The sequence below is a fragment of the Salinivibrio sp. HTSP genome, assembly GCF_003390965.1.
Lineage (GTDB): Bacteria > Pseudomonadota > Gammaproteobacteria > Enterobacterales > Vibrionaceae > Salinivibrio > Salinivibrio kushneri.
Window position 1 is genome coordinate 1 of the sequence record NZ_PXUD01000033.1, and the last position, 111262, is coordinate 111262.

General features: G+C 51.5%; 92 protein-coding genes and 1 other RNA gene. 61 read left to right on the forward strand and 32 right to left on the reverse strand.

The window, feature by feature from the left end; translation table 11 throughout:
• The first annotated feature begins 156 nt into the window (after positions 1 to 156).
• The gene (locus C7A19_RS07085) at positions 157 to 396 is read left to right on the forward strand and encodes a hypothetical protein (RefSeq protein ID WP_116644550.1); all 240 of its coding nucleotides are present in this window, start codon (positions 157 to 159) and stop codon (positions 394 to 396) included.
• Between the two features lie 198 nt (positions 397 to 594).
• On the opposite strand, the gene C7A19_RS07090 is transcribed toward C7A19_RS07085, so the two are convergent.
• From C7A19_RS07090 to C7A19_RS07110, 5 genes are all read right to left on the reverse strand, one after another.
• Positions 595 to 2133, reverse strand: coding sequence for a replication endonuclease (locus C7A19_RS07090; protein WP_116644551.1), 1539 nt, complete (start codon positions 2131 to 2133; stop codon positions 595 to 597).
• Complete coding sequence (locus C7A19_RS07095; protein ID WP_116644552.1) at positions 2117 to 2380, reverse strand: hypothetical protein; 264 nt, start codon at positions 2378 to 2380, stop codon at positions 2117 to 2119. The genes C7A19_RS07090 and C7A19_RS07095 overlap by 17 nt, the downstream gene beginning before the upstream one ends.
• Entirely contained in the window at positions 2373 to 2615 is a 243-nt protein-coding gene (locus C7A19_RS07100) for a helix-turn-helix domain-containing protein (RefSeq protein WP_116644553.1), read from the reverse strand. The genes C7A19_RS07095 and C7A19_RS07100 overlap by 8 nt, the downstream gene beginning before the upstream one ends.
• 91 nt (positions 2616 to 2706) lie before the next feature.
• Positions 2707 to 3603, reverse strand: coding sequence for a hypothetical protein (locus tag C7A19_RS07105; RefSeq protein ID WP_116644554.1), 897 nt, complete (start codon positions 3601 to 3603; stop codon positions 2707 to 2709).
• 40 nt (positions 3604 to 3643) lie between these two features.
• Positions 3644 to 4882, reverse strand: a complete 1239-nt coding sequence (locus tag C7A19_RS07110; protein ID WP_116644555.1) for a site-specific integrase — start codon at positions 4880 to 4882, stop codon at positions 3644 to 3646.
• 564 nt (positions 4883 to 5446) lie between these two features.
• Here C7A19_RS07110 and C7A19_RS07115 point away from each other — a divergent pair.
• The 4 genes from C7A19_RS07115 (at position 5447) to C7A19_RS07135 (ending at position 11061) form a co-directional block, all read left to right on the forward strand.
• Complete coding sequence (locus C7A19_RS07115) at positions 5447 to 5782, forward strand: helix-turn-helix domain-containing protein (protein WP_077660136.1); 336 nt, start codon at positions 5447 to 5449, stop codon at positions 5780 to 5782.
• Complete coding sequence (locus C7A19_RS07120) at positions 5775 to 7181, forward strand: HipA domain-containing protein (RefSeq protein ID WP_162300255.1); 1407 nt, start codon at positions 5775 to 5777, stop codon at positions 7179 to 7181. Before C7A19_RS07115 ends, C7A19_RS07120 begins: the two co-directional genes overlap by 8 nt.
• Positions 7182 to 7535: 354 nt before the next feature.
• Positions 7536 to 9293 (forward strand): choice-of-anchor I family protein, encoded by a 1758-nt coding sequence (locus C7A19_RS07125; RefSeq protein ID WP_116644557.1) that lies wholly within the window; start codon positions 7536 to 7538, stop codon positions 9291 to 9293.
• Between the two features lie 448 nt (positions 9294 to 9741).
• Positions 9742 to 11061, forward strand: coding sequence for an AAA family ATPase (locus C7A19_RS07135; protein WP_116644559.1), 1320 nt, complete (start codon positions 9742 to 9744; stop codon positions 11059 to 11061).
• A gap of 81 nt (positions 11062 to 11142) precedes the next feature.
• Here the strand turns inward: C7A19_RS07135 and C7A19_RS07140 are convergent, their stop codons facing one another.
• Entirely contained in the window at positions 11143 to 12291 is a 1149-nt protein-coding gene (locus tag C7A19_RS07140; RefSeq protein ID WP_116644560.1) for a DUF3103 family protein, read from the reverse strand.
• A gap of 377 nt (positions 12292 to 12668) precedes the next feature.
• Positions 12669 to 13889, reverse strand: a complete 1221-nt coding sequence (arcA, locus tag C7A19_RS07145) for an arginine deiminase (RefSeq protein ID WP_069363333.1) — start codon at positions 13887 to 13889, stop codon at positions 12669 to 12671.
• Between the two features lie 327 nt (positions 13890 to 14216).
• Here arcA and rraB point away from each other — a divergent pair, with 327 nt between their 5' ends.
• Positions 14217 to 14597 (forward strand): ribonuclease E inhibitor RraB, encoded by a 381-nt coding sequence (rraB, locus tag C7A19_RS07150; RefSeq protein WP_116644561.1) that lies wholly within the window; start codon positions 14217 to 14219, stop codon positions 14595 to 14597.
• Between the two features lie 52 nt (positions 14598 to 14649).
• On the opposite strand, the gene C7A19_RS07155 is transcribed toward rraB, so the two are convergent.
• The 4 genes from C7A19_RS07155 to pepA all read right to left on the reverse strand — a co-directional run bounded on the left by C7A19_RS07155 (position 14650) and on the right by pepA (position 20318).
• Entirely contained in the window at positions 14650 to 15033 is a 384-nt protein-coding gene (locus C7A19_RS07155) for a DUF2061 domain-containing protein (protein WP_116644562.1), read from the reverse strand.
• 233 nt (positions 15034 to 15266) lie between these two features.
• The gene (locus C7A19_RS07160) at positions 15267 to 18125 is read right to left on the reverse strand and encodes a valine--tRNA ligase (protein WP_116644563.1); all 2859 of its coding nucleotides are present in this window, start codon (positions 18123 to 18125) and stop codon (positions 15267 to 15269) included.
• Between the two features lie 18 nt (positions 18126 to 18143).
• On the reverse strand, positions 18144 to 18659 hold the full coding sequence (locus C7A19_RS07165; protein WP_116644564.1) for a DNA polymerase III subunit chi: 516 nt from the start codon (positions 18657 to 18659) through the stop codon (positions 18144 to 18146).
• A gap of 147 nt (positions 18660 to 18806) precedes the next feature.
• Positions 18807 to 20318, reverse strand: coding sequence for a leucyl aminopeptidase (gene pepA, locus C7A19_RS07170; protein WP_077578689.1), 1512 nt, complete (start codon positions 20316 to 20318; stop codon positions 18807 to 18809).
• Positions 20319 to 20509: 191 nt separating this feature from the next.
• Here pepA and lptF point away from each other — a divergent pair, with 191 nt between their 5' ends.
• Both lptF and lptG read left to right on the forward strand, forming a co-directional pair.
• Positions 20510 to 21610 carry an LPS export ABC transporter permease LptF gene (gene lptF / locus C7A19_RS07175; RefSeq protein ID WP_069363338.1) on the forward strand — a complete coding sequence of 367 codons (1101 nt, stop codon included), beginning with the start codon at positions 20510 to 20512 and terminating at the stop codon, positions 21608 to 21610.
• Positions 21610 to 22683: an LPS export ABC transporter permease LptG gene (gene lptG, locus C7A19_RS07180; RefSeq protein WP_069363339.1), complete on the forward strand. Its 1074-nt coding sequence runs from the start codon at positions 21610 to 21612 to the stop codon at positions 22681 to 22683. Before lptF ends, lptG begins: the two co-directional genes overlap by 1 nt.
• Before the next feature lie 106 nt (positions 22684 to 22789).
• Here lptG and C7A19_RS07185 read toward each other — a convergent pair whose 3' ends face one another.
• The 5 genes from C7A19_RS07185 to C7A19_RS07205 all read right to left on the reverse strand — a co-directional run bounded on the left by C7A19_RS07185 (position 22790) and on the right by C7A19_RS07205 (position 28430).
• Positions 22790 to 24742, reverse strand: coding sequence for a TonB-dependent receptor (locus C7A19_RS07185; RefSeq protein ID WP_116644565.1), 1953 nt, complete (start codon positions 24740 to 24742; stop codon positions 22790 to 22792).
• Positions 24743 to 25071: 329 nt separating this feature from the next.
• Positions 25072 to 25620, reverse strand: coding sequence for a BON domain-containing protein (locus tag C7A19_RS07190; protein ID WP_077520903.1), 549 nt, complete (start codon positions 25618 to 25620; stop codon positions 25072 to 25074).
• Positions 25621 to 25623: 3 nt separating this feature from the next.
• Complete coding sequence (locus tag C7A19_RS07195; protein ID WP_046073955.1) at positions 25624 to 26214, reverse strand: phosphoheptose isomerase; 591 nt, start codon at positions 26212 to 26214, stop codon at positions 25624 to 25626.
• Between the two features lie 3 nt (positions 26215 to 26217).
• Positions 26218 to 26583 (reverse strand): YraN family protein, encoded by a 366-nt coding sequence (locus C7A19_RS07200; protein WP_077520900.1) that lies wholly within the window; start codon positions 26581 to 26583, stop codon positions 26218 to 26220.
• Complete coding sequence (locus tag C7A19_RS07205) at positions 26580 to 28430, reverse strand: penicillin-binding protein activator (RefSeq protein WP_162300256.1); 1851 nt, start codon at positions 28428 to 28430, stop codon at positions 26580 to 26582. Before C7A19_RS07205 ends, C7A19_RS07200 begins: the two co-directional genes overlap by 4 nt.
• 61 nt (positions 28431 to 28491) lie before the next feature.
• Here C7A19_RS07205 and rsmI point away from each other — a divergent pair, with 61 nt between their 5' ends.
• From rsmI to lpxC, 17 genes are all read left to right on the forward strand, one after another.
• Positions 28492 to 29349 carry a 16S rRNA (cytidine(1402)-2'-O)-methyltransferase gene (gene rsmI, locus C7A19_RS07210; RefSeq protein WP_116644567.1) on the forward strand — a complete coding sequence of 286 codons (858 nt, stop codon included), beginning with the start codon at positions 28492 to 28494 and terminating at the stop codon, positions 29347 to 29349.
• A 54-nt stretch (positions 29350 to 29403) separates the two neighbouring features.
• An RNA gene (rnpB, locus tag C7A19_RS07215) (RNase P RNA component class A) lies at positions 29404 to 29784 on the forward strand.
• Between the two features lie 251 nt (positions 29785 to 30035).
• Complete coding sequence (gene mraZ / locus C7A19_RS07220; RefSeq protein WP_069363346.1) at positions 30036 to 30494, forward strand: division/cell wall cluster transcriptional repressor MraZ; 459 nt, start codon at positions 30036 to 30038, stop codon at positions 30492 to 30494.
• A gap of 16 nt (positions 30495 to 30510) precedes the next feature.
• Entirely contained in the window at positions 30511 to 31461 is a 951-nt protein-coding gene (rsmH, locus tag C7A19_RS07225; protein WP_116644568.1) for a 16S rRNA (cytosine(1402)-N(4))-methyltransferase RsmH, read from the forward strand.
• Positions 31462 to 31464: 3 nt separating this feature from the next.
• Positions 31465 to 31794: a cell division protein FtsL gene (gene ftsL / locus C7A19_RS07230; RefSeq protein ID WP_069363348.1), complete on the forward strand. Its 330-nt coding sequence runs from the start codon at positions 31465 to 31467 to the stop codon at positions 31792 to 31794.
• On the forward strand, positions 31791 to 33557 hold the full coding sequence (locus C7A19_RS07235) for a penicillin-binding transpeptidase domain-containing protein (protein WP_077650458.1): 1767 nt from the start codon (positions 31791 to 31793) through the stop codon (positions 33555 to 33557). Before ftsL ends, C7A19_RS07235 begins: the two co-directional genes overlap by 4 nt.
• On the forward strand, positions 33550 to 35016 hold the full coding sequence (gene murE / locus C7A19_RS07240) for a UDP-N-acetylmuramoyl-L-alanyl-D-glutamate--2,6-diaminopimelate ligase (protein ID WP_116644569.1): 1467 nt from the start codon (positions 33550 to 33552) through the stop codon (positions 35014 to 35016). Before C7A19_RS07235 ends, murE begins: the two co-directional genes overlap by 8 nt.
• Positions 35013 to 36380: a UDP-N-acetylmuramoyl-tripeptide--D-alanyl-D-alanine ligase gene (murF, locus tag C7A19_RS07245; protein WP_116644570.1), complete on the forward strand. Its 1368-nt coding sequence runs from the start codon at positions 35013 to 35015 to the stop codon at positions 36378 to 36380. Before murE ends, murF begins: the two co-directional genes overlap by 4 nt.
• Positions 36380 to 37462: a phospho-N-acetylmuramoyl-pentapeptide-transferase gene (gene mraY, locus C7A19_RS07250; RefSeq protein ID WP_046073965.1), complete on the forward strand. Its 1083-nt coding sequence runs from the start codon at positions 36380 to 36382 to the stop codon at positions 37460 to 37462. The genes murF and mraY overlap by 1 nt, the downstream gene beginning before the upstream one ends.
• A 2-nt stretch (positions 37463 to 37464) precedes the next feature.
• Positions 37465 to 38835 carry a UDP-N-acetylmuramoyl-L-alanine--D-glutamate ligase gene (gene murD / locus C7A19_RS07255; protein ID WP_116644571.1) on the forward strand — a complete coding sequence of 457 codons (1371 nt, stop codon included), beginning with the start codon at positions 37465 to 37467 and terminating at the stop codon, positions 38833 to 38835.
• Positions 38832 to 40037 carry a cell division protein FtsW gene (gene ftsW, locus C7A19_RS07260; RefSeq protein ID WP_116644572.1) on the forward strand — a complete coding sequence of 402 codons (1206 nt, stop codon included), beginning with the start codon at positions 38832 to 38834 and terminating at the stop codon, positions 40035 to 40037. Before murD ends, ftsW begins: the two co-directional genes overlap by 4 nt.
• Positions 40030 to 41091 carry an undecaprenyldiphospho-muramoylpentapeptide beta-N-acetylglucosaminyltransferase gene (murG, locus tag C7A19_RS07265; RefSeq protein WP_116644573.1) on the forward strand — a complete coding sequence of 354 codons (1062 nt, stop codon included), beginning with the start codon at positions 40030 to 40032 and terminating at the stop codon, positions 41089 to 41091. The genes ftsW and murG overlap by 8 nt, the downstream gene beginning before the upstream one ends.
• Positions 41092 to 41101: 10 nt before the next feature.
• Positions 41102 to 42559, forward strand: a complete 1458-nt coding sequence (murC, locus tag C7A19_RS07270; protein ID WP_077520877.1) for a UDP-N-acetylmuramate--L-alanine ligase — start codon at positions 41102 to 41104, stop codon at positions 42557 to 42559.
• Between the two features lie 217 nt (positions 42560 to 42776).
• Positions 42777 to 43553, forward strand: coding sequence for a cell division protein FtsQ/DivIB (locus C7A19_RS07275; RefSeq protein ID WP_235614274.1), 777 nt, complete (start codon positions 42777 to 42779; stop codon positions 43551 to 43553).
• A gap of 11 nt (positions 43554 to 43564) precedes the next feature.
• A complete protein-coding gene (ftsA, locus tag C7A19_RS07280) occupies positions 43565 to 44821 on the forward strand; it encodes a cell division protein FtsA (protein ID WP_116644574.1) in 1257 nt (418 codons plus the stop codon).
• A 33-nt stretch (positions 44822 to 44854) separates the two neighbouring features.
• Complete coding sequence (gene ftsZ, locus C7A19_RS07285) at positions 44855 to 46030, forward strand: cell division protein FtsZ (RefSeq protein ID WP_046073972.1); 1176 nt, start codon at positions 44855 to 44857, stop codon at positions 46028 to 46030.
• 117 nt (positions 46031 to 46147) lie between these two features.
• A complete protein-coding gene (gene lpxC / locus C7A19_RS07290) occupies positions 46148 to 47065 on the forward strand; it encodes a UDP-3-O-acyl-N-acetylglucosamine deacetylase (RefSeq protein ID WP_069363357.1) in 918 nt (305 codons plus the stop codon).
• 105 nt (positions 47066 to 47170) lie between these two features.
• Here lpxC and C7A19_RS07295 read toward each other — a convergent pair whose 3' ends face one another.
• Positions 47171 to 47629 (reverse strand): DciA family protein, encoded by a 459-nt coding sequence (locus C7A19_RS07295; protein WP_069363358.1) that lies wholly within the window; start codon positions 47627 to 47629, stop codon positions 47171 to 47173.
• A gap of 484 nt (positions 47630 to 48113) precedes the next feature.
• On the opposite strand from C7A19_RS07295, the gene secA reads away from it, so the two are divergent.
• Positions 48114 to 50846 carry a preprotein translocase subunit SecA gene (secA, locus tag C7A19_RS07300; protein WP_116644575.1) on the forward strand — a complete coding sequence of 911 codons (2733 nt, stop codon included), beginning with the start codon at positions 48114 to 48116 and terminating at the stop codon, positions 50844 to 50846.
• A gap of 62 nt (positions 50847 to 50908) precedes the next feature.
• Entirely contained in the window at positions 50909 to 51304 is a 396-nt protein-coding gene (gene mutT, locus C7A19_RS07305; RefSeq protein WP_116644576.1) for an 8-oxo-dGTP diphosphatase MutT, read from the forward strand.
• A 42-nt stretch (positions 51305 to 51346) separates the two neighbouring features.
• Here the strand turns inward: mutT and yacG are convergent, their stop codons facing one another.
• From yacG to nadC, 8 genes are all read right to left on the reverse strand, one after another.
• Positions 51347 to 51547 (reverse strand): DNA gyrase inhibitor YacG, encoded by a 201-nt coding sequence (gene yacG / locus C7A19_RS07310; RefSeq protein WP_069363361.1) that lies wholly within the window; start codon positions 51545 to 51547, stop codon positions 51347 to 51349.
• 10 nt (positions 51548 to 51557) lie between these two features.
• On the reverse strand, positions 51558 to 52298 hold the full coding sequence (zapD, locus tag C7A19_RS07315) for a cell division protein ZapD (RefSeq protein WP_116644577.1): 741 nt from the start codon (positions 52296 to 52298) through the stop codon (positions 51558 to 51560).
• A gap of 23 nt (positions 52299 to 52321) precedes the next feature.
• On the reverse strand, positions 52322 to 52936 hold the full coding sequence (coaE, locus tag C7A19_RS07320; protein WP_116644578.1) for a dephospho-CoA kinase: 615 nt from the start codon (positions 52934 to 52936) through the stop codon (positions 52322 to 52324).
• Entirely contained in the window at positions 52936 to 53805 is an 870-nt protein-coding gene (locus C7A19_RS07325) for an A24 family peptidase (protein WP_077599651.1), read from the reverse strand. Before C7A19_RS07325 ends, coaE begins: the two co-directional genes overlap by 1 nt.
• A 64-nt stretch (positions 53806 to 53869) precedes the next feature.
• Positions 53870 to 55084, reverse strand: a complete 1215-nt coding sequence (locus C7A19_RS07330; protein ID WP_069363365.1) for a type II secretion system F family protein — start codon at positions 55082 to 55084, stop codon at positions 53870 to 53872.
• A gap of 9 nt (positions 55085 to 55093) precedes the next feature.
• Positions 55094 to 56776 carry a type IV-A pilus assembly ATPase PilB gene (gene pilB, locus C7A19_RS07335; RefSeq protein ID WP_116644579.1) on the reverse strand — a complete coding sequence of 561 codons (1683 nt, stop codon included), beginning with the start codon at positions 56774 to 56776 and terminating at the stop codon, positions 55094 to 55096.
• Between the two features lie 70 nt (positions 56777 to 56846).
• Positions 56847 to 57272 (reverse strand): pilin, encoded by a 426-nt coding sequence (locus C7A19_RS07340; RefSeq protein ID WP_116644580.1) that lies wholly within the window; start codon positions 57270 to 57272, stop codon positions 56847 to 56849.
• Between the two features lie 246 nt (positions 57273 to 57518).
• On the reverse strand, positions 57519 to 58424 hold the full coding sequence (gene nadC, locus C7A19_RS07345) for a carboxylating nicotinate-nucleotide diphosphorylase (protein ID WP_116644581.1): 906 nt from the start codon (positions 58422 to 58424) through the stop codon (positions 57519 to 57521).
• A gap of 160 nt (positions 58425 to 58584) precedes the next feature.
• Here nadC and C7A19_RS07350 point away from each other — a divergent pair, with 160 nt between their 5' ends.
• The 7 genes from C7A19_RS07350 to lpdA all read left to right on the forward strand — a co-directional run bounded on the left by C7A19_RS07350 (position 58585) and on the right by lpdA (position 68722).
• Positions 58585 to 59580, forward strand: a complete 996-nt coding sequence (locus tag C7A19_RS07350) for an ABC transporter substrate-binding protein (protein ID WP_077659064.1) — start codon at positions 58585 to 58587, stop codon at positions 59578 to 59580.
• Positions 59577 to 60881 (forward strand): diguanylate cyclase, encoded by a 1305-nt coding sequence (locus C7A19_RS07355; protein ID WP_116644582.1) that lies wholly within the window; start codon positions 59577 to 59579, stop codon positions 60879 to 60881. Before C7A19_RS07350 ends, C7A19_RS07355 begins: the two co-directional genes overlap by 4 nt.
• 24 nt (positions 60882 to 60905) lie before the next feature.
• Positions 60906 to 61454: a 1,6-anhydro-N-acetylmuramyl-L-alanine amidase AmpD gene (ampD, locus tag C7A19_RS07360; RefSeq protein WP_077599647.1), complete on the forward strand. Its 549-nt coding sequence runs from the start codon at positions 60906 to 60908 to the stop codon at positions 61452 to 61454.
• A gap of 235 nt (positions 61455 to 61689) precedes the next feature.
• Positions 61690 to 62463 (forward strand): pyruvate dehydrogenase complex transcriptional repressor PdhR, encoded by a 774-nt coding sequence (gene pdhR, locus C7A19_RS07365; RefSeq protein WP_046073985.1) that lies wholly within the window; start codon positions 61690 to 61692, stop codon positions 62461 to 62463.
• Between the two features lie 89 nt (positions 62464 to 62552).
• Entirely contained in the window at positions 62553 to 65219 is a 2667-nt protein-coding gene (aceE, locus tag C7A19_RS07370) for a pyruvate dehydrogenase (acetyl-transferring), homodimeric type (RefSeq protein WP_116644583.1), read from the forward strand.
• A gap of 12 nt (positions 65220 to 65231) precedes the next feature.
• The gene (aceF, locus tag C7A19_RS07375; RefSeq protein ID WP_116644584.1) at positions 65232 to 67112 is read left to right on the forward strand and encodes a pyruvate dehydrogenase complex dihydrolipoyllysine-residue acetyltransferase; all 1881 of its coding nucleotides are present in this window, start codon (positions 65232 to 65234) and stop codon (positions 67110 to 67112) included.
• Between the two features lie 185 nt (positions 67113 to 67297).
• Positions 67298 to 68722 carry a dihydrolipoyl dehydrogenase gene (gene lpdA, locus C7A19_RS07380; protein ID WP_116644585.1) on the forward strand — a complete coding sequence of 475 codons (1425 nt, stop codon included), beginning with the start codon at positions 67298 to 67300 and terminating at the stop codon, positions 68720 to 68722.
• Between the two features lie 133 nt (positions 68723 to 68855).
• On the opposite strand, the gene C7A19_RS07385 is transcribed toward lpdA, so the two are convergent.
• Positions 68856 to 70769, reverse strand: a complete 1914-nt coding sequence (locus C7A19_RS07385; protein WP_116644586.1) for a methyl-accepting chemotaxis protein — start codon at positions 70767 to 70769, stop codon at positions 68856 to 68858.
• A gap of 553 nt (positions 70770 to 71322) precedes the next feature.
• Between C7A19_RS07385 and acnB the strand changes: the two genes are divergently transcribed.
• The gene (gene acnB / locus C7A19_RS07390; protein WP_116644587.1) at positions 71323 to 73920 is read left to right on the forward strand and encodes a bifunctional aconitate hydratase 2/2-methylisocitrate dehydratase; all 2598 of its coding nucleotides are present in this window, start codon (positions 71323 to 71325) and stop codon (positions 73918 to 73920) included.
• Positions 73921 to 74000: 80 nt separating this feature from the next.
• On the opposite strand, the gene C7A19_RS07395 is transcribed toward acnB, so the two are convergent.
• Positions 74001 to 75140 (reverse strand): glycerate kinase, encoded by a 1140-nt coding sequence (locus C7A19_RS07395; RefSeq protein WP_116644588.1) that lies wholly within the window; start codon positions 75138 to 75140, stop codon positions 74001 to 74003.
• 126 nt (positions 75141 to 75266) lie between these two features.
• Here C7A19_RS07395 and C7A19_RS07400 point away from each other — a divergent pair, with 126 nt between their 5' ends.
• The 6 genes from C7A19_RS07400 (at position 75267) to C7A19_RS07425 (ending at position 81458) form a co-directional block, all read left to right on the forward strand.
• The gene (locus C7A19_RS07400) at positions 75267 to 75650 is read left to right on the forward strand and encodes a YacL family protein (protein ID WP_162300257.1); all 384 of its coding nucleotides are present in this window, start codon (positions 75267 to 75269) and stop codon (positions 75648 to 75650) included.
• Positions 75651 to 75953: 303 nt separating this feature from the next.
• Positions 75954 to 76292: a P-II family nitrogen regulator gene (locus C7A19_RS07405; RefSeq protein WP_069363377.1), complete on the forward strand. Its 339-nt coding sequence runs from the start codon at positions 75954 to 75956 to the stop codon at positions 76290 to 76292.
• Between the two features lie 18 nt (positions 76293 to 76310).
• Positions 76311 to 77540: an ammonium transporter gene (locus tag C7A19_RS07410; protein WP_077599642.1), complete on the forward strand. Its 1230-nt coding sequence runs from the start codon at positions 76311 to 76313 to the stop codon at positions 77538 to 77540.
• A 163-nt stretch (positions 77541 to 77703) separates the two neighbouring features.
• Complete coding sequence (locus C7A19_RS07415; RefSeq protein WP_069363379.1) at positions 77704 to 78720, forward strand: Fe(3+) ABC transporter substrate-binding protein; 1017 nt, start codon at positions 77704 to 77706, stop codon at positions 78718 to 78720.
• 63 nt (positions 78721 to 78783) lie between these two features.
• Positions 78784 to 80415, forward strand: coding sequence for an iron ABC transporter permease (locus tag C7A19_RS07420; RefSeq protein WP_116644590.1), 1632 nt, complete (start codon positions 78784 to 78786; stop codon positions 80413 to 80415).
• Positions 80412 to 81458, forward strand: a complete 1047-nt coding sequence (locus tag C7A19_RS07425; RefSeq protein ID WP_069363381.1) for an ABC transporter ATP-binding protein — start codon at positions 80412 to 80414, stop codon at positions 81456 to 81458. Before C7A19_RS07420 ends, C7A19_RS07425 begins: the two co-directional genes overlap by 4 nt.
• Positions 81459 to 81517: 59 nt before the next feature.
• Here C7A19_RS07425 and C7A19_RS07430 read toward each other — a convergent pair whose 3' ends face one another.
• Complete coding sequence (locus C7A19_RS07430; protein WP_077484278.1) at positions 81518 to 82123, reverse strand: TetR/AcrR family transcriptional regulator; 606 nt, start codon at positions 82121 to 82123, stop codon at positions 81518 to 81520.
• Between the two features lie 347 nt (positions 82124 to 82470).
• Between C7A19_RS07430 and hpt the strand changes: the two genes are divergently transcribed.
• Positions 82471 to 83001 (forward strand): hypoxanthine phosphoribosyltransferase, encoded by a 531-nt coding sequence (hpt, locus tag C7A19_RS07435; protein WP_046074001.1) that lies wholly within the window; start codon positions 82471 to 82473, stop codon positions 82999 to 83001.
• Positions 83002 to 83145: 144 nt separating this feature from the next.
• Here hpt and can read toward each other — a convergent pair whose 3' ends face one another.
• A complete protein-coding gene (gene can / locus C7A19_RS07440; RefSeq protein WP_116644591.1) occupies positions 83146 to 83805 on the reverse strand; it encodes a carbonate dehydratase in 660 nt (219 codons plus the stop codon).
• A 213-nt stretch (positions 83806 to 84018) separates the two neighbouring features.
• On the opposite strand from can, the gene C7A19_RS07445 reads away from it, so the two are divergent.
• From C7A19_RS07445 to C7A19_RS07460, 4 genes are all read left to right on the forward strand, one after another.
• On the forward strand, positions 84019 to 85674 hold the full coding sequence (locus C7A19_RS07445) for a SulP family inorganic anion transporter (protein ID WP_116644592.1): 1656 nt from the start codon (positions 84019 to 84021) through the stop codon (positions 85672 to 85674).
• 341 nt (positions 85675 to 86015) lie between these two features.
• Positions 86016 to 87668 carry a SulP family inorganic anion transporter gene (locus C7A19_RS07450; RefSeq protein ID WP_102505702.1) on the forward strand — a complete coding sequence of 551 codons (1653 nt, stop codon included), beginning with the start codon at positions 86016 to 86018 and terminating at the stop codon, positions 87666 to 87668.
• Between the two features lie 14 nt (positions 87669 to 87682).
• Positions 87683 to 88606, forward strand: a complete 924-nt coding sequence (locus C7A19_RS07455) for an ABC transporter ATP-binding protein (protein WP_069363390.1) — start codon at positions 87683 to 87685, stop codon at positions 88604 to 88606.
• Positions 88603 to 89373 carry an ABC transporter permease gene (locus C7A19_RS07460; RefSeq protein WP_116644593.1) on the forward strand — a complete coding sequence of 257 codons (771 nt, stop codon included), beginning with the start codon at positions 88603 to 88605 and terminating at the stop codon, positions 89371 to 89373. The genes C7A19_RS07455 and C7A19_RS07460 overlap by 4 nt, the downstream gene beginning before the upstream one ends.
• A gap of 113 nt (positions 89374 to 89486) precedes the next feature.
• On the opposite strand, the gene mrcB is transcribed toward C7A19_RS07460, so the two are convergent.
• On the reverse strand, positions 89487 to 91826 hold the full coding sequence (gene mrcB / locus C7A19_RS07465; protein ID WP_116644594.1) for a penicillin-binding protein 1B: 2340 nt from the start codon (positions 91824 to 91826) through the stop codon (positions 89487 to 89489).
• An 8-nt stretch (positions 91827 to 91834) separates the two neighbouring features.
• Positions 91835 to 94288 (reverse strand): ATP-dependent helicase HrpB, encoded by a 2454-nt coding sequence (gene hrpB / locus C7A19_RS07470; RefSeq protein WP_116644595.1) that lies wholly within the window; start codon positions 94286 to 94288, stop codon positions 91835 to 91837.
• 65 nt (positions 94289 to 94353) lie between these two features.
• Between hrpB and thpR the strand changes: the two genes are divergently transcribed.
• The 8 genes from thpR (at position 94354) to panC (ending at position 100982) form a co-directional block, all read left to right on the forward strand.
• Positions 94354 to 94905 (forward strand): RNA 2',3'-cyclic phosphodiesterase, encoded by a 552-nt coding sequence (gene thpR, locus C7A19_RS07475; protein ID WP_116644596.1) that lies wholly within the window; start codon positions 94354 to 94356, stop codon positions 94903 to 94905.
• Positions 94906 to 94924: 19 nt separating this feature from the next.
• Positions 94925 to 95647, forward strand: coding sequence for a DNA/RNA nuclease SfsA (gene sfsA / locus C7A19_RS07480; RefSeq protein ID WP_077520820.1), 723 nt, complete (start codon positions 94925 to 94927; stop codon positions 95645 to 95647).
• Positions 95648 to 95770: 123 nt separating this feature from the next.
• Entirely contained in the window at positions 95771 to 96220 is a 450-nt protein-coding gene (dksA, locus tag C7A19_RS07485) for an RNA polymerase-binding protein DksA (RefSeq protein ID WP_046074011.1), read from the forward strand.
• A 186-nt stretch (positions 96221 to 96406) separates the two neighbouring features.
• Entirely contained in the window at positions 96407 to 97291 is an 885-nt protein-coding gene (gene gluQRS, locus C7A19_RS07490; protein ID WP_069363396.1) for a tRNA glutamyl-Q(34) synthetase GluQRS, read from the forward strand.
• Between the two features lie 103 nt (positions 97292 to 97394).
• The gene (gene pcnB, locus C7A19_RS07495) at positions 97395 to 98759 is read left to right on the forward strand and encodes a polynucleotide adenylyltransferase PcnB (RefSeq protein ID WP_235614275.1); all 1365 of its coding nucleotides are present in this window, start codon (positions 97395 to 97397) and stop codon (positions 98757 to 98759) included.
• On the forward strand, positions 98756 to 99247 hold the full coding sequence (folK, locus tag C7A19_RS07500; protein WP_116644598.1) for a 2-amino-4-hydroxy-6-hydroxymethyldihydropteridine diphosphokinase: 492 nt from the start codon (positions 98756 to 98758) through the stop codon (positions 99245 to 99247). Before pcnB ends, folK begins: the two co-directional genes overlap by 4 nt.
• Before the next feature lie 35 nt (positions 99248 to 99282).
• Positions 99283 to 100077 carry a 3-methyl-2-oxobutanoate hydroxymethyltransferase gene (gene panB, locus C7A19_RS07505; protein ID WP_069363398.1) on the forward strand — a complete coding sequence of 265 codons (795 nt, stop codon included), beginning with the start codon at positions 99283 to 99285 and terminating at the stop codon, positions 100075 to 100077.
• An 11-nt stretch (positions 100078 to 100088) separates the two neighbouring features.
• On the forward strand, positions 100089 to 100982 hold the full coding sequence (gene panC, locus C7A19_RS07510; RefSeq protein WP_069363399.1) for a pantoate--beta-alanine ligase: 894 nt from the start codon (positions 100089 to 100091) through the stop codon (positions 100980 to 100982).
• A gap of 11 nt (positions 100983 to 100993) precedes the next feature.
• Here the strand turns inward: panC and C7A19_RS07515 are convergent, their stop codons facing one another.
• Entirely contained in the window at positions 100994 to 102256 is a 1263-nt protein-coding gene (locus C7A19_RS07515) for an HD domain-containing phosphohydrolase (protein WP_069363400.1), read from the reverse strand.
• Between the two features lie 757 nt (positions 102257 to 103013).
• On the opposite strand from C7A19_RS07515, the gene C7A19_RS07520 reads away from it, so the two are divergent.
• The 7 genes from C7A19_RS07520 to C7A19_RS07555 all read left to right on the forward strand — a co-directional run bounded on the left by C7A19_RS07520 (position 103014) and on the right by C7A19_RS07555 (position 110655).
• On the forward strand, positions 103014 to 103430 hold the full coding sequence (locus C7A19_RS07520; protein ID WP_116644599.1) for a hypothetical protein: 417 nt from the start codon (positions 103014 to 103016) through the stop codon (positions 103428 to 103430).
• Positions 103427 to 104911: a ThiF family adenylyltransferase gene (locus C7A19_RS07525; RefSeq protein ID WP_116644600.1), complete on the forward strand. Its 1485-nt coding sequence runs from the start codon at positions 103427 to 103429 to the stop codon at positions 104909 to 104911. The genes C7A19_RS07520 and C7A19_RS07525 overlap by 4 nt, the downstream gene beginning before the upstream one ends.
• A 74-nt stretch (positions 104912 to 104985) precedes the next feature.
• Positions 104986 to 105186, forward strand: coding sequence for a hypothetical protein (locus tag C7A19_RS07530; protein WP_116644601.1), 201 nt, complete (start codon positions 104986 to 104988; stop codon positions 105184 to 105186).
• 324 nt (positions 105187 to 105510) lie between these two features.
• Positions 105511 to 106482 carry a hypothetical protein gene (locus tag C7A19_RS07540; protein WP_116644603.1) on the forward strand — a complete coding sequence of 324 codons (972 nt, stop codon included), beginning with the start codon at positions 105511 to 105513 and terminating at the stop codon, positions 106480 to 106482.
• Positions 106479 to 107471, forward strand: a complete 993-nt coding sequence (locus C7A19_RS07545) for a hypothetical protein (RefSeq protein ID WP_116644604.1) — start codon at positions 106479 to 106481, stop codon at positions 107469 to 107471. Before C7A19_RS07540 ends, C7A19_RS07545 begins: the two co-directional genes overlap by 4 nt.
• A 31-nt stretch (positions 107472 to 107502) precedes the next feature.
• Complete coding sequence (locus C7A19_RS07550) at positions 107503 to 108081, forward strand: hypothetical protein (RefSeq protein ID WP_155522554.1); 579 nt, start codon at positions 107503 to 107505, stop codon at positions 108079 to 108081.
• A 21-nt stretch (positions 108082 to 108102) separates the two neighbouring features.
• Positions 108103 to 110655, forward strand: a complete 2553-nt coding sequence (locus C7A19_RS07555; protein ID WP_116644606.1) for an ATP-binding protein — start codon at positions 108103 to 108105, stop codon at positions 110653 to 110655.
• Positions 110656 to 111262: the final 607 nt, after the last annotated feature.

Genomic DNA, 111262 nt, shown 5'->3' on the forward strand with positions numbered 1-111262 from the left:
GTTTTACTGGACACGCATCGACGACCTGAGGAGGTCAGTATGCCAGTCTATAACACGGAAAAAAAACAGCGCAATATTCACTAGACTTCAAATTGAAAGCGGTTGAATGGAATTATGAGACGCATCGAACAGTGAAGTCAGTTACAGAGACGCTTGATGTCCATTCATGCTATCGAAGTGAAAAAGCTTTCAAGCAGAACAGTCGAGAAAGAAATGAACGAAGAAATATCGATAGAACACGAAGGCGTCGTCCATACAGCAGCATATTCAATAGTTGATGATGTATTGACGGTTTATCTGCCAGATGGGAGCACTAGTGACACTGAGCTAAGAGGCCTTAAGCCTGAATCAGCGGCAAGGGCTCATCTTCGTGCTTACATCAAGAAAAACACTTAAAAAGCTTCAGCAATCCCTCCTGCTAAGGTGGCTCAAGCTCTGCCTCTTTTCGGGCTCAGCTTTGCCAGCAGTTACCTAAAAGCTTCCCCATTTCATCTCCGCCCGTGCGAGGCGTTAGGGTTTGTTCGGCGTTGCCCATATTAAATATTCAATAAAATACAGTTATTCACAGAACTCCAAGTAAAAGCGCATCTGTCTTCAAGACAGATGCCATTCGTTGGTGCGGGTGATGATAGCCTTTCCGCCTGCTGAGATGCCTTTAAGCACCTTTAAAAGCTCGTCTTCGCTATACATGGACGTTTTCACCACGCCTGTATCACTATCAAAAGCCAGCTCATAATGAGGGGCTATAGCTTGCTCTGTGCGCTTGCAGAATACGCCACCCATCAGATCTGTAAAGCTTTTCCAGTTGCCTTTGTCGGCTGCGTCGTGGATATCCTGCACTAGCTGATTTTCTGCCATCATTGCCTTTAAGCGACGCAATTCACGCCAAACCGTCACCGAACACCCTCCCAGCTGTTGAAATTGGCGAATGCTCCAGCATGCCGCCCATGCATCGACGCGCGCCGCTGCACATTTCGGGTCTTCACCGTAGATACCAGCATCAAGATGATCACCGTCGATGTTCTTTGAAATGTATTTCGCGATATACCCCGTTGCTGAGCCCTTGTTCGGATCAATCTTCACTTCCGTAAAGCGGTGCTGCTCGGCGCCTGTTTCGTCGCCATCTTCCCGTAAAGCGTAATCTCTCATGGTAGTGATGAGGGTGTCATAGTGGGCAGGTTCGACGAACAACAATAAATGCCAATGGGGTGTACCGTCGTGCTGTGGCTCCACAACCCGAAAGCCATAGAATCGCACATCCTCGCGCTGTAGTTTGGCACGCATAAGCTTCCAAATATCATTGAGATAATCCTGAGCCTCAGCAGGCGTATAGCCTCCCCATTTTGGATTTTCATCGCCCGTTGTCGCATAGCTGCGGTGGTATTTAGACGGGCAAGTAATCGTGAGAAAGGTCGCCACATGGCCGAGCTCATTGGCTAGGTCTTCAAAACCTCGCGCCCTCACCATTAGCTCGGTTTTGCGAATTTTCGGATCAGCGACGCCCTTTTTCGATAATTCCAGCAGGCTAAAGCTTTGCCCTAGTTGATTGGTAACAGTCGTATTTGCAAGGTATTGCTCTTGGTGAAACTTCTGAGAAGCGCGGGCGCTTAGAGTCTCTTCGGAGCAGTAAATAGACTTGCGACGGTTTACTTCATTGAGGTGTCGCATCACGGTTTCAATGTTCTTGCGCTGGGCCTTTCGAAGTTTGCGCAGCCACCATGATTTATCGGACATACGACGTAGCCGACCCTCTAGGGTGTATTTTTCCTCATCGGGAGGCAGCACGCCAAAGCTGGCACAAAGGGCGTGTAGGGTCGCGATTGTTTGCTGTTCGTTACCCATTAATTCACGCCTAATCGCCAGTGCGGAATCAACAAGGTTTTCCGCTTCTTCTCGCAAGGCGTCTTCTGAGATATTGAGGTTTAGCTTTTCGGGCGACACGGTGAGCTTGCTCATCAGGCTGTCGGTGAGCTCGCGTAGGTAGGTGTTTCGCGCTTGCTTGTTGGAAATGGCGCGATAGTGCTTGAACAGGATTTTTTGCGCTTTATCCGGCAAGCGGCAAAGGCGCTCTTTCACGAACGCCTTATCATCCCAGTCAATTTGAGCAAAGTCAGTTTCAGGAATGGCTAACATCCAATGCCCTCCCTGCTGGTGTGAGCTCAAAAACATACCACTTGATACCGTAGTGGTAGGTGGTTCGGTACGTGATGAGCTTTTCTCGATAGAGCTTAAAGACTGTGCGTGGGTTTAATTTCATATCAAACCCTGTTGAGCCAATGTATCCGGCCTGATTGACGCGATAATCGGCACATAGCTCAAACCAATGTCCCGCTTGCATCGCACGGATAACCGATTGTTGATGTTTATTCAGCTTAGGCATGCTCACGCTCTCCATAGCTGAGGTGAGCCTGTTTGCGATGCTGATCTAACCAGTTATCCAAATCTTCTTTTAGGTAACGTACCGCTCGGCCAATTTTGATAAATGGTGGCGCTTCGGTGCGGTTGAGTCGGTGGCCCTCCATGCGTGATTGACGCAGGAAAGAACGGCTCATGCCGATATAAGCAGCGGTTTCTTGTTCTGTGTATGCGCGTTTATGAGTGTGTTCAGTGTGCATAACGATATCTCCGTGTGTTCGTTGGGAGATACCGTAACCGTCCCAACTAGCTTGGGACGCTGGTTGGGACGCTGGTTGGGAGAGTTTTTAGCTAAAGCGTTTTACGTACCGCTGAGACGTAGTTGCAGAAGGTTTTGTAACTCAACCTTCTCATCTTATCTCCTCGGCCAAACCATTTGATATCGTCACGGTTTATTTCCGAAATGATGCCGTCTTCGTCAATCTGGTGAGCGTTGTTTTCATGATCTCGCCTAACGGCATACCATACCTTGAGAGCGTCAGCGTCTCGATCCCCTACCAATACTTTTCGAATCATGATTTTGAAGGGGTTGGTTTCAATTTTGCTCATATCAGGGACAGAAATGCTTCGGCCTGTTTCGCCCTCAGGGCGTAGGTCAAAGGCGGCATTGACGGCCTGCAAATCAAACCGTAATTGGTCAGTATCTATCGCCAATGGCTTGGCCTCTAACGCCCTACCTGTTTTGGCTAGGGCGTCCCATAGGCCTGAAAATCCCTGACGATTCCATTCCTCTGGGCCTGCTTGGGCCAGTAGCCTCGCCTCTTGCCCATAGGTCGCCTTGGTGCCTATGGCCCCATAGGCCATAAAGGGGGCAGTAGGCCTCTGGGGCAGGGAGGATACCCGAGCAAATGGGCCGTTCTCGGCGTCTGGGAAATCGTTTTTGACCTCCCGCCAGTGGCTTACGTGGTCAGGTTCCAATATTTGGGCGTGACGAATAGGGGCGGTTTTTGAATGAATACAGGCTATTGACTGGTCTTGTGTTAGGCCTATTACGCCCTTGTAGGCGAACAGGTTTGCCAGAGCAGCCCTATGGCCCTCTTTGGCCGCAAGCATCGCCCCCATCGATTTTTCATCTACCCAAGCGCACAGTGAAAGCTGCCCTTCCTCGACAGCGGCCAATAGGTCGCCTTTGGTAATAGGGGTGACATCGTGGATTTCATCTAGGCGGTAAAAGCGACGGTTTTGCATCCAATACTCTTTCTTTATCTGTTAGTCCAATTAACATCTATTAGCCCCCAATAAGGCTAACAGCCGCTGCCTTATGTTCTGGTGCTAAGTGGGCATATCTTAGCGTCATTTTTAGGTCGGCGTGGCCTAGTAGCTCCCGAACGGTATTGAGGTCGACGCCTGCCATCACTAGTTTACTGGCAAAATGGTGTCGGAGGTCGTGGAAGTTAAAACCTTCAATATTTGCAAGCCCTAACACGGTTCCCCACGGCTTTTTAACGTCGGTAAGCGGTTGGCCGTTTTTGCCCTCAAAGAGGTAGATGGCCTCGGGGTTTTGTTCGCGCCAGCTTGTCAGTGTGTTATAGGCCTCATTGTTGAGTGGCACTATGCGGCCTTCTTTCGATTTTGCATTCCCGCCGCGCACTTGAAGATAGCGTTCAGAAAAATAGATATCACGCCATTCAAGGCTGAGTAGTTCGCCTCGGCGTAGCCCTGTATTGATAGCTAGCAGGATGAGAGGCTCTACATAATCCACGAACGTGACATCATCTAAGCATGGATACAACGAATAATTGCGTATAGCCCGATGCTCATTGGCCGAGCGGCGTGCTAGGCGAATATCTTGGTCTCGATGCTTGATAGCATGCCGTAATCGCTTCTCTTCCATGTCGGTGAGATAGCGTAGGCGGGTATTGTCGGCCTTGATAGCTTTCACTTTGGTCAGTTCGTGTGATTCGATTAATCCCCATTCAACGGCGCGAGACAATGCGCCTTTAAGTGAGTTCACACTGTGATTAATTGTTGACGCGGCTTTACCCTTTTTCCGTTGCTCACTTCGCCACTTCTCGACTTCCCATGCGGTAATTTGGTCGAGTTCTTTATCCATCAAAAACGCAAAGCGGCTTTTAATGTGGTTCACAATACGCTGGGCCGTTTTCGGATTACGGGTTTGCAGGTAGGGTAGGTATCGCTCGTCTAGGTAAACGGGGAGTTTGAGGTGCTTGCGGCGTTGGCTTTCTTGGCGCGCTTGCTTCCTTTCATCATGCACGTTGTTCCCTTTGGCAACCTCACCTGCCTTTTGTTTAGCAAGATCACGCGCTTGAGCTGGGGTTAGGTCGTGCGCTGTTCCGAGCTTGTAGTTAACCTGTTTGCCATCATGTCGGTAGTAGAGGTAGTAAACAATGCGCCCCGTTGCTGAGATACGAGCATGAAAGCCATGAATCTCAGTATCGTTGATGCGTTTATCCTCAACCGAAAACTGCTTGATACTGCTCGCGGTGATCTTCTTTTTAAGAGGCATGATGCTTTGCGTCCTTGGTGTCTACCCATCGATTTCTGTGTAGCATATATGTAGCAAATCAATCATACTTCCATGAATTTTGATGAACAAGGAAAAACAAAGAAAACGACATAAATGCATGATAATATTGGGTTAAATTGTTCTTCCTTGTTCACTGCGGTTCATGCAAAAACACCCAAAAAGCGTCTCATAATCGATTGGTCCCCTGTTCAAGTCTGGGAGGAGCCACCAGATTCTAGAAGGTTAGTAAGCGTAGTGTTTACTAACCTTTTTTTGTACCTGACGATTTTGGGTCAGGTAATGGGTCAGGTAAGCCCCGATCACGCACTCTTCCCTGTCTTCTCCCAATACTAATTCGAATACTACGCTGTTGCCAAATGTGTCCTTCTGGCGGATAAATCTCTCCCATAGAGCACAAAGATAGATTGAACTCGCAAACCAAACATAAGTAACTTAAATTACACTTTTAGATAAGTTCTTATACATTCACGACAAAAGTGAGTTATAGTGAACTTATATGATGAGGCGAACTTAAAAGTGACAAAAGTACACTAAAAGGCACTTATGAAAAAAGGCAAGATGGTAAAGGCACAACCTATGCCTGATTTGAATACCGAGTTCAGTATGGAAACGCTGGGGAGCGCTATTCGCTCAAAGCGCACCGATAGAGGCTGGCGTATTGATGATCTCGCTTCAAAAGCCAATTTATCTCGCAGAACAGTCATGAAGATAGAAAAAGGCGATACCAGTGTCACCTTTGCCAATGTACTTGTCCTCATGGACATCTTAGGGTTGTCTTTACGCCTTATCGACCTAAACCTATTTGCTCGTCCACATAGCCAAATAATCTCCCAAGCGGAAAACAGCGTGATAAGCAGTGAGGACGGTTGGTATGAGTAAGTTACAACAGTTAGATGTATTTATCGGTACGAATACCAAAATTGGCCGTTTGATTCTCCCCGTCGGAACAGAAACAGAGTTCTCATTCATCTATGAAGATGAATGGAAACACACGGGGTTCCCGATTTCACCACACATCCCTTTCGTTGATCAGGCTTCTCCACGCAGTATCGAGAACTATCTCAGAAATCTCCTTCCTGAAGGAGAAGCCTTTGAGGAGATGATACAAAACACCACTATCTCCAAAAGCAACACGTTCGGGCTGATTCGTAAACTTGGTGCGGAAACATCTGGTGCATTGTCTTTTCGAGTGCCAGGTTCGGAGCCTCAAGAAACCAGCTTTAGACCTGTACCTAATGAGGAGTTGGTAGACCGATTAGAGCGTAACTTAGCGCCATTGGTTTATTGGGACGGTAAGATTCGCCTTTCGGTTGCAGGTGTGCAAAATAAGTTAAACGTACTTAAGCGCGGCGATGAATGGGGGTTTGGGGAAGGAAAATTAAGTTCAAACTACATTCTGAAGTTTGAAAGCGGTAAAGCACCGTGCATTGCTGTTAATGAGTTCTTCTGCATGACATTAGCCAAGCTAGCTGGTTTGGACGTCGCTAATGTTGAGTTAACTCGCATTGGGAAGACGAGGACACTGAGCATAGAGCGGTTCGATCGAGCCTATATCGCGACTCGTGATGTCGTTCAACGAAAGCATGTTATTGATGGTTGTCAGGCAACTGACTTACCTCCAGGCTACAAATACGAGCGTCAGAATGGGGATGAAGGCGATGGCGTGTATATGCGTGATGGCGTTTCTTTCCCGCGTCTACTGAGCGTCAAAACCATAGACACGGTAACTACCAATCTAAAACTTACCCAATGGATGCTCTTTAATCTCGCAACGCTAAACTATGACGCTCATGGTAAAAATATTAGCTTCTTCGTCACCCCTAAAGGCCTAGAGCTGACCCCTTTTTATGACTTAGTGAACATAGAAGCCATTGCTCAAGAGGGAGCAAAGCGCAATTCGCGAAGCGGTAAGTTGTCTGCTGATGAGGGGCGGGCCGCCAGTATCCCTCAATATTTTGCAATGTCGATTGGCGATTGGGAAAGTGAAGGCTTTCAAAATCCGCCGAAAGGCAACTTCCAACGTCCAATCACCAGCTATGATTTAGCCGAGTTCGGTGCTCTGCTCGGTTATTCAGGCACCAAAATGGCTTCCATAACGGTAGAAACCGTTGGTGCTATAAAAAATGCTCTGAAGGAAGCGATTGACCTTACCGATGCTCAAGGAATCGACGATGGGGAACGTGAACACATAGAGCTATGTGTGTCACTCATCCAAACAGAGTGTGAATACTTGCTAACGCAAGCCGACGGTGTGCCAGAAATGAGCAAGCTTCTTTAATGGCGAATGCAGAGTAACCAAACTCGACAAGTGCGGCTTGATGGTTTTGTCACGACTTCTGTTCAGGGGGCGAGCTCAGTATGCATTCCCACGCGGGAGCGTGGGAACGAGTCAACAACTGACCGCTCCCTCATTCGTCCCTACAATACAAGCGACAATTTTTCCCCACATTCATATAACCACGATGACCTGGTATTGATATAGCGCCTTCACTGTAAACGGTAAATTAACCGTTTACATGATTCGGTTTGCAGGCGATGCGTAAAGAAAACTTCATTGTTTGTTTATTAATCTGTCCTATCTGTGTCAAAAAATCTGTTCATATTAGGCGGCTACCAATAGGAGGCACTGGAGATGCGACACAATTCTTTGTATAACAATATCATACTGTCACTGTCTGTCGTTTTAGTTTTGTCTGGCTGTATGCTGGAAGGGGACAATGGTGATCAAGGGGCTGCTGGAAAAGATGCGCCGCAAGGTCTGACCATGCAAGTTATAGCCCGTACTGTCCTTAACCCAGAGGATCCTGACGGCGCTGCGGAGATTGTCCAGTACCACGCTGATACTCAAATGGCGTATGCTATAAATAGCGCGGCCGACGAACCTACCGTTGAAGTTATCGATTTGACCAGTCTATCGTCTGAGCCTGTTGATGGGCCACTGAACGCCAACAATCTCAATACCAGCTCTATACTGCTTGAAACGAATGTTGATGGCAAAGCTCTGAATGGCGCCAACAGTATTGCCATTAGCGATGATTGGATGGCTGTAGCCATGGAAGCCAGTCACGGTGTGCGCGGCGAATTGCTGTTTTACAGCGGATTGAATAGTGGCAGTCCTGCTTATGTCGGTGCCATTGAAGTGGGTTACTTACCGGATATGGTAACCTTTACGCCGGATGGTACGACTGTAGTGGTGGCCAATGAAGGTGAGCCAAATGGTGACTTTAGTAATGACCCGGAAGGTTCAATTTCGGTTATTAATTTGTCGGGTAATGCTCTGAGTGCTGCAGCCAATGACCTGGTGAATTTCCAAACGTTTAATAATCAACGTGCCAATTTGGAAGCCATGGGAATGCATTTCCCGACACCTAATGGCCGCATTATTAATGGAAACCTGATAGACAGTTCTGTAGCTCAGGACCTGGAGCCGGAGTACGTGACCACTACAAACAGTCACGCGTATGTCACCTTGCAGGAAAACAACGGCGTGGCAGTGGTGAATTTGGATGATTTGACGTTATCGGTTCAAGGGCTGGGCTTCAAAGACTGGGGTTCGCTGATGATAGACCCCCAGGAAGACGGCTCTGTTACCTTTGGTCAATATGATAACCTATACGGAGTCTACATGCCTGACAGCATTGATTCGTATCAGTGGAAAGGTGCGGACTTCCTGGTCACAGCTAACGAGGGGGATGCTCGCGAATATTTCTTTGATGTGGCTGATCAGGCGGCATGTACCGCGGCCGGTGGTGAAGACTATGACGATGACGACGGATGTCTAAGCTACACTGATGAAGTAAAAGTTGAGGATATCACCTTCGAAGCGGGCGTGGATATCGATCCGGACCTTGATGATCTGCGTGTCACTAAAGAGTTAGGTGATGAGGACAATGATGGTGAGTACGAGGCGGCCTATGCTTATGGCGGGCGTTCGTTCACCATTTGGGATACCAATGGTTTGGTGGTTTTTGATTCTGGTGACGATGTGGCGCGCATTACAGCATCGGTTCACGGGGATGCCTTTAACAACAATGATGACGAAAACGAAGGCGATTCGCGTTCGGAAAATAAAGGTGCCGAGCCGGAAGCTCTGACTCTGGGTCAAATCGGTGAACGCACCTATGCCTTTGTTGGTCTGGAAAGGATGGGTGGCATCATGGTTTATGACGTCACCAACCCCTATGATGTGCGCTTTGTGGAGTATGCTATTAATCGCGAACTGACTGAAGGTCTGGAGCCGGGCGATGGGATCGGCGACCTGGCGCCAGAAGGTATGAAGTTTGTATCTGCCGAGGATAGCTCCAGTGGTTACCCATTACTGATTGTGGGTAATGAAGTCAGCGGCTCAGTGACTGTTTGGCAACTAAAACAAGAATCAGTCAGCCGATAAAGGATTATGTAAGCTGTTTTTTCATTAGTACTGGACGATAAAACCGCCCTTCGAGGCGGTTTTATCGTTTCATGGAGGCAGTCCATGAAACGATAAATAACGTTGAGAGTTAGAACTTTCTTTCCATAAACGAAAGAAACTCAGGGTGAACGAGTATGTGGTGATCAAGGTAGTTAGAAATTGGCATCAATTGGCCAGGATTACTGACGGGAAATCGGCCAAGACAGGTGACGCTCTAGCACGTGAACACCAACAGGCTGAAACTGTGCAACCTGTTGTCCTCGCCTGGGCACAAGCATTTACACTCCTCTCTAATAGCACTATAACGCGCATAAAAGTGTCTATATTTACACTTTTATGCGCGTAAAAATGTTTTATCTTGCATTTTGTTGCGCGTTTTTGTGTAATAAACAACCAATCAGATGAGCGCTTAAACTGGGGTGGTTAGATGAAACGAGCACTACTTGAAAACCTCCTTGCTTGGAAAGAAAAGCCGAATAGGAAGCCTTTACTGATTGACGGCGCGAGACAAACGGGCAAAACCTTTCTATTGCAAGAACTGCTAGGCAGTAGCTTCGACAAGGTCGTCAGGCTCGATTTTCTCGAAAGCCCGGAGTTAATGGACGCTTTCTCAGGATCTCTTAACCCCGACGACATCATCACCAACATTGAACTCCTAACCGGACAGAGCGTTGAGCTATCAACCGATCTCCTTATTTTAGATGAAATTGGTGAATGCCCAAGAGCGGTTACCGCGCTTAAGTACTTTGCAGAAAAGGCGCCTAATGCGTATGTGGCTGCCAGTGGCTCAAACATCGGATTGCTCAGCGCCTTTCCCGTTGGAAAAGTTGAGCAGCACAACTTAAGGCCACTGACTTTCCGGGAATTTTTGTGGGCCTCGGGAGAACAAGCACTGCAAAAAGCGTTTGCTCAAAAGCTGAATTCTTCTGCGGCTCATTCCAAGTTAATCGAGCTACTAACCGATTATTACTTCGTTGGCGGCATGCCTGAAGCCGTGAACTCGTGGTTCGAAAACGCAGAGCGTAGCATTCTTGAACGCATTGACGCCGTCTCTGAAGTTCATCGAAACTTAATTGAGGGCTACATGCGGGATTTCGGGAAGTACGCTGGCAAAGTGGATGCGCAGTTAATCGAGTCTGTGTTTCGTAGCATCCCTGCTCAGCTATCTTCTGTCTACGACGACTCTGTAAAGCGGTTCAAATTTAAGGGCGTTTACGAACGCAAGTCCCGCTATGCGGAATATGAAAGTGCGATCACATGGCTTCACAAGTGCCGGCTTGCGCTAAAGAATTATCCGATTGAAGGACAGCCTCGTTCGCCTTTAGCGGCTTATAAGAAGGACAATACGGTTAAACTATTCCTCTTTGATGTCGGGATATTAAACCATATGCTCGGCACCGGGTACCGTGAAATCAAGCAGCAAGGCTATGAATATAAGGGATATGTCGCCGAGAACTATGTTCAGCAGGAAATCGCTGCATTAGGTATTGAGCCAAGCTTTTCTTGGGGGGATGCAAGAGCGGAGATAGAGTTCATCATCGCGGATGACCTAGGTCGTATCGTGCCTGTCGAAGTTAAGAGCGGTAAGCGAACCCGTGCAAAATCATTGCAGTCTTACATCGACAAGTGCAAGCCCCACAAGACGATCAAACTAACAGGCACGCAAGGCTCGCCAGCAACCGAGCAAGAGCATGTTGTGATGCCACTTTATTATACTGAGTACTTACTTGAGCATCTGAGAGAGTGAGGTCAAGACTCGGCGAGTCAATCCCGATACAAAAAACGCAGCCCCACGGCTGCGTTTTGGCTTTCTATCTCCAGTCCATCATTACTCTGTCGGTTCGATGGTCAGTGGTTCCCAGGTGGCGGTGGTGTTGCCGCCGGCGCTGGGGTGGTCGCGGTATTCGCGGTCTTTGAGTAGGGTGTAGTAGACATCGACAAAGTCATCATCGTTGGTGAGCCAGCCGTCGGGGATGGCTTCGATGATTTTGCCGGTGATTTGCGTGATCACGCCATAGGCTTGCACTTCTAAATCTGGGATTGCCGCCAGGATGTCGTTCGCCACTTCGTTAAGTTTCAGCGCCAGCTCTTTGTAGTTGGTGCCGTCGTCTTGCTCCATTAAGATCACGTCTGCCGCGCCCCAACGATAGCGGTCCCAGTGGATCATTACCTGATTAGGATGATAGGTGGTTTGGTCGTAGTCTAAATAAGGCATATCGACGATATCGAGCGTGGGTTCGTCGCGGCTAGGGTTGACGCCGGTGACAATCGCATACACTTCTGCCGCACCGGAGATCCACGGTTCTTGATCGTCTTCTAGGCGAATAGTTTTTAGCACCGTGGTATCAATCGGCTCCGCGGGCCCTTGTGCCATCATGCGCGCACTTCGGCGCATCCGCGGAGCAGGGTTCTGCTCGGCCAAGGTGCGACGCATCACTTCCAGACCGGCTTTAAGAGACGCTTTACCATTGGTATCCACCACCAATACCGGGCGGTCTGGCATTTGATAGACGTCTAGCCAATGGGTGTTGCCTTCTGTATCAAATGCTTCTATTTGGGTCCAGGTCTTTTCATCGCCTGCCGGTTCAAAAGCAAACAAAGGCGCTTGGCCGGCCTGCCAGCGCGCCAGCATACTGGGGTCGGCTAAGCGTACTTCGAGCAGTTGGTCGGCGACGTCTTCGACGCCTTGCGCCTCACGCAACGCACGGTCAGCGCTGTGTAGCTGAGTATCCAGGCTGCGCTTGCTGCGTGAGCTGCGCGCTTCAGGCTTTGTCAGTGCCGACAAGGGGGCATTTAAGCCATAACTATTAATGTTGCGCTGTAGCGTTGGGGCGATTTGCGCATAGTCTCGGCTAAGCTGTTTGGCGGTGTCACGCTTGACTGTGACCACTCGGTTATCTGCATTGCCGGCAAAAGCGGGGGTAAAAGCGTGGGTAAAGCCGACTAATAGCAGCGAAATCAGTATTTTCTTATTCATCGCATGTCCTCTTGTGTACTGCAACTGACGTTAGCGGACTAACGTTTGTATAGTGCGATGTCTCTGTCCTAACACGCTATGTGTAAAGCGCCGAGGTGAGAGTACCGTTCACAAAAAACGTGTCACCTTTTGGCGACGTTAATTATTTCTAGTACTAGAGTAAATGCTCACTCATCAAAAAGCATGATAGTAGAATGAGGCCTCTTTACCGATTCTTCGGCCGAGCTTTAATAACATCCTGATAATGATGGAGAAGTGATGATGCGGCTTAAAGTTCGGTTGGCGGGCGTGAATGTGGGAGTTTGCCAGTAAACATAACAGTAGACGGTAAAATAAAGCCGCTGGCGAGGCAGCGGCTAACGTTAAACCGGAGAGCCTTAGATACCGTCGCGCTCGAGCGGACAGCTCATACAGCGCGCGCCACCACGGCCTCGTCCTAGCTGGTCGCCGGGGACGGACAACACCTTGATACCGGCTTTGTCGTATTTCTCGTTGGTGTAGGTGTTGCCTTCATAACCAATCACCACCCCAGGTTTGACCGTGAGCACGTTGTTGGCATCGTTCCATTGTTCACGCTCGGCGGCATAGCTGTCGCCGCCGGTAGTAATGATGTTTAACGGCCCGACGTCGAGTGCTTTTTCAATCGCGGTGAGGTAGCAAGACTGCGCGTCTACGTTAAGGCCGTCTTCGCCTTTGCGGGTCAGGCGCCAGCATGGCAAGTCGGGGCGCATCACGGTGGGATAAACCGAGAAGGTGTGCACGTCCATGTGGGTCATCACGGTATCTAGGTGCATGCACGAGCGGTTTTTCGGCAGTTGCACTGCAATCACTTCTTTGGCTTGGCCACTAAACAGCAGGCTACGTGCCAGTTGCTCAACCCCTTGTGGGGTGGTGCGCTCAGACATGCCAATTAATACCGCGCCACGGCCAATGACCAGCACATCGCCGCCTTCAATCATGGCGTTATCGTAGTCACGCACTTCATCACCGAGGTAATTAATAAACGCGCTGCCCGCAAATTCAGGGTGCCAGCGGTAAATCGCGCGCAGATGGTTGGTTTCACGTTGGCGCGCCGGTTTCGCCATGGGGTTGAGTGATACGCCACCATACACCCAGCACGAGGTGTCGCGAGTAAATAGATGGTTAGGCAGCGGCTCAATCACAAAGTCGGTTTTATCGTGCATGGCCTGCATCATTGAGGATGATTGCACGGGCAAGTCGATATAGCTTAAGCCACCGAGCAGAATGTCAGCCAGGGTGTTGTGGTCAATGTCTGCCAAGTAGGCGCGTACATCACTGGCGAATTGATAACCGAGGCGGTAGTGGTTGAGCTGGGTGTCGAGCAGCCACTGTTTGGCCTCCGGCACGGCCAGGGTTTCGACCAGTAAATCGTGGAGCAGATACACGTCGACGCCTTGGTCGGTAAGGGTGCGGGCAAACATGTCATGCTCTTCTCCGGCTCGTTCCACCGCCAATACATCATCAAACAGCAGTTCATGGCAGTTAGATGGCGTCAGGTGGTTCAACGCTCGTTCAGGGCGGTGAAGCAGTACACGCTTCAGTTGCCCAACTTCAGATCCAACGTAAAACTCACTCATGGTAGGTCCTCTTTTTCCTTAATACGGGCCAGGTAATGAGACAAACAGCGTGTTGCACACACGGGCGGTGTGCTCACCGGTTAGGTGGGAATGCAGGCCGTTTGCACAGGGTGGGCGTGTCTCATCTCCTCCTTGGATGCTCGAATAATGACAACCTTCTAGGGGGAGGTCAATGTTACAAATCACTAACAATCTCGCCGGACTAGCAAGGTCACAGAAAATTCATTAACTTGGCGGTTTTCTCATCAGTGACGCCATGATGAGCCGTGGCATTTTTTGCTAAACCGTGCCATATTGCGCCGGTATTCATTTTCTGGAGTCGCGTCTATGTCACAGGCTGAACTTATCGAACAACAACACCAAGAAACGCGGATGATCATCGAGGAGCTTCTTGCCGATGGCAGTGATCCTGATGCGCTGTATACCATTGAGCATCACCTGTGTGCTGATACCTTTGAAGCGCTGGAAGATGCGGCGGTAGAAGCCTTTAAAATGGGCTTTGAAGTGGCCGAAGCTGAAGAGCTTGAGCTGGAAGAGGGCGGCACTATCGTCTGCTTTGACGCGGTGATGGAAACGGCCTTGAATGCTGAGCGCATTGATGAGCAAGTCGAAAAGCTGGTGGCATTAGCCGATAAGCACAACATTGATTACGACGGCTGGGGCACTTACTTCGAGTCAGGTGAAGAGGAAGGTCCTGAGGGCGAGTAACGCGCGACCCGATTAAACGACTGAGTATAAAGCCACGAAAACGTGGCTTTTTTTAATGATGATGCCCCAAGTGAAGCGGTGCGGGTTTTACCGCATGGCGACGCTGCCACACCTTTTCATGGAAGAAGTACGCCAAGGTGTTGATGCTTGGCTCAACCAGTGCCAGTGCGCCACCGACCAACCAATCGCCACTGATTAAATAGCCCACCAAAAAGGCAACGTTAAAGTGTATCACCGCAAAGCTGGCCGTTTTAACCGCAGGGCGCGCTTGGCGGCTAAGCTGCCAGAGTTTTTCATGAAGATAAAACGCCCCGGTATTGACGGTGGGCTCGGTCATCGCAACCAGGCTGCCAATGATGATATCGCCGGTCAGCACATAGGCGACGGTAAAGGCGATAGAAAAGTGGATAGCAGCAAAACTGAGTGTCTTCTTCATGGTGTAGCTCCTTATTGGCAACACGCGTTTAATCAACACTGACAGTATGCATAGAGACTGTCGATAAATAAAAACGGTTCTCACTATCCTTTACATAGAGGGGAACTATCAACGGCGATCATTGCTAGGGATAACAAGCGTTTAAAAACTGACCAAGTCCATTTTGCGCCGAGGTGGGGCATAAAAAAAGCCACACCGAGGGGTGTGGCTTGATAGGCTGAGTGAGCCGAGGATTATAGCGCGGCGATGGTCGCTTTTTGCTCACCAAGCTTGGTGAGGCCCTCACGATAACCATCGAGCTTTTCACGCTCTTTCGCCACCACGGCTTCAGGTGCTTTGGCGACAAAGCTCTCGTTACCGAGCTTGCCTTCAACACGCTTGATTTCACCTTCGACGCGAGCGATTTCTTTATCCAGACGTGCCAACTCGGCGTCTTTATCAATCAAGCCTGCCATCGGGATCAAGATCTCCGAGCTGCCGACCAATGCAGAGGCACACGCAGGTAAGGTTTCGCTACCGTCAAGCACGGTGAAGCTGCCGAGTTTCGCCAGGGCATTCAAGGTGGTGCGGTTGCGGGTGGCACGCTCAGCATCACGGCTATCTGCGGCTTTTAACATCACCTCAAGCGGCTGGCTTGGCGCAATGTCGTACTCAGCGCGCAGGTTACGGATGCTGACGATAAACTGCTTCACCCACTCAATGTCTTCTGACGCTTGCGCGTTAACACGGCTGGCATCAAATTGTGGCAATGGCTGGTTCATAATGGTATCGCCGTCGACACCGTCAACCAATGGTTTGACGCTCTGCCAAATCGCTTCCGTGATGTAGGGGATCACAGGGTGCGCGAGACGCAAGGTTTTTTCCAAGACGGTGATCAGGGTGTAACGGGTAGCACGTTGCTGTGCGTCGTCACCTTTCCACAGTACAGGCTTGGTCAGCTCCAAGTACCAGTCACAGAACTGGTGCCAGATAAACTCATACAACACGCCTGCCGCCATATCGAGGCGATAGTTGTCGAGATGGGTATTGAAGTCTTTCGCCGCTTGCTGGAACTGAGACTCGATCCACTGATCGGCCAGTGAGAATTGCATCTCGCCGCCGCTCATGCCGCAATCTTGCGCTTCGGTGTTCATCAGCACATAACGGCTGGCGTTCCACAGCTTGTTACAGAAGTTGCGATACCCTTCAAGGCGCTTCATGTCCCAGTTGATGTCACGGCCAGTTGAGGCCAGTGCCGCGAGAGTAAAGCGCAGTGCGTCGGTGCCGTGGGCTTCGATACCATTCTCGAAGGTTTTACGGGTCGCCTTTTCAATCTTTTCTGCTAGCTTCGGCTGCATCATGTTGCCGGTGCGCTTGGCAACCAAATCATCAACACTGATGCCGTCAATCATATCGAGTGGGTCGAGCACGTTACCCTTGGATTTTGACATCTTGGCGCCACTTTCATCGCGGATAAGACCAGTCATGTAAATGGTCTTAAACGGCACTTGTGGCTTGCCGTTTTCATCTTTGATGAAGTGCATGGTCATCATGATCATGCGTGCCACCCAGAAGAAGATGATGTCAAAACCTGACACCAACACATCGGTGGGGTGGAAGGTTTTCAGTGCATCGGTGTTTTCGGGCCAGCCTAGGGTGCCGAAGGTCCAAAGCGCGGATGAGAACCAAGTATCCAACACGTCTTCGTCTTGGCGCAGCGCCACATCGTCGCCAATCTGGTTATCGCGACGCACTTCGTCTTCGTCACGGCCTACATAGACATTGCCTTGATCGTCGTACCACGCAGGAATGCGGTGACCCCACCAAAGCTGACGTGAAATACACCAATCTTGCACATCACGCATCCACGCGAAGTACATGTTCTCGTACTGCTTAGGTACAAATTGGATATCGCCGTCTTCGACAGCTTTTACCGCCGGCTCTGCCAATGGCGCGGTGCGCACATACCACTGGTCGGTCAGCATTGGTTCAATCACCACGCCGCCGCGATCGCCATATGGCACGGTCAGATCGTGATCTTTAATTTCATCCAATAGGCCAAGCGCATCAAATTCGGCGACGATCGCTTTACGCGCGGCAAAACGCTCCAGGCCTTGGTAGTTTTCTGGCAGGGCGCTATCGAAGGCATCGCTTGGCTGACCTTTATGATCAAACACTTCTGCCTGATCGCGAATGTCGGCGTTCAAGGTCAGGATGTTGATCATTGGTAGCTGGTGGCGCTGGCCGACTTCGTAGTCGTTAAAGTCGTGCGCGGGGGTGATTTTCACACAGCCGGTGCCCTTTTCCATATCGGCGTGCTCATCGCCCACAATTGGGATGCGACGATTCACCACAGGCAGCAACACGTGCTTGCCAATCAGGTCTTTATAACGCGGGTCTTCTGGGTTGACCGCAACACCGGTGTCGCCCAGCATGGTTTCTGGACGGGTAGTCGCCACCAAGATGTAATCTTTGCCTTCAGCGGTTTGAGCGCCATCAGCGAGTGGATAACGGAAGTGCCACATGTGGCCTTTCTTGTCTTTGTTTTCCACTTCTAAGTCGGAAATGGCCGTATGCAGCTTAGGATCCCAGTTCACCAGGCGTTTACCGCGGTAAATCAAGTCTTCTTGGTGCAGGCGAACAAACACTTCTTTGACGGCGTTAGAAAAGCCTTCATCCATGGTGAAGCGTTCGCGATCCCAGTCGACAGAGGCCCCTAAGCGGCGCAACTGTTGGGTAATGGTGCCACCGGATTCGCCTTTCCATTGCCAAATTTTGTCAACAAAGGCCTCACGACCGTAATCGTGTTTGGTTTTGCCTTCTTCGGCGGCGATCTTGCGCTCCACGACCATCTGCGTCGCGATACCGGCGTGGTCCGTTCCCACTTGCCATAGGGTATTGTTGCCCTTCATCCGTGCGGCACGGGTCAGGGTATCCATAATGGTATCCTGGAACGCGTGGCCCATATGTAGGCTACCGGTCACGTTAGGGGGTGGGATCATGATGCTGAACGCATCTTTGCTGGTATCACCATGAGGTCGGAAATAGCCCGCCTCTTCCCAGCGCTGATACAGCGCTTTTTCGATTGATTGTGGATTATATGTCTTTTCCATAGCGCTCTTGAAAGATCGTCAAGGTTTGGGCGATTGGTCGATGGCCAGGGTATGAAGTTGCAGGCCTGCCAGTCGGTATGCTTTATATCGGTGACGCGCGTGCTGTTTGAGCGTCTCATCGCAAGGGACGAAGTCTACCACTTGTGCAAACGAAGGCGCAAAATTTGATGGCTCTGTCGCCAAATTGATTAGCACACTGCGATGACCCGTATGGCGTACGCCAGGCCAGCCGATTTCCACCGGTGCGCCGCCTCGCGGCCCTTCACCGACCAAGTTATGGGGCAAAAATACATCTGGGTCACGTTGCCACAGCAGATCATCGAGTTGATGCGCTTGGGCTTGGTCGTGCGCGGCCAGGTAAATGCGTTGCCCTTGTTGATAGTAGTAAAAAGCCAGTTCGATAGCGGTTGCTACTATGATTTGTGTGTCACTGTCTTTGTTTTCACGCGCTTGCTGTTCGGGTGTTAGCCCCGGGCGTTCGGCATCGTCGGCTGGATCAGGCGGCGATAGCAAATAAAAGGTGGCGGTGGGCATATACGCTCCTAAATATGAGAAACGGCCTCCGTCCCAAAAGCAGGGTGTCCGGGTCGCGCGAGCCCAACAACATAGCCGATTGCGCGCGCAGACACCAGTATTGAATAAAGCCTGAACAAAAAAGGAGGCCGATTGGCCTCCTTCTCCTTACTCTTCCACTTCCAGGCCAGAGCGATTCAGTAAGAATTGAACCAACAACGGCACCGGGCGACCGGTCGAGCCTTTTTCTTTTCCGCCACTTCTCCAAGCGGTACCGGCGATATCTAGGTGCGCCCAGTTGTATTTCTTGGCAAAGCGCGACAAGAAACACCCGGCGGTGATGGTGCCACCACCTTTACCGCCAATGTTGGCCATATCGGCAAACGGGCTGTCGAGCTGCTCTTGGAACTCGTCAGTCATTGGCAGACGCCACGCACGGTCACCGGCTTGCTCTGAGGCGTTAATAATATCGTGCGCCAATGGGTTTTGGTTGGCAATCAAGGCGCTGATGTGGTGGCTCAAGGCCATGATGCACGCGCCCGTTAAGGTCGCCACATCGATCACACACTCTGGCTCATAACGCTCGACATAGGTGAGGGCGTCACACAGTACCAAGCGGCCTTCGGCGTCGGTGTTGAGCACTTCTACTGTCTGGCCTGACATGGTGGTGAGAATATCACCCGGACGATAGGCTTGGCCGTCTGGCATGTTTTCGCAGCCTGCCAGCACCCCAACAACGTTAATCGGTAGGTTGAGCTCGGCCAGCGCGCGCATTACCCCAAACACGGAGGCAGCGCCACCCATGTCGTACTTCATTTCGTCCATGTTGGCGCCAGGCTTGATGGAAATGCCGCCCGAGTCAAAAGTTAGGCCTTTACCCACCAATACAATCGGTTTGGCGTCTGGGTCAGGGTTATTTTTGTACTCCATGATCGACATCATCGACTCATTTTTTGAGCCTCGGCCAACCGCCAAGTACGAATGCATGCCCAGTTTTTCCATTTCTTGCTCGCCGATGATACGGGTTGTGACCGTTTCATAATCGTCGGCAAGGCGACGCGCTTGCGAGGCAAGGTATGCCGGGTTGGCCACGTTCGGTGGCATGTTGCCCAAGTCTTTACAGGCGTTAACGCCAGAGGCAACCGCCAATCCGTGCGCGATGGCGCGCTCACCCAGGTTCAGCTCACGACGTGTTGGCACGTTGAACACCATTTTGCGCAGTGGGCGGCGAATTTCTGGCTTGACGCTTTTGAATTGATTAAAGGTGTACAGGCTATCTTTGGTGCTCTCAACCGCTTGGCGGACTTTCCAGTAGGTGTCGCGCCCTTTAACGTGCAGTTCGGTTAAGAAGCAGACCGCTTCCATCGACCCGGTTTCGTTCAGGGTGTTGATGGTTTTTTTAATGATTTCTTTATACTGACGCTCGCCCAGCTCACGTTCTTTACCGCAGCCGACCAACAGTACGCGCTCTGATAGGACATTCGGGACATGGTGCAGCAGGAGCACTTGGCCGGGTTTACCTTCCAGATCACCGCGGCGCAACAAGGCGCTGATGTAACCATCGCTGATTTTATCAAGCTGCTCGGCCACAGGGGAGAGGCGGCGAGGCTCAAACACACCGACGACAATACAGGCACTGCGTTGCTTTTCGGGGCTACCGCTCTTTACACTGAACTCCATTTGTACTCCTAGATCCTAAAGACAATTGAGACCAAATGTTGGATAATGCCGCCTCTATGTTGTTGAACGCTCTTCATGCGCCCGGATCAGCCGGCGGTCAACAAATGGCCGAAAGATTAGAAAACAACTAATTAAACCAGAAACTATAGTTATTTGAGTAAAAAAACAAGTTTTCCATAGGTGCCTTCGCTTTGATAATTGTTCGATATTTGATCCGGGAGACGGTTAAGACACAAGTTGCAGTCTTATTTGTGTTATTTCTGGTCTTTTTCAGCCAAAAGTTCATCCGTGTGCTGGCCAATGCCACGGAGGGATCGATCCCGAGTGATCAAATTATTACCTTAGTGGGTCTATACATGCCGTCGATGGCGATGTTGATGTTGCCCCTCAGTTTGTATATCGGGATCTTGATCACTTTTGGCCGCTTATATGCCGAGAGTGAGATCACCGTGATGAACGCCACCGGGATCGGCAATGAATTTCTGATCCGCGCGGCGCTTTATTTGGCGATCATTACCGGCTCGGTGGCCGCTTTCAATGCACTCTGGCTAACACCGTGGGCCAATAACCAAGAGTTAGAAGTCATGGAGCAGCTGGAAGCCAAATCAGGGCTGGAGCTGCTGGTGCAAGGCCAATTTCAAAGCGCCCCTTCCGGTGAGGCGGTCATTTTTGTCGATAATATTGAAGATGATGGCCAAACCCTCAATCAGGTCTTTGTTGCCCAGCCGGTGCCGCGTGACTCCTTGTTGCCCAATGTGGTAGTGGCGGATAAAGGCTATGTCTCAGAGTTAACCGATGGCCGCCAAGTACTAGACTTGGTCGATGGCACCCGCACAGAGGGGCTGCCGACCCAGCTTAATTATGGCGTGACCACCTACGAGAACTATCAGGTGTTGATTGGTCAACGCGAAGTGCGCGAGAAAAGCCGCGATTGGGATGCGGTGCCAACGCTGCAATTGTTTGGCGAGTCGAGCTTGAAAGCGCGCGCCGAACTGCAGTGGCGTATCTCCTTGGTATTGTGTATTCCTTTGATGACCATGATTGTGGTGCCATTGTCGGCGGTGAATCCACGCCAAGGGCGGTTTGCTAAGCTATTCCCCGCTATTTTGATTTATCTGGCGTACTTTTTGTCAATCAGTGCCGCCAAATCCGCGGTTGAAGATGGCGATCTCCCCGCTCAAATTGGGCTTTGGAGTGTCAATATCGCTGCCTTGTTATTGGCTGTGGTGCTTGCCGGTTGGGATTCGCTACCGGTGCGAAAACTCAAAGCTAGCTTAAAAGGATCTGCCTGATGTTTCGCATTCTTGATTGGTATATCGGTCGCACGCTGATTGGCACCTCGTCTTTGTGCTTGGCGACCTTGGTGGGGTTGTCAGCGATCATCAAATTTGTGGAGCAGCTGCGCTCGGTGGGTGATGGCACCTACACCATGGGTAAAGCCATTTTATACGTGGTATTGAGTGTTCCCCGTGACATTGAAATGTTTTTCCCAATGGCGGTATTGCTGGGTGCCTTGATTGGTTTAGGGATGCTGGCATCCAGCTCCGAGCTGGTGGTGATGCAGGCGGCGGGCATTTCTAAGCTGCAAATCGGTATGTCGGTGCTCAAAACCGCGATTCCCTTGATGCTCATCGTGATGGTGCTGGGTCAATGGGGCGCGCCTGATGCGCAAAAAGCGGCGCGTGAGTTGCGTGCTATTGCTAAATCAGGCGGCAATGTGATGTCGGTGAGGCGCGGCGTATGGGCGAAAGACGGCAATGACTTTATTTATATTGCTCGCGCCGATGAGCAAGACAACTTGACTGGGGTGAGTATCTGGAAGTTTGACGATCAGCAAAACATGACCAATGTGGTGTTTGCCGAAAGCGCTGACTACCTCAATCAAGACAGTTGGATGCTCAAAGACGTCACCATTACCCGGATGCAAAAGCGCGAAGCGATTTCGAATGTGACGCAAGATCAATTGGTGTGGAAAACCACCCTCACGCCCGACAAACTGGCGGTCGTAACGGTGAAACCCGAGGAGTTATCTTTATCGGGCTTGTACAGTTACGTCACCTATCTGAAAGCCTCACAGCAGGATGCCTCTCGCTATGAGCTTGCGTTATGGCGTAAAGCGGTCCAGCCCTTGTCGATTGCGGTCATGATGTTGCTGGCGCTCAGTTTTGTGTTTGGCCCACTGCGGAGCGTCACCATGGGAGCGCGCGTATTGTCGGGGGTGATCTTTGGCTTTGGCTTTTACATTGCCAATGAAGTCTTTGGGCCAATGAGCTTAGTATACAAATTACCACCAGCGGTTGGAGCCATTACCCCAAGTGTGATTTTCTTAGTGATCACCTTGCTGCTGCTCCGGCGTAAGTTGTAACTCGTCAGGTGCAAACTGTCGCTTGAATAGCGAGTGCTAGAAAAGGATCAAAAAAGGGCCGACATGCTGTCGGCCCTTTGTGTATTACGGATAGGACAGTAAACGCTTAGAAGCGATAGCTCATGCCTAAACGTAGGTCACGCCCTGGCTCAGGCATGCTGCTGCCGCTGCTTAAGGTGAACGAGCTGTGCTCGCTGTATTCCTTGTCGAGCAGGTTGTTGACCGCTAATGAAACCGTGAGCCCTTGGTAGGCCGCTGGCTGCCACTGCGCGCGCACGTCATGCACCACATAGCCGGGCTTCTCGTGATCGCCGTCTTGCACATCAGTCAAGCGCTCAACGCCAGTCAGGGTATAGCCTAAGCTGACATCCGTATCGACCAGCTGATATTGTGTATCCCACACCCAAGTATCACCGACTGACGCGCCGATTGCCATTTCGTCGCCTAGAGGATCGCCGTTTTCATCTTCCATGTCGACATGGCTATAACTGAGCTGTGTATCGAACTGATTGAGCGCCCAACCCACGCGCGCCTCGATGCCTTGGCTAGTGACCTCATCCTCGAGGTTGTAAAGGTAGTGCGGGTCACTGCGGCGATCATACGCCTGGAAGTTTTCTATTCGGGTATTAAAACCGGTGACCGCTAGATTCAGGGTGTCTTGCTTGGTCAACATGCCATAGCCTTGCCACTCAACACCGATTTCTGCTTGTTTAGCCTGTTCGGGTTTTAAGCCTTTTTCTACCTCAACGTCACCGCCAATCAACAATACTTCCCGCGTTTTGGCACCGCGCACGGCTTCGCCGTAGCCGGCATGCAGGCGCAGATTGTCAGTGGCTTGATAGCTCAGCTGCAAGTTAGGAGATATCTCACTGCCATCGACTTCGCCGGCTTGGCCATAGTCGGTGTGGTAATCATCAAAGCGTGCGCCCCATGCAATGCCAAGATCACCGACTGTCATTCTATCTTGTAAAAACAGGCCGATATTACGTGCTTTATCTTGGTTGTTGGCACCGCTGGCTTCATCGTAATCGATATTTTCGGTTTTTTGCTCGAACATATCGACGCCCGTGGTGAGCGCATGTTGCACCACGCCAGTCTCAAAGCGCATCTGGTTACGAATATCGCCGCCGATATTCCGGGCACGGCTAAAGGTTTCGCTTTCAATCCGATCCAGATCCAAGGTGTTTTGGTATAGTTTGGTGGTCAATTCAATCCAGTCGGAATCCGGCGCCCAGCGGTGTTGGAACGATAAGGTTTCGCGCTCGGTTTCTTGATAGCTGCGTGACTGACGGCTGAAGTAGGGCATATGAGCACGGACAAAGTAATCGCCCTGATCGGTACGACGCTCGGCACTGACACGGACATCGTGATCGCCGTGATTGAGCAGTGACAACTTCAGCAGATAACTACGTTGTTGGCTCGCTGTGGCTGGCTGCAGATCTCCGCCGCCGTGACGATAGTCATCACTATTGCGGCCTTTCATGTAGGCAAGAATCCCCAAGGATTCACCTAAGCGGCCATAGACGGCAGAGCTGCCAGAGGTGGCATTGGCTGCGCTTTCAAGGCCGCCTGCGAGGCGGGCCCCGATGGTTTGGCCGGGACGTAGCATGTCTTGTGCGTCTTTGGTTTCAAAGCGCACACTGCCGCCCAGCGCACCAGGCCCGCTGTCGGCACTGGCGGGGCCTGACTCGACCCCGACTCGTTTGAGAAGCTCGGGTTCAATATTTAAACGGCCTTGATGGTGGAATAGGTAACCACCTTGTGCGGCACCGTCGACGGTGATGTTGAGATTAGTATCTTCCACCCCGCGCAGATAGACTTTCTGTCCGGCACCGACGCCACCACCGACATTGATGCTGGCGTTGTCTCGGAACATGTCTTCCAGATCTTGCGCCTGACGGGCTTCAAGCTCCTCAGCGCTGACCGCCATATTGCCTTGCAGGCTATCGGCGGTGACGGTCACCGTTTCGACAGGTTGTGTCTCTTGGGCATGTGTGGGGAGGCTAAGGGTGCCCGCGGTGACGAGCGCGAGGGTAAGCGGATTTAAACGTAAATGCATGTCATACTCCTATGCAAATAGTTATCATTTGTTTGTGGTGAGACTATATCAGGCACAAATAGTATTCACTAATAAAAAAACTAATAAAAACCATTATCATGAGTGTTTGTGTCTGTTTTGTATGTGATCAAGAGATAGATGTTGCGATTATGTTTTTTCTTGAAGATCAAAAAGAAAGAAAAGGGTAAAGAGAAAGCAATGCGATTGACAAAGACAAGATAAAGTGTGGGAAACGCGGATGGTGAAGCAGACGAATACGTACCGACGTCAAAAAGCCGATCACAGAGGTCGGCTTATAGGTGAGTCGCTTGTCGTGAGCGTTAGGTGTGTCACTGTGATGAGTTGTCGTCACCTACATACTGGAAGGCTTTGATTACGCGCTCGACACCACGGACATTGCGGGCGATATCTACCGCTTTGTCTGCCTGCGCTTGGGTGACGGCACCCATTAAAAACACTTCTCTGGCTTCAGTGATCACCTTGATGTTGACCGAACGCAATTGATCGTCCGCCACAAATGCGGCTTTCACGCGGGTCGTGAGCCAGCCATCGGTGCTGATATCGGCAAGGCCAATCATCGGCGCGTCGCGCACTTCGTTATAGACGACGTCGACATTGTCCAATGCGCGAATACGCTCAACCAATTGCTCGGTCAGAGCCGGATCGGTGCTTTGCCCCACTAACAGTGCTTGCCCTTGAAAAGCGGCCGCTTTCGCACGAATTTTGTTTCTAAACGGCGGTTTATTAACAATCCCAGCGGTGTTTAGGCCAATTTGTGTGTCTTGCCACTCCTCGCCGGTGGTGCGTGGGTCGGAGGAGTACACGGTAGAGCATGCTTGCAAGGCAAGCGCAAACATCAAGGTGATTATCAGGCGCATAGTTTATTCTCCGTGAGAAGGGAAGAGCACCTGATCAATAAGGTCGCATAAGCAGTGTACGGTGAGTAAGTGCCCTTCTTGGATCCGTGCGGTACGTTGTGATGGAATGCGGATCTCGACATCGCGCTGCCCGAGCAATCCGGCCATTTCGCCACCGTCTTTGCCGGTCATCGCAATAATAGTCATATCACGGGTCACCGCCGCTTCCATGGCTTTGATGATGTCTTTGCTGTTACCACTGGTGGAAATCGCCAGCAAGATATCGCCAGCTTGCCCCAAGGCGCGCACTTGTTTGGAAAACACTTCATCATGGCTATAGTCATTGGCCACCGCCGTTAAGGTGGTGGTGTCTGTGGTCAGTGCTAACGCTGGCAGGCTGGGGCGCTCGGTTTCAAAGCGATTAAGCAAGCAAGAGGCGAAATGCTGGGCATTGGCGGCTGAGCCACCGTTACCACAACACAGGATTTTATTGCCATTAAGCAGGCTTTGTACCATCACCTGAGCCGATTGTGACAGGTACTCAGGAATTGCCTCAGCGGCAGCTATCTGGGTTTGAATACTTTCGGTAAAGCTCTCTTTGATGCTCTCTAGCATGACTTACCCTTGAACAATGTTTTTAATCCAGTTGACCGCCTCAACACTGCCATCAAAGGTGACGGCGTCAAAGCGAAATTCTGTTTGTGTACTTTTTACCCCGTGGCACTGCATCCAGCGTTCTGCCGCGAGAATTAAACGCTTTTGCTTAGCGGCGGTAATACTGGCCGCTGCGCCGCCAAAACCTTGTCCGCGGCGAAAACGGACTTCGACGAACACCAAGCAGGTGCCGTCTTGCATCACCAGATCGATTTCCCCGCGGCGACTGTGCGCGTTTTTATCTAAAACGCGGAGCCCGTGTCGCACGAGGTACTGGCAAGCGTGTGCCTCGTAAGCTTGTCCTTTCGCTCTAGGCTGAGGACGTATCACTGCGCATCCTGCGTGGTTTGAGTGGTAATCGGCTCGATGTCTGTTTTGCCAAATCGCGCCCAGTCCAGCTGCCGATGAATAACACAGTGTTCCGCCAGTGATAATTGGCCTGTTTGGCCACTCAATTGGTAGCCAGGTTGTGCCTGCATTTGCGGTAACCCTTTCAGCAGGCCGTATGCATCCATTCCAAGCGCGTGTAAACGCGTGGTGTTGTTGCTCGGCGATGGATGGCGCTGCTGGTATTGTTGATACGCTGCACTTTGGGGGCTAATCAGCAGCGGAATATCACTAAACTCGATCCCTTGCAGTTCGGCTAATTGCCCCATGCCGTCTGCGCGATTGTTACTGCGTGAGCTGGCGTACAGCTTGGGTGGCTGCACATCCGGATTAATGGCCACTTCGATAAAGGGCTTGAGCAAGGTCAGCTCGGCGGCACCGGCGACCATATACACGGCATCAATGTCCCGACGACTGCGCGCTTGTGATTGCAACGGCAAGTCGGTGAGTTGCTTCATTTGAGCGATTCGGCGTTGGCTGGCGTCCAAGCCGAAAATATCACGGATGCGCGCTTGCATTTTATCGCGATCACCCAGCGGTGCTTGTTCTACCTCGGTGTCGGTCAGTGATTGCCAACGCGTGGAAAAGGCATCGCGCATTCGCTGTCCAAAGGCAGAGTCAGGATAGAGCACCAACGGGAATTGGTACCCTTGTTGGTGCAAGCGATCGGCCGCTTGCGCTGCCTCTTGTTCGGGGGATAAGGTGAAATAACATACCCCTTGCTGGTAGCGATCATCCGTGGGTTCATTCAGTGCCAACAAAGGCACTTGTCCGGCAATGGCGTTGCTGACGGCGGCTACTTTGTGTTTTTGCAAAGGCCCGACGACAAAATCGACGCCGTCATCAGTGATCCGCCGGGTGAGCGTTTTAACGTCTAACGCGTTGGTGTCATAAAAACGGACTTCAGGGCGTTGCTCGCTATCAGCATCCAGCATGGCCTCGACAAAACCATCGCGAATCGCATCCCCTTGCTCGGAGAATTTGTCAGTCAATGGCAACATCACGCCAACACGGGTCGGTTGGGTGATAGTCAACGCTTGAATGTCGGCCAAGTTATCTGGGAGATACTGGTTGGCGGGATGCGCAGGGTGCGACGCTAAATAGGCATCCAACTGGCTTTGCATCTCAGCAACATCGCCGGTGTAACGACGGGCAATATCAAGTAACGCAACCCAGCCGGCGAGAATGTCATCATCGCTGTTTTGCAGCTGTTTGATTTCATTTTGGCTCAGTAACTGTAAATCTTGCCACAAGGTATTCCATGCCTGCTGCGCGTCATCGGCGTTGGCATAATTCGCTAATTGGTACTGGTTTTTTACCGCATCGAGCGCCTGATCTTGCTGGCGGGCAATCTTGGCCTTTTGCTGGTAAAAGCGGACATACTGATTGTCGTTAAGTTGCCAGTCAGGTGAAAGCACCAGCACCTGATTGGCGTCGGCAAGTTGGCCGGTTTGTGCGTAAAAGCGCGCCCGAGCCAGTGTCCACTCAATACGCTGCTCGGTATTGAGTTGGCGTTCTGACAAGCGCTGCAATAGCACGTCCGCTTGGTTAAACTGCTGCTCGTTAATCAGCGCTTTGATCGCCAGTAGATACCAGTCGTTTTGCTTCTCGCCTTGGCTGGTTTCCGCTTGCAACAGGTAAAATGTCGAGTTCTCTGTTGCTGGCTGACTGATGACATCACGCGCGGTTGGCGTGGTGGACGGCGCACTACATGCAGCCAGCGCTAACGCTAGGGCTACAGGGGTGATAAGTCGTGTTACACTTTGACGCTTCTGGGTAAGTTTAACCATGAACATGTTTCAACCGTGACAACGTTGCCCCTATCTTAATCGCCGAAGGGTTGTTAAACAAATGACTGATGCAAATCTATCCGACCATGCTCATCCCACGCTGTATATTGTGCCAACACCGATAGGCAACTTGGCGGATATTACCCAGCGTGCACTCGATGTGTTAGCCAGCGTGGATCTGGTTGCTGCCGAAGACACGCGTCACACCGCACGATTGCTCTCGCATTTTTCTATCAATGCGAAGACCTTTGCCTTACATGAGCATAACGAGCAGCAAAAAGCGGCGGCATTATTAGCGCGCTTGCAACAAGGCCAGTCAGTTGCATTAGTCTCGGACGCGGGGACGCCGCTGATTAGCGACCCTGGCTACCATCTGGTCACGCAATGCCGTGAAGCGGGTGTTCGCGTGGTGCCTCTGCCAGGCGCTTGCGCGGTGGTGACCGCATTAAGTGCTTCTGGTTTGCCTTCAGACCGCTTTAGTTTTGAAGGGTTCCTACCGCCTAAGACAAAAGCACGTCAGGATACGTTCCGCACCTTGGCCGATGATCCTCGCACCTTGATTTTCTATGAATCGCCGCACCGGATTCGCGACAGTTTAGCGGATATGCGTGAAGTGCTGGGTGAGGATCGGCGCGTGGTATTGGCGCGTGAGCTGACCAAAACCTTTGAAACCATTCATGGCGCACCGTTAGGCGAACTGATTGCGTGGTTAAATGAAGATGCCAACCGGCTACGCGGTGAAATGGTATTATTGGTAGCAGGTTATCGCGCCGATAAAAGTGCGTTGCCGTCGGCGGCGTGTCATGCCCTCGGTTTATTGGCCTCTGAGCTACCTCTGAAAAAGGCGGCGGCATTAGTCGCGGAATTGTATTCGGTTAAAAAGAACGCACTCTATAAGTGGGGCTTGGAGAATCTGTAGCTAAGCGTGATTTACACTGGCTTGCGTGGTGATTCTTCTATATACTCCCCCGCTCGAGTTGGCCGGGTAACCGCTGCTTTATTGATGTCCCACGGGAGACTGATGAAGGGGAGGAAAGTCCGGGCTCCTCAGGGCAGGGTGCCAGGTAACGCCTGGGAGGCGCGAGCCTACGACCAGTGCAGCAGAGAGTAGACCGCCGATGGCTCTTCGGAGCACAGGTAAGGGTGAAAGGGTGCGGTAAGAGCGCACCGCGCGGCTGGCAACAGTGCGTGGCACGGTAAACTCCACCCGGAGCAAGACCAAATAGGTCCCTATTGGCGCGGCCCGCGTTTGGGGACGGGTAGGTTGCTGGAGCCTGTGAGCGATTGCAGGCCTAGACGAATGGTTACCGCCGTTTTTACGGTACAGAACCCGGCTTACAGGCCAACTCACCTCATTATCGGGCGAGCCTTTTGGGCTCGCCCTCTCTTTTTCAGCGTTTGAGTCAGACGATTTGGTTATAACCTCATGTAGCAGATTGGCTAACTCAAGGATTAACCCGCTGAAATATCTCTTTAATCTCCCTAAGTGTGATCCTTATCACTGTCATGGCTTGCTTGACTTTCTTTTTACCTGCTACGTACACTTCTGGGTGGGAAAATGTGGTGTAAAGTGGATAATCTTGGTGAAAAAGGGAAAATAGCGCCATGCTACGCGGCGTCAGTGCCATATCGGTCGACAAGAAAGGGCGACTCGCCCTACCCACTCGCTATCGCGATGGCTTAATTACCCATTGTGACGGCCAATTTGTGTGCACGATCGATCACCAGCTCCCTTGTTTGGCCTTGTATCCTGTGCCTGAGTGGGAAGTGATAGAAGACAAGCTTGCACAGTTATCGAGCTTTCAGCCGGCAGAACGGCGTTTACAGCGCTTGTTACTCGGCCATGCCTTTGATTGTGAGATGGATGGCCAAGGCCGGCTATTACTGTCCGCGGCGCTGCGCCAGTATGCGGGGCTTGAGGGCAAAGCGATGCTGGTGGGCCAACTCAACAAGTTTGAGATTTGGGATGAGCAAACATGGCAGGCACAAATTCGCCAGGATATGGACACACAGGCGGAATCAACCCCGATGATCAGTGAGCGGTTAGCTGACCTCTCTCTGTAAATAATGAAGTGAACTTATGTCAGAACAGTATACCCATGTTTCCGTCCTATTGAACGAATCGGTAGACGGCCTCGCGATAAAGCCAGACGGCATTTATGTCGATGGCACCTTTGGTCGCGGCGGTCACTCTCGCCATATCTTATCGCAGCTGGGTGAAAACGGGCGTTTGTACGCCATTGATCGCGACCCTCGCGCGATTGAAGAAGCCAGCACCATTGACGATCCTCGCTTTCAAATTATTCATGGTCCTTTTTCTGATATCGAGGCCTATCTGCGTGACCGGGGCTTGAGTGAAAAAGTGGATGGCATCTTGCTCGATCTGGGCGTGTCGTCTCCGCAGCTGGACGATCCTAGCCGTGGATTCAGCTTTATGCATGACGGCCCTTTAGATATGCGCATGGATCCCAGTAGCGGCCAGTCAGCGGCGCAGTGGTTAGCAACCGCTAGCCCAGACGACATTGCTTGGGTGTTAAAAGTGTTTGGTGAAGAGCGTTTTGCTCGCCGGATTGCCAACGCGATTGTGCGTCATCGTGAGGACGAAGAAGCGACACCGCTTACTACCACTAACCAGCTGGCGAAGCTGATTGATCATGCGGTGCCGTTTAGAGAAAAGAAAAAACACCCAGCGACGCGCAGTTTTCAAGCGATCCGCATTTATATCAACAGTGAATTGGATGAGATTGAGCAAGCACTGCAAGGGGCGCTGGCAAGCCTCGCCCCCGGTGGCCGTTTGTCTGTGATCAGCTTTCACTCGTTAGAAGATCGAATGGTGAAGCGCTTTATTCGTAAACAAAGTAAAGGCCCAGACGTGCCCAAAGGCGTGCCTTTGACTGAAGCGCAGATCGCGGAGCTTGGCTCGGCGGCGATGAAGCCCATTGGTAAGGCAATTAAACCGTCAGCTGATGAGGTGGAGCAAAACGCACGTGCGCGTAGTTCGGTATTACGCATCGCGGAGAAACTAGGGTAAATCATGGAGCCGCGCCCCAGCCTTGCCAAACAGATTCGTCAGGACGTGCTGGCCATCGGTAAGTTGCCGTTGGGGTTGTTGGTGGCGGTATTGCTATCAGCGATCGCTGTGGTGTCGATGACGCAATCGACCCGTAGTTTGATAGCCAAACAAGATGCGCTGCTTGAGCAGCGCGAAACCCTTGAAGTGGAGTGGCGAAATCAATTGCTGGAAGAAAACGCGTTATCAGAACACAGCCATGTGGAGGCCGTCGCGCGTGAGGATTTTGGCATGATTCGACCAACCAGTGATAACGAAGTGATCGTCAAACGATCTTTGAGTAATAGCCGGTGAAAAAACGTTCTAGCAAGCCTGCCAATCGCCGTACACCGAAAGCGCCACCTGTGCTGATCCAGTGGCGCTTTGGCCTTATTTGCGCGTTTATCGCCTTGGCCTTGGTCGCACTGGTGGCACGTGCGGCGTATATCCAAGTGATTGAGCCCGATAGGCTGCGTCATGAGGGGGATTTGCGCTCAGTACGGGTTGAACAAGTGCATTCCGCGCGTGGGATGATTGAAGACCGCCAAGGTGAGCCGTTGGCGGTCAGTGTCCCCGTGCAAGCGGTGTGGGCCGATCCGGTGACCGTATTTAAACACCAGGGGCTCAACAACGTTGAACGCTGGTACGCGCTGGCTGATGTACTGGGCCTAGACCGCCAGGCGCTGATTGACAAAATTCAAGCGAATCGCAAGCGGCGTTTTGTTTATCTGCAGCGCCAAGTACGCCCCGCAATGGCTGCGTATGTAAACAAGCTCGACTTGCCCGGTGTCGGTCTTAAAGCCGAGTCCCGCCGTTTTTATCCTAGTGCTGAGGTAAGTGCCCACTTAGTGGGGATGACAGGCATTGACGGCCATGGCTTGGAAGGGATTGAACGGCGGTTTGATGACTGGCTTGCTGGAGAGCATGGCAAGCGCACTGTGCGCAAAGACAGATTTGGCCGTGTGGTCGAGCATATTGCCACCGAAGACAAAAAAGAAGGCCAGTCACTCACGCTCAGTATCGACCAGCGTTTGCAAGCCATCGCTTATCGTGCGATTAAGCAAGCGGTGGCTGATTATCGCGCCACGTCCGGCTCGTTGGTGATGGTGGATGTCAAAACCGGCGAAGTGATGGCCATGGTGAACGCCCCCTCCTATAACCCTAACAACCGCAGCTCGCTGAAAAGCTTTAATATGCGTAACCGCGCGATTACTGATGTGTTTGAACCGGGCTCAACCATGAAGCCTTTTGTGGTACTCACTGCCTTAGAAAACGGTGTTGCCGATATGGACACCGTAATAGATACCGGTAATGGCATCATGCAAATCGGGGGAAGTCGCGTGCGGGATGTCTCCAAAGTGGGTAAAGCCAATCTCGCACGGATCCTCAAAAAATCGAGCAACATCGGTGTCAGTAAGCTGTCGTTGGCGATGCCCGTGGAGACCCTGTTGGGCGAATACGGTAGCTTTGGCCTCGGGGCAAGTACTGGCGTCGAGTTGGTAGGTGAATCGGTAGGGCACTTCCCCTCACGCCGCCGCTGGTCAGACTTTGAACGGGCGACGCTGGCCTTTGGTTATGGCTTGTCAGTGACGCCGGCGCAACTGGCGCGTGCCTATGCCACGCTCGGCTCGTTGGGCATCAATCGACCGCTGAGTATTTTAAAGCGCGAGGGAGTGACTGAAGGGAAACAAGTCGCCTCGCGTGCAAATGTGTATAAAGTGCTGCAAATGCTAGAGGGCGTGACCCAAGAAGGCGGGAGTGCACGCCGTGCTGCGGTGGACGGTTACCGAGTCGGGGCGAAAACTGGTACCGCGAAAGTGGCAGTAGCGGGCGGTTATGGCGATGAGTATATCGGTTATACCGCGGGCCTGGCACCGATTAGTGATCCCAAACTGGCGATGGTGGTGGTGATCAACGAGCCACAAGGCGACAAGTATTATGGTGGCCAGGTGGCGGCGCCGGTGTTTTCTGATGTGATGAAAAGCGCGCTCCAGATCTTAAACATTGCACCGGATGCGGGCACAGGCCCTGAGTTGCAAGTGGCTAAGTATGCAAGTGAAGTGAACCAGAATGAATGATTTAAACCAATGGCTGAGTCCGTGGCTGGCCGATGCGCCGAGCGTCCCAGTCAAGCAGATGACACTCGACAGTCGCTGCGTCGGTGATGGAGATGTGTTTGTGGCGGTGCAAGGCCATCAGGTCGATGGTCGCCAGTTTATTCAGGCTGCGATTGAGGCAGGCGCGGTGGCCGTGGTGCAACAAGGTGAAAACGACCAGATAGCCTGGCGCGATCAAGTGCCAGTGATCAGCTTGCGCGCGTTACCTCATGCGCTCTCTGCGATGGCGGCGCGCTTTTATCAGGATCCTCAGCAACACCTCGGGTTGATTGGTGTCACCGGAACCAATGGCAAAACCACGGTGTCGCAACTGATTGCTCAGTGGCTTGACGCGCTCGATCAACGCACGGCGGTGATGGGTACCACGGGCAACGGCTTTATTGGTGCGCTGAAAGCCGCTGACAACACCACTGGGGACGCGATTAGTATTCAAGCGCAATTAGCCGATTTTGTTCAGCAAGGGGCCAGCCATGTCGCGATGGAAGTGTCATCGCACGGTTTGGTGCAAGGGCGCGTGGCCAGCCTTGCCTTTGATGCCGCGGTGTTTACCAATTTAAGTCATGATCACCTTGACTACCACGGCACTCTCGACGCCTACGCCGAGGCGAAAAAGCAACTGTTTGCGTTAGGCTCGCCACTTAAAGTCATCAATGCGGATGATAGTGTTGGTCGCTCCTGGCTACAGCAATGGCCAGAGGCTATCGCGGTCGCCATGGACGCAGCTTCACTGCAAGCCCACAAAGGCCGATTTGTGCGCGCGACCTCGGTCGCCTATGCCAGCGACGGTGTGCGGGTGCAGATCGACTCATCCTGGGGACAAGGCGAGATCCATGCCGCATTAGTGGGAGATTTTAATGTCAGCAATTTGCTAGTGAGCTTGGCGACCTTATTGGGGCTGGGCTACCCATTAGCGCCGTTATTGGCGGTGGCCCCGCAGTTGCAAGCTGTCACAGGGCGGATGGAGGTTTTTCTCGCTGCTGACAAACCGACCGTTGTGGTTGATTATGCTCACACGCCCGATGCGCTGGAGAAAGCGCTGCTTGCGTTGCGACGTCATTGTAAAGGCGCGCTGTGGTGCATCTTTGGCTGCGGCGGCGATCGGGATACACGCAAGCGGCCGTTAATGGCCCGTTTGGCGGAGCAGCACGCCGATCATGTGGTATTGACCAATGATAACCCACGTAGTGAAGACCCCGAGACCATTACCCAAGACATGCTTACGGGGATGCTGGCGCCAGAGCGCGCGTGGGTGAAGCATGATCGTGCCGACGCGGTGACTCAGGTCATTCAAAAAGCGAACACTGATGACATTGTGCTGATTGCAGGCAAGGGTCATGAAGATTACCAAATTTTGGCGCACGGCAAGGTGCATTATTCCGACCGAGAGACGGTGGCGGCACAACTCAAGGAGTTATCATGATTCGGACCTCACTCGATACGCTTGCGCATGCGGTGAACGCGACGATATTGCATCGAGAGCTTGTGCCTGAAGATGACCAGATTGGGGCGATCACCACAGATACCCGCGAGCTTGGCGAAGGGGCGATGTTTGTTGCCTTAAAAGGGGAGCGCTTTGATGGCCATGACTTTGCAGAGCAAGCTAAAGCGGCTGGTGCAGCGGCGATAGTGGTCGAGCGTCCGCTGGATGTCGCGATACCCCAATTGCGGGTGGAGGACACGCGTATTGCCCTTGGCCAACTCGGGGCGTGGGTAAAAAGCCAGTGTCAGGTACCCACCATTGCCATCACCGGCAGCTGTGGCAAAACCACGGTAAAGCAAATGCTGGCGGCTATTCTGGCACAAAAAGGCCCGACCCTAGCTACTGCGGGCAATTTTAATAATGATATTGGTGTGCCGCTGACCCTGTTTCGGCTGACCTCTGAGCACCAATATGCAGTGATTGAGCTGGGGGCGAACCATATTGGCGAAATCGCCTACACCACGTCGTTGGTGAAACCGGATATTGCTATGGTAACCAACCTGGCTGCGGCGCATCTTGAGGGGTTTGGCTCAATGGAAGGAGTGGCGATTGCCAAAGGTGAGATCTACCAAGGTTTGCCAGAAGGTGGCATTGCACTGGTGAATCAACATAGCCACGGCGACGAAAAGTGGCAAGCGGTGCTGGCCGACAAGCAGGTGATCCCCGTCACTGACACCGAAGCGGCGCCACTGAAGTTGATAGATAGCATGCTCACCGATGCCGGCTGTTATCAAATCACCTTAAATGATGGCCAGATGCAAAAAACGGTCACCTTGCCATTGCCCGGGGTGCACAATATCACTAATGCACTGATGGCCGGCTGCGCGGCGATGCAGCTGCCGGGCGTGGGGTTAGACGATGTAGTGAGCGGCTTAGCAGCGATGGAAAATGCCGCGGGGCGCACCCAGGTCACTGAGCCTCGACCAGGCTTGAGGTTGATTGATGACACCTATAACGCCAGTGTGCCGGCAATGAAATCCGCGATTGATGTGCTGGCCAGCTACCCAGGGGAGCGTTGGCTCATTGTGGGCGATATGGCTGAGCTGGGGCAATACAGTGAACAAATGCACCGTGAAGTGGGAGAGCATGCTGAAAAAGCACAGTTAGACCGCGTGTTCACGACCGGAAACGATAGCCGTGTGATCAGCGAATGCTGTGGCGGTGACCATTTTGATAGTAAAGAGGCGCTCATTGCGCACGTAGTAGCCATGATAAATACACAGACACCTAACACCATTCTTATTAAAGGCGCTCGCGGGATGGCGATGGAAGCCGTTGTTGCCGCCATCAAGGAGGCTTGCTAATGCTTTTATGGTTAGCGGAAGCGCTACAAAACCTTTTACCCTCGATGCGGTTGTTTGAATACCTGACGTTCCGAGCGATTGTGAGTGCATTAACCGCACTATTGTTCTCGCTATGGGCCGGGCCGCGTTTGATTAAACGCCTACAATCGATGCAAATTGGCCAAGTGGTGCGCGAAGAGGGCCCTGAATCTCATTTTAGCAAGCGTGGCACGCCGACCATGGGCGGGGTGCTGATTGTTGCTGCCATCAGTTTAACCGTCTTTTTATGGGCGGACTTGGCTAACCCTTATGTGTGGGCGGTGATGGTTGTCCTGCTTGGCTATGGCGCGGTGGGCTTTGTCGATGATTATCGCAAAGTGGTGCGCAAAAATACCGATGGTTTGGTCGCGCGCTGGAAGTATTTCTGGCAATCCGCCATTGCGTTAGGGGTGGCGTTTGCCCTGTATGCGCACGGCAAGGACACCGCAGCCACTCAGTTGGTGGTGCCGTTTTTCAAAGACGTGATGCCGCAGCTTGGCCTGTTTTATGTGGTCTTTACCTACTTTGTGATTGTCGGCACCAGCAATGCGGTGAACCTGACGGATGGCCTCGATGGGTTGGCGATTTTGCCCACCGTGATGGTCGCCGGTGGGTTTGCCTTTATTGCGTGGGCAACCGGGAACGTCAACTTTGCCAGCTACCTGCATATTCCGTATATCCAATACAGCAGTGAGCTGGTAGTGGTATGTGCTGCGATTGTCGGGGCGGGGCTGGGCTTTTTGTGGTTTAACACCTACCCGGCGCAAGTATTTATGGGGGATGTGGGCTCGCTGGCATTAGGCGGCGCGCTCGGCACCATCGCGGTATTGGTGCGTCAAGAGCTGCTACTGATCATCATGGGCGGGGTGTTCGTGATGGAAACTGTATCGGTGATCTTACAGGTCGGTTCTTATAAATTGCGTGGTCAGCGCATTTTTCGCATGGCACCGATTCATCACCACTATGAGCTAAAAGGCTGGCCGGAGCCGCGAGTGATCGTGCGCTTTTGGATCATTTCGTTGATGCTGGTGCTGATTGCGCTGGCCACACTCAAGGTACGCTAATCATGCCAGCCGCGAGCCAGCATTCATTAACCAAGTTTCGCCATATCGTCGTGATGGGCTTGGGCGTGACCGGCCTGTCGGTGGTGCGTTTTATTGCGCGCCATCACCCTAAGGCATGTATCCGCGTGATGGACTCTCGCACGCAGCCGCCGGGGCACGACCAACTGCCAGATAATGTCGAGTTGCACACAGGCAGTTGGCAGGCGCAGTGGTTAGCCGATGCCGATTTGGTCGTTACTAACCCAGGGATATCGCTGCAGACGCCAGCGTTGGCGCCAGTCCATGCAGCAGGAACGCCTATTGTGGGAGACATTGAGCTATTTGCCTGGTACTGCGATAAGCCGGTCGTGGCGATCACTGGCTCCAACGGCAAAAGCACCGTCACAGCGCTGGTGGGCGAAATGGCGAAAGCGAGCGGGATTGACGTCGGAGTGGGTGGCAATATCGGTGTCGCGGCGTTGGATTTGCTCGACCGCGGTCACGAGCTGTATGTGTTGGAGCTGTCGAGCTTTCAACTCGAAACCACCGACTCGCTGGTTCTAGATGGCGCGGCCTTTTTGAACTTCTCTGAAGATCATATGGATAGATACGACAGCTTGGCCGATTATCGTGCCGCCAAGTGCCGTATTTTCACCCATGCGACTACCCTGATCGCCAATGCCGATGATCCGCAAACGCACGATGATCTGCAAACACGCCAGGGTCTGCAAACAAACAGCGCCTCCTCCATGCGTCTATTTGGTTTTCACCAAGGTGACTATTGCCTTATCACCGACCAAGGTGAGGCATGGTTAGCGGCACACGGCCAGCCACTGCTTCCCGTCTCTTCACTGGGACTGGTGGGCCGTCACAACGTGGCGAATGGGCTGGCGGCCATGGCGCTGGCTGACAGTGTCGGCATTACTCAGCAAGGGCAAAAAGCAGCACTTAGTACGTACGCTGGCCTCCCGCACCGTTGTCAAAAAGTCGCCAAGCATCAGGGCGTGCTGTGGGTCAATGATTCAAAGGCTACCAATGTAGCTAGCACCCTAGCGGCACTCGATGGCCTAGATATTGAAGGGCGGTTACACCTGTTGGTCGGGGGCGATGGTAAAGGCGCCGACTTTAGTCTGTTGCAACCGGCGTTGGCGAAACTCTCGGTATCGCTTTACTGCTTTGGCAAAGATCAAACGCAGTTGGCGGCGCTCGATGACACGGCGCAGTGTGTGGAAACGTTGCATCAAGCGGTCGATGCAGCGGCTCATCACGCCTGTGCCGGAGATATGGTGTTGTTATCGCCCGCCTGCTCGAGTCTGGATCAATTTGCTAATTTTGCTGCCCGTGGGGATGCTTTTATCGCCGAGGTAGAATCGATGATCGCGAGGCAGACATGACTGTAAGCCGACTTCCTCAATACTGCTGGCAGTGGCTTCGGACGCCGTCTCCGGGCGTGTTGTATGACCGCCAATTGGTCTGGACCTCGCTGCTGTTAATGGTTATTGGGTTAGTCATGGTGACCTCGGCCTCCTTGCCAGTGGGGCTTAGGCTGGCGGATGCGCCTTTTTTGTTTGCCAAACGTCATGCCTTTTATCTGGCGGTCGCCATCGTCGCCGCCGTGGTAGTGATGTACATTCCCGTGCATTGGTGGCAGCGCTATAGCGGCTACATGTTATTGCTCTCGTCGCTATTGTTACTGGCGGTGCTTGCTGTGGGTCGGTCTGTCAATGGTGCCGCGCGCTGGATCTCTGTGGCTGGGATCAATATTCAGCCGGCGGAGATCGCCAAGTTATCCCTATTTGTCTTTTTAGCCGGGTATCTGGTGCGCCGCCATGGTGAGGTGCGTGAACATTTTCGTGGCTTTGCGAAGCCCTTGGCGGTGCTGTTGTTCTTCGCAAGCTTATTGTTGGCGCAACCTGATTTAGGCTCGGTGGTGGTGATGTTTGTCACCACCGTGGGGATGTTATTTATCGCAGGGGCCAAGCTGTGGCAGTTTATTGCACTGCTGATCACTGGATTGACCTTGGTCGGGGGCTTGATTGTCGCTGAGCCTTACCGAGTTCGCCGTGTCACTGCCTTTTTAGACCCTTGGCAAGACCCGTTTGGCAGTGGCTATCAGCTAACCCAGTCTTTGATGGCATTTGGTCGCGGGGATTGGTTTGGACAAGGGCTCGGTAATTCCATTCAAAAACTGGAATATTTGCCAGAAGCGCATACCGATTTCGTGTTTGCGGTGATTGCTGAAGAGCTTGGCTTGGTGGGCGTCAGCGTCATTTTGTGTTTGATTTTCTACTTGGTGTTTAAAGCCTTATTTATTGGTAAGCGTTGCCTTGAGCAAAACCAACTCTTTGGCGGTTTTCTTGCCTTCGGGATTGGGATCTGGTTTGCGTTCCAAACCATGGTCAACGTAGGCGCTGCCGCTGGTATGCTCCCGACCAAAGGCTTGACTTTGCCATTGATCAGTTATGGGGGCTCCAGTCTGGTCATCATGGCGGTGGCAGTGGCACTGCTATTGCGCATTGATCACGAGTACCGCTTAGCCACGTCGCAAGCGCACCAAAGAAACCCTTATCAAGGTAAAGAACAGAATAATGAGTAAAAAACGATTATTAGTGATGGCAGGGGGCACTGGTGGCCATGTTTTTCCAGGGCTCGCGGTCGCTAAGTATTTAGAAAATCAAGGCTGGGAGATCTGCTGGTTAGGGACGGCGGATCGCATGGAGGCCGATTTGGTGCCTAAATATGGTATCGAGATCGCATTTATTCGCGTTAAAGGCTTGATTGGATCGGGGCTGATGCGCAAGCTACGAGCCCCTTGGATGATTGTCAGTGCGATTTGGCAAGCGCGGCAAGTGATCAAGCGCTTTAAACCCGACGCTGTATTAGGCATGGGGGGCTATGTCAGTGGCCCAGGTGGTATGGCCGCGTGGTTAAGTGGCGTGCCCGTGATCTTGCATGAACAAAATGCGGTGGCAGGCTTAACCAATCGCTGGCTGGCGAAAGTCGCCAAACAAGTGTTACAAGCGTTTCCAGGCGCATTCGATGGCAAGACAGTGGTCGGTAACCCTGTACGTCGAGATGTGTGTGATATCGCTGCCCCCGAGCAACGGTTTAGTGAGCGCGAAGGCGCCTTGCGCGTTTTAGTCATGGGAGGCAGTCAGGGCGCGCGGATCCTTAATCAAACGGTCCCCGAGGCGATTGCGCTCACCGAGCAAGCGGTCACGGTTCGCCACCAAGCAGGCAAGCACAACGCTGAGCAGACACGCGATGCGTACCAACAAGCCGGTGTCAGTGACGTCGAAGTCAGTGAGTTTATTGATGATGTCGCCGAGGCTTATGCTTGGGCGGATGTGGTGATTTGCCGCAGCGGAGCATTGACGGTGTCTGAGCTGGCGGCGGCTGGCGTTGGGGCGATTTTCGTCCCCTTTATGCATGCCGATAGGCAACAAGCACTCAACGGTGATTACTTAGTCGCCCGCGGTGCGGCTTTAATGATTGAACAGCCATCACTGACAGCGAGCACATTGGCTGAGACAATCAACCAGCTTGACCGCCCACGCTTGTTAGCGATGGCAAGGGCGGCTAGAGAGGCGGCCATCATTGATGCAGATGCCCGTGTCGCGGACGTTATCGTCACGCACGCCAACAAATAGAGAATAGAGAATGGGTAAATTGGATAATCAGCAGCTGGAAAAAATTCGCACCATGATCCCGGAAATGCGCCGGGTTAAGCGGATCCACTTTGTGGGGATCGGCGGTGCAGGCATGTGTGGTATTGCTGAAGTGCTGATTAATGAAGGTTACCAAATAACCGGCTCGGATCTTGCACAGAATATCGTCACAGAGCGATTGGCATCCATGGGGGCGCAGATTTTTATCGGGCATCAAGCGAGCCATGTCGAACAAGCCAGTGTTGTGGTGGTGTCGACAGCCATTAAACTCGATAACCCGGAAGTGGAAGCGGCAAAAGCGGCGCGCATTCCTGTGGTGCGTCGGGCAGAAATGCTTGCCGAATTAATGCGCTATCGGCACGGCATTGCCGTTGCCGGTACCCACGGCAAAACCACGACGACCGCGATGGTCACACAAATTTTCTCTGAGGCAGGGTTAGATCCCACCTTCGTCAATGGGGGATTGGTAAAAAGTGCAGGCACCAATGCGCGGTTAGGCAGCAGTCGTTATCTGATTGCCGAAGCGGATGAAAGTGATGCCTCTTTTTTACACCTGCAGCCAATGGTGGCGATTGTCACCAACATAGAAGCAGACCATATGGATACCTATGGTGGTAGCTTCGCAAAGTTGCAACAGACGTTTATCGACTTTCTCCATAATCTGCCGTTCTACGGGGTGGCGGTGGTGTGTATCGATGACCCGATCGTTCGTGAGCTGATCCCGTCGATTGGACGCCAAGTGATCACCTACGGGTTCTCGCACGATGCCGATATATGTTTACATGATTACCAACAGCATGGGCAGTGTGGTGTATTTAAAGTGACACGCCCTCATCGGGAAACGCTAACCATTCGTTTGAATACACCCGGCCAACACAATGCGCTCAACGCGGCAGCGGCGATTGCGGTTGCCACGGAAGATGGTGTCGATGATGACGCAATCTTACGTGCCTTGGCCAATTTTGCTGGCACAGGGCGGCGTTTTGATCAACTCGGTGAGTTTGCCGTGGATGAGGGGACCGCCCTGCTGGTGGACGATTATGGACATCACCCCAGTGAAGTGGACGTCACCATTAAAGCGGCACGCGCAGGCTGGCAAGATCACCGTTTAGTGATGATTTTTCAGCCACACCGTTACAGCCGCACGCGCGATCTTTATGATGACTTTGCCAATGTGTTGGAAAAAGTGGATGTGTTGCTGATGTTGGATGTGTACTCAGCGGGGGAAACGCCGATTGCAGGGGCTGATGGTAGAAGTTTGTGTCGGAGCATTCGCGCGCGCGGTAAGCTAGATCCTATTTTTGTGCCTAATGCAGAGGCCTTACCTTCGGCATTGGCTAACGTGCTGCAACCTAATGACTTGGTTTTAACACAAGGCGCGGGTGATATTGGTAAAATAGCAAAAAATTTAGCGGCAAAGCAGCTAGACAAGGCTAAAATGGCGCAATAAAACGTCGCTGACGAGATAAAAAGAGCGGTCAATATCGGTGGTTACCAGAATAAACATCGGTTTTTATCGTCTTTGTGGGAAAATGGCGCGCAATCGATCTCAACTTAGTGATGAAAGTGGACGTCTAGGTTGGAGAGCGTCACGCGGGATCGCTATAATCAGTCGGTTTTTTCGCAGTGAGTGTCAAGTCATATCGACACAAGGCGATAAGATAGGTATGAGCATGGTCAATGCCCTGACACGCGTACAAACAGTGATAAAACTGGATCGGCAAACAGGCGCATCACTCGCATTCCTGGTTGGGGTGATCACTCTGATGTTGCTGGGGGCGATACGTGTGATTGATTGGATGAGTGATGAGCAGCAGCTCCCCTTATCGCAGCTGGTGATGGAAGGTGACCAGACACATGTGACCGCGGCACAAGTGCGCAAAGCGGTGTTATCAGGCGGCGAGCTAAAAAGCTTTATGCTGCAGGATGTGAATCGCATCCAAGCGAACATTGAGGCGCTCCCGTGGGTGAAACAGGTCGCGGTAAGAAAACAGTGGCCCGATACCTTAAAGGTACATATCACCGAATACCGGGCGAGCGCGATTTGGAATGGGCAAAAATTGTTAACGCCAGACGGGGCAGTGTTCAATGGTGCCCCGCAAGACGTCGCTGATAAAAAGCTGGTGTCGCTACACGGTAATACCGGCACGTCGGAAGAAGTATTGCACACGAGTCGAGAGCTCGAACGTCAATTACAGCGAATTGGCTTATCGATTCAGGCGTTATCACTCAACAAGCGGCGCTCATGGCGTATCGTGACACGAGATGGCGTACGGATTGAGTTAGGGCGAAAGGCGCGACAAGAAAGGCTCGCGCGACTGGTCCATTTATATCCGCGGATAAAGGCACAAAATAAAGCCATTGCGTATGTCGATTTACGTTATGACACCGGGGCAGCGGTAGGCTGGAAAACAGAGGCAGACGACGCGAATCGCCGAAATTAAGAGATGGTTGAATGAATAAAACGACAGACAAGTCACTGATAGTTGGGCTCGATATAGGGACGTCCAAAGTGTCTACCCTGGTCAGTGAAGTGCTGCCAGATGGCACCATCAATGTGCTGGGGGTGGGCAGTAGTCCCTCTCGCGGAATGGATAAAGGTGGCGTTAACGACTTAGAGTCTGTGGTTAAATCTGTTCAGCGTGCGGTGAATGAAGCCGAGATGATGGCAGATTGCCAAATCAGCTCTGTCTATCTTTCTTTGTCAGGGAAGCATATTCACTGCCAAACTGAGAGAGGGATGGGGACAATATCGGATGAAGATGTTACCCAAGACGACATAGACAATGTGATTCACACTGCGAAGTCGGTCAAAATCAGTGATGAGCAGCGCGTGCTGCATGTGATCCCACAAGAATACAAAATTGATTATCAAGAAGGGATCAAAAACCCGCTCGGTTTATCCGGGGTGAGGATGGAAGCAAGTGTGCACCTCATCACATGTCACAATGACACCGCAAAAAATATTGAGAAAGCAGTCGAACGTTGTGGTCTTAGCGTTGATCAACTGATTTTCTCCGGGCTTTCAGCAAGCCATGCCGTGATCACACCGGATGAGCGAGAATTGGGTGTCTGTGTCGTCGATATCGGCGGCGGCACTATGGATCTGGCTGTGTGGACAGGCGGTGCCCTCCGCCATGCCGAGGTGATCCCCTATGCGGGCAATGTGATTACCAGTGATATTGCCTATGCCTTTGGCACACCACTGGCTGATGCAGAAGACATTAAAGTGAAATATGGCTGTGCATTGAGTGAGCTGGTGAACAAGGACGCCAAAGTGAATGTCCCAAGTGTGGGAGGACGCCCATCAAGGACATTGCAGCGACAAACCTTGTCAGAGGTGATTGAGCCGCGTTGCTCAGAGCTTTTGGGACTGGTGAATCAAAAGCTGGTCGCTACCCAAGAAAAGCTGCGTAGCGATGGTGTTAAACATCAAATGGCAGCGGGAATTGTGCTCACCGGGGGCGCATCACAAATGCACGGCTTGGTAGAATGCGCAGAACGCGTCTTCCAAAACCAAGTGAGAGTGGGACAACCGGTGAATGTCACCGGATTGACCGACTATGTGCAAGCACCTTGTTATGCAACCGCGGTTGGGCTTTTACACTACGGTAAAGAAAGCTTGCTGACAGAAACGAGTGAACCAGAACAAAAGCGGGCTGTGGCTAGCTGGATAAACAAGCTGAGTAGCTGGTTTAAGAAAGAATTTTAACCCTGATGCGAACAGGAAGGACGGAGAGAACTCATGTTTGAACCGATGATGGAAATGTCTGACGATGCGGTGATTAAGGTCGTCGGCATTGGCGGTGGCGGTGGTAACGCCGTTGAACATATGGTGCGTGAGTCAATCGAAGGGGTTGACTTCATTAGCATTAATACGGATGCCCAAGCACTGCGTAAAAGCAGCGTAGGCACGGTTATTCAAATTGGTGGTGATATCACTAAAGGCCTAGGCGCGGGGGCTAACCCACAAGTAGGTCGAGATTCTGCCCTTGAAGATCGCGATGCGATTAAAGCTGAGCTCGAAGGTGCCGATATGGTATTTATCGCAGCCGGAATGGGCGGTGGTACAGGAACCGGCGGAGCCCCCATTATCGCGGAAATCGCGAAAGAAATGGGAATCCTGACCGTTGCTGTGGTCACTAAACCATTCAGCTTTGAGGGTAAAAAGCGACTCGCGTTTGCAGAGCAAGGTATCGAAGAGCTGTCAAAACATGTTGACTCGCTGATTACGATCCCGAACGAAAAACTGCTTAAAGTGCTAGGTCGTGGGATTACATTGCTCGATGCCTTTGCCAAAGCAAACGACGTGCTACGCAACGCCGTGCAAGGGATCGCCGAGTTAATCACACGCCCAGGTCACATCAACGTCGACTTTGCGGATGTCCGCACTGTGATGTCAGAGATGGGACACGCGATGATGGGCAGCGGCGTGGCAACCGGCGAAGATCGCGCGGAAGAGGCAGCAGAAATGGCCATTTCTAGCCCGCTTCTTGAGGACATCGACTTAGCTGGTGCGCGTGGTGTGCTGGTGAATATTACCGCAGGCTTTGATATGCGTCTTGATGAGTTTGAGACCGTGGGTAACACCGTCAAAGCGTTTGCATCAGACAATGCGACTGTGGTGATCGGGACATCGATGGACCCAGAAATGAGCGACGAGCTGCGTGTGACTGTGGTGGCCACCGGAATTGGTAATGAGCGTAAGCCAGATATCACCTTGGTGACCAACTCACAGTCTGGGCAAGCACAGGCAGAGCCGAAAAAGGCACAGCCTTTGCAAGAGAAACCTCAGGCGGCAAGTGCAAACCCTGCGGCGAAAGAGCAGCCTGCTGCATCGTCATCGAATGCAGCACCAAAATCGCAGACCGAGCATGATTATCTCGATATTCCTGCGTTTTTGCGTAAACAAGCTGACTAATCGCAATTGCTTGGTTTGTAGCCAGTGATGTGCTACCATCACGCTCCCCTTGTCTAAGGTGACAGGGTAATGAGTGACGCAGAGCACACTTTTTTGAGAAAAAGTTGAGATAAGCCGATGATTAGACAGCGAACATTGAAAAGTATGGTCCAAACGACTGGTGTGGGTCTCCACTCCGGGCGTAAGGTTACGCTTACTCTGCGTCCGGCTCCTGCCAATACCGGTGTGATTTACCGTCGCACAGACATGGAGCCACCGGTGGATTTTCCGGCTAACCCTGAGGATGTGCGCGACACCATGTTGTGCACCGCCTTAGTCAATGACGCGGGTGTTCGCATCTCAACCGTTGAGCATCTCAGTGCAGCGATTGCAGGCATGGGGATCGATAACATTATTATTGAAGTGGACGCGCCAGAAATTCCAATTATGGATGGCAGTTCAAGCCCGTTCATCTTTTTGCTGCAGTCTGCGGGTATCGACGTCCAAAACACGCCAAAACGGTTCATTCGCATTAAAAAGCCTGTTCGCATTGAAGACGATGACAAATGGGCGGAGTTGCTGCCATACAACGGCTTCCGCCTTGATTTTGCTATCGAATTCGACCACCCTGCGATTGAATCTGAGCAACAAAACCTGGTGCTAGATTTTTCAAGTCAGTCTTTTATTAAAGACTTGAGCCGTGCTCGTACTTTCGGTTTTATGCGTGACATCGAGTACCTGCAGTCACAAAATTTGTGTCTGGGCGGTAGCTTTGACTGTGCCATCGTGCTGGACGATTATCGTATCTTGAATGAAGAAGGCCTGCGCTTTGACAACGAACTGGTCAAGCATAAGGTGTTGGACGCTATCGGTGACCTTTACATGTGTGGCCACAGTATCCTCGGTGAGATGCGCGCGTACAAATCGGGCCATGCACTGAACAACAAACTGTTGCGCGCGGTCTTGGCTGATCAAGAAGCGTGGGAGTGGGTCACGTTTGAAGAAACAGAGACTTCTCCAGTGGCATTTGCCGAACCGGGGATGGTCTTGGCCTAAGCCCTGTCTGATACGGTAGACGTTTGCACGGTAACAGCGCAATGCACCACACTGAGGCAGAATAAACCGCTAATACCAAGATATTGATAGATAGAAAGCCAGAGCTCACTCTGGCTTTTTTTGATCCTCGGCGAGTTTAGCCAACGCCTCGAACCGTGCTTTTAGCTTAGGCGAAGCGCCTTCACCCAGCGCACGCAGTAACTCACCCGAGGCTTGGCTAAGGTGGCGGGGCGGCGCTGCCTCTTTGTCTTCTCGGTCGGCGGCGGCGAGTGCCGGATTAATTTTCACTTCAATGGTGGTAAGGCTGGCCAAGCCTTTGTTACGCAATACCGACAATAAATGCTGTCGCTCGTAGTTCAGTCGCATCGCCCAGGCGGCGCTACCTGCTTCTACCACCAATACGCCATCACGATAATTGGCGACGCGACAGGCTTTTGATGTCTCACCGGGTAACAAGGCTAAGATCAGCTTGTTTAGCTTGGCAAGCTCAACCGCTCGCTGAGCAATATTATTGGGGTCGCTCTCCAACAGATGGAGGGTAGAGCGGGGACGGTGGTCTCTCATCGCGCAATAACTGCCTTTTTTGTCATCAATTCGGCGCCTGAACGGGCGCACAGCGTCTAATTTTCGCTAATTGATCCCTTGAGTATTGGATTTGTCATAGGATGTGAAAGTAATTTACCTTATCATAGATGCTCCACCTCGGCATGTAGCCTACCGCGTTGATATACCGGTATGTCCTGAGGTGATCACCAGAGAGTGAAAAAACCATTCACAGGTAAGTGTCGCATGGGTAAGGCGATGGTGGCGTATTTTTTCCGTGCCATCTACCACATTTACATTCAGTCACGTGGAAATCGTTGTGAAGTGGCGTCATCGCCCTTGAATTCTGTCCGATTTGGCTCCACTTAAGGTAGATGCGTTTTGGCATCTTGTGTTGAATCGATGAGCTTAAGCCAACCCGCGTTTGAACTGAAACATGCCAGCATAGAGGCAGTGTAGCGGCCGCCCATGTGGGAAAACCATTAAAAAGAGTACCGGCAACGCCATGTTATCGAAAGTCCTGACTAAAGTTATCGGAAGCCGTAATGACCGCACCTTGCGTCGGCTGAGAAAAGTTGTTGATGAAATCAACAAACTCGAACCCCAATTTGAAGCATTGAATGATGATGCGTTAAAAGCGAAAACCGTTGAATTCCGCGAGCGCCTTGATCAAGGTGCCGAGCTTGATGATCTCCTTCCTGAAGCCTTTGCCACTGTACGAGAAGCCTCTAAGCGTGTATTTGGCCTACGCCACTTTGACGTGCAAATGGTCGGTGGTATCGTGCTCCACAATGGTCAGATTGCGGAAATGCGCACCGGTGAAGGTAAAACCCTGACCGCGACGCTACCTTCTTATTTGAACGCCTTGACTGGAAAGGCGGTTCACATCGTGACGGTGAATGATTATTTGGCGGAACGTGATGCCGAAACCAACCGTCCGTTGTTTGAGTTTTTAGGAATGACGGTGGGCGTCAATGTCCCCAACATGCCGCCGGAGGCGAAAAAAGCCGCTTATGCGTGTGATGTACTTTACGGTACCAACAATGAGTTCGGCTTTGACTATTTGCGTGACAACATGGCGTTTCGCGCAGAAGACCGTGTGCAACGCGATCGCTATTTCTCGATTGTCGATGAGGTTGACTCGATCCTCATTGATGAGGCACGTACGCCACTGATTATTTCTGGGCCAGCGGAAGACAGCTCTGAGATGTATCAGCGTATTAATGCCTTGATCCCAAGCCTGAAACAGCAAGAGCAAGAAGATACCGAAGACTATCAAGGTGATGGCCACTTCACGGTTGATGAAAAAGCCAAGCAAGTGTACATGACCGAAAATGGTCAAGAATTCGTTGAAGACTTGCTCAAGAAAAACGGCTTGATGGAAGACGGCGATACCTTGTACTCACCGGCGAATATCAGCCTGATCCATCATATTAATGCCGCATTACGCGCCCACGTCTTGTTTGAGCGCGACGTTGACTATATTGTCAAAGACGATGAAGTGATCATCGTGGACGAGCACACCGGACGCACCATGCCGGGACGTCGTTGGTCGGAAGGTTTACACCAGGCGGTGGAAGCCAAAGAAGGGGTGAAAATTCAAAACGAGAACCAAACGCTGGCCTCGATCACCTTCCAAAACTTCTTCCGTTTGTATGACAAGCTCTCAGGCATGACCGGGACCGCGGACACCGAGGCGTTTGAGTTTCAGTCTATCTATGGCCTAGACACCGTGGTTATCCCGACTAACCGGCCAATGGTGCGTAAAGATCACGCCGATCAGGTCTACATGACCGAAAAAGAAAAGTTTGCCGCGATTGCTGAAGACATCAAAACGCGCGCCGAAGCCGGCCAACCGGTATTGGTCGGAACGGTATCGATTGAAAAATCTGAATTACTGTCCAATGCACTGCAAAAAGACGGCATCAAGCACCAGGTGCTTAACGCTAAATTCCACGCCCATGAAGCGGATATTGTTGAGCAAGCCGGTTACCCAGGCACGGTGACAATCGCCACCAATATGGCCGGTCGCGGTACTGACATTGTGCTGGGTGGCAGCTGGAAACAAGTGCTGGGTGATGTCGAAGACCCGACGGAAGCGCAAGTAGAAGCGGCAAAAGAAAAATGGCAGCAGCTTCATGACCAGGTCGTTGAAGCGGGTGGTCTGCATATCATTGGTACTGAGCGTCATGAATCCCGTCGTATTGATAACCAGCTACGGGGTCGTGCCGGTCGTCAAGGTGATCCAGGTTCAACCCGCTTTTATTTGTCGATGGAAGATTCTTTGATGCGGATCTTCGCCTCAGAAAAAGTCTCTAACATGATGAAACGATTAGGGATGGCGGAAGGCGAAGCCATTGAGCACCCTTGGGTCAACAAAGCCATTGAAAACGCGCAGCGTAAAGTGGAAGGGCGTAACTTTGACATTCGTAAGCAACTGCTTGAATTTGATGATGTTGCCAACGATCAGCGTAAAGTGGTGTACGAGCTACGTGATGCGCTCCTAGTTTCTGAAGATATCAGCGAAATGATCGAGCACAACCGCGAGGATGTGGTTAATAACATTGTTAACCAATACATTCCGCCTCAGTCGCTGGAAGAAATGTGGGATGTGCCAGGGCTGGAAAAACGGCTTAAAGCGGACTTTGATCTCGAATTACCGATTCAGCAATGGCTGGATGAGGACGACAAGCTGTATGAAGAGTTACTGCGCGAGCGCATTCTGACGGCCTTGATCGAGGTTTATAAAGGCAAAGAAGAGGCGGTAGGGGCAGAAACCCTGCGTAACTTTGAAAAAGCGGTGATGCTGCAAACCTTGGATACGCTTTGGAAAGAGCACCTCGCGGCGATGGATCATCTCCGTCAAGGTATTCACTTACGTGGCTACGCACAAAAGAACCCAAAACAAGAGTACAAGCGCGAATCGTTTGAGCTGTTTGAGGGCATGCTAGAAGCGCTGAAAACCGATGTGGTGACAACACTCAGCCGTGTCCGCGTGCAACAGCCGGATGACGTTGAGCGTATGGAAGCTGAGCGCAAAGCCCGTGCTGAGCAGGCCGCGCAAAAGCAGCAAGTTAACCATGCGCAAGCTGATAATCAGTTTGACGATAGCGACAGCGCCGAACAGAGTGTTAGCGGCAACGAGACCGTGGTGCGCGATGGACGTAAAGTCGGCCGTAATGAGCCTTGTCCTTGTGGATCAGGGAAGAAATTTAAGCAATGTCACGGTAGAATCTAAGCCCTGACCATGCGTTATCAAAAAGGCCGTTTATCGGCCTTTTTTTATTATCAGGAGAGACTATGAAACGGGTAAGTATTGCCGCTGGCATTATTGTTAATCCGACACAAGACAAAGTCTTTATCACTCGCCGTCATGCTCACGCCCATCAAGGGGGAAAGTGGGAATTTCCGGGCGGAAAAATTGAAGGGAGCGAAACCCCGCAACGCGCATTGCTGCGAGAATTAAACGAAGAAGTTGGGATTGCGGCAAAAGCGGTCAGCCCCTTTATATCGTTAGACTTTGACTTTCCCGACAAAGCATTAAGTTTGGATTTTTTCTTGGTCTCTGACTTTGAGGGCGAGCCGCAAGGCTGTGAAGGACAAGAGGGCATTTGGGCACCGATTGCCGAATTGGATCATTATCCGTTTCCCGACGCCAACGATGCGGTATTAGAAAAAATTCGCGCTCGATTCTGAGCGCGAGAAAAACATCGTAGAACAGGGAATAGGGCAGGACGTTTACTCGTGCTGCCCTTCTGACCAGAGGTCATCATCCGAAAGGTCAGGGGCACCAGGGATGGCTTTTTCTTCACTGGCCCATTCGCCCAAATCAATCAACTGACAGCGTTTGCTGCAAAATGGACGATGCGGGCTAACCTCTCCCCAAACCACAGGCTGTTGGCATGTTGGACATTTGACAACGGTAGGGGCATCACTCACGTGGATCTCCTTAACAAACACTGATATGAACAGACATATTGTCGGCGACCTCGTGATCGTCGTCAAATGGCATAAAGCGGATCGCGAAGCGGTTTTTGTGCCCAGATACTAACGGATAAACCCCGAGATCAGGGGATATCTTAAGCCGAATTAAGCAGGCGCCATCCGCTTCTTGTTGGTAGAAACCTTGTTGAATCGTCGCGGTGCCGCCATGTGCGCTTTCACGTGTGAGTTGCAGCCAGAACGCCAAAGCGTGACGTAATGGTGCCAGGGTTTCCATCCAGGTCTGAATCGCACTTTGCCGTGCGGCCAGTGGTTGATGGAGCCAGTAGTGGAAATTGGGGAGATCAAAGCTACAGCTCCCCCCTGGAATCGAAAAGCGCTGCTTAATACTGGTTAAAAAACGGTCTTCTTTTAACGCTTGGCCGAAGCGTTTGGCCTGTAATACCGCGCGCTGGTGCGCGGCGAGTTGATCGAGCAACTGGTTGAGCTGCGCCTGATCAACCTGGGGCACGTCAGCCCAGGCTTTGAGTTTTTTCTTGAGTTTGTCCAAATCCTTGGCGAGATCCGCTTTTACTTGCACTTGATCTAAAATCTCCAGCAGATCAAACAGGCTGCGGAAAAATTGAATATGATGACAGGGTGCGGAAAGCCCGCTCACTTCGTCCAGTTGAGAGAGCAGGTACTCCAGGCGCAAGTAAATTCGCACCTGTTCATTGAGTGGGTGTTCATACAAAGTGAGGCTGGTCATAAGCGTTTAGCTGTCCTGTCCGACTATGGGTCGGCGTTTGCCTGGGTTGCCAAGGTTAAATACGTGTGATGTAAGGCATCAACTTGTCGATCAAGTTCCGCTTCGGTTTGCGTATTATCGATCACATCATCGGCGACGGCGAGGCGTTGTGAGCGACTGGCTTGTGCGGCCAAAATCGCGTGAACTTGTTGTTCACTCACGTGATCACGGGCGAGCGTGCGCGCGATTTGTGTTTGCTCGTCCACATCGACGACCAACACTCGTTGCGCCAATGACGTCAGGTTATTCTCTACTAACAAGGGCACCACAAGCAAACAATACGCTGAACTGGCCTGCGCACAGGCTTGGATCATGCGTTGGCGGATCATGGGGTGAAGCAGGTTATCGAGCCATTGCTTGTCGTCTGGATGACTAAACACCCGCTCACGAAGCCAGGCACGATCTAGGCTGCCATCTGGATTTAATGCTGGTGTGCCAAAACGCGCGACAATCTCGGCCAGACCGTCACTACCGGGCGCAACCGCCTCACGAGCGATCACATCGGCATCAATGATATCAATGCCCTTGGCGGCAAAACGACTGGCAACCGTGGTTTTACCACTGCCAATCCCTCCGGTTAACCCGACCACAACGGTCATTAGCGCACTCCTAGAATGTGTGAAAGATACCAGTGTAACAGGCTATCGCCCCAAAGCAGACTTAGCCAACCTGCGACGGCAATAAAGGGGCCAAAGGCAAACGCGTGCTGCAGGCTCTTTTGTTGTTGGCGAAGCAATAATCCCCCAACGATAGCGCCACTGAGTGAGGCGAATAAAATCAGTAGCGGCAAAGCTTGCCAACCGACCCAAGCGCCCAGTGCCGCAAACAGTTTAAAATCACCATAGCCCATGCCTTCTTTGCCAGTGGTAAGTTTAAAGGCCCAAAAGAGGCTCCAAAGGCTGACATAACCGACCATAGCACCAATGACACTTTCACTGAGGGTGATAGGACTGATGCCGCAGAGAGCGAGGCCGATTCCGGCCCACATTAAGGGTAAGGTGAGTTGGTCGGGCAGCAACAGGGTTTCCCAATCAATGAGAGTCAGCGCCAGCAAGGTGAGACTGGCCGCCATCACCGCGATGGCCCATGCCGGTGAGGAAATAAGCCATGCCGGTAACACACAGACAATAGCACTGGTGACCTCGACCAGTGGGTAGCGTGGACTGATCGCCGTGCCACACTGACGGCAGCGGCCTTTTAACATCAGCCAACTGAGCAAAGGAATATTATCGTACCACGCAATCGGCTGCTGGCACTTTGGGCAGTGTGAGGCGGGAAAACACAAATCAAAGCGCTGCGCATCAGGCGCGTCAATGTTAGCATCGGGAAACGTCGCCAAGCATTCTTGACGCCAACGGCGTTCCATCATAATGGGCACGCGTGCGATGACCACATTTAAAAAGCTACCGATAATCAGACCAAATAAGCCAGCAAAAAAAATGAATAACGGTGATGAGAATATCAACATGGGACCTTCTGGGCATTAACCTTGTGCGCATCATAGCGCCTTGCGGTGTCAGACTCTATCTTGGCTAGCCAAGAACAGACATCAGATTGAAAATGGGTAAGTACATGGCCACCACTAAGCCGCCAATCAATAGCCCGAGTACTAAAATTAACAGTGGCTCGATGATTTTACCGAGGTTGTCTACGGTGTTGTCGACTTCGGCTTCATAGATTTGTGCGATGCGGTTGAGCATATTATCGAGCGACCCCGACTCTTCGCCAATCATCACCATTTGCGTCACCATCACGGGGAAGCTGTTACTGTCACGCAAGGCTTGATAAAGCGGAATACCAGTGGCCGTGTGCTGATACACCGCCTTGAGTGCGTGGACATAATACGCGTTGGTCATGGATTTCGTCGCGGCTTGTAAGCCAGAGAGTAACGGAATACCGGCACTAAACGTGGTGGCTAGGGTGCGAGAAAACTTGGCGATGCAGGCTTTGCTCACCACTTCACCAATGACGGGCAGTCGGAGTAGCCAGCGATGATAGTGATATTGGTAGGTCGTGTTTTTACGCTGTAGCAACTGGTGCGCGGCGGCAAGACCCGCCACGATCAGCGTGATGGTCAACGCGTGCTGGCTCACAATGTCGGATAAGGCGAGCACTTGTTGGGTCAGCCAAGGCAAATCGGCCCCGAAGGAATCAAAAATACGTTTAAACTTCGGGATCACGGACACCAGCAGGTAGGCACTAACGCCCAAGGCCACGCTGACCACGATGCTGGGATAAATCATGGCTTTGATGACTTTACTGCGAAGTAACGCCTGCTTTTCACGGTATAGGGTTAAGCGAGCAAAAATCTCCGGCAGTTGCCCGGTTTGCTCACCCGTTGCGACCAAATCGCAATAAAAGCGATCAAACAAGGGGCTCGCGTGCGCTAGCGCCTCACTCAAATTGGTGCCCGCCTCCAGTTGCTGGCGAATATGACGCACCAGCAAGCGCATTTCGGCTTTGACCTGATTGAGCGCCATGAGGTTCAGGGCTTGTACGATAGGGATCCCAGACTCAAGCAAGGTGGTGAGATCACGTGAAAACTGGGTGATATCCGCTGCCTTGGCTTTATGACGACGCTGCTGAAAGCTCGATAGCCGGCGGCGTATGAGGCGGCTGGGGACGATAGATTGGTTCGCTAGCTCTTGGCGTGCGTCTCGCTCTGTGTAGGCGAACACCTGCCCTTTTTTTTCACCACGGGCGGCGGCTTGACGCCAATGAAAGATAAACAGGGTGGATTTGGCCATGCAGACTCCTTAGGCAAGCTGAATAACGCGGGTAAGCTCTTGGATGCTGGTGATCCCTTGGTTGAGTTTGGCAACCCCAGACTCGGCCAATCGCCACATACCTTCTTCGGTGGCCAGTTGAGTGAGTTCCACCGCGCTGGCATTTCGGTAAATGGCGCTGGTTATCTTTTCTGTCACGGGGAGCACTTCGTACACCCCAGTCCGTCCTTGATAACCCTGATAGCACTGGTAACAGCCGTGGGGATTGGCTTGGTAGAGCGTGCTTGGGGTTAAGCTTGGATAGAGGTTGGCTAAATACTGAATGCGTGGGTCATCAGATGGGTGCGGCTGTTTACAAACAGGGCATAAACGGCGTACCAAACGCTGAGCCACCACCAAAGTTAGAGAGCTGGCAAGGTTGTAGGGCGCAATGCCCATATGGGATAAACGGGTGATGCTTTCGGCCGCCGAATTGGTATGCAGCGTTGATAACACCAGGTGACCGGTTTGCGCGGCCTTGATCCCGATCTCAGCGGTGTCGAGATCGCGTATTTCTCCCACCATTACCACATCGGGATCTTGGCGCAAAAAGGCACGGAGTGCGGTGGCGAAATCTAAACCGATGCTAGGATTAACATTGACTTGATTGATGCCTTCTAGCTGGATCTCAACCGGATCTTCGACGGTGGCAATATTACGCTGCGGCTGATTGAGATACCTGAGCCCACTATACAAAGAGACGGTTTTGCCGCTTCCCGTTGGGCCGGTAAACAAAACCATCCCTTGCGGCCTATCCAATGCGTCTTGATAGTGCTGGCGCTGCCACTCGGTTAAGCCTAAATCATGTAGCGTCAGTTGCTGCTGGCCATTATTCAACAAGCGAACCACCACCTTCTCGCCCCAAACGGTCGGTAAGGTGGATACGCGCATATCGACGGTGTGATCGGCAGTGAGGGTCAGCTTAATGCGCCCGTCTTGTGGTAAACGTCGTTCGGCAATATTGAGTTGGGCCAAGATTTTGAGTCGAGTCGACAGCCGCCGCGAAACCCCCGCAGGAGGGTGGGCATAGGTGTGCAATAAACCGTCTTGGCGAAAGCGAATTTGGTAGTGATGTTCAAAGGGCTCGAAGTGTACGTCGGAGGCGTTTTTACGCACCGCATCCACCAATATCTGTTGAATGTAACGACTGATCGGCGCCTGATCACTTTGTAGCTCAGCGCTGTCTTCTTGTGGGCTATCGGTGACGGTCAGGGCGGCTAAGTCTTGATCACTGATGGTGATGCCATCGCCGGTGCCATCGATATCTGCGCCGTATAAGTGACGCAGCGCGGCATCCAAATCCGGCTGACTGAGCACCACTAAACGGACATTGAGCCCAGTAGAAAAGCGAAAGTCGGCGACCGCCTCTGTGTTATCTGGGTCACTGACGCCGAGCAGTAGCTCTTGGCCTTGCTGGGCCAGCGGCAACACCTGATGACGCTGAATCAAATCGCGCCTATCTAGGGCATAACAGGTGTCTTTAAAGGGGTACTGATGGCTTTCCGAAAAAGGCAGGTGATGCTGACTCGCGAGAGTGTGGGCGAGCGCGGTGGGGTCAACCCCGGAATCGAGTAAACGGGAGACGCTAAGCGGTGTGCCATCGCCAATGCCCAACGCATGGCGCTGGGCATCGGTCAATAAACCGGCTTGATACAACTGAGCGGTTGGGATCATAAATTACGCTTTTCAATGCATATAAAACCTAGCACAAGTGTGTGCTAGGTTGCGGATTGATTAGTTAGACTTAGCCATTGCCATTGCCATTGCCATTGCCATTGCCATTGCCATTGTCACTGGTACCCTCGCAGTTGCTAACCTCTTCTTTAAGAGGTTGTTTACAGTTCCATGTACCAGCATCAGTGCGAGTCAAGGTGACTTTCTTATCCGTGAATGTGTCGGGGAGTTCTGTCACCGTAATGACCAGTCCTTTTTCTTCTTTCTTTACGTCTTCTGGGATCCCTAATTTATCCAAATCCTCAGGAAATGATCCTTTTTCTAATATATGAGCTTCTACTGGGGCACGCATATTGGTCAGCGTGGCAATCGCGGCAGTGACTTTGGCTTTATCTTGATATTTTTGGTATTGCGGAATAGCGATGGCAGTTAGGGCACCAATAATGCCTAATACCACGAGTAACTCAATCAAACTAAACCCTTGTTGCTTTTGCATCCTATATCTCTCCTCTCAATGATGGTCGGCCGCCAACGTGGTGGCCGCGAGTGCAGCGACTTTACGCTTGTGAGCGTGGCGCAAAAAAGAGGGCAGAGATGAGTTTGAGACTGAAGGATAAAAGCTGGATGTAACAGTATTTTTTTCTAATCTAGTGTTCGACTCACCACAAATTTTTGTCACGAAAGAGTGATAAAAAGGCCGCCCATCGTGGGCGGCCTGGTCGACGCTGAGTGAGCGTACGTGTTATTGAAAACGCATGGATAAATCGAGCGCAGTCACGTGCTTGGTAAGCGCGCCCACGGAAATATAATCCACTCCGGTGGCGGCGTATTCTGCCAATGTCTCGAGCGTGACGTTCCCCGAGACTTCTAGCGCCACACGGCCTTGATTGAGCGCAACCGCTTCGCGCATCATCGGCACGCTAAAGTTATCCAGCATCACAATGTCGGCGCCGGCCTCAATGGCTTGTTTTAGCTCATCCAGATTTTCTGTCTCTACTTCCACCGGTTTATCTGGATTCAGACGACGAGCCTCTTGCACCGCATTGGCAATCCCGCCGCAGGCAAGAATGTGGTTTTCTTTAATGAGATACGCATCGAACACACCAATACGGTGATTGTGTCCTCCTCCGCAGGCAACGGCGTATTTGAGGGCACTGCGCAGTCCCGGAATGGTCTTACGCGTGTCGAGCAATTTGGTGTGGGTGCCGTTGAGCGCTGCCACATAGGTTGCCGTTTTACTGGCGCAGCCTGACAAGGTCTGGATAAAGTTCATCGCATTGCGTTCACCGGTCAACAAAACACGCGAGGGGCCTTGTAAGGTACACAGCGATTGATTGGCGGTGATGGCGTCGCCATCGGCAACATGCCACGTCAAGGTGACGTCGCCACCGAGCTGATGAAAAACTTCATCCGCATAGGCACGGCCACAGAAAACGCCATCTTCTCGGGTGATCAGTGTCGCGGTGGATACCGAGTCGGCCGGGATCAGGCTAGCGGTGATGTCTTTGCTGGCGTCGATGTCGCCATCCAGATCTTCTCGCAGTGCGTCGGTCACCGCGCGGGTCACGTCGGCGCGGAGGTGAGAGGTGAGATAGGCCAGGCGGCGCTCGCTGTCATGGACAGCATGAAAAGGGGTCGATGTCATCATGGCTTACCGCGGTCAGCAAAAAAGTGGTCGAATGATAACGCTGGTGATAACGAAATGCAGCTTTTCTCTCTCGTTTCCCTGCGTTCGTCTACCTTTTTGATCATAGTCTGTCTTTTAAATTGTCTACACTTTGGGCAGGAACAGTCAAAGAGGGGATGCGATGAAGCGAGGGTTAGCCCTGGTGGCCATGATAGCGATTGCGTTTATTGGGTTCCGTACGTGGCAGCAACTCAGGCCGCCAGTGTCCGAACCATTATCATCACTGGCTATTGCGGTTTCGCTCACCCCCCTGTCTGCCCCGATTATTGTGGCCAAAGAGCAGGGACTATTTAAAAAGCATGGTATTGCGATGACGCTTAAGCCTGTCCATGGCGGGGTAAAGAGTTTTCAAACCTTAATGTCAGGAGAGGTGGACTTAGCGACTACCTCAGAGACGGTGGTGATGTTTAATAGTTTTGAGCGCGATGATTTTAATGTGCTAACCAGCTTTGTCGAGTCAGATAACGACGTCAAACTCTGGTCTATTGACCGTGAGATTAGCGGCTCGTTGGCGCACGCGCTCGACAATGCACGCGTGGGCATTGTTGCGTCGAGTGCCAGTGAGTATTTCTTTGACTCCTTGCTGCAATTGCACGACATTCCGAGAGAGCGGGTGGAAAAAGTTGGCTATCCTCCCGAAGCACTGCCCAAAGCGCTTCTCGACGAGAAGGTGGATGTGATAGCCATATGGGAGCCCTACGGCTATCAGCTCCTCAAGCAGTCCAACCAGCCGGTGCATTCGCTTGATAGTAAAGGTCTGCACAGCCTCTCTTTTCTGTTAGTCAGTGATCGCTTGTTAGTCAACAAGCAGCACCAGGACATGCAACGGGTTGTCAGTGCGCTAGATGACGCGGTGAACTTTATTCATCAACATCCAGAGCGGGCTAAAGTACAGGTCTCCGCGTATCTTGACATGTCAGACGATAAACTCAGCTGGCTATGGCAAGATTACTTATTCCGCCTTTCATTGAATGATTCGTTACTACTGCGGTTAAAAAACCAAGCGCGATGGGCGCAAGAAGCGGGTTTAGTGGAAGGGAGCACGCCGTCATTCCGCCATATACTCAACCCAGGCCCCTTGGTTGAGGCCACGCAAAAAGTGAGTTTATTAGAATGAAGATCGGTCAGCAGCTCAGTATAGTTGTGTATGCCTGTACGGCGCTCACCTTTATCACGCTGTTAATTACGGTTGAACTTTTTTATAAACAAAATCAAATTCAGTCACGGTTAGACAGCATCATGGCGGTACACTCACAGATTGATAGCCTGCGTGGCCGTCTATGGTTGTATCGTCAATATCCCAGTGCGCAAACGCGCCAAGATGTGAATCAGTCGACCCATGCATTGCGTGCGCAGTTAGACAGCGATGAACTTGCGTTACCGCCGCAGTCCGCGCAGTCAATCCGGCTCGCGGCAAATAGTATTGACCGCCTACTGTCAGTAACAGCCGGGCAGTTAAGCGTTGCCCCTTCCGTGGATGAAGGGCGTTTGATGCTGTTCTCACGTTTCAATGTGTTGCTACAGGCGATGAGCGAAACGGCCTTTTCGGTACGGCAGCAGGTGATGTATCAATCGGGACAACAACAGAAAAAACTGTTGGTTGTGCATGGCGGCGTGCTGGTGGTTTTAGCCTTGTTGGTGACCATCTTCGTGACCCGCTTACGGCGGCGACTAACACGTCGCCTAAAGGTATTGCATTCGACAATTACGCAAATAAAGCAAGGTGATCTGACCACGGAGTTAACCTTAACTGACAAGGATGAACTGACTGAGCTAGCTGATCATGTTGATGAGATGAAGCGAGCACTGAGCCACACCATGGTGGACAAAAAGCAGTTGAGCGAAGAAGTCGCACGGCAAACGCAACAGCTTCGTGAGCAGCAGCATCAACTCAAATTCCTGGCTGAACGCGATGAGTTGACGGGCCTCTTTAACCGACGTGCGTTTGAATCACATGTGGAGGTGGCGGTGATGCGGGCCAATCGCGCCCAAACCAATGCGGCGTTATTATTCATTGATTTAAATGATTTTAAGCAAGTCAATGACACCTACGGACATGGGGTCGGTGATGAGCTTCTCAAAGTGGTTGGTCATCGCTTGAAACAATGCGTGCGTCGCTCTGATTTGGTTGGCCGCTTGGGGGGAGATGAGTTCATTGTCTGGCTGGACTTATTAGCGAATAAATCGGCGTTGAATGAAGTGATCACCCGTATCCAAGACGAAATGCACGCGCCAATACAGGTTGCCGATACCTTCTTGTCACTGACCATTAGCATCGGCGTAAGTTGCTTCCCCACGGATGGGCTCGAGCTACAGCAAATGATGAATCAAGCCGATGCCGCCATGTATTACGCCAAAAATCACCCTGAAGCGCGTTGTTGCTTGTATTCCAATCTTCCGACTGACCAGATAAAGTAGCGATTTTGCTCAAGTGGGTCGGATATGTCTTTTTCACAGATTGACAATCATTGGTTGGTAGGCGCGCGCGCTTGTCTGTCTCCTCATCATAACCAACGCCCAGATAGCAAGGATATCTCCTTGCTGGTGATCCACAACATCAGTCTGCCGCCCGGTCAGTTCGACGGTCCCTATATTGAGCAGTTTTTTCAGGGGGATCTCGACCCCTCGGCACATCCTTACTTTGCCGAGATCGCATCGCTTCGCGTCTCCGCCCACCTACTGATCCGACGAGATGGAAGTGTGATCCAGTTTGTACCATTCAGTGCGCGTGCATGGCATGCTGGCGCTTCGTGTTTTGACGGTCGGCAGCAATGTAACGATTTTTCTATCGGTATTGAGCTAGAGGGCACAGACACACATCCATACACCGATCAGCAGTACCAATCGTTAGCGGCGATCACGCAGACGCTGATGCAGTCCTACCCAGCCATTACTCGTGATCGAATCACAGGACACCAACATATTGCCCCAGGCCGTAAAACGGATCCTGGGGTAGCGTTTGACTGGAAAAAGTTACACGCACTGATTTAGATGCCTATTGCATTGACTGAATTGAATGGTCTGACCAATTTAAAGGGGCGGGATATTCATGGCTGTCAGGCTAAAAATACACAGGTTTCCATGATGTCAATCAAAGTTCAGGTGGACAGAATACCCGCTGTCTGGTAACTTTAGGGATCAATAAAGTAATTGGTCTTACCAATTTACAATCAGTCAGTTTCTGCAGCTAAGCGCCAAGCTTGGGGGCAGATGGTCAATAAATACAATGGCATATCAGCGAATTCGTCAACCTAAACTCTCGGATGTAATTGAAAAAGAGCTCGAGGGCTTAATTCTGGAAGGGACCTTGTCTCCAGGCCAGAAGTTACCGCCTGAACGAGAGTTAGCGACGCAATTTGATGTGTCTCGCCCGTCAGTGCGCGAAGCGATTCAACGGCTTGAAGTTAAAAAGCTACTGACGCGCAAGCAAGGTGGCGGCACCTTTGTCAGTGAACGCCTTTGGCAACGCTTCTCTGAGCCATTGCTAGAGTTATTGGCGGACCATCCAGAAACCCAGCTTGATTTATTGGAGTCACGGCATGCTTTAGAGGGGATTTCTTCTTATTTTGCCGCATTACGGGGAACAGAAGAGGATTTTTCTCGCATTGAAGACTGTCATGACGCCATTCGTCAAGCACAACAAAATGGGGACTTAGAGGCAGAAGCCTCGGCTGTGATGCAGTATCTCGTTGCCGTAACGGAAGCGGCGCATAATGTGGTGTTACTTCACATCATGCGCAGTCTCGCGCCGTTACTGGAACAGAATATTTTGCAAAATTTTGAGCTACTTTATCGCCGTCAAGAGACGGTGGAAAACGTCAGCCGACACCGAGCTGAGATAGTGGATGCGATTACCGCTGGTGAACCAGAAAAAGCCAGACAAGCGTCGCATGCACACTTGGCTTACATTGAGGAAACTCTGTTGGATCTTGGTCGAGAAGAAAGCCGTCGCGAACGGTCTCTACGTCGAATTCAACAACGCAAGGACGAGTTGGAGTAGCCTTATTCGCATCCATAGAAACGCGAAGGGCACTGCAGCTGCGACAACGTTTGTTTTGTACGAGTCAATCAACGAAAGGATAGATCGCCATGTCTGAAGTCATGAAACATGACGTGGACGCACTTGAAACACAAGAGTGGTTGCAAGCTCTTGAGTCAGTCGTTCGTGAAGAAGGTGTAGAACGTGCCCAGTTCCTTCTGGAGCAAGTATTAGGGCAAGCACGTTTGGACGGTGTTGACATGCCAACGGGCGTGACCACCAACTATGTAAATACCATTCCTGCTGATCAAGAACCTGCTTACCCAGGTGATGTGAATCTGGAACGCCGTATCCGTTCTATCATTCGTTGGAACGCAATCATGATCGTGTTGCGTGCGTCCAAGAAGGATTTAGAGCTGGGTGGCCACATGGCATCATTCCAGTCTTCGGCGGCATTTTATGAAACCTGCTTTAACCACTTCTTCCGTGCGCCTAACGAGAAAGACGGTGGCGACCTGGTGTATTATCAAGGTCATATTTCTCCAGGTATCTATTCACGTGCCTTTGTTGAAGGCCGCTTGAGCGAAGAGCAGCTCGACAACTTCCGTCAGGAAGTCGATGGCAAAGGGGTGTCTTCATATCCGCACCCGAAACTGATGCCTGAGTTCTGGCAGTTCCCTACCGTATCTATGGGTCTGGCTCCGCTTGCGTCTATCTATCAAGCGCGTTTCCTCAAATACCTCAACGGTCGTGGTCTAAAAGACACCTCTGAGCAGCGTGTTTATGCGTTCCTCGGTGACGGTGAGATGGATGAGCCAGAGTCACGCGGTGCGTTGTCATTCGCGGCCCGTGAAAAACTGGATAACCTCTGCTTCTTGATTAACTGTAACCTGCAGCGCCTTGATGGTCCTGTAATGGGTAACGGTAAAATCGTTCAAGAGCTGGAAGGCCTCTTTAAAGGCGCCGGCTGGAACGTGATCAAAGTGGTTTGGGGCTCTGGCTGGGACAAATTGTTGGCCAAAGACACCTCAGGTAAATTGCTGCAGTTGATGAATGAAACCATTGACGGTGATTACCAGACGTTCAAATCGAAAGATGGCGCTTACGTACGCGAACACTTCTTCGGCAAGTATCCAGAAACAGCCGCCTTGGTTGCAGACATGACTGACGAAGAGATCTTTGCACTTAAGCGTGGTGGCCACGAGCCATCTAAATTATTTGCTGCCTTCAAAGCAGCACAAGAGTGCAATGACCGTCCAACCGTGATCTTGGCGAAAACCGTTAAAGGTTATGGCATGGGTGAAGCGGCTGAAGGGAAAAACATCGCGCACCAAGTGAAGAAAATGGACATGACCCATGTTCACGCGATGCGTGATCGTCTTGGCCTACAAGACTTGTTGTCTGACGACGATGTACAAAACCTGAAGTACCTGAAGTTGGAAGAAGGCTCTGCCGAGTACGAATATCTTCACGCACGTCGTAAGGCACTGCACGGTTATACCCCACAGCGTCTGCCGAAATTTACGCAAGAACTGACATTGCCAAAACTGGACGATTTCTCGGCGTTACTGTCTGAGCAGAAACGTGATATCTCCACCACCATGGCATTTGTACGTTCTTTGAATGTCTTGCTGAAAGACAAGAGCATTGGCAAGAACATTGTGCCAATCATTGCCGACGAAGCGCGTACATTCGGTATGGAAGGCTTGTTCCGTCAAGTAGGTATCTACAACCCGCAGGGTCAGACTTATACCCCAGAAGATCGCGGTGTGGTGTCTTACTACAAAGAAGAAGAAGGCGGCCAAGTACTGCAAGAAGGGATCAACGAGCTAGGCGCGATGTCATCGTGGGTAGCGGCGGCGACCTCTTACAGCACTAATGATCTGCCCATGATCCCATTCTACATCTACTACTCCATGTTCGGCTTCCAACGTGTTGGCGACATGGCGTGGATGGCGGGTGACCAGCAAGCGCGTGGTTTCCTATTGGGTGCGACTGCCGGTCGTACTACCTTGAACGGTGAAGGTCTACAACACGAAGACGGTCACAGCCATATTTTGGCAAGCACGGTACCTAACTGTGTTTCTTACGACCCAACCTTCGCGTACGAAGTGGCGGTGATCATGCAAGACGGTATCCGTCGCATGTACGGTCCTGACCAAGAAAACATCTACTACTACTTGACGCTGATGAACGAAAACTATCATCAGCCAGCCATGCCTGAGGGCGCGGAAGAAGGTATCCGTAAAGGTATCTACAAGTTGGAAACCTATACGGGCGACAAAGCGAAAGTCCAGCTAATGGGCTCTGGCACCATCATGACCGAAGTGCGTAAAGCGGCGAAACTGCTTAGCGATGAGTTCGGTGTGGCGTCTGACGTTTACAGCGTGACCTCGTTCAACGAGCTGGCACGTGACGGTCAAGATGTCGATCGTTTCAACATGCTGAACCCAGATGCAGAAAGCAAAGTGCCTTATATCCAAACCGTGATGGGCACAGAGCCAGCGATTGCTGCGACTGACTACATGAAGAACTATGCTGACCAAGTTCGTGCGTTTGTCCCAGCTGAATCTTACAAAGTACTGGGCACTGACGGCTTTGGCCGTTCAGACAGCCGTGAAAACCTTCGTCGTCACTTTGAAGTGAACGCAGGCTATGTGGTTGTAGCGGCACTTAATGAGCTGGCTAAGCGTGGCGATGTTGACAAGAAAGTGGTCGCAGAAGCGATCAAGAAATTCGACATCGATACCAACAAAGTAAACCCGCTGTTCGCGTAAGAGGCTGAAATAATGTCAATCGAGATTAATGTACCTGACATCGGTGCGGATGAAGTAGAAGTGACTGAGATCCTTGTCAGCGTGGGTGACAAGGTTGAAGAAGAGCAGTCGTTAATCACCGTTGAGGGTGATAAAGCATCCATGGAAGTCCCTGCATCACAAGCGGGTGTGGTCAAGGAAATTAAAATTGCCGAGGGTGACAAAGTCACCACCGGCTCTTTGATGATGATCTTTGAAGCGGAAGGTGCCGCATCAAGCGCTCCTGCGGAAGAGGCGGCTCCCGCCGCCCCTGCTGCAGCACCAGCGGCTGCATCAGAAATCAAAGAAGTGCACGTGCCTGATATCGGCGGTGACGAAGTTGAAGTGACCGACATCATGGTCGCGGTAGGCGACAGCGTCGACGAAGAACAATCATTGATCACCGTTGAAGGCGACAAAGCGTCAATGGAAGTGCCGGCACCGTTTGCGGGCACTGTTAAAGAGATCAAAATTGCTTCAGGTGACAAGGTCTCAACTGGCTCTTTGATCATGATGTTTGAAGTCGGCAGCAGTGCCCCTGCCGAGGCACCTGCCCAAGCTGCACCTGCGGCCCCTGCTGCGTCAGAATCAAAAGACGTCAACGTTCCTGACATTGGCGGTGATGAAGTCGAAGTGACTGACATCATGGTCGCTGTAGGCGATACGGTTGAAGAAGAGCAATCTTTGATCACCGTTGAAGGCGACAAAGCGTCAATGGAAGTGCCGGCACCGTTTGCGGGGACAGTGAAAGAAATCAAAATCGCCGCGGGCGATAAAGTGTCTACCGGCTCGCACATCATGGTGTTCGAGGTGGCGGGTAGTGCACCTGCGGCACCAGCAGCGGCACCTGCACCTGCTGCAGAGGCAAAATCTGCACCCGCACCAAAAGCGGAAGCACCTGCAGCAGCTAAAGCCGACGCCGGTAAAGACGAGTTTGTTGAAAACAAAGAATACGCGCATGCGTCACCTGTTGTTCGTCGTCTCGCGCGTGAATTCGGTGTTAACTTGGCGAAAGTCAAAGGCACCGGTCGTAAAGGACGTGTACTGAAAGAAGACGTACAAGGCTACGTGAAAGAGGCGCTTAAGCGTCTTGAATCTGGCGCAGCATCTGGCTCAGGCGACGGTAGTGCACTGGGTCTGCTACCTTGGCCGAAAGTCGACTTCAGCAAATTCGGTGAAACGGAAGAAAAACCACTGTCTCGTATCAAGAAGATCTCGGGTGCGAACCTGGCACGTAACTGGGTAATGATCCCGCACGTGACGCAGTGGGATAACGCCGATATCACTGAAGTTGAAGCGTTCCGTAAAGAGCAAAACGCGATCGAGAAGAAGAAAGAGTCAGGCATGAAGATCACCCCATTGGTGTTCATCATGAAAGCGGCTGCTAAAGCGCTGGAAGCTTTCCCTTCGTTCAACGCGTCACTGTCTGAAGATGGTGAAAGCCTGATCATGAAGAAGTATGTCAACATCGGTATCGCGGTTGACACACCAAACGGTCTGGTCGTGCCTGTCTTTAAAGACGTGAATAAGAAAGGCATTCACGAGCTATCTGAAGAGCTGATGGTGGTATCGAAGAAAGCCCGTGGCGGTAAGCTAACGGCCTCTGATATGCAAGGTGGTTGCTTTACCATCTCTAGCCTAGGTGGCCTTGGCGGTACGGCGTTTACGCCAATCGTTAATGCGCCAGAAGTGTCTATCTTGGGTGTGTCTAAGTCAGAAATGAAGCCAGTATGGAACGGTAAGGACTTTGAACCTCGCCTGATGCTGCCGCTGTCACTGTCTTACGACCACCGTGTGATCGACGGTGCCGAGGGTGCGCGCTTTATTAGCTACCTCAACGGCCTACTGTCTGATATTCGCCGTTTGGTACTCTAATCGCAATACCAACAACCCGACTGGCCGGTCAAAGGTCGGTCGGGAATTGTTGTGCAGCTCACAGGCTATGGGTTTTTATTTTTCAGCCCATTAACATGGCTGTAAACTGTGGCTCCCAGATACCCACAACAATAAAAAATTACCGCTCTTAGCCTGTCAGGGAATAAGACTATAACGAGGTCAGAATGAGTAAAGAAATCAAAGCGCAAGTCGTCGTCCTTGGCGCTGGTCCTGCTGGATACTCCGCCGCTTTCCGCTGTGCCGACCTAGGTTTGGAAACCGTATTGGTTGAACGTTACAACAACCTTGGCGGTGTGTGTCTAAACGTCGGCTGTATCCCATCTAAAGCCCTACTTCACGTTGCCAAAGTGATTGAAGAAGCCAAAGCCATGGCCGAGCACGGCGTGGTATTCGGTGAGCCACAAACCGATATCGACAAGATCCGCTCTTGGAAAGATAAGGTCATTGGCCAACTGACGGGTGGCTTAGGCGGTATGGCCAAGCAGCGTAAAGTGACAGTCGTCAATGGCACAGGCCGTTTCACTGGCGCCAACACCCTGTTAGTCGAAGGGGAAGAAAGCACTACCATCAACTTTGATAATGCCATCATCGCGGCCGGCTCTCGTCCTATCGAGCTGCCATTTATCCCGCATGATGACCCACGCATTTGGGACTCCACCGACGCCCTTGAGCTCAAAGAAGTACCTGAAAAAATGCTGCTAATGGGTGGCGGCATCATCGGCCTAGAGATGGGCACCGTCTACTATGCACTCGGCTCACAGGTTGATGTGGTCGAAATGTGCGATCAGGTGATCCCTGCGGCAGATAAAGACGTGATCAAAGTCTTTACCAAGCGCATCAGCAAGAAGATGAACCTCATGCTGGAAACCAAGGTGACCGCGGTAGAAGCCAAAGAAGACGGCATCTACGTCACCATGGAAGGCAAAAAAGCCCCAGCAGAGCCTGTTCGCTATGACGCTGTTTTGGTTGCCATCGGCCGTAGCCCGAATGGCAAACTGCTTGATGCGGGCCAAGCTGGCGTTGAAGTTGACGATCGCGGCTTTATCAATGTTGATAAGCAGATGCGCACCAACGTGCCGCACATCTATGCGATCGGTGACATCGTGGGTCAGCCTATGTTGGCGCACAAAGGTGTACACGAAGGCCATGTGGCCGCAGAGGTTATCTCAGGTAAGAAGCATTACTTCGATCCAAAAGTGATCCCATCGATTGCGTACACTGAGCCAGAAGTGGCGTGGGTCGGTAAAACTGAGAAAGAGTGTAAAGAAGAAGGCATTAACTACGAAGTAGCAACCTTCCCATGGGCCGCTTCAGGTCGTGCGATTGCGTCTGATTGTTCGGACGGTTTGACCAAGATGATCTTCGATAAAGATACGCACCGTGTGATCGGTGGTGCGGTTGTGGGTACCAACGGCGGTGAGCTGCTGGGTGAAATCGGTCTTGCTATCGAGATGGGTTGTGATGCCGAAGATGTCGCGCTGACGGTTCATGCTCACCCAACCTTGCACGAATCGGTTGGTTTGGCTGCAGAAGTGTTTGAAGGCTCAATCACAGATATGCCTAACCCGAAAGCGAAGAAAAAGAAATAAACCACGCGTTTATATTTTTCTGACTCAGCCCCGCTATGCGGGGCTTTTTTATATCTGTGAACCCGTGTGGATCGTGAACAAAAAAAGCGGGCCATGGCCCGCTTAGTGCGTCAGTCGGTAGAACCGCAATGGTTTAGAGCTTAAAGCTTCCTACCAAGGTATCAAGACGCTTAGAAAGATCGCGCAGTGACTCACTCGCTTCTGCCATGGTGTTGGCGGTATCAGCGGTTTGCTGTGAGCTGTGGTTAATCTCTTCGATATTTTGGTTAATATCGTTGACCACGGTAGACTGCTCTTCAGTCGCGGTGGCCACCTGAGTGTTCATGTCCGAGATTTGTACAATCTGCTCGTTGATTGCATTGAGCGATTGTGACGCCTCATCGGAGGCATTGACCCCTTCGGCGGTCATGGTGCGGCTTTGTTCCATGGCATCTACCGCGTTGCGCGCTTCTTGCTGCAGGCGGTCAATCATAGTCTGGATTTCGTCGGTGGAGTCAGAGGTGCGACTGGCCAAGCTACGTACTTCATCGGCGACAACTGCAAAGCCACGTCCTTGCTCACCGGCTCGCGCCGCTTCAATCGCCGCATTCAGCGCCAGCAAGTTGGTTTGCTCAGAGATACCGCGGATCACATCCAAAATACCGCCAATCGAATCGGTGTTTTCAGCCAAGGCGCTGATCACTTTCGACATATTCTCCATGTCATCAGCCAGGCGAGCGATGGTATCTCGTGCTTGGGTCACCACACCTTGACCACTCGCTGCATCATCAGAGGCTTGATTGGCGGCACTGGCAGCACTGGCGGCATTGCCTGCAATCTCATTAACGGTCGCCCCCATTTCATTGATGGCGGTCACCACTTGCACGGTGCGATCTCGCTGATACTCGCTTTGTGATTGGGTGGCGCCAGCTTGTGATGACACTTGCTCGGCCGCACTACGCAACTCACCACCGGTGCGGGCAACGTCTGAGACTAAACGATGGATTTTCTCCACAAAGCTATTAAAGCCAGAGGCAAGTTGACCAATCTCATCTTGGCTGTTGATATCCACGCGTTGGCGCAAGTCCCCTTCACCTTCACCAATTTCACGGAACACATTGGCCACGTATTGGATCGGCTTGGTAATGGTCGCGGCAAGCCAGACGGCAACGACGATAAAAATGAGACCGACGACGACCGATACCATCAGGATCTGATTGCGCGTTTCATTGAGAGGCGCATAAACCTCTTCGGCAGGGACATCGGCGATAACAAACCAATCCATTGAGGGCACATAACTGGATGCCAGCAGGACTTCTTCACCATTAATACGGGTGTCGAGCAGATTAAAATCGCCTTTTTGCAGCAAGCTGCGCGCTTGCCCACCATAAATATCACTCAGGGTTTGCTCACCCATTAGATTGGTGTCGCGGTGCAGTTGCACTAGGCCGTCAGCGTTGACCAAGAAGACAAAACCCGATTGTTCAATTTTAAATTGATTCAAAAAGCGGGTCATGTCCTTCAACGAGCGTGAAAAACCGGCTAATCCTTTACCGTTAAGCTGTTGAAAGTTGACGAACAGTTTGAGCTCGCCATTATCCTCTTGGAATACCTGGGCCATGGTGGCATTGCCACTGTCGAGGAAGTTGTAAAACCAACTGTCTTTTTCACGCGTTAACACCCGTAAAAATCCGTTCTGATTCCAATACTGCCCGGTGTTGCGGTTGGCAATGGAGGCATCATTCAAATCGTATTGCTCACGTAATACGTTGAGCTGTTTGATCACGCGGGTTTCTTCTGCAGACGTAATATCTTGGTTGATGATATCTAGCATCACAGGGTTAGAAGCCAGCTGACGTGCGGCCGATTGTAGCTGGTTTACCTCACTATCAATGGTATCTCTAAACTGGGTGAGGGTGGTGGGAAGCTCGTTTTCTAACAGGCGCTTTTCCATGATGTCGCGTGCTTGGCTTAAGCTCATATAACTGATGATGGCGGTGGAGGCGATCACCGCGGAGACAAATGCCAACACGAGTTTTTGTTTGATCGTGAGTTGCTTTAGCTTCATGCCCTTCTCTCTATTGGGTCTATTAACAGACGATAGGTTAGCGTGACAAAAATGTGATGATGTTTATGGCACTAACATCTAAGTTAGCAGATATGTGTGAATGATTGGTTATGTATCGACCATCAAACAATAAAATTGAAGCCTTTGCTCAGGGTTATTGATAAAAATGACACTTTACTCGCGCTTTCAACATAAAGCGGTAAAAGTGCGTCGTCGTTTGCGGGAGATTGGGCGCAAAGCAATGGTAGTCGGATCACTGCGCGATGGCGAAAAGCGGTGTAGAATAAGTGACAACCGCGACAGGCTCTGGGTAACTTATACCTAGAGGTGTGGAGTAGCGTACCGCGTCACTACGACCTAAGTATTATGTTTCACAAAACGAGTAGATTTTAATTTTAGGTTAAAAATGCTATCCTCACGCAGCGGTTACGTGCTCGAACCCTCGTCTTGCTGGAAAATTTTAATAAACTTCGCCGGATAAGCGTGATACGAGTACTAACACTTTCCAAGGATGTTGGATCACACGATCTGACCGAGAAAAGAGGAAATAGTCGTGCTTGAAGCCTACCGTAAACACGTCGAAGAACGTGCCGCTCAGGGTATTGTGCCTAAACCGCTGAACGCTGAGCAAACCGCCAGTTTGATAGAACTGCTGAAAAACCCGCCCGCTGGCGAAGAAGAAACCCTCATTTATTTACTGGAAAACCGAATCCCACCCGGTGTGGATGAAGCCGCTTATGTGAAAGCAGGCTTTCTGGCCGCACTGGCAAAAGGTGAAGCGCAGTCTCCGTTGATTAGCCCCGAGCGTGCCACTGAATTACTTGGCACCATGCAAGGGGGGTATAACATCGAACCACTGATCACCTTACTCGATGATGACAAGCTTGCGCCCATTGCGGCGAAAGTGCTGTCTCATACCTTATTGATGTTCGATGCGTTTTACGACGTTGAAGACAAAATGAAAGCAGGCAATGCCTACGCCAAGCAGGTGATGGCGTCGTGGGCGAACGCTGAGTGGTACCTGGAAAAACCACAAATTCCTGAAAAAGTGACACTGACGGTATTCAAAGTCTCGGGTGAAACCAACACCGATGACTTGTCACCCGCGCCAGATGCGTGGTCACGTCCAGATATTCCCTTACATGCTCTTGCGATGCTGAAAAACGAGCGCGAGGGTATTCAGCCAGACAAACCGGGAGAGATTGGCCCGATCGAGCAAATGAAAAAGCTGGAAGAAAAAGGTCATCCACTGGTTTATGTCGGTGATGTGGTCGGTACTGGCTCGTCTCGTAAGTCGGCAACTAACTCGGTGTTGTGGTTTATGGGGCACGATATTCCTAACGTCCCTAACAAGCGCTCAGGTGGTTTTTGTTTAGGTGGCAAAATCGCGCCTATTTTCTTTAATACCATGGAAGATGCGGGCGCTCTGCCGATTGAACTTGATGTTAGCAAGCTCAACATGGGCGATGTGATTGACCTGTATCCGGCCGACGGCAAAGTGTGCAAGCACGGCACCGATGATGTCCTATCTACCTTCCAACTAAAAACGGACATCCTGTACGATGAAGTGCGTGCGGGTGGACGTATCCCCTTGATCATTGGCCGAGGGCTGACCGATAAAGCCCGCGAAAGCTTAGGGCTTGAGCCCTCTGAGGTGTTCCGTCGCCCACGTCCGGTGGCTGATTCCACCAAAGGCTTTACCTTGGCACAAAAAATGGTGGGCAAAGCGTGTGGCGTTGAGGGCGTGCGCCCGAACACCTATTGTGAGCCCAAAATGACTACCGTAGGCTCGCAAGATACCACCGGGCCCATGACGCGTGATGAGCTGAAAGATTTGGCCTGCCTTGGCTTTACCGCTGATTTGACCATGCAGTCGTTCTGCCATACCTCGGCTTATCCAAAGCCGGTGGATGTGGAAACCCACCATACGTTGCCAGACTTTATTATGAACCGTGGTGGTGTGGCGCTGCGTCCCGGTGACGGTGTGATCCACTCGTGGCTCAACCGTATGCTGCTGCCTGATACCGTGGGGACGGGTGGGGATTCACACACCCGTTTCCCGCTGGGCATTTCGTTCCCTGCTGGCTCAGGTCTCGTGGCCTTTGCGGCCGCGACCGGCGTGATGCCACTGGATATGCCAGAATCGGTCTTAGTGCGCTTTAAAGGTGAAATGCAACCTGGGGTAACGCTACGCGACCTGGTTCATGCTATCCCTTATTTTGGCATTCAAAAAGGGCTGCTGACGGTGGAGAAATCGGGCAAGATTAACGAGTTCTCTGGCCGTATTTTGGAAATCGAAGGGGTTGAGCACCTGACGGTAGAGCAGGCGTTTGAGCTGTCAGATGCATCCGCGGAGCGTTCAGCGGCTGGCTGTACTGTCAAATTATCGCAAGACTCTGTGGCTGAATACCTCGAGTCGAACATTGTGATGCTTAAGTGGATGATCTCTGAGGGCTATGGCGATCGCCGTACCATCGAGCGTCGCATTCAAGCTATGCAGCAATGGTTGGAAAACCCAAGTTTGATGGAAGCAGATAAAGATGCCGAATATGCGCATGTGCTCGAGATCGACTTGGCTGACATCAAAGAGCCGATTTTGTGCGCGCCGAATGACCCAGATGATGCACGTAGCTTGTCAGATGTGGCAGGTGACAGTGTTGATGAAGTCTTTATCGGCAGCTGTATGACCAACATTGGTCACTTCCGCGCGGCGGGTAAACTGCTGGACAAGTTCGGAGGGAGTTTATCTACCCGTATGTGGGTGGCACCACCGACGAAGATGGACCGAGATCAGCTCACCGCCGAAGGTTACTACGGTATTTATGGCCGGGCAGGGGTGCGCATAGAAACGCCAGGATGCTCGTTGTGTATGGGTAACCAAGCGCGTGTGGCAGAAAAGTCTACCGTACTGTCGACCTCGACGCGCAACTTCCCGAACCGTCTGGGCACAGGCGCCAATGTCTATCTCGCATCAGCGGAGTTGTCTGCTGTCGGCGCGATCCTTGGCCGTATTCCGACCAGAGAGGAATACCTTGAGTACGCGGAGCAAATTAATGCGACCGCTAGCGATACCTATCGCTACCTCAACTTCCATCAAATGGATGCCTACACCAAAAAAGCGGATGATGTGATTATTAAAGCCGCGGTATAAGCGTCTTTTACTCGCAGGCTCACAGAAAGCGCCCCCGTTGTTAGGGGCGCTTTTTTTTGGGTTTAACCTTTAGGTAACGCTCATGTGTAACCGGCTAATCGGATCAAACGTGCTATGTTTTCACCGGTGCGCATGAGATTTTTTTTGCTATTCATCAGCGCGTCGCTCAATTCACAAGGGCCCGCTTGAATGGGGAAGATTGCGGTGACACCGGTCTGATAAAGCGCTTCGCAATTGTCACCGACACTGCCGGCGAGCACGATGACGGGGACATCATCGGCATGTGCGATTCTGGCGATAGCAGCGGGTACTTTACCGTGCTGGGTTTGCCCATCGACACGGCCTTCGCCCGTGATCACCCAATCGGCTTGCGCCAACACGTGATGGGCATGTGTGCGTGAGAGCAATAAGTCGACACCGGGCTCAAGCTGCGCGCCAAGTAATCCGCCGAGTGTTGCACCCATCCCGCCAGCCGCGCCAGCGCCTGCAAAGTGGCAAATGGACTGTCCTAATTGCAGGTGGCAAATACTGGCAAAGCGGTGCAGGTATTGCTCCAAGTCTCGAATATCTTCTTCCCGGGCGCCTTTTTGTGGTCCAAAGACGGTAGTGGCACCATGTGGTCCACATAAGGGGTTATCGACATCGCAGGCGGCAGTGAGTTTGACCGTGTTAAGGCGAGCATCTACTCCGTCAATATCTAGAGTCATCAGCGCGCCGAGCCCCTCTCCTGTAGGCGGTATCGGTTTGCCTGCGCCATCAAGAAGCTTGGCGCCGAGGGCGGTTAGGATCCCTGCACCGGCATCATTGGTGGCACTGCCCCCCAAGCCGATAATGATTTCGTCAATATCATGGTCAAGCGCGGCACGAATCAGTTCGCCGGTCCCTAAGCTGGTGGTATGACGAGGATGGCGTGCGTGCTGTGGCACTAAGGGAAGGCCTGAAGCACTGGCAACATCGATAACGGCCAGACGATGTTCGCGATTGATAACAAATTCGGCGGTCACCGAGCGAAAGTCAGGCCCAGTGACCTCGCAGTGATAGCGCTCGCCACCAAGCTGATCGAGAAAGCTTTGTGCAAAGCCCTCACCACCATCCGCCATTGGCAGTTGCGAGAAACGGGCGTTAGGTAAAATAGGCACCATGCCAGCCTCAATCGCCTGTGCAACATGGCGAGCACTAAGGCCTTCTTTAAATGAATCCGGTGCGATCACGATATGCATTTGCCTATCCTTTGCTGCCTACTGTTATTCCATTTAAGTATGGTTGAAGTGACATTTGGATGACAGCTCCGGCTTGGCAATTCTGGCAAAAAGCAGGACAATAGCGTGCCAAATTTGGAGGTCAGTGTGGATTACGAATTTTCTCGCAACAGTTTTGATGACAGCTACCGGATTGTTTTTTCTATGGGACATGAAGCCATAGGACGTTGGCTATTGGATGAACTCGGCACTGAGCTGGCTCAAGTGACATCCTGTCTACATACTCTGCAGCAACTTGAATCAGAGCAGCAGTGGCGCGGGCATACGTTCACGCTTACCGCCAATCGTGATGAGGTCGTGGTGGTGGCGAATGCCATGCTGCAACCTGCCTCGGATGAGGCGCAAACCACGCTCAATGAGCAGGCGCTGACCTTTTATGATGAAGAAAGTTACGCGGCGTGTGGTTACCAAGATTTTTTAGTGATGTTGGACGCTTACCAAGACTTCATTGCCCGTTACGGTCGACGTTAAGTGCTGAGGTTCACTGAGTGAGCGATGCATGGATGAGCACGTATTCCCCTATGCGTGCTTTGAATAGATAGATCTCCCCCTCGTTTTTTCTCCTCATTCTCGTATCGATGTTCCCCATTGGTGCAATTGCCTATCGCTCCCCTTGGCATGCGCGGTGTTGGTGAATAATTCGCACTTAAATGGTGCAAATGAACGCCTTTATATGTGTTTTTAATTTAACTTGTTGATTTTAAATGATTTAAATGTTGGCACGGCTCTTGATAGTTAGATGATGATGCAAACACAAGGACGCAGGAGAAGGATATGAAACTGATTAGCGCCATTATCAAGCCGTTCAAGCTTGATGACGTACGTGAAGCGTTGGCGGATGCTGGCATTGACGGCATGACTGTCTCAGAGGTGAAAGGCTTTGGCCGCCAAAAAGGGCACACAGAGTTATACCGTGGTGCTGAATATCAGGTCGATTTTTTACCCAAAGTAAAATTAGAAATCGCTGTGCAGAGCGAACATGTCGATAGTGTGGTGGATGCGATCGCTCAAGCCGCACAAACCGGCAAGATCGGCGACGGGAAGATCTTCGTCTTTGATCTTCAGCAGGCGGTGCGGATCCGTACTGGCGAGATGGATCTGGAAGCAATTTAAAAACAGGGAGTAAAGACAATGGAACTGGTAAACACGGTGACTGAATTGCGCTACGCGCTCGACACCTTTTTCTTTCTTTTATCTGGTGCGTTAGTGATGTGGATGGCGGCTGGCTTTGCCATGTTAGAGGCAGGCCTAGTGCGCTCGAAAAACACCACTGAGATACTGACCAAAAATATCTGCCTCTACGCCATCGCGTGCACTATGTACCTGTTGGTGGGTTATAACATCATGTACGTGGATAACAGTGGCGGTGGCTTTATTCCTTCTTTTGGGACCTTGATTGGTACGCAAGGGGCGGACGCGGATCACTCGCTTGAATCAGACTTCTTCTTCCAAGTAGTGTTTGTGGCAACCGCGATGTCTGTGGTGTCAGGCGCGGTAGCTGAGCGTATGAAGCTGTGGGCATTCCTGGTGTTCTCTGTCATTTTAACCGCGGTGATTTATCCGGTTGAAGGTTACTGGACCTGGGGCGGTGGTTTTCTTTCAGAAGCAGGCTTTAGCGACTTCGCAGGCTCCGGGATTGTTCACATGGCCGGTGCCGCTGCGGCCCTAGCAGGTGTCCTGCTCTTGGGGGCGCGTAAAGGGAAATACAGCAAAAATGGTAAAATCAATCCCATCCCTGGCTCAAACCTGCCTCTGGCCACACTCGGTACCTTCATCTTATGGTTCGGCTGGTTTGGGTTTAACGGTGGCTCACAACTGATGGTCTCGGATTTTGAAAACGCTACGGCGGTCGGACAAATCTTCTTGAATACCAATGCGGCGGCGGCGGCCGGTGCGATAGCAGCCTTGTTGGTGTGTAAAACCCTTTGGGGAAAAGCCGATTTGACCATGGTGCTTAACGGTGCGTTAGCCGGCTTAGTGGCCATCACGGCGGATCCTTTATCGCCTTCACCCGTGGCTGCGCTGATTATCGGTGCGGTATCAGGTGTGATTGTCGTATTCAGTATTATCGGTCTAGACAAGGTAAAAGTGGATGATCCTGTCGGTGCGATCTCCGTGCACGGTGTGTGTGGCTTCTTCGGCTTGATGGTTGTGCCTTTAAGTAACACCGGAGCAACCTTTGGTGCGCAGCTTCTGGGCGCGGCGGTAATTTTTGCTTGGGTGTTTGCGGCAAGTTTCCTCGTGTGGCTAGTACTGAAAAACACCATGGGGATCCGTGTCACCGAAGAAGAGGAGATGTCAGGGATGGATCTACACGACTGTGGTATTGATGCATATCCCGAATTTGTCAGCGTAAAATAGTCAGTTACACGCAATTCGATTAGACTCTGAAACGAAACCTTACATTTTTAATGTAAGGTTTTTTTCTTTTTGCCTCGGATCATATTGAGCACCAGGTTATTAGTTGTATACTAACGAAACTGAGATTCGTTATCATTTATCATCATATTTAAGGACTGCCACGATGAAAAAACTACTGATTGCCTCGGCTATTACCGCAAGCCTATTAGGAACCAGCGCCGCGGTCGCATCCGAAGAAGTCAATGTTTACTCGTATCGCCAACCTTTCTTGATTGAACCTATGTTCGATGCGTTTACCGAAGAGACCGGCATTGAAGTGAATGTTAAGTTCGCTAAAAAAGGCATGGCGGAAAAGGTCAAGCAAGAAGGAGAGTACAGCCCGGCCGACGTACTGCTAACCGTTGATATCTCACGCCTTAAAGAGCTGGTAAACCAAGATGTAGTGCAGCCTGTGCAAAGCGATCTCATCGATCAAAACGTACCTGAGCAGTTCCGTGATAGTGAAGATAAGTGGGTCGCGCTAACCACGCGTGCACGTGCGGTATACTCTTCTCGCGAGCGTGTCGGCAAACTGGGTGACGATTTTGATTATCTCGACTTGGCAAAACCAGAATGGAAAGGCAAGATTTGCACCCGTTCAGGCAAACACCCATACAATGTTTCTCTGGTGTCAGCTATCATCGAAAACCACGGTGAAGCGAAAGCCAAAGAGTGGCTTGAGGGCGTAAAAGACAATCTCGCACGTAAACCACAAGGCAATGATCGTGCACAAGTGAAAGCGATCAAAGAAGGCCTGTGTGACGTCTCACTAGGTAATAGCTATTACCTGGGCAAAATGCTGAACGACGAAGAACAAACAGCGTGGGCGGAAGCGGTTTACTTGAACTATCCAGGCCAGAATGCTTACGGTACGCACGTGAACGTGAGTGGCATGGCGATGGCGAAGTACGCACCGAACGAAGAAAACGCGCTAAAACTAATGGAATTTTTAACGTCAGACAAAGCACAGCATATGTATGCTGAGGTGAACTTCGAAGAGCCGGTGAAGCCGGGTGTTGAGCAGTCTGAGCTGGTGGCGTCTTGGGGCGACTACAAGCATGACCCAATGCCGCTTGAGGCGATTGCGGATAACTACAGCCAGTCAGTGAAACTGCTGGATGAAGTTCAGTTCGACCTGTAAGCCATTGCATAGGGGCGGCTGCCGCCCCTGTTGTCTTTCTCTGACGCCTTAATGTAGTAGGCCATGCGAGATAGATTACCCATGATAAAAACCAGCAGTTGGAGCTTAGCTCTGTTGCTGGTTTTGCCGATCTTAGCGATCTTTTATACCGCGGTGGGCGATACCGGGGATATTTTTCCCCATTTGTTCGAGACCGTACTACCGACTTACACCTTGAATACCAGCTTATTAGTGGCTGGCGTGGTGGCGATTGCGATCATTCTCGGGGTTCCCACCGCGTGGATGCTGGCCATGTATCAGGTACCGGGTAGCCAGCAACTGCAGTGGGCGATGGTGCTTCCGCTTGCGATGCCGGGCTATATCATCGGTTATATCTATACTGACTGGTTTGATTATGCGGGTCCATTACAACGCGGCTTGCGGGCGCTGTTTGAATGGCAAACGGTCAATGATTACTGGTTTCCCGATATGCGTACCTTGCCAGGTGCGTGTTTTGTGCTGGCGTTAGTCTTATACCCTTATATCTACCTGCTCACCCGTGCCGCGTTTATGGAGCAGAGTGTCACCTTGACCCAATCAGCGCGTTTGCTCGGTTGTTCACCGATGCAAAGCTTTCGGCGCATTTCTTTACCGTTAGCACGGCCGGCGATTGCGGTAGGTGCCTCTTTGGTGGCAATGGAGGCACTAGGCGATTTTGGTACGGTCAATTACTTTGCGGTCAGCACTCTTACGACCGCGGTCTATGATACTTGGTTGAGCTATTCGAGCTTAACCGCTGCCGCTAAAATCTCAGCGATCATGCTGGTGGCTATCTTCCTTTTGATCAGTGCGGAACGTTATGGGCGACGCAAACAAGCGCAATTTAGTCCAAGCTCGAGCAGTGATGCGATTGAGAAAATGCCCTTAACAGGCTGGCGTAAAGTGGGCGTTTTAGCCTGGTGCTGGAGTCTGCTGTCACTGGCGTTTATTTTACCCCTGCTACAGCTGTTAGTTTATGCATGGCACTACTACGAAAAAAATGCGGTCAGCGAGTTTGCCACTTTTAGCTATAACAGCTTTTATACCTCCAGTTTGGCGGCTCTGATCGCGGTGGGTATTGCGTGGACCGTGAATGTGTATCGCCGCCTGCGTGGGCATGGGGTCAGTGTTGCCCCCATGCGGTTGGCGTCGATGGGCTATGCGGTGCCAGGGACGGTGCTTGCGATTGGTGTGATGTTAGTACTGACCCGCGGTGATCACTTCATTAACGATATTGCCACGCATTACGGCTGGGGACGGCCTGGCCTCCTATTATCTGGCACCATGGTGGCCTTATTGGTCGCGTTTGTCGTGCGGTTCAGTGCCGTCGCCATTGGCAGTATTGAATCAAGCATGGCCAAAATTCCTCCGTCACTGGATATGGCGGCGCGAACCATGGGATGCACCACCACAGGGGTGATTCGCCGTGTGCATTTACCCTTAATTCGGCGGGGCACGCTCATTGCGATGCTGTTGGTGTTTATTGAGTCGATGAAAGAGCTCAATGCAGCGATTCTACTACGCCCTTTTAATTTCGAAACACTGGCCACGTATGTATACAACTTTACCTCGGATGAGCACTTGGAGTATGCCGCCTTACCTGCCATTTTGTTGGTCGTGGTTGGCTTGGTTCCCCTTATCCTGATTAACCGGTCATTGGAGCAAAAATATCAATGAAGTGTGCGCTCGCGATAGAGAATTTGACCTGCAGTTATAACGGTACGCCTGTTTTAAAGGATTTGTCGCTGCAAGTCGCGCCGGGAGAGATTGTGTGCTTGCTCGGTGCCAGTGGCTGCGGGAAGACGACGTTGCTAAAAGCAATGGCTGGATTAATGCCATTATCGTCAGGAAAACTATCGATTGGGTGCAAACTCATGGATGATACTCAGCATTCAATCCCGCCAGAGCAACGCAATATTGGGATGATTTTTCAAGACTATGCGCTGTTCCCACACCTTACGGTGGCAGACAACGTGGGGTTTGGTCTGTCTGGATTCAGCGCGGCGGCGCGCAGTGAGAAAGTGGCTGAGATGCTCAAGTTGGTGCGTCTGGCGGAGCTGGGAGACCGCTATCCTCACCAGCTCTCGGGCGGCCAGCAACAGCGGGTGGCGATAGCGCGCGCGCTGGCTTATGAACCCGATCTGTTATTGCTTGATGAGCCCTTTTCAAATATTGATACCCAGGTTCGTCATGATTTAATTGAAGAAATCCGACGCATTTTTAAATCCCAAGGGGTGACGGCGATCCTGGTGACGCATAGCCGAGAGGAAGCATTCGCGTTTGCCGATAAGCTAGCGGTAATGAATCAGGGGCTCATTGAACAGTATGGTGATACCACTGAGGTCTATTACCAACCTGCGAGCCGCTTTGTCGCTGACTTTCTTGGTCAAGGGTCGTATGTGCCGGTAACGGTCTCGTCGCAAGAACAAATGCAGACACCGCTCGGCCCTTGGCCTCGTCCGGTGCATTGTCATCCAGGCCCGCATTGGTGGTTACTGAGACCGCAGTTTCTTAGCATTCGTGCTGATGAGAAGGGGGAAGGGCAGGTATTGTCTCAGCAGTTTATGGGGGACAGCAGCCGTTACACCATCGATATCCACGGTCAAAAACTATCGGTGCACGCGCGCGAGCCGCTATTGGTTGGGGATAAAGTCAGTTTACATATCCGCCCTCACGAGCCCGTCCTGTTCAATGATGGGCCGAGTTTTATTGACGATTAAGACACCAGAACCAAAAAAGCCAACCGAGGGGTTGGCTTTCTACTAGGTTGACCGCCTGGTTAGCTTTGTTGGCACAGTACATCAACATAGTGCTGAGCCATGGCGTTTAAAGCCGTTTTATCTGGTTGTTGGTGCGCCTGTAAAAACAGCACATAGCACACCCCAGCTAACATACTGGCAAGCTCACGCGGTTGGTAACGGTCGACCATTTCACCTTTTGCCATCCCGTTCTCGAACACGTGCTCGAACTGATCCATCGCATCTCGACTGCCTTTGACAAAGCGTGGCCAAATATCCTCGCGAATAGAGGTACTCCATTCAAACCAGACTTTCATCCAAGCTTTGTCTGCCAGTGCCGTGTCGATAATTTGCGAGGTAATGCAGTTTAGCGATGCTCGCATTGATTGATCTTGCTCGGTGCACTCATTAATGAGTTTTATGAAGTGTTTCTCGGTCTGGGCCAAGATCTCTTCCACCAAGTCTTCACGGGTTGGGAAGTAGTTAAATACTGTTGCGACGGAGACGTCTGCCATTTCGGCAATATCGGCGTGTCCGGCACGACCAATCCCGCGTTTCGCAAACACATCTAAGCCACACCCTAATAACTGCTCTTTGCGGCGCTCGGGCGATAGCCGCGTCCTTGTTCTCTCATTTGATTGAGCCATCCTAAAACCTGCCAACTTATTTTTGGTTTGTACAAATTAATTATTGTTTGTGCTAATGATTTTATTATTAGCGAGATCGAGTTTATACCAGCCATTTATGGCCTGACAACGGCTAGAAGCCTGATCTAGGCCGTAAAACAGTAATTTTGTCTGCAAAAAAAGTCATTCATTATTAAAAACAAAGGCATTGATTATTTTTTCTTATCAATCAGCGTGATAGCCAACTAGTGTGTAGGTGCATAAGCGGCAAAAACGCACTCACTGGGATCCGCAATCGATTTAGTGCTAGACTATGCCACCTTTGTTAGTGACCTCCCTTTTGTGGAGAGACAACCATCGGGGCAGATATGAAACACACCGTTGAAGTGATGATTTCAGAGCAGGACGTACAGGCGCGAGTCAAAGCCTTGGGCGCCGAGATCAGCGAGCACTATAAAGACTCATCGGAGTTGGTATTAGTGGGGCTGCTGCGTGGCTCGTTCGTTTTCATGGCGGATTTATGCCGTGCGATTGATATGCCGCACGCGGTCGACTTTATGACCGCATCAAGTTACGGCAACAGCATGGAAAGTACGCGTGATGTGCGTATTTTGAAAGATTTAGATGATGATATTAAAGGCAAAGATGTACTCTTAGTCGAAGATATCATCGATACCGGCAATACGCTCAGCAAGGTGTGTGAAATCCTGTCTTTGCGCGAGCCAAATTCTGTACGTATTTGTACATTGTTAGACAAGCCAGAGCGCCGAGAAGTCGACGTCAAGGTTGATTGGTTGGGCTTTACGATTCCAGATGAATTTGTGGTCGGTGTGGGCATTGATTATGCGCAAAAGTATCGCCATCTGCCGTATGTCGGTAAAGTGATTCCGTTGGATTAATTTTCACGGTGATTGGCAACGCTAATCATCGCGCAGAGCGACAGAGCGTCTCACGAGCAATGAAAAACCGAGCGGTCGCTCGGTTTTTTTGACCCCATGAGACAGGCGAGTGCCATCCTGCCTTGTCAGGGAGGAGTGGAAAGACTAACACTCGACCTGGTCAGACACGAGTTCACACATTGCCGATTGATAGTTGATTTCCAGTGATTCCTGACTATTGGCGGTCATCCCTAGATCCCGCAAGATCCCGTCGGTGGTGTCGTAAAACCAGCCATGGACCTTCACATCTTGGCCGCGCTCCCAGGCCGCTCGCAAAATCGTTGAATTGCCCAGATGATAAACCTGTTCGGCGACATTGATCTCACACAGCCGGTTACCACGGGCTTGTGCGGGCAGTTGGCTAAGATAGCTTTTGTGCTTGAGGTAGAGATCACGAATATGCAGTAACCAGTTGTTAATTAAACCCAGCTCAGGATTTTCAATCGCTGCATGTACCCCGCCACAACCATAGTGGCCACAGACAATAATGTGTTTGATTTGCAGCACGTCGACGGCGTACTGCACCACGGATAAACAATTGAGATCGGTATGAATCACTTGATTGGCGACATTACGATGAACAAAAAGCTCGCCCGAGTCTAAGCCAGTCAGGCGCTCTGCGGGGACGCGACTATCGGCGCAGCCAATCCATAAATATTCTGGATGTTGTTCTTTCGCCAACTCGGCAAAAAATTGTGGGTTGGTATCACGAATGTCTTTTGACCAGGCTTTATTGTTGGCGAACAACGCTTTGATTTGGGCCATATCCACTCAGTCTTTTGGCAAAGTTATCAATTGCCACTATACCGCAATGAGGGGAGTTGAAATATACTGAGATCAATTTTCACATTTTTTTACACCTTTCGCGTCCAATGGATCACGCTGTTTACCTGCAACACCACTGCTCGGATAGGTTAATCCAAGAAAATTCGTATACTGTTCGCTCTATCATGATCTTAACCGCAGTAGGGGTAGTGCGTGTTTGATAAAGGACGATTTGCGCAGCTGACAGTAAAAGGGGATTTGTTTGGTGGGGTCACTACCGCGATTATCTCATTGCCATTGGCGCTTGCATTTGGTGTCGCCTCAGGCGCTGGCGCGGAAGCGGGGCTATGGGGCGCGATTCTAGTCGGGTTGTTTGCCTCGCTATTTGGTGGTTCATCAACGTTGATCTCCGAGCCCACTGGGCCGATGACAGTGATCATGACCACGGTGCTAACCGCGATGATGGCTCGCTACCCGGAAGGAGGCGTTGCCATGGCGTTTACCGTGGTGATGATGGCTGGCGCGTTCCAAGTTCTGATTGGCAGTTTAAGGCTGGGGAAATACGTTACCTTGATGCCCTACAGTGTGGTGTCAGGCTTTATGTCAGGGATTGGGGTGATCTTGATTTTGCTCCAGCTAGCGCCGTTATTGGGGCAAGCAGCGCCGTCTGGCGGGGCGCTTGGCACACTCAAAGCATTGCCTGACTTACTCGCTAATGCCGATTTTAAAGAGGTATTTCTCGGTGTTTTGACGCTTGGCATCTTGTTTTATTTTCCGGCGAAATATCGTCGTTTTATTCCCGCACAGCTTGTCGCACTCGTCAGTATCACTTTGGTGTCGATTTTATTGTTTGATACCGACAGCATTCGTCGTATTGGGGAAATACCCACTGGCTTACCCTCGCTGGTGATCCCGCATATCACGGCAGAACATTTTACCGCGATGGTGATTGATGCCCTCGTGCTGGGTACCTTAGGGTGTATTGATACCTTATTAACCGCGGTGATTGCTGACTCACTGACGCGGCAAGAACACAACTCTGATCGCGAGCTGCGTGGGCAGGGCATTGCCAATATGATTGCCGGGTTATTTGGTGCGCTCCCTGGCGCGGGGGCGACTATGGGCACCGTGGTGAATGTACAAGTAGGCGCGCGTTCTCCCTTATCGGGAATTTTGCGGGCGGCGATGTTAGCCGCGGTGGTATTGGTCGCCGGTGCGCTGACCGCGCCCATCCCGATGGCAGTATTGGCGGGCATCGCCTTGTACGTCGGTTTTAATATCCTCGATTGGAGCTTTCTTCATCGCGCCCACAAGATCAGCTTACAGCAGACGGGGATCATGTATGGCGTGATGGCGCTGACGGTATTTGTCGACTTGATTGTTGCCGTTGGCTTGGGGGTATTCATTGCCAACTTATTGGTGATTGAGCGTCTAAGTCGAGAGCAAGCCAAGCAAGTGCGGGCCATCAGTGATGCCGAAGATGATGAAGTGCCGCTTGATGACGAAGAGCGTGCGCTGCTTGATGCCAGCAATGGCCAAGTGTTGTTTTTCTATCTTTCCGGTCCGATGATTTTCAGTGTCTCGAAAGCGATTGCACGCCAGCATGCGCACATCAACGAGTTCCGTGTGATGATATTGGATTTAAGCGATGTGCCCATGTTAGATATGACGGTTGGCTTGGCGTTAGAGAACGCGATTAAAGATGCGCGTGAGGCCGAGTGCACGGTGTTTTTACTGTGCCCGCACGATGAGACACGTGAGCAGCTGCAGCGCCTTCACATCGGTGATTGGGTCAGAGACGCGCATATTTTTACCACACGCAAACCAGCATTAGAGGCGGCCAACCGCTTGGTAGAAGTGATGCCATAGCGCACTGTTCAACGTCTCTTACACCTTGATACACACAAACTCGCAAACTGGCGTCATGAGCGGGTTTGTGTGCTGTCATGGCTTTTTAGAGGGATCCGCGCGTTTCCCGACTAGCCAAAAACACCCCATCACGATCACTTAAATACAAGATATTTAGTGAATATTTGCCACATTTCTCATCATTTTATTCTTTTTGGTTGAAAACTGACCATGCGTTTCCCCTCCTGATTTGATCTTGTGCACATTCCTATATACTGGCGCGCGCACTGGGGGACCCCCGTGCCAGTGAGTAAAGCCGTCATGGCCGTGATACTGCATACGACTTGAAAGGATCAGCTGTTTTGAAATTCGAACGATTCAAGAACTGGACCCTGAAAGGGGACCTGTTTGGGGGCGTCACCACGGCGGTTATTTCTTTGCCCCTCTCGCTGGCCTTCGGGGTAGCGTCAGGTGCCGGTGCCGAAGCCGGCATGTGGGGGGCCATTTTAGTAGGCCTGTTTGCTGCGTTGTTTGGTGGCTCTTCAACCCTTATCTCAGAGCCGACCGGCCCGATGACAGTGATCATGACCGCGGTACTCACCACCATGGTGTCACGTTATCCCGAAGGGGGCATGGCAATGGGCTTTACCGTGGTGATGATGGCGGGCTTATTCCAAGTGATCTTAGGAACCTTGAAGCTTGGAAAGTACGTCACTTTAATGCCATACAGCGTGATATCGGGCTTTATGTCCGGCATTGGCGTTATCTTGATCATTTTGCAGTTGCCGCCTTTACTGGGGCAAGGCACCCCTGACGGTGGCGTACTCGGGACCCTGCAAGCGCTGCCCGATCTCATCGCGCATACCCAACAAAGTGAGCTGCTATTAGGACTACTGACGCTGGGGATCCTCTTTTCTTTCCCACAAAAATATCGCCGTTATATGCCGGTGCAACTCGTTGCCTTGGTGGTGGTGACTGTGTTGTCAATGTGGTGGTTTGATCTTGAGGCGATTCGCCGTATTGGTGTGATTCCCACCGGCTTGCCCACCTTGATGCTGCCACACATTGACAGTGAGGTACTCACCACCATGATGGTGGATGCGTTAGTGTTGGGGACCTTGGGGTGCATTGATACCTTGCTCTCTGCGGTCATCGCTGACTCCTTGACGCGCGAAGAGCATGATTCGGATAAAGAGCTGCGCGGGCAGGGACTGGCCAACATGGTCGCGGGGTTATTTGGCGCTTTGCCGGGCGCGGGTGGCACCATGGGCACGGTGGTCAATGTGCAAGTGGGTGGACGTTCACCCTTTGCGGCCATTGTGCGCGCCCTTATTTTAGCGGCGGTGATCTTGGTCGCAGGCTTTTTGACTGAGCCCATCCCGATGGCGGTGCTGGCGGGTATCGCTATTTATGTGGGGTTCAATATCCTTGACCGCACCTTTATCCAACGTGCCCACAAAGTCAGCTTACATCAAACCGTGATCATGTATGGGGTGATGATATTGACCGTGCTGGTGGACTTAATTGTGGCAGTGGGTGTGGGCGTGTTTATTGCCAATATTATTGCCATTGAACACTTAAGCCGTGAGCAAGAAAAGCAGGTCAAAGCGATCAGTGATGCGGATGAAGATGACGTCCCCTTGAGTGAGATGGAAAGGGCTTTATTAGATAGCGCCAACGGAAAAGTGTTGTTTTTCTATCTCTCAGGCCCAATGATATTCAGTGTCTCGAAAGCGATTGCACGTCAGCACAGTAAAATTGAGGAATTCGATGTCATGATCTTAGACCTCAGTGACGTGCCCATGATTGATATGACCGTCGGCCTCGCGCTGGAAAATGCGATCAAAGATGCGGTGGATGCCAATTGCCAAGTTTTTCTGCTCTGTCCCCATCAAAAAACACGGGATCAGCTTGAGCGCTTGCATGTTAAAAATTGGCTCACCGACGATCACACCTTTGATAGCCGTTATGATGCACTCCGTGCCGCGCACCGAGTGACCGAGGTCATGCCTTAAAAGAACGGGAGCTTATGAAAGCCATCGACATCAAAGACCTGGTCAAAACCTATGGGACCAGTGTTAAGGCGCTAAAAGGGGTATCGCTCTCTGTCGAGGAGGGCGATTTTTATGCGCTATTGGGGCCAAATGGGGCGGGTAAATCCACCACCATTGGCATTTTGAGCTCACTGGTGAATAAAACCCAGGGGCAGGTGAGCATTTTTGGCTACGATCTCGATACCCAAAAGGTGGAGGCCAAAAAGCAGATCGGACTGGTGCCACAAGAGTTTAACTTTAACCAGTTTGAGAAAGTGGAACAAATCGTGGTGAACCAAGCGGGTTACTATGGTGTGCCCCGCGACCAAGCCAAATTACGCGCGAAAAAATATCTCTCGCAGCTCGATTTATGGGATAAGCGCCATGAGCCTGCCCGTAATTTATCGGGGGGCATGAAGCGTCGCTTAATGATTGCCCGCGCGTTGATGCATGAGCCTCGCCTGTTGATTTTGGACGAGCCAACCGCCGGTGTCGATATTGAGCTGCGTCGTTCCATGTGGGACTTTCTCACCGAGATAAACCGGCAAGGGATCACCATCATTCTTACCACCCATTACCTTGAAGAAGCCGAAACCTTGTGTCGCAACATCGGTATTATCAATCGAGGAGAGCTGGTGGAAGATACCTCCATGAAGGCCTTGCTGGCGAAGCTGGACGCAGAGACGTTTATCCTTGATTTACAGCCGGGGCATAAACTGAGCACCTTGGACGGTGTTAATTGGCAGAAAACCGATACCAATACCTTGGAAGTGGAAGTGAATAAGTCAGTCGGATTGACCCCTGTTTTTGACCAGTTGTCGCAACAAGGGGTGCAGGTACTGTCGATGCGCAACAAGGCAAACCGCCTTGAGGAGTTATTTGTCACCTTAATTCAGCAAAATGGGGAGGAGCGTGCATGAATGCGTTGTATTGGGTGGCCTTTCGCACCCTGATTCATAAAGAAGTGGCGCGCTTTACCCGTATCTGGGTGCAAACCTTGGTGCCGCCCGCGATTACCATGAGCCTCTATTTTATTATTTTCGGTAATCTGATTGGCTCGCGGATTGGCCAGATGGAAGGCTTCTCCTATATGGAATACATCGTGCCGGGGCTTATCATGATGTCGGTGATCACCAACTCGTACTCGAACGTGGCGTCTTCATTTTTTAGTGCCAAGTTCCAACATAATATTGAGGAGTTGTTGGTCGCCCCCATTCCAAACTATGTGATCATTGCCGGTTATATCGGTGGCGGCATGTGTCGGGGGTTAGCGGTCGGCGCCTTGGTGACCATGACCTCCCTATTCTTCGTCGATTTGCAGATAGCGCATCCGCTGATTGTGATTACCACCGTGGTGTTGACCTCGGCGGTGTTTGCACTGGGTGGACTGATTAACGCTATTTTCGCCAAAACCTTTGACGATATTAGCCTGATCCCTACCTTTATCTTGACGCCATTAACTTACCTAGGGGGGGTGTTTTATTCGCTCTCCCTGCTGCCTGAGTTTTGGCAGGGCGTGTCAAAACTGAACCCGATTGTGTACATGGTGAACGCGTTCCGGTACGGCTTTCTTGGCGTGTCAGATGTCGGAATCATGACATCGTTTGGGGTGCTGATGCTGTTCATCATCGGGCTGTATGCCCTGGCGTGGGGCTTGATTTCCAGAGGAACAGGCTTGCGTAGTTAACGACCTCTCAGTACCAATAATTCGGTTTGATACCGGATACAAAAGCCCCGGCCATCATGGCCGGGGCTTTTTATTGCTGGCTTGAACAATGACGCCTGATGCTGTGCTGACGCTTAGTTAAACAAACCTTTTAGCCACCCGACAGGGTCTGACTGACCACAGCGTTTGGCAAACTGCCCATCAATGTCCCAAATCGGTAGCGACATTTCACCACGACAATTCAGCTGGTACTGACTGCCTTGCTGGGTCACGGCGACTGTGGTGACGTTCGCCGGCCATGATAACGTCAGCGCACTGGCGCCTCGGCGACTGAGATAATCATCATAGACACGCAATGCCCCTGAAGCGCCGGTGAGCCCAGTTGATTGGTTATCGTCGCGGCCAAGCCACACCGTGGTGACTTCTTTATCATCGATACCGACAAACCAACTATCGCGGTTATCATCTGTGGTACCGGTTTTGCCCGCGAGTGCCACATTGCCATGGCGACGCGTCAAGTAGCGTCCCGTCCCTTGCTGAACGACCTGCTTCATCGCGTATAGCGTTAGCCAGCCAGCTTGCTGAGGCACGACACGCTCTGCTTTTGGCCAGTTTTGATAAAGGTTTTGTCCCTCTTTGATGGTGACCGCGCGTAAGGCGGTTAAGGGGGCACGTTGCCCACCACTGCCGAGCGTTTGGTAGATTTGGGTAACGTCGAACGGACTCATGCTAAACGCGCCAAGAAGCAAAGACGGTACCTGAGGGATATTCTCGGTATTGGCGCCCAGTTTGCCGAAGGTCTTGATCACCTCATCTAACCCCAGCTGCATGCCGAGATTTACCGTCGGGACGTTATAAGACTTGGCAAGAGCGGTGAGTAAGGACACACGGCCTCGATACTGGCGATCATAGTTGCGTGGTTGCCAGCTACTGCCTTGGCTACCCTCCAAGCGAATCGGTTTATCGTCAATCTTACTGGTGAGCTGGAAACGTTCCGGGTGGCTCAACGCGGTCAGATACACCGCCGGTTTTGACAGTGAGCCGATGGGGCGTTTGGCGTTTAATGCGCGATTAAAGCCTGCGAAGCCCGGGCGTGCGCCGCCGACCATGGCACGAACTTCACCGCTGCGGCGGTCGGCAATCACCGCTGCCGCTTCAAGCTTGTTACCTGCTCGGCCTTTAAGTGCCTTGACCTTATCGACGACTGCGCCTTCAATCGCTTGCTGTGAGACAGGGTCGAGCGTGGTAAATATACGCAGCCCTTCGCCCGCGGCATATTTGTCCCCGACATTGTGGCGGATCTCTTCTTTGAGCTGATCAAAGTAGGCGGGCTGGGGACGCGATAGTGTGGGGGTGGCCTGAATATCGAGCGGACGACTGGCGGCGGCATCATAATTGGCACTGGTGAGCAGATTTTGCTCGAGCATCAAGCGCAGCACCAGGTCGCGTCGTGTTTTCGCGCGTTCAGGGTGGCGGAAGGGATTGTAATAAGATGGCCCTTTTACCATGCCAACCAGTAGCGCGAGTTGATCAACACGTAGCTCACTGATAGGACGACCGAAATACAAGCGCGCCCCTAAAGGAAAGCCGTGTACGGGCTCACCACGGTTTTGGCCGAGGTAAACCTCATTGAGGTAGGCCTCAAGGATTTTGTCTTTGCTATAGCGAAAATCCAGGATCAGTGCCATGTAAGCTTCTTGTACCTTACGCCACAATGTGCGATCACGGGTGAGAAACAAGTTCTTAGCTAACTGTTGAGTCAGCGTCGAGCCTCCTTGCACGGTGCGCCCTGCGCGAATATTGGCAACCAAGGCACGCAAAATACCGGTAGGCGAAACGCCTTCGTGATGATAGAAGTCTCTGTCTTCCGTGGTGATCAAGGCTTCAACTAAAAACTCAGGGAAACGCTCTCGTGGCAAGAATAAACGTTGCTCACGAATACCGGACTCCATCATGCCCAATAGCTTGGGTTCGATACGCAATAATCCCAGCGGTTGTTGGCTGCTTACCTCGGTGATTTTACCCACTTGGCCGTCAGCAAAGCTCAACATCGCATGACGTGCCGGCGCGGGCCCATCTTCAAAATCAAATGGACGACGAATGATCTCCAGCCGGGTGCTTGACGCTGAGTACTCGCCAGGGCGTTTTGGGGTGCGTACCTTCTGATAATTAAGCGCATCCAGTTGCTGGCGTAGCTGTGAGAGGGAAAAATCGCTACCAGGAGACAGGTTGATGACTCGGCCATAAACGACCCCAGGAAGTTGCCAAATCTGGCCGCTGAATCTGTCTTGGATTTTGCCATCTAGATAGATCCCTAACATGACCACGGCGGCAATCCCGACGAGGCTGCACTTTAGCCCTAGGCCTAACAGGCGTTTCCCCCAACTTGGCTTAGTCGGCGTCTTCTTGGGCTGGCGTTTGGGTGATGAACGTTTTTTATTGCTCGGGCGTGAGCGTGTTTTTTTCTCTGCCATACAATAGCTTAACTCTGATTAAAATGGCGCTTGGTTTTTCGGGTTGGCACATGGTTGGCCGGATCATCAGGCCAAAGGTGTTTAGGGTAGCGCCCTTTCATTTCTTTTTGCACCTCTTTGTAACTGCCTTGCCAAAAGCCCGCCAGATCTTGGGTAATTTGTAGCGGGCGTCCAGCGGGGGAAAGTAGCTCTACTTGTACCGTCACCTTGCCGTACGCCAGGGTGGGCGTTTGGGCCTGCCCGTACATCTCTTGCATTTTCACCGCTAAGACGGGCGCACTGTCTGGCGTATAGCGCAAAGGATAACGTGAGCCCGTTGGGACGGTCATATGTGTGGGCAGCGCCGCGTTCAATTGTTGGGTGACCGCAAAGCCGAACCAAGCTTCTAACACGGGCTTGAGATCTAGCTGCTGCAGGGTTTGCCAGCGCGACATGCCGTGAATAAATGGCGCGAGCCAGGTATCGAGCGATGCCAATAAGTCGTCGTCGCTAAGTGGCGGTAGCATAATATCTAGTCCCCAGGCTTGCGCGCAGCGGGCGCGGGTGAGCAAGGACTGGCTGCTGCGTTGCCAGTTCAACGCATCAATGCCTTTTTGGCGTACGGCGTCTAATAATCCTTGCGCCTGCTGCTCAGCACTGAGTGTATTCAGTGGCTCACGATAAAGCACTAATTCGCCGAGGCGTTGCTGTTTTTCTGCTATTAACGTGCCGCGATAGTCGTCCCATTGTACGACCTCATGTTGACGTAATAAGTCGGGGCGCATCTGTTGTAGCGTGTCCAGTGAAAGCACGATGGCACTGTAGGCGCGGCTGTCGTGTTGCTCGCCGGCCATCACATCACAAACCACGATTGCCTCAGCGTGACTGAGTGCGTCTTGACTATCGAGTGTCACGCCGTGACCATTGGCCATCATAAAGCGCCCCGCTTTTCCCCGTCTCAATGCGACTCTATCTGGCCAGGTGTTGGCGGCCAGCAGTGGCAACATGGCTTCATCGAGGGAGCGTTGCAATCTTATCCCAAGTGTCCGTGCCAGTGATTGGGCGCGGTCTTGATAGTCTTTGTGAGCCATGACCGATTGTAATTGGTCAACCAGCGCCAGCGATGATCTTGAGGTCATGGGCTTGTCGGCCCATGCGGCGAGCCAGCAGGCGGTGGATAACACAGAGGTGTCCTCCTTTTCAGCCCGAGCCAACATGGCGGCAGCGCGTGGGCTAGCCGCCAATTGAATGGCACGTTGCCCCAGCGCGGTGAGTCCTTGGCGCGTATCAATCAGCCCCAATTGTGTCAGCCTGATACAGGCCGCTTGCCAATGCTTGGTGGGCGGCACGTCAAGCCAATGTAAATCTTTCACATCACAGCCCCACTGGATGACATTGAGGGCAAGATCGGTTAAGTCTTCTCGTAAGATCGGCGCGGTAGGAGTGGCTGGTAAGCGTTGAAACTGCTCTTCGCTGTATAGGCGTAGGCACTGTCCTTCCTCAAGGCGACCGGCGCGACCTGCGCGTTGAATGGCAGCACTGCGTGTGATCTGCCGTGTTACTAGCTTATCGATACCCGTTTGTGCTTGATGGATAACCATCCTCTCAAGTCCCGCATCGATCACTAACCGAATCCCTTCGATGGTTAAACTGGTCTCAGCGATATTAGTTGTGAGCACTAACTTACGTCTTCCAGGGGAGGGAGGCGCAATCGCGGCGTGTTGCGCCGAGACGTCAAGGCTGCCGTGGAGGCGGTGCAAATCCATGTCATCAGGGAGCCGCCCTTCTAGGGCGGCATAAACCTGTCTAATCGTGCTCACTCCGGGGAGAAAGAGTAGGGCCGACCCCGCGTGTTGAGCGATAAAATCAAGACTGGCGCTAGCCACTGCGCTGGCCCATTGTGAATGCCGTGACAGTGGGTGATAGTGATAATGAATCGGGTAGCTGCGCCCTTCAGTTGTCAGGGTCAGGGCGTCGGGTAAATGTTGCGCCAAGGCGTGATTATCTAAGGTCGCAGACATGACCACCAGACGCAGATCATCTCGCAAGCCAGCTTGGCAATCTAGACTCAAGGCGAGCGCGAGATCGGCATGCAGGCTGCGTTCGTGAAACTCATCGAACATGACCACACTCACGCCATCAAGCATGGGGTCGGTTTGCAGCAAACGTGTCAGCACCCCCTCAGTGACCACCTCAACACGCGTTTGAGCACTGACTTTGGTCTCTCCCCGCATGCGTAAACCGATGGTTTGGCCTATCGGCTCACCCAGATGCTGGGCGAGGAAGCGGGCAATATTGCGCGCGGCGAGCCGACGGGGCTCCAGTAGCACGATTTTTCCCGGCAGTGAGGCCTGTTCAAGCAACGCAAGGGGTAAGCGCGTCGACTTACCCGCGCCCGGTGGTGCGGATAAGAGGATCTGCGGATAGGTCGCGAGCCCGTCTATCAGGTCGGGTATCACGGCATCAATGGGGAGCTGAGACAAGAATTCGCCCTTTGTGTCAGAATCAAAGTGACTATTTTAACGGACTGAGCGTAAAAGGAGAGCCCATGCGACTATTTTTCGCATTAGGTTTGGACGAGAAAACCAATCAAGCCGCTCGGGAGCAACTGGTTCGCTACCACCATCATCTTTGTGGTGAGGGGCGCGCGGTGCCCGATCAGAACTTACACCTCACCTTGGCGTTTTTAGGTGAGGTCCCTGATACTAAGCTCCCTGCGCTCCAAGCCGCGGCAAGTAACCTGGCTCTGCCTGCGTTTTCTCTCACAACCTCAGGTGTTGAAGTATGGGAGCAGCCGAAAATTGCGTGTGTAACCTTCAACCACCCCCCGCCGGTATTGTTTGATCTAGCCCATCACTTACAAACCTTACCCGTTTGGCACGCAAAAGCGGACAGTCATGCGTTTACGCCGCATATTACCTTGCGTCGTGGCGTCAAGGATCAACAAGCTTTACACCTACCACCTCTGCCAACACAGACATTTGCCTGTCAACGGTTTGGGTTATATGCTTCGCCTTCCTCCGCGTCGGATGAATCGATACCGCGAGATAATGAGGGGCGGGCGTTATACCAATGCCTGCATCAATTCAGCCTTTGTTAATCATCAGCAGGAACGGCAGATGCAGTTTTCCCCACCACTAGCGTCGGCAACCTTAGTACGCCGCTACAAACGTTTTTTAACCGATGTCACGCTGGCTAATGGCGAGTCGCTGACCATGCATTGTGCCAATACCGGGGCGATGACCGGTTGTGCGACGCCAGGCGATACGGTTTGGTATTCCACCTCCGATAATAGCAAACGTAAATACCCGCATAGTTGGGAGCTCAATCATACCCAGCAGGGACACTGGATTTGTGTCAACACGGCGCGTGCTAACCCCTTAGCGGTTGAAGCGGTGCAGGCAGGTAGTATTCCTGAACTAGTGGGGTATCGACAATTACAGACGGAAGTACGCTATGGCAGCGAAAACAGTCGCATAGACCTACTATTACGTGACGATGACAAACCTGACTGCTATATAGAAGTAAAGAGTGTCACATTATTGGAGGAAGACGGCTGGGGGGCGTTTCCGGATGCTGTCTCCAAGCGTGGGCAAAAGCACTTGCGTGAATTGATGGCGATGGCAGAGCAAGGACATCGTGCGGTCTTATTATTCGTTGTTTTGCACTCAGGGATTGAAAAAGTCACAGGCGCCCCCCATATCGACCCGGATTATAACCAGTTATTAAATCAGGCGCTGGCGTCAGGGGTAGAAGTGATCTGCTATCAGGCTCAGATATCGCCGAGTGAGCTAAATCTGGTTAATTCCGTACCTTTTGTTGGTCATACTGCAAAAGTGTAAGCATGTTCACATTGGGCGTTGCGCGGCGTAAATCAAAGATTGCCACCCTAAAGGCTTTCTGCTATAGATAGCGCCCTCATTTGACAGACACGGGTCATGTCAAGGTTTTTTAGGAGAAGCTGAATGCCAGAAAGCAAAGAAAAGAAATCGCTGGGCATCCTGGCCATTGCCGGATTAGAGCCATACCAGGAGAAACCTGGAGAGGAGTATATGGGAGAGGCTCAGCTTGAGCATTTCCGTAAAATCCTCAATGCGTGGCGTAATCAGCTCAGGGAAGAAGTCGACCGCACCATGAATCATATGAAAGATGAGGCGGCCAATTTCCCCGATCCTGTCGATCGTGCAGCACAGGAAGAGGAATTCAACCTAGAGCTGCGTAACCGCGATCGCGAGCGCAAGCTGATTAAGAAGATCGATAAGACATTGCAGCGTATCGAAGATGATGACTTCGGCTTTTGCGACTCGTGTGGTATCGAAATTGGGGTGCGCCGCTTAGAAGCTCGCCCAACAGCAGAGTTGTGTATTGATTGTAAAACACTGGCTGAGCTAAAAGAAAAGCAAATGGCTGGCTAACGCTGGCGCGTTATATTTGCACTCATTGTTCGCTCGCCTTGGTTGGCAGAGAGAAAGCAGACAGATAAAAGGGAGCCTCGGCTCCCTTTTTGTGTTTTAGGGTGCTTGTGTTAGCGCAAGATCCCCGTACAATTTGCGCTATTCACTCTCGCTGCAGGCGTCGCAACTACTGTCTATGCGCTTATCATGACTTCGCAGACCGCTTATATTGGCCGTTTTGCCCCTTCCCCGTCGGGCCCGCTACACTTTGGCTCATTGGTGGCGGCACTTGGCTCGTATTTAGATGCGCGCGCGCACCATGGGCAGTGGCTGGTTCGGATTGAAGATATCGATCCGCCTCGCGAGCAGCCGGGCGCCGCGAGTGACATTTTGCGCACGCTGGAGGCGTTTGGTTTTGCGTGGGACGGAGAGGTGCGTTACCAAAGCCAGCACCTTTCTGATTATCAAGCGCAGATTGACGCTTGGTTAAGCGCTGGACAGGCGTATTATTGCACCTGTACCCGGCGGCAAATCAAAGAGGCGGGTGGCGTTTACCCAGGTTGGTGTCGTGATAAAGATAAAGGGGCGCAAGCGGCGGCGGTGAGACTAAAAAGCCCTGTCGAGGTACTCGCTTTTCAGGACAGGTTGCATGGTACGCTTGGTCTTGATGCGCACCTTGCCAATGAAGACTTTATCATTAAACGACGCGACGGCTTGTATGCGTATAATCTTGCGGTGGTACTCGATGATATCGATCAAGGCGTGACCGATATCGTGCGTGGGGCGGATTTGATTATGCCGACAGGGCGCCATATCGCGTTGTACCAACAACTCGGCCAACCCGTGCCGCGTTATTTACACCTGCCTCTGGCTGTCAATGCAGAGGGACATAAGCTTTCTAAGCAAAACCGGGCCCCTGCCATTGATAATCAAGCGCCGCTTCCTGCTTTACGCGCAGCGATGACGTTTCTTGGTTTGCATGGAGTGGCTGAGCAAGAGGTGGAGAGTCCCACCCAATTATTAGACCTGGCGGTTAAGCGTTGGTCGTTGGCACAGATACCGAGAAAAACGGAAGTGACGACAGCATTCTAAAATGGCCCACCCTGATATATTATATGCCGCTGTTTCATGGCCCGAACAATTAAATACGAGGTGAGCTATCTTTAATCGAGTGACCAGCTTTTGCCGTAAGGTTCTGAATCGTGATAGTAAAACACGCGCAATTGAGGATCTTAAGTTGGAAGTTATCCCCCGCAAAGCACATGGCATTTCGCGCAAAGGTATCAGCGAAAATGCGCTGAAAGTGCTTTATCGCCTGCACAAAGCGGGCTTTGAAGCGTACCTCGTTGGTGGCGGTGTGCGAGACCTTTTATTGGGGCGTGAACCCAAAGACTTTGATATTGCCACCGATGCCACCCCAGATGAAGTCAAAAAGCTGTTTCGTAACTGTCGACTCATTGGGCGGCGTTTTCGTCTTGCCCACATCCTATTTGGCCGCGATGTGATTGAGGTGGCCACGTTCCGAGGCCACCACGGCAAAGGCGAGAAAGATAAGCAAACGGCTCGCTCAGAAGATGGGATGCTATTGCGTGACAATGTATATGGCACCATCGATGAAGACGCGCAGCGCCGTGACTTTACGGTGAACGGGCTGTATTACAATATCGCCGACTTTTCTATTCGGGATTACGCAGGGGGGCTTGATGATCTCAATAACCGCGTTATCCGCCTGATCGGTGATCCTGAAACGCGCTACCGTGAAGATCCAGTACGGATGTTACGCGCGGTGCGCTTTGCGGTTAAGCTCGATATGACGATTAATAGCGCGACCGCCGCGCCGATTGTCGAGCTTGCGCCGTTATTGCAAGATATCCCAGCCGCTCGAATGTTTGAAGAAAGCTTGAAGTTGTTGCAATCCGGTCAAGGGGTCGCGACATATCAAATGTTGCGCGAGTACAATTTATTTCAGCAACTCTTCCCGGCAGTGGCCGCACACTTTACCGAGACACAAACCAGCCAAACAGAGCAAATGCTAGAGCAGGTATTACGCTCAACCGATAAGCGGGTAGTCAACGAACAACGCATTAACCCGGCTTTCTTATTTGCCGCCATGCTGTGGTATCCCTTGGTGACACGGGCGGAAGAAATGGCATTTGAAAGTGGCTTGAGCTACTACGACGCCTTCATGGTGGCCGCCAGTGATATTGTGGATGAGCAAGTGAAGACCATCGCCATTCCGCGGCGCTTCACCGCCATGATACGTGAAGTGTGGCAATTGCAAATGCGCATGACGCGTCGCACCGGGGCGCGTGCGTTTAAAACGTTGGACGAGAAAAAATTCCGTGCCGCGTTTGATTTGCTTGAGATGCGCGGTGCGGTAGAAGGTGAAGAGACAGAAGCGCTGTGTGCGTGGTGGCGAGACTTTCAGCGTGCGGATCAAAATGGCCGCCAAAAAATGGTGCGTGCGATCAATAAAGCTCATAATACGCGTAAACCCAAGTCTCGTCGACGTAAAGGGCCGCCACGTCGGCGTAAACCGCAGTCAAATTCAGACGCATGAATCGGGTATATATCGCCATTGGCAGCAATCTCGGTGATCCTGTAGAAAAAGCCAAACAGGCGGTTGCTGCGTTAAAGTCACTGCCGCAGAGTCATTTTGTGGCAGCGTCAGCCCTTTATACCAGCAAACCCATGGGGCCGGCCGATCAGCCCGATTATGTTAATGCCGTCGCGGCGCTGGACACTCTGCTTGACCCTCTGACACTATTGGATGCAACACAAGCGATTGAGCTTGATTATGGCAGGGAACGCAAAGCAGAGCGTTGGGGACCAAGAACCTTGGACCTTGATATTCTACTCTATGGCAATCGCGTCATCGACGAGCCGCGACTGACGGTGCCACATTATGGCATGAAAGTGCGTGAGTTCGTGCTTTATCCACTTGCCGATATCGCCCCCGACTTGTGCTTGCCTGATGGCAGCACACTCGCCGCGTGCCTGACGCGCGTTGATCGCAATGGTTTAACTCGTATTTGCGATCACGTTTAATCGGTGGGCCCCAGTTTCAGGCTTTGGGAGACACAATGAAAAAAATCACAATTACCGATCTGATCACTTGGAAGCAGCAAGGACAGAAATTTGCGTCCTTGACTGCCTATGATGCGAGCTTTGCTCAATTGTTTGAGCAGCAGGATGTGCCTGTTTTATTGGTTGGCGATTCGTTAGGCATGGTGCTGCAAGGTAAAAGCGATACCTTGTCGGTATCGGTTGACGAGCTGGCGTACCACACCCGCTGTGTCCGAGCAGGGAGTCCAAATAGTTTGCTAATGGCCGACATGCCATTTATGAGCTGTGCCACCCCTGAGCAAGCCTGCACCAATGCCGCAGCATTGATCAAAGCGGGCGCCAATATGGTCAAAGTCGAGGGCGGATCATGGTTGGTTGATACGGTGAAAATGCTCACCGAGCGTGCCGTGCCGGTTTGTGCGCACTTAGGTCTTACCCCGCAATCGGTGAATATCTTTGGTGGCTTTAAAGTACAAGGCCGTGAGGAAGAAAAAGCCGAGCAAATGGTAGCCGATGCGGTCGCGCTAGAAAAAGCCGGCGCGCAGATCATTGTGCTGGAATGCGTTCCCGCTTCACTGGCCAAGCGCATTACTGAAACCGTGTCTGTGCCTGTGATTGGGATTGGCGCGGGCGGTGACACAGATGGTCAAATTTTGGTCATGCATGATATGCTCGGCGTATCGGCAAATTACATGCCTAAGTTCTCGAAAAACTACTTGGCAGAGACCGGTGATGCGCGTGCGGCAGTGGCTAAGTATGTGCAAGAAGTGGCGAGTGGCGAATTTCCCGGTTCCGCCCACACGTTTAAATAGAGAGACCGAGTATGCAGGTAATTTCTGAGGTGGCGCCACTGCGCGATCACATTAATCAGTGGCAAAAAGCGGCCAAGCGCATCGCCTTTGTGCCGACCATGGGGAATCTCCATCAAGGGCATTTAACCTTGGTGCGCAAAGCCCGGGAGCAAGGCGATGTGGTGGTGGTCAGCATTTTTGTTAATCCGATGCAATTTGATCGCGCGGACGACTTAACCAACTACCCGCGTACATTGGATGATGATTTGACCAAGTTGCGTGAGGAGGGCGTGGAGTTGGTGTTTACACCAACGGCCGATACCCTCTATCCACACGGATTGGATGCACATACTAGAGTTGAGGTGCCAGGACTTTCAACTATGTTAGAAGGGGCATCGCGCCCCGGTCATTTCCGTGGTGTCGCCACTGTGGTGAGCAAACTCTTTAATTTGGTGCAGCCGGCGGTGGCCTGTTTTGGCGAAAAAGACTTTCAGCAATTGGCGGTGATCCGCAAATTGGTGGCAGACATGGCTATGCCGATTGAAATTATTGGTGTGCCTACCGTGCGTGAAAGTGATGGGTTGGCGATGAGCTCTCGTAATAACAACCTAACCGTCGATGAGCGTCAACGTGCACCAGTGCTGGCGAAAACCATGCGCTGGATGAGTGCGCAAATGCGTAATGGGCGTCGTGATCTCGATGATCTGATTGAAGATGCTCACGATCAACTGCGTGCGGCGGGGTTACAGCCTGATGAATTTTATATTCGTGACGCCACGTCTCTTGCGCAATTGCATGAAAACAGCCGACAAGCGGTGATTCTCGTCGCCGCCTATCTTGGTACGACACGCCTTATTGATAACCTGACGGTGGAGCTGCATCGAGCCGTCGAGAAAGCGGACAAAGCTGATCCTAGTGGCGATTAATGTGTCGTCGCTTAGCCGTCAGCGTCCATAAAATACGAAATCCGGGTGCGCGGCTTCAGGTATTCTTTTACCGCGTCTGGCAGTTTAGAGATAGGCACAGCCGTGTCTATCTCTAGCTCACTGTCACGCATGTCAATGATGGTGGCTTGATCGGAAGGAATATCCGGATCATAAATCATCACATTGGGTTTAAGCAGGGCAGAGCTGTTCACCGAGATAATCATGCCGAGATCGTCATTCGACAACTTTACCACCGTTCCTGGCGGATAAACGCCCATCATCTTGACAAATAGTGCCAACAGACGCGGGTTGAATTTGGCTTTATTGTCTTTAAAAAGATGAGACAAGGCGGCAAAAGGCATCCGTGCGGATGCGCCAAACTGAGGACGACATAAGCGGTCAAAAAAGTTCACCATACTGACAATCTGCGCCGCTTCGTCGATGTCATCGCCCAATAGGCCTTTGGGGAAGCCACTGCCGTTAGCAAACTCGTGATGCTGGGCAATGATGGTTTCGACCTCAGGGGTACACTCTTCCATTTCTGCTACTAGCTCCGCCCCATAATTAACATGTTGACGGTAGTAATTCATTTCCGGCTCTGTCAGTCGCTCCTTTTTTCGCACGATGGCCGACGGCACCTTCTTGGTACCGATATCATGCAGCACTGCGCCGGTGATCAGCGAGCGAAGCTGGTCATTGTCGTACCCGTTACTGCGTGCCAACATCAGCGCGAGAACGGCCACATTCAGTGAGTGTGCATACATGTCTTCTGCCAAACTCGGATCGTCCATCAGGTGCAGGGTGACATTCGACTCGCTACCAAAGACCATCATGCTATCGACGAGCATGCGGACATCCTCGTTCGCCGCTTGAGGACGGTTGGCCGCTTTCATATTGATCGCCCGCAGTTGTGCCATTGAACGTTGATAGTGCTTCTGCACTTTTTGAATGCGTGCGCGAAAGCGGCGTTGCTCTTCTATTCGCTGTTGTTTTTCCTGCTCCATCGCCGCTTTTTCTCGGCTGACTGCATGTGGATCGACTTCATCCGGGTTTTCTTTTTTTTCTGTCAGCGCGGGTAAGGGGACCGTTGTACTTTTATCTGGGTAGTAGTAGACAAAGCTTGTTGGGAGCGAGCGTATTACCTTCGCTTGTGCCTCGCTTTCTATTTGAAAACGATTAAGCATAAACGGATGATCGCGCCATTTTAGCGGCAGTTTGATATAAAGACCGGCTTGAAGTCGCTCTGTTGAGAGTTTAATGCTACTGGCTGACATGCGTTAATGACACTCGATCCATGAGGTAAAAGACAAGAATAACCGCCAACAGACTACCATAAACAGGCGCTGTTGAGTAAAAAGCCTAATCGCTATCGCACTGAACGAAAATTGACTTAAAGGGTAGCAAAAAGTGTCAGAGTAGTGGGGATTCGCTGTCGCAGTAAGGTGCGGCCTGCAAGGTGCGGCCTGCAAGGTGCGGCCTGCAAGGTCACCGACACGTGTCGGCATAAAAAAATCCCCACTCGTTTGAGCAGGGATTTTTCTTAAATATGGTGCCCGGAGGCGGAATAGATCGCGGGCTGCAAGGTCACCGACACGGTGTCGGCATAAAAAAATCCCCACTCGTTTGAGCAGGGATTTTTTAAATATGGTGCCCGGAGGCGGCACCATCAGCCTTTTAATGGCGTGGCCTGTAGGCGAATGATCGTGATTTTGTTGTGAATTTCTACCGCTCTTGCCGCGATAGTTTGCAAGCCTTGATCGTTGCCTGTATCGGCAATAGTAACCAGCCCCCTCGTTAAGACAATCCCTCCTGAATAGTCATCAAGTTTTTGACCACGATTGGACTGTTACATTTCAAATCGCCCACCTCATCACCACAGCCTGCTGCACGATTTTGCCCAATACACCAAAAAATTTCTGAACTTAACCGGCTTCTGAGGACAGTAAGTTTGTAGATAGTACAGATGCACTGGAGGGCTTGCTGATGGTTCTCTCACGTAGAAAACAATGTCTGCTTCATAAAGAGGCCGGGATGATTCAAACCTGGCTGGATCGCTTCGATCCGCCATACTCTGGTGGCGACCGCCGCGTCAGAGTTCATGCGAGTGGAGGGTTCCTTGTTGTCGAGAATCTGCCCTTACCTGATGGCTATGCGCCTGATTACCTGGACGTGTTGCTGTTGACCGAACAGTTCCCGGACCTGCCACCGATCGGGCTTTATATGCTGAACAAGGGGAATGAACTGCTAACGGCACAGATCGCGCGGCGTCTGAACGTGTTTAACAATAAAGCGTTCCACGAAGCCAAGGCTATTCCGGGTTATACCTGGGCCTGTCTCATCTACAAGGACAACAGTTGGCGATACAACTTCTCCAAGGCCAATAGCGGCGACAACCTGACCAAGTTTTTGGAAGTTTTCTACGCTCTTTTGAAAAAGGAGGTGGCATGAAAACGGTCATCCGCTTCTCAGAGAAAGTGTGGTCTCGCATCCGTGACCATCATATACAACCGGGTAAGCGATGCGAAACCTTGAGCTACGTGTTTGCCCGCACTACGAAAGCCTACGATTCGACGACCATCCTGGTCGCCCATGATGCGCCGGTCTTATTGCTGGATGAAGATTGCTTTGAAAAGCGATCTGCCTCATCTGTGCATTTAAAGAAAGCCGTTCTCGATCAAATCCTGTTTCAGTTTGCTGGGACCGATTTTAATACGCTGATTAATATTCATGACCACTGGTTCGATTCGGAGAATACAGCCTTTTCAAGAATCGATGATACAGACGACCAGCGCTTCGACCAGTACCTGCGTGATCACTTCGAGCCCATGTTGCGGGAGCAATCTTCGTTTTCCGTAGACAGACCCATCTTCAATGTTTCGATGGTTATCTGTGATGGCGGCGCGAGTGCTCGTTTGGTGAATACTTGTAAGAGCGACTTTTTCCAGCCACTGGACATTCAGGTCATCGGAGATCAGTTCCATTGTTTTCCTGTTTCGGCAGGCTGGTCATCCGCTGACGATACACCGGAATGGTTAAACCGCCATCGAGATTTTATTGAGCCAAAACAGCAGCACTGGCTAGGTCTTTCAGAGGTGCTGTTGGTCGGAGCCGGAGGGCTGGGGGCGATCCTTGCCGAAAGCCTGGCCCGTTTAGGTATCGGGGCCTTGATCATTGTCGATCCGGATCTGTTGGACGATTCGAATCTCAATCGCTTTCAGGGGGGCTGCCCGAGCGACGTCGGACAACAGAAAGTTCGGATTCTGGCGAGGCGTCTGAAAGCGATGTTCCCGGAGTTAAAGCTCAGCATTCACGCCTTGCCCGTGCAGGATGAGGTACTTGAAGACATCTTTTCAAGAGCTGATTTTCTGATCGGCGGATTGGATGACGATGTGACCCGCTACTATCTGAACGCGGCATCCGTGCAGTACATGCTCCCATACTTCGATGGCGGCGTCTCAGTGGAGACCCGGCCGATGGTTGATTTTCGCAGCCGGTTATCAGTGGTCTTGCCAGGCACTTCGGCCTGCTTACAATGCAGTGGTGTTGATGTACTGGACTGGGCCGCTATCGATGAAGCCTACGCCCACCCGGCCACGCGCTCGATCAAGCAGTCTGCGGGTTATGTGGTGGATCGTCCGGAAATCGCAGCCCCCAGTGTCTATGGACTGAATATGGCGTGTAGCGCCGCACTCATGCAAGAGTTTACAAATTATCTTTGTGGGTGGCGCCCGGTGACCACGAATAGCCTGACCGAGTGGCGAACCAATCGGCATGATCGGGCGGATCGCGAGACCTATCCCTCCTGGCCCTCAGAAGATTGCCCCAACTGTGGCTTCCGTAGCGGGCTGGGGGGCGAAGAGTGTTTGCCCCGCCCGCTGCCTCAATCAGAGTTGGCACCGTCTATTGAACATTTCCTGAATAATTTCTGAATTGGCGAGCTTTTGAAGGACATAGTATTTAGACAACGCAAAAAGTGACCGAAAATCAGCAAGAGGACTGAACCATGGCAAATCCAAAACCGATCGTGATTGATGGTGAGATTAAGACTGTTAGCGCTGATAGTAAGATCTCGGACCTGGCCCCTGAAGCCAGTTCGGTGATCACGTCCGATGGTCGCCTTTTGAGTGGAAAACAGCTCCAGCAGGCTCCGCTTCCGGACGGCTTTAGTAGCGTTCACAGCGGCGTTGAGAAAGGAGGTTTCTAATGACAGGCACACTGATACTAATCAGCCTGTCCATTCTGCGTGGCGGATTGCGCGCTCTGGCCTGGCTGTGCTTTCTGATTCTGTACTTGATTCCCATTCGCTTCGGAAAGCGGAGAGCCACCCAGGGGCGTTGGTTGGTTAACCGGCGGGATCGGGAGAGCGGCGTGGTCTTAATGGGCGATTTGATTGAGAATATCAGAGATTCTGCAATCCGATTTTTTCGACGGGCACCGGATAACGCCATGTTGGTGCGACATTGGGGCGCGGACAGTTATATAACCCCGGGGAGTGCTTCAGGGCGCCGAAGTTCAAGGAGTCAGTGCAATGAAACAGGCGAACCTTAGAAAACTGGATCTCGATAAAATCGGGAAACAGATTAAAAACAGAGCGAAGTTACGGCTTTATCAGACAGGACTGGGGACCACACTGCTTGAAGAAACTGTTCAGCATGTTATCGAGATAATCATTCGAGAGACCACGGAAAAAAATATCTTGGACAACGATGCTATCCAGTCTAAAGACGCCTGGATTACCACGATAATCAACAGAAAGGTGGACCGGTTTACTACACAAGCAAAGAGGCGCGATCGCGCTCTTCAGAGTGAGGTGAAGTCCGGAAATGAAGAGAGCAACGAGCCTGTGCCACTGCTTGATAGTATTGCGGGGTCTGTTACGACTGAGTCGGAAGTCTTTATCAAACAGATAATTGATCAACTCCAGAGCACTCTCTTTCCCACCTGTCTGGCCAACTTCAGCAACGAAAAAATCAGAGAACGGGTTCAAACACTCTACGTGGAAGTGATTCTTGAAGGCCGGCGTCAGCAGGATGTAGCAAAGGATCTTGGTATCGGAGAAAACACCGCCTCGGAGCAGCTTAATCAATTAATTGCCTGCATGAAATATAAGATGATCGAGAGAAACATGCTCGGCAATGCACAAAAAGTCCCTGAATCATACGAGCAAGCCATAAAGCACCTGGCTCAACTGGCCAATCGTGAAGACGCGGAGTTGGCATCTATCATGGAACACATGCGGTTTATTGAACCCTTATGTTGTGCGTTGGTTTGCAGGCTCAACGCGCTGGACCTGGCGACTGTGAAGCAACGTCACTATCGCTGGAAATCCAAGGCGACGTTGCAGGCCTGGTTCACGTTTCTGGATGACATTCATTTGTGGGCTGACAAACAGCTGGAGCAGAACAAACGCTATCTGTTGGCCTACATGAAATACCTGTTTGAGCACAAGAGCGGGAGCATTGAGTCTTTCGAATCTGCAAAGCGGAGAAATCTCCTATGAACATGCAAACCAAGGTTGAAAAAGCCAATCTCATTTATGCGCTAACCGTAGCGGCAGCCCATGCTGATCTGGACAAGGTGCTTGCCGAAGCCAGGGCTCATGGCGTGGAAGATATGATCACTCGGGAGCGATGCATAGAAAGAGCATCTGAGATTGGGGATGAAGCCCTCGCTGCTGAACTGGCTAATCGGGAATGGCCTTCCACTTCAACCACCGAAGGTCGGGCTAACCGGTTGCTGGATGTATGCGCCAAAATTGATGACATGGTGGCATTTGATCATGACGAAATCAGCAGCCCAATGCAGGGACTGTTTGATGGCGGCTCTGTTTTGGGGTTGCGGCAAGCCCCTTATTTGAGAACGAGTGACACCGAGTTGTTACTGATGCTAAACTTTACGGATAGCACCGTGGCCAACTCGCTGATTAATTCTGACCTGACGGTGTTTGTATTGGGGGGTGAAGTCGAGGCAGCGACACCTCCTCTCTCAGGTTCTGTATGCGAGATCGCTATTCCTCTGCAACAGACTGTTCGAAATCGGGGCATCGACGCATGGGAGCTTAGCGTCGGTGTGATTGAAGGCGATTGCAGCTCGCAACTTGTTTTGCTGATCAGTGAAGCCGTGACCAAAAACACAAATACGATAATGTCTGGCTCTGACAATTCGCAAAGCGAAGTATTTGAGATGACTGCCCTGGCGGCGGCAGACGATGGCGATACCGCGTCCCGCAGCTACAGCCCGGTCTTGGCGAATCCTTCCGAGTGGACCTTTAGTTGCCACCCGGTTGCCGGTAGCTCAGCTTGCTATCTGGAATTCCAGGCAGCCGACGAGGTAATTGATCGTTTCACAGGAAGAAAAGTGACAGTTTTTATTGATGATATGCCCCCGATAGAACTCGGGGTTGTAGATGAAACGGGGTTCATTGCCCGGAAGCTTGATCGGTTCCCGAACCTCAAAGAAAACCTGAAACTCGAAATCAGCAACGCATAGGACGCATATGAGCTCTGCCGGATACCTCCTCATGGACGAACACACGGGCACAGGGATGTGCCGATTTCCCGCCTCTCTGGACGTCATCCTGAAAAAGGAAGTAACCGAGTTTCATCCAGATAAATATCTCGCTCGCGCCCAGGGTTTCGCGCCGCCTGACCTCTTACGTTCGGTGCAGCAAGGGCTGCGCATGGCGGCAGAGCTTTTGTTCCGCGAGTGGCATTGCCGCCAACTGATGGGGGTGCAGATTGATCTGGGGCTCAATGAAGGCGAGTGTGGCGCGTTTAATGGACGAAGCGCCGACTTGGCGTTTGCCCTTGGCGTCATGGCTGAAATCAGAGGGTTGGATCAACCCATGGCAGCCACCGGCGTGCTGCTGGATAGCGGTCTTGTCGGCCGGGTGTCGGGGGTAGTGCAAAAGCTCAAGGCAGCGGCAGATTGCCTGCCTCCGGGTAGCTCGCTGTTTTATCCCGGTGACAACCATAGGGAGTTGGAAGAGGAGCAGCGAACCAGTCTTCAGGAGCTGCGGGAGCGAGGCTTCACGCTGGTGCCCGTGGACAGCCTTGAAGAGGTCGCACTGGAGTTGGGAATACCGGTACAGGGCGTCTAGCGGTCTGAACCTTACAAAGGTTTGGGCCGTTTTGACGTTATCGACAAAGGCATTTTTTTTGGACGGGACGGTGACAGCAAGCGAGCCGTCAATAAGCTACATTCCCGGGCTGAAGAGAGCTGCCCAGGGTTGATGATTCTCTCCGAGAGCGGCGTCGGGAAAAGCAGCTTCGTTCGTGCAGGTATTCTTGCCTCCTTGCATAGCGAGCCAGGCCGGCAATATGTGTCGCTGGTTTTTGACGAGCGATTAGTCGACGCTGTCGACGAGCGAGAGTTCTGTGGGCGAATTGTCGAAGCGATGGGTCCGGAAATACGCGAGCAGGCTCCGGAATCTCCGCCAGATACGTTAGAGGCAGTGGCTGACTGGATTCTTGAGTTGGACCTTCCCCGCCAACCGGTACTGGTTTTTGACCAGTTTGAACAACTGTTTGCCGGTAACCACACCCCTGATCTTGTCGTTCGTTTTGCTCACCTGTTGTTGCGCCTTCAGAAGGCTGGAGTCTGGATTATTGCGTGTATGCGCAGTGAATTTTATCCAGATTATGCAGGGGTTAAAGATGAACATGGCAATGCTCTTCTGCTCGCCGTGTTTGGTGATTCCCCTGCTGGTGTGAGTGGTCTTTTTGATTTAAAACCACTCAGTTCGGAGTTGCTGCGCAGTGTAATCCAGGGCCCTGCCAGTCTCGCGAGAGTGAGTTTTGGGTTCAGCAACGAAGGCGCGAATCTGGTTGATCGCATTGTTGCCGATGTAGGGCAGCATACGGATGTTCTCCCGTTATTAGAGTTTTTGCTTGAACGGCTATACCAACAGAGAGATCCGGAAACGGGAACCATTGCTTATGAAGCCTATGAACAGATAGGTGGGCTTTCTGGTGCTTTGGAGCAAGCGGCGGAGGAGGCTCTGGAAAACCATTCTATAGATAAAACCAAACGGGTTATTAGGGCGTTGGCTAGGTCGAGTGCTGACAGTCGTGGCCTTATCACCGCTGCAACCGTTGATATTACCGATTTACCAGAGGACACCGAAGAGTACGAGCTAATCCGCGCTCTAGACAGTGCAAGGCTGGTTTCGATCGGATACTGCGACCAGAGCACACGGCTTTATTTGCGCTTTGTTCACGAAGCTCTGTTGCGGGACTGGCCGAGAGCAGCCGAACTGTTTGCAGATCCCGACACATTAGAGTTGATGCGCGCGAGAGATTATCTGCAGGGCAAGGCAATTGAGTGGGTTGAATGTGGTCGCGCTTTGAGCAGCTTGCCTTTCCACAAGGAGGAAGTGAGAAAGATTCTGGATCTAAGGGACGCTTTAGGGCCTTTGGAAGTGACGCCAGAGCTTTCAGATTATTGCGATGCCATTGATCGTGAATTTCGAAAGAAAAAAAGGTTTTCTTCTTATAAAGCCACAGCTGCTTTTGTTATTTTGACCGTGTTGGTGGTTTCTGGTAGTGGCTGGGCTGGGGATTATATAGCAAAAATAAAGGCAAACTATGAACAAAGAATTTCTGAGGTTAAAGATCAGAATGAAGAAAAGCTTGAGCAATATGAGAAGCATCGTGTTGAACAGAATGAAAGATTAATATCAGAGGCGAGAAGTGTAAATGCTGACAAAGGGACGTCCAGGGCTGACGTTTACCTGCAACAGCTAAAGTTTGGCCTCAGACCTGTACGTTACGAGAAAACTGACAATGGCTTTATCTTCGAAGGGGAGAGTTTTATTATGGAAAACTCCCTTTTTTGGAATAATTTCGACCTTATAAACTTGATCGTGGACAGTGAGTTGATTGATTTCGAGGAGAAGTCATCTTTTTTGAGAAAATTGGGGAAAATGAATGATGATCAAATTGATCAGTTATATAATCTTCTATATAAAGAGCTTGAAAAATCATTTGAGATCGGCTGGAGAGAAACCAAAAAAGAGATAAATTCTATTCTCGATAATTCACAACAATTAAGATTAAGCTTTGTTGATGTGATGCTTGTTTTTGCTGATGACTCAGTTAAGTTTGGTGAGTTTTCAAAGAGTAAAAGCATAGACTTTCACAAAAAAATTGAAGCAAGGTTGAGAGATGTTGCAAGAGATTCGCACGAATGGTTTGATGCATACCAAAAGGTTTTTTTTAAGCTTTATAGTATGTCTGACTCTGTTGAAGAGTTAGTGCTCGCCAAAGAATATATTCGTGTACTGATTGATGCATACCAGAAAGGTTTTATTTCTGAATATGAGGCTTCCAGTCAAGTCGTTGAGTTTTCATGGAGAGCAATAAATGTAGGAGATTCTTCATTATCAAGGACCTTTAGCAGGCAATGGTTGGAAATTAAGCCTGACGATCTTAATGTTAACTCAAAATTAGCCCACGCACTTGCGATACAAGGAAAGGAGTTGGCGTACAAGATATACATCGTAAATTATGGCGCAAATGTAGAAAACTATTCGGCTGAAGCATATAGATGGGAAGATGTAGTGCTCGATGATTTTGAGAAGTTAGCATCCTCAGGGTTAAGTATTCCAATGTTTGATCGTGTAAAAGCTGCATTTTCAGAAATTGAAGCAATGGAGAAAAGTGGCCAACTTTAACCTCAAGAGAACAGTAAAAGATGGTTTTTTTCAGTAATGCCACTATGAATATATGATCGATTTTTAGGTTTCCGATTTTGAGAAACCAATCTAATCACTATGGAGGTGTGGATTGAAATCAGTCAATGAAAAATGGAATGAATGTCAGAGCGGAGTCTGCCCAGTCTGTGAGAGAGTAACAAATCAAACCATTAATGCGGAAGAGGGCCAGGTTTTACGATATTGTCCGAGTTGTGGAGGGGCGTGGAGCCTATGTGAAGTAAAAGAAAGATTCTTTGTCTTGAAGCCAGTTATTAGTATTTTTGATCCGTGCAAGCTCTGTGGTGAACCAGATCCTAATCCCGGTAATGGTCATTATATTGTTGTCGACCCAAGCAACTCTTTTCGCAATAGCTAATTTGTGGAAGGTTGGCCCGGGTTACGGTTCCGTAAATTCGATTTGATTCTTTATTCAAATATTACAATGTCGCTTTTTGTGATTACTTTATATTATATGGTGTAAAAAATTAACAAAGATGGAGGAAATAAATGAGGAAACTGTTTTTGGTTGTGGTTGGGTCTCCTGAATTCAGATAATAAGTGCAACACTCATGGTTAAACTGGCGAG

What these genes read in the sequence shown, in the direction of transcription:
- folK (WP_116644598.1), top strand. Translation starts at nt 98,756, where the DNA reads ATGAATCGGGTATATATCGCCATTGGCAGCAATCTCGGTGATCCTGTA.
- C7A19_RS07550 (WP_155522554.1), top strand. Translation starts at nt 107,503, where the DNA reads ATGGACGAACACACGGGCACAGGGATGTGCCGATTTCCCGCCTCTCTG.
- mraY (WP_046073965.1), top strand. Translation starts at nt 36,380, where the DNA reads ATGCTTTTATGGTTAGCGGAAGCGCTACAAAACCTTTTACCCTCGATG.
- murE (WP_116644569.1), top strand. Translation starts at nt 33,550, where the DNA reads ATGAATGATTTAAACCAATGGCTGAGTCCGTGGCTGGCCGATGCGCCG.
- arcA (WP_069363333.1), bottom strand. Translation starts at nt 13,889, where the DNA reads ATGAGTGAGTTTTACGTTGGATCTGAAGTTGGGCAACTGAAGCGTGTA.
- can (WP_116644591.1), bottom strand. Translation starts at nt 83,805, where the DNA reads ATGGCCCAAATCAAAGCGTTGTTCGCCAACAATAAAGCCTGGTCAAAA.
- gluQRS (WP_069363396.1), top strand. Translation starts at nt 96,407, where the DNA reads ATGACTTCGCAGACCGCTTATATTGGCCGTTTTGCCCCTTCCCCGTCG.
- C7A19_RS07275 (WP_235614274.1), top strand. Translation starts at nt 42,777, where the DNA reads ATGAGCATGGTCAATGCCCTGACACGCGTACAAACAGTGATAAAACTG.
- ftsW (WP_116644572.1), top strand. Translation starts at nt 38,832, where the DNA reads ATGACTGTAAGCCGACTTCCTCAATACTGCTGGCAGTGGCTTCGGACG.
- C7A19_RS07185 (WP_116644565.1), bottom strand. Translation starts at nt 24,742, where the DNA reads ATGCATTTACGTTTAAATCCGCTTACCCTCGCGCTCGTCACCGCGGGC.
- C7A19_RS07420 (WP_116644590.1), top strand. Translation starts at nt 78,784, where the DNA reads ATGCGAGATAGATTACCCATGATAAAAACCAGCAGTTGGAGCTTAGCT.
- murD (WP_116644571.1), top strand. Translation starts at nt 37,465, where the DNA reads ATGCCAGCCGCGAGCCAGCATTCATTAACCAAGTTTCGCCATATCGTC.
- secA (WP_116644575.1), top strand. Translation starts at nt 48,114, where the DNA reads ATGTTATCGAAAGTCCTGACTAAAGTTATCGGAAGCCGTAATGACCGC.
- rsmI (WP_116644567.1), top strand. Translation starts at nt 28,492, where the DNA reads ATGACTGATGCAAATCTATCCGACCATGCTCATCCCACGCTGTATATT.
- C7A19_RS07385 (WP_116644586.1), bottom strand. Translation starts at nt 70,769, where the DNA reads ATGAAGCTAAAGCAACTCACGATCAAACAAAAACTCGTGTTGGCATTT.
- C7A19_RS07120 (WP_162300255.1), top strand. Translation starts at nt 5,775, where the DNA reads ATGAGTAAGTTACAACAGTTAGATGTATTTATCGGTACGAATACCAAA.
- ftsA (WP_116644574.1), top strand. Translation starts at nt 43,565, where the DNA reads ATGAATAAAACGACAGACAAGTCACTGATAGTTGGGCTCGATATAGGG.
- thpR (WP_116644596.1), top strand. Translation starts at nt 94,354, where the DNA reads ATGCGACTATTTTTCGCATTAGGTTTGGACGAGAAAACCAATCAAGCC.
- sfsA (WP_077520820.1), top strand. Translation starts at nt 94,925, where the DNA reads ATGCAGTTTTCCCCACCACTAGCGTCGGCAACCTTAGTACGCCGCTAC.
- C7A19_RS07085 (WP_116644550.1), top strand. Translation starts at nt 157, where the DNA reads ATGTCCATTCATGCTATCGAAGTGAAAAAGCTTTCAAGCAGAACAGTC.
- pepA (WP_077578689.1), bottom strand. Translation starts at nt 20,318, where the DNA reads ATGGAGTTCAGTGTAAAGAGCGGTAGCCCCGAAAAGCAACGCAGTGCC.
- C7A19_RS07135 (WP_116644559.1), top strand. Translation starts at nt 9,742, where the DNA reads ATGAAACGAGCACTACTTGAAAACCTCCTTGCTTGGAAAGAAAAGCCG.
- C7A19_RS07325 (WP_077599651.1), bottom strand. Translation starts at nt 53,805, where the DNA reads ATGTTGATATTCTCATCACCGTTATTCATTTTTTTTGCTGGCTTATTT.
- mraZ (WP_069363346.1), top strand. Translation starts at nt 30,036, where the DNA reads ATGCTACGCGGCGTCAGTGCCATATCGGTCGACAAGAAAGGGCGACTC.
- ftsZ (WP_046073972.1), top strand. Translation starts at nt 44,855, where the DNA reads ATGTTTGAACCGATGATGGAAATGTCTGACGATGCGGTGATTAAGGTC.
- C7A19_RS07115 (WP_077660136.1), top strand. Translation starts at nt 5,447, where the DNA reads ATGAAAAAAGGCAAGATGGTAAAGGCACAACCTATGCCTGATTTGAAT.
- pilB (WP_116644579.1), bottom strand. Translation starts at nt 56,776, where the DNA reads ATGATCCCAACCGCTCAGTTGTATCAAGCCGGTTTATTGACCGATGCC.
- C7A19_RS07340 (WP_116644580.1), bottom strand. Translation starts at nt 57,272, where the DNA reads ATGCAAAAGCAACAAGGGTTTAGTTTGATTGAGTTACTCGTGGTATTA.
- panC (WP_069363399.1), top strand. Translation starts at nt 100,089, where the DNA reads ATGCAGGTAATTTCTGAGGTGGCGCCACTGCGCGATCACATTAATCAG.
- C7A19_RS07155 (WP_116644562.1), bottom strand. Translation starts at nt 15,033, where the DNA reads ATGAAGAAGACACTCAGTTTTGCTGCTATCCACTTTTCTATCGCCTTT.
- ampD (WP_077599647.1), top strand. Translation starts at nt 60,906, where the DNA reads ATGTCTTTTTCACAGATTGACAATCATTGGTTGGTAGGCGCGCGCGCT.
- C7A19_RS07110 (WP_116644555.1), bottom strand. Translation starts at nt 4,882, where the DNA reads ATGCCTCTTAAAAAGAAGATCACCGCGAGCAGTATCAAGCAGTTTTCG.
- C7A19_RS07410 (WP_077599642.1), top strand. Translation starts at nt 76,311, where the DNA reads ATGGAACTGGTAAACACGGTGACTGAATTGCGCTACGCGCTCGACACC.
- C7A19_RS07515 (WP_069363400.1), bottom strand. Translation starts at nt 102,256, where the DNA reads ATGTCAGCCAGTAGCATTAAACTCTCAACAGAGCGACTTCAAGCCGGT.
- C7A19_RS07090 (WP_116644551.1), bottom strand. Translation starts at nt 2,133, where the DNA reads ATGTTAGCCATTCCTGAAACTGACTTTGCTCAAATTGACTGGGATGAT.
- C7A19_RS07295 (WP_069363358.1), bottom strand. Translation starts at nt 47,629, where the DNA reads ATGAGAGACCACCGTCCCCGCTCTACCCTCCATCTGTTGGAGAGCGAC.
- C7A19_RS07415 (WP_069363379.1), top strand. Translation starts at nt 77,704, where the DNA reads ATGAAAAAACTACTGATTGCCTCGGCTATTACCGCAAGCCTATTAGGA.
- dksA (WP_046074011.1), top strand. Translation starts at nt 95,771, where the DNA reads ATGCCAGAAAGCAAAGAAAAGAAATCGCTGGGCATCCTGGCCATTGCC.
- C7A19_RS07520 (WP_116644599.1), top strand. Translation starts at nt 103,014, where the DNA reads ATGATTCAAACCTGGCTGGATCGCTTCGATCCGCCATACTCTGGTGGC.
- C7A19_RS07330 (WP_069363365.1), bottom strand. Translation starts at nt 55,084, where the DNA reads ATGGCCAAATCCACCCTGTTTATCTTTCATTGGCGTCAAGCCGCCGCC.
- C7A19_RS07355 (WP_116644582.1), top strand. Translation starts at nt 59,577, where the DNA reads ATGAAGATCGGTCAGCAGCTCAGTATAGTTGTGTATGCCTGTACGGCG.
- murG (WP_116644573.1), top strand. Translation starts at nt 40,030, where the DNA reads ATGAGTAAAAAACGATTATTAGTGATGGCAGGGGGCACTGGTGGCCAT.
- C7A19_RS07165 (WP_116644564.1), bottom strand. Translation starts at nt 18,659, where the DNA reads ATGCCCACCGCCACCTTTTATTTGCTATCGCCGCCTGATCCAGCCGAC.
- C7A19_RS07530 (WP_116644601.1), top strand. Translation starts at nt 104,986, where the DNA reads ATGGCAAATCCAAAACCGATCGTGATTGATGGTGAGATTAAGACTGTT.
- C7A19_RS07205 (WP_162300256.1), bottom strand. Translation starts at nt 28,430, where the DNA reads ATGGTTAAACTTACCCAGAAGCGTCAAAGTGTAACACGACTTATCACC.
- pdhR (WP_046073985.1), top strand. Translation starts at nt 61,690, where the DNA reads ATGGCATATCAGCGAATTCGTCAACCTAAACTCTCGGATGTAATTGAA.
- C7A19_RS07425 (WP_069363381.1), top strand. Translation starts at nt 80,412, where the DNA reads ATGAAGTGTGCGCTCGCGATAGAGAATTTGACCTGCAGTTATAACGGT.
- aceE (WP_116644583.1), top strand. Translation starts at nt 62,553, where the DNA reads ATGTCTGAAGTCATGAAACATGACGTGGACGCACTTGAAACACAAGAG.
- hpt (WP_046074001.1), top strand. Translation starts at nt 82,471, where the DNA reads ATGAAACACACCGTTGAAGTGATGATTTCAGAGCAGGACGTACAGGCG.
- C7A19_RS07125 (WP_116644557.1), top strand. Translation starts at nt 7,536, where the DNA reads ATGCGACACAATTCTTTGTATAACAATATCATACTGTCACTGTCTGTC.
- C7A19_RS07100 (WP_116644553.1), bottom strand. Translation starts at nt 2,615, where the DNA reads ATGCACACTGAACACACTCATAAACGCGCATACACAGAACAAGAAACC.
- ftsL (WP_069363348.1), top strand. Translation starts at nt 31,465, where the DNA reads ATGGAGCCGCGCCCCAGCCTTGCCAAACAGATTCGTCAGGACGTGCTG.
- lpxC (WP_069363357.1), top strand. Translation starts at nt 46,148, where the DNA reads ATGATTAGACAGCGAACATTGAAAAGTATGGTCCAAACGACTGGTGTG.
- aceF (WP_116644584.1), top strand. Translation starts at nt 65,232, where the DNA reads ATGTCAATCGAGATTAATGTACCTGACATCGGTGCGGATGAAGTAGAA.
- mrcB (WP_116644594.1), bottom strand. Translation starts at nt 91,826, where the DNA reads ATGGCAGAGAAAAAAACACGCTCACGCCCGAGCAATAAAAAACGTTCA.
- mutT (WP_116644576.1), top strand. Translation starts at nt 50,909, where the DNA reads ATGAAACGGGTAAGTATTGCCGCTGGCATTATTGTTAATCCGACACAA.
- panB (WP_069363398.1), top strand. Translation starts at nt 99,283, where the DNA reads ATGAAAAAAATCACAATTACCGATCTGATCACTTGGAAGCAGCAAGGA.
- C7A19_RS07405 (WP_069363377.1), top strand. Translation starts at nt 75,954, where the DNA reads ATGAAACTGATTAGCGCCATTATCAAGCCGTTCAAGCTTGATGACGTA.
- C7A19_RS07095 (WP_116644552.1), bottom strand. Translation starts at nt 2,380, where the DNA reads ATGCCTAAGCTGAATAAACATCAACAATCGGTTATCCGTGCGATGCAA.
- murF (WP_116644570.1), top strand. Translation starts at nt 35,013, where the DNA reads ATGATTCGGACCTCACTCGATACGCTTGCGCATGCGGTGAACGCGACG.
- zapD (WP_116644577.1), bottom strand. Translation starts at nt 52,298, where the DNA reads ATGACCAGCCTCACTTTGTATGAACACCCACTCAATGAACAGGTGCGA.
- C7A19_RS07140 (WP_116644560.1), bottom strand. Translation starts at nt 12,291, where the DNA reads ATGAATAAGAAAATACTGATTTCGCTGCTATTAGTCGGCTTTACCCAC.
- C7A19_RS07455 (WP_069363390.1), top strand. Translation starts at nt 87,683, where the DNA reads ATGAAAGCCATCGACATCAAAGACCTGGTCAAAACCTATGGGACCAGT.
- nadC (WP_116644581.1), bottom strand. Translation starts at nt 58,424, where the DNA reads ATGATGACATCGACCCCTTTTCATGCTGTCCATGACAGCGAGCGCCGC.
- C7A19_RS07545 (WP_116644604.1), top strand. Translation starts at nt 106,479, where the DNA reads ATGAACATGCAAACCAAGGTTGAAAAAGCCAATCTCATTTATGCGCTA.
- C7A19_RS07190 (WP_077520903.1), bottom strand. Translation starts at nt 25,620, where the DNA reads ATGCGCCTGATAATCACCTTGATGTTTGCGCTTGCCTTGCAAGCATGC.
- rsmH (WP_116644568.1), top strand. Translation starts at nt 30,511, where the DNA reads ATGTCAGAACAGTATACCCATGTTTCCGTCCTATTGAACGAATCGGTA.
- rraB (WP_116644561.1), top strand. Translation starts at nt 14,217, where the DNA reads ATGTCACAGGCTGAACTTATCGAACAACAACACCAAGAAACGCGGATG.
- C7A19_RS07105 (WP_116644554.1), bottom strand. Translation starts at nt 3,603, where the DNA reads ATGCAAAACCGTCGCTTTTACCGCCTAGATGAAATCCACGATGTCACC.
- C7A19_RS07430 (WP_077484278.1), bottom strand. Translation starts at nt 82,123, where the DNA reads ATGGCTCAATCAAATGAGAGAACAAGGACGCGGCTATCGCCCGAGCGC.
- C7A19_RS07195 (WP_046073955.1), bottom strand. Translation starts at nt 26,214, where the DNA reads ATGCTAGAGAGCATCAAAGAGAGCTTTACCGAAAGTATTCAAACCCAG.
- C7A19_RS07160 (WP_116644563.1), bottom strand. Translation starts at nt 18,125, where the DNA reads ATGGAAAAGACATATAATCCACAATCAATCGAAAAAGCGCTGTATCAG.
- lpdA (WP_116644585.1), top strand. Translation starts at nt 67,298, where the DNA reads ATGAGTAAAGAAATCAAAGCGCAAGTCGTCGTCCTTGGCGCTGGTCCT.
- lptG (WP_069363339.1), top strand. Translation starts at nt 21,610, where the DNA reads ATGTTTCGCATTCTTGATTGGTATATCGGTCGCACGCTGATTGGCACC.
- coaE (WP_116644578.1), bottom strand. Translation starts at nt 52,936, where the DNA reads ATGACCGTTGTGGTCGGGTTAACCGGAGGGATTGGCAGTGGTAAAACC.
- C7A19_RS07460 (WP_116644593.1), top strand. Translation starts at nt 88,603, where the DNA reads ATGAATGCGTTGTATTGGGTGGCCTTTCGCACCCTGATTCATAAAGAA.
- C7A19_RS07525 (WP_116644600.1), top strand. Translation starts at nt 103,427, where the DNA reads ATGAAAACGGTCATCCGCTTCTCAGAGAAAGTGTGGTCTCGCATCCGT.
- C7A19_RS07540 (WP_116644603.1), top strand. Translation starts at nt 105,511, where the DNA reads ATGAAACAGGCGAACCTTAGAAAACTGGATCTCGATAAAATCGGGAAA.
- murC (WP_077520877.1), top strand. Translation starts at nt 41,102, where the DNA reads ATGGGTAAATTGGATAATCAGCAGCTGGAAAAAATTCGCACCATGATC.
- C7A19_RS07350 (WP_077659064.1), top strand. Translation starts at nt 58,585, where the DNA reads ATGAAGCGAGGGTTAGCCCTGGTGGCCATGATAGCGATTGCGTTTATT.
- C7A19_RS07395 (WP_116644588.1), bottom strand. Translation starts at nt 75,140, where the DNA reads ATGCATATCGTGATCGCACCGGATTCATTTAAAGAAGGCCTTAGTGCT.